The sequence below is a fragment of the Maricaulis sp. ABE4_448 genome (genome assembly GCF_056160825.1).
In genome coordinates this window covers 342,061-453,898 of the sequence record NZ_JBSWXX010000004.1, presented here as the reverse complement: position 1 = coordinate 453,898, position 111,838 = coordinate 342,061, and the positions used below count along the sequence as shown (strand labels likewise).

The 111,838-nt window shown below is 65.0% G+C and carries 106 protein-coding genes and 1 pseudogene (2 of these 107 running past the window's edge); 42 read left to right on the top strand and 65 right to left on the bottom strand.

Annotated elements, in window-relative coordinates; all coding sequences use genetic code 11:
* Positions 1–2,121, bottom strand: partial view of a TonB-dependent receptor gene (locus ACXAJV_RS13630; protein WP_475085973.1) — the 5' portion only. 96 nt of this gene lie to the left of the window's left edge; 2,121 of the gene's 2,217 nt are visible here — the first part of the coding sequence; it begins with the start codon at positions 2,119–2,121; its stop codon lies beyond the left edge, outside the window.
* 84 nt (positions 2,122–2,205) lie between these two features.
* Between ACXAJV_RS13630 and ACXAJV_RS13625 the strand changes: the two genes are divergently transcribed.
* The 5 genes from ACXAJV_RS13625 (at position 2,206) to ACXAJV_RS13605 (ending at position 7,483) form a co-directional block, all read left to right on the top strand.
* Entirely contained in the window at positions 2,206–2,664 is a 459-nt protein-coding gene (locus ACXAJV_RS13625) for a transcriptional repressor (protein WP_475085972.1), read from the top strand.
* A gap of 30 nt (positions 2,665–2,694) precedes the next feature.
* On the top strand, positions 2,695–3,618 hold the full coding sequence (locus ACXAJV_RS13620; RefSeq protein WP_475085971.1) for a thioesterase family protein: 924 nt from the start codon (positions 2,695–2,697) through the stop codon (positions 3,616–3,618).
* A gap of 312 nt (positions 3,619–3,930) precedes the next feature.
* Positions 3,931–5,715 carry an ABC transporter ATP-binding protein gene (locus ACXAJV_RS13615; protein WP_475085970.1) on the top strand — a complete coding sequence of 595 codons (1,785 nt, stop codon included), beginning with the start codon at positions 3,931–3,933 and terminating at the stop codon, positions 5,713–5,715.
* Between the two features lie 97 nt (positions 5,716–5,812).
* Positions 5,813–6,652 carry a thioredoxin family protein gene (locus ACXAJV_RS13610; protein WP_475085969.1) on the top strand — a complete coding sequence of 280 codons (840 nt, stop codon included), beginning with the start codon at positions 5,813–5,815 and terminating at the stop codon, positions 6,650–6,652.
* Positions 6,653–6,658: 6 nt separating this feature from the next.
* A complete protein-coding gene (locus tag ACXAJV_RS13605; protein WP_475085968.1) occupies positions 6,659–7,483 on the top strand; it encodes a PhzF family phenazine biosynthesis protein in 825 nt (274 codons plus the stop codon).
* On the opposite strand, the gene ACXAJV_RS13600 is transcribed toward ACXAJV_RS13605, so the two are convergent.
* Positions 7,480–7,911: a hypothetical protein gene (locus ACXAJV_RS13600; RefSeq protein WP_475085967.1), complete on the bottom strand. Its 432-nt coding sequence runs from the start codon at positions 7,909–7,911 to the stop codon at positions 7,480–7,482. The two genes, ACXAJV_RS13605 and ACXAJV_RS13600, sit on opposite strands and share 4 nt — an antisense overlap.
* Before the next feature lie 189 nt (positions 7,912–8,100).
* Here ACXAJV_RS13600 and ACXAJV_RS13595 point away from each other — a divergent pair, with 189 nt between their 5' ends.
* Positions 8,101–9,399 carry a trypsin-like serine peptidase gene (locus tag ACXAJV_RS13595; protein ID WP_475085966.1) on the top strand — a complete coding sequence of 433 codons (1,299 nt, stop codon included), beginning with the start codon at positions 8,101–8,103 and terminating at the stop codon, positions 9,397–9,399.
* 172 nt (positions 9,400–9,571) lie between these two features.
* Here the strand turns inward: ACXAJV_RS13595 and ACXAJV_RS13590 are convergent, their stop codons facing one another.
* The gene (locus ACXAJV_RS13590) at positions 9,572–10,819 is read right to left on the bottom strand and encodes an alpha/beta hydrolase-fold protein (RefSeq protein WP_475085965.1); all 1,248 of its coding nucleotides are present in this window, start codon (positions 10,817–10,819) and stop codon (positions 9,572–9,574) included.
* Positions 10,820–10,886: 67 nt separating this feature from the next.
* On the opposite strand from ACXAJV_RS13590, the gene ACXAJV_RS13585 reads away from it, so the two are divergent.
* Positions 10,887–11,573: a lysoplasmalogenase gene (locus ACXAJV_RS13585; protein WP_475085964.1), complete on the top strand. Its 687-nt coding sequence runs from the start codon at positions 10,887–10,889 to the stop codon at positions 11,571–11,573.
* Positions 11,574–11,596: 23 nt separating this feature from the next.
* Here the strand turns inward: ACXAJV_RS13585 and ACXAJV_RS13580 are convergent, their stop codons facing one another.
* The 4 genes from ACXAJV_RS13580 to ACXAJV_RS13565 form a co-directional block, all read right to left on the bottom strand.
* Positions 11,597–12,700, bottom strand: a complete 1,104-nt coding sequence (locus tag ACXAJV_RS13580) for a DUF481 domain-containing protein (protein WP_475085963.1) — start codon at positions 12,698–12,700, stop codon at positions 11,597–11,599.
* A gap of 132 nt (positions 12,701–12,832) precedes the next feature.
* Positions 12,833–13,720: an RNA polymerase sigma factor RpoH gene (rpoH, locus tag ACXAJV_RS13575; RefSeq protein ID WP_475085962.1), complete on the bottom strand. Its 888-nt coding sequence runs from the start codon at positions 13,718–13,720 to the stop codon at positions 12,833–12,835.
* Between the two features lie 161 nt (positions 13,721–13,881).
* Positions 13,882–14,271 carry a DUF6768 family protein gene (locus tag ACXAJV_RS13570; RefSeq protein ID WP_475085961.1) on the bottom strand — a complete coding sequence of 130 codons (390 nt, stop codon included), beginning with the start codon at positions 14,269–14,271 and terminating at the stop codon, positions 13,882–13,884.
* Positions 14,258–14,836: an RNA polymerase sigma factor gene (locus tag ACXAJV_RS13565; RefSeq protein ID WP_475085960.1), complete on the bottom strand. Its 579-nt coding sequence runs from the start codon at positions 14,834–14,836 to the stop codon at positions 14,258–14,260. Before ACXAJV_RS13565 ends, ACXAJV_RS13570 begins: the two co-directional genes overlap by 14 nt.
* A 125-nt stretch (positions 14,837–14,961) precedes the next feature.
* On the opposite strand from ACXAJV_RS13565, the gene ACXAJV_RS13560 reads away from it, so the two are divergent.
* Positions 14,962–15,390: a hypothetical protein gene (locus tag ACXAJV_RS13560; protein ID WP_475085959.1), complete on the top strand. Its 429-nt coding sequence runs from the start codon at positions 14,962–14,964 to the stop codon at positions 15,388–15,390.
* Positions 15,391–15,418: 28 nt separating this feature from the next.
* Here the strand turns inward: ACXAJV_RS13560 and ACXAJV_RS13555 are convergent, their stop codons facing one another.
* Positions 15,419–15,814 carry a hypothetical protein gene (locus ACXAJV_RS13555; protein WP_475085958.1) on the bottom strand — a complete coding sequence of 132 codons (396 nt, stop codon included), beginning with the start codon at positions 15,812–15,814 and terminating at the stop codon, positions 15,419–15,421.
* A 168-nt stretch (positions 15,815–15,982) separates the two neighbouring features.
* Here ACXAJV_RS13555 and ACXAJV_RS13550 point away from each other — a divergent pair, with 168 nt between their 5' ends.
* Entirely contained in the window at positions 15,983–16,813 is an 831-nt protein-coding gene (locus ACXAJV_RS13550) for a penicillin-binding transpeptidase domain-containing protein (protein WP_475085957.1), read from the top strand.
* A gap of 297 nt (positions 16,814–17,110) precedes the next feature.
* Here the strand turns inward: ACXAJV_RS13550 and ACXAJV_RS13545 are convergent, their stop codons facing one another.
* The 4 genes from ACXAJV_RS13545 to ACXAJV_RS13530 form a co-directional block, all read right to left on the bottom strand.
* On the bottom strand, positions 17,111–17,491 hold the full coding sequence (locus ACXAJV_RS13545; protein WP_475085956.1) for an RcnB family protein: 381 nt from the start codon (positions 17,489–17,491) through the stop codon (positions 17,111–17,113).
* Positions 17,492–17,578: 87 nt separating this feature from the next.
* A complete protein-coding gene (locus ACXAJV_RS13540) occupies positions 17,579–18,091 on the bottom strand; it encodes a DUF1697 domain-containing protein (protein ID WP_475085955.1) in 513 nt (170 codons plus the stop codon).
* A 22-nt stretch (positions 18,092–18,113) separates the two neighbouring features.
* Positions 18,114–18,680: an HNH endonuclease gene (locus ACXAJV_RS13535; RefSeq protein WP_475085954.1), complete on the bottom strand. Its 567-nt coding sequence runs from the start codon at positions 18,678–18,680 to the stop codon at positions 18,114–18,116.
* A gap of 218 nt (positions 18,681–18,898) precedes the next feature.
* Entirely contained in the window at positions 18,899–19,564 is a 666-nt protein-coding gene (locus tag ACXAJV_RS13530) for an alpha/beta hydrolase (protein WP_475085953.1), read from the bottom strand.
* Positions 19,565–19,812: 248 nt separating this feature from the next.
* Between ACXAJV_RS13530 and gluQRS the strand changes: the two genes are divergently transcribed.
* Positions 19,813–20,664, top strand: coding sequence for a tRNA glutamyl-Q(34) synthetase GluQRS (gluQRS, locus tag ACXAJV_RS13525; protein ID WP_475085952.1), 852 nt, complete (start codon positions 19,813–19,815; stop codon positions 20,662–20,664).
* Positions 20,665–20,763: 99 nt separating this feature from the next.
* Complete coding sequence (locus tag ACXAJV_RS13520; RefSeq protein WP_475085951.1) at positions 20,764–21,696, top strand: hypothetical protein; 933 nt, start codon at positions 20,764–20,766, stop codon at positions 21,694–21,696.
* Here the strand turns inward: ACXAJV_RS13520 and ACXAJV_RS13515 are convergent.
* Positions 21,693–22,247: a hypothetical protein gene (locus ACXAJV_RS13515; protein ID WP_475085950.1), complete on the bottom strand. Its 555-nt coding sequence runs from the start codon at positions 22,245–22,247 to the stop codon at positions 21,693–21,695. The two genes, ACXAJV_RS13520 and ACXAJV_RS13515, sit on opposite strands and share 4 nt — an antisense overlap.
* A gap of 137 nt (positions 22,248–22,384) precedes the next feature.
* Here ACXAJV_RS13515 and ACXAJV_RS13510 point away from each other — a divergent pair, with 137 nt between their 5' ends.
* The 6 genes from ACXAJV_RS13510 to ACXAJV_RS13485 all read left to right on the top strand — a co-directional run bounded on the left by ACXAJV_RS13510 (position 22,385) and on the right by ACXAJV_RS13485 (position 27,130).
* A complete protein-coding gene (locus ACXAJV_RS13510; RefSeq protein ID WP_475085949.1) occupies positions 22,385–23,434 on the top strand; it encodes a Rieske 2Fe-2S domain-containing protein in 1,050 nt (349 codons plus the stop codon).
* Positions 23,434–23,649 carry a twin transmembrane helix small protein gene (locus tag ACXAJV_RS13505; protein WP_475085948.1) on the top strand — a complete coding sequence of 72 codons (216 nt, stop codon included), beginning with the start codon at positions 23,434–23,436 and terminating at the stop codon, positions 23,647–23,649. The genes ACXAJV_RS13510 and ACXAJV_RS13505 overlap by 1 nt, the downstream gene beginning before the upstream one ends.
* 203 nt (positions 23,650–23,852) lie before the next feature.
* Positions 23,853–24,428 carry a cob(I)yrinic acid a,c-diamide adenosyltransferase gene (locus ACXAJV_RS13500; RefSeq protein ID WP_475085947.1) on the top strand — a complete coding sequence of 192 codons (576 nt, stop codon included), beginning with the start codon at positions 23,853–23,855 and terminating at the stop codon, positions 24,426–24,428.
* Positions 24,429–24,538: 110 nt separating this feature from the next.
* Positions 24,539–25,123, top strand: coding sequence for a YceI family protein (locus ACXAJV_RS13495; RefSeq protein ID WP_475085946.1), 585 nt, complete (start codon positions 24,539–24,541; stop codon positions 25,121–25,123).
* A gap of 328 nt (positions 25,124–25,451) precedes the next feature.
* Positions 25,452–26,201, top strand: a complete 750-nt coding sequence (locus tag ACXAJV_RS13490) for an electron transfer flavoprotein subunit beta/FixA family protein (protein WP_291889204.1) — start codon at positions 25,452–25,454, stop codon at positions 26,199–26,201.
* Between the two features lie 2 nt (positions 26,202–26,203).
* On the top strand, positions 26,204–27,130 hold the full coding sequence (locus tag ACXAJV_RS13485; RefSeq protein ID WP_475085945.1) for an electron transfer flavoprotein subunit alpha/FixB family protein: 927 nt from the start codon (positions 26,204–26,206) through the stop codon (positions 27,128–27,130).
* 79 nt (positions 27,131–27,209) lie between these two features.
* Here ACXAJV_RS13485 and ACXAJV_RS13480 read toward each other — a convergent pair whose 3' ends face one another.
* The 4 genes from ACXAJV_RS13480 to ACXAJV_RS13465 all read right to left on the bottom strand — a co-directional run bounded on the left by ACXAJV_RS13480 (position 27,210) and on the right by ACXAJV_RS13465 (position 31,230).
* Complete coding sequence (locus ACXAJV_RS13480) at positions 27,210–28,622, bottom strand: amidohydrolase family protein (protein WP_475085944.1); 1,413 nt, start codon at positions 28,620–28,622, stop codon at positions 27,210–27,212.
* Positions 28,623–28,710: 88 nt separating this feature from the next.
* Entirely contained in the window at positions 28,711–29,805 is a 1,095-nt protein-coding gene (locus tag ACXAJV_RS13475; RefSeq protein WP_475085943.1) for a helix-turn-helix domain-containing protein, read from the bottom strand.
* Between the two features lie 32 nt (positions 29,806–29,837).
* Positions 29,838–30,182, bottom strand: a complete 345-nt coding sequence (locus tag ACXAJV_RS13470; protein ID WP_475085942.1) for a hypothetical protein — start codon at positions 30,180–30,182, stop codon at positions 29,838–29,840.
* 10 nt (positions 30,183–30,192) lie between these two features.
* A complete protein-coding gene (locus ACXAJV_RS13465) occupies positions 30,193–31,230 on the bottom strand; it encodes a phytase (RefSeq protein WP_475085941.1) in 1,038 nt (345 codons plus the stop codon).
* Positions 31,231–31,473: 243 nt separating this feature from the next.
* Between ACXAJV_RS13465 and ACXAJV_RS13460 the strand changes: the two genes are divergently transcribed.
* Positions 31,474–34,284 (top strand): TonB-dependent receptor, encoded by a 2,811-nt coding sequence (locus tag ACXAJV_RS13460; RefSeq protein WP_475085940.1) that lies wholly within the window; start codon positions 31,474–31,476, stop codon positions 34,282–34,284.
* Positions 34,285–34,601: 317 nt separating this feature from the next.
* On the opposite strand, the gene ACXAJV_RS13455 is transcribed toward ACXAJV_RS13460, so the two are convergent.
* Complete coding sequence (locus ACXAJV_RS13455) at positions 34,602–35,183, bottom strand: TlpA family protein disulfide reductase (RefSeq protein ID WP_475085939.1); 582 nt, start codon at positions 35,181–35,183, stop codon at positions 34,602–34,604.
* A gap of 33 nt (positions 35,184–35,216) precedes the next feature.
* Between ACXAJV_RS13455 and argH the strand changes: the two genes are divergently transcribed.
* From argH to ACXAJV_RS13440, 3 genes are all read left to right on the top strand, one after another.
* The gene (argH, locus tag ACXAJV_RS13450) at positions 35,217–36,623 is read left to right on the top strand and encodes an argininosuccinate lyase (RefSeq protein ID WP_475085938.1); all 1,407 of its coding nucleotides are present in this window, start codon (positions 35,217–35,219) and stop codon (positions 36,621–36,623) included.
* A 35-nt stretch (positions 36,624–36,658) separates the two neighbouring features.
* Positions 36,659–36,811 carry an LPS translocon maturation chaperone LptM gene (lptM, locus tag ACXAJV_RS13445; protein WP_475085937.1) on the top strand — a complete coding sequence of 51 codons (153 nt, stop codon included), beginning with the start codon at positions 36,659–36,661 and terminating at the stop codon, positions 36,809–36,811.
* 68 nt (positions 36,812–36,879) lie between these two features.
* Positions 36,880–39,432 carry a DUF4175 domain-containing protein gene (locus ACXAJV_RS13440; RefSeq protein WP_475085936.1) on the top strand — a complete coding sequence of 851 codons (2,553 nt, stop codon included), beginning with the start codon at positions 36,880–36,882 and terminating at the stop codon, positions 39,430–39,432.
* A 180-nt stretch (positions 39,433–39,612) separates the two neighbouring features.
* Here the strand turns inward: ACXAJV_RS13440 and ACXAJV_RS13435 are convergent, their stop codons facing one another.
* Both ACXAJV_RS13435 and ACXAJV_RS13430 read right to left on the bottom strand, forming a co-directional pair.
* Complete coding sequence (locus tag ACXAJV_RS13435; RefSeq protein WP_475086007.1) at positions 39,613–40,332, bottom strand: DUF3426 domain-containing protein; 720 nt, start codon at positions 40,330–40,332, stop codon at positions 39,613–39,615.
* Between the two features lie 27 nt (positions 40,333–40,359).
* A pseudogene (locus ACXAJV_RS13430) lies at positions 40,360–40,464 on the bottom strand (MJ0042-type zinc finger domain-containing protein); the annotation flags it as partial.
* Between the two features lie 63 nt (positions 40,465–40,527).
* On the opposite strand from ACXAJV_RS13430, the gene ftsE reads away from it, so the two are divergent.
* The 5 genes from ftsE (at position 40,528) to ACXAJV_RS13405 (ending at position 44,663) form a co-directional block, all read left to right on the top strand.
* Positions 40,528–41,319, top strand: a complete 792-nt coding sequence (gene ftsE / locus ACXAJV_RS13425) for a cell division ATP-binding protein FtsE (protein WP_475085935.1) — start codon at positions 40,528–40,530, stop codon at positions 41,317–41,319.
* Positions 41,312–42,232, top strand: coding sequence for a cell division protein FtsX (locus tag ACXAJV_RS13420; RefSeq protein ID WP_475085934.1), 921 nt, complete (start codon positions 41,312–41,314; stop codon positions 42,230–42,232). The genes ftsE and ACXAJV_RS13420 overlap by 8 nt, the downstream gene beginning before the upstream one ends.
* Positions 42,233–42,325: 93 nt before the next feature.
* Positions 42,326–42,913, top strand: a complete 588-nt coding sequence (locus tag ACXAJV_RS13415; protein WP_475085933.1) for a YdcF family protein — start codon at positions 42,326–42,328, stop codon at positions 42,911–42,913.
* Entirely contained in the window at positions 42,913–43,656 is a 744-nt protein-coding gene (locus ACXAJV_RS13410; RefSeq protein ID WP_475085932.1) for a lysophospholipid acyltransferase family protein, read from the top strand. The genes ACXAJV_RS13415 and ACXAJV_RS13410 overlap by 1 nt, the downstream gene beginning before the upstream one ends.
* 2 nt (positions 43,657–43,658) lie before the next feature.
* Complete coding sequence (locus tag ACXAJV_RS13405; RefSeq protein ID WP_475085931.1) at positions 43,659–44,663, top strand: DUF2125 domain-containing protein; 1,005 nt, start codon at positions 43,659–43,661, stop codon at positions 44,661–44,663.
* Positions 44,664–44,681: 18 nt separating this feature from the next.
* Here the strand turns inward: ACXAJV_RS13405 and hisC are convergent, their stop codons facing one another.
* A complete protein-coding gene (hisC, locus tag ACXAJV_RS13400) occupies positions 44,682–45,770 on the bottom strand; it encodes a histidinol-phosphate transaminase (RefSeq protein WP_475085930.1) in 1,089 nt (362 codons plus the stop codon).
* Positions 45,771–45,780: 10 nt separating this feature from the next.
* Positions 45,781–46,554, bottom strand: coding sequence for a class I SAM-dependent methyltransferase (locus ACXAJV_RS13395; RefSeq protein WP_475085929.1), 774 nt, complete (start codon positions 46,552–46,554; stop codon positions 45,781–45,783).
* 73 nt (positions 46,555–46,627) lie between these two features.
* Between ACXAJV_RS13395 and gloB the strand changes: the two genes are divergently transcribed.
* From gloB to ACXAJV_RS13380, 3 genes are all read left to right on the top strand, one after another.
* Positions 46,628–47,398, top strand: a complete 771-nt coding sequence (gene gloB, locus ACXAJV_RS13390) for a hydroxyacylglutathione hydrolase (protein ID WP_475085928.1) — start codon at positions 46,628–46,630, stop codon at positions 47,396–47,398.
* 120 nt (positions 47,399–47,518) lie between these two features.
* Positions 47,519–49,255 (top strand): SulP family inorganic anion transporter, encoded by a 1,737-nt coding sequence (locus ACXAJV_RS13385; protein WP_475085927.1) that lies wholly within the window; start codon positions 47,519–47,521, stop codon positions 49,253–49,255.
* Positions 49,252–49,695 (top strand): cupin domain-containing protein, encoded by a 444-nt coding sequence (locus ACXAJV_RS13380; protein WP_475085926.1) that lies wholly within the window; start codon positions 49,252–49,254, stop codon positions 49,693–49,695. The genes ACXAJV_RS13385 and ACXAJV_RS13380 overlap by 4 nt, the downstream gene beginning before the upstream one ends.
* On the opposite strand, the gene ACXAJV_RS13375 is transcribed toward ACXAJV_RS13380, so the two are convergent.
* Together ACXAJV_RS13375 and phbB are read right to left on the bottom strand one after the other, a co-directional pair.
* On the bottom strand, positions 49,692–50,420 hold the full coding sequence (locus tag ACXAJV_RS13375) for a DUF4908 domain-containing protein (protein ID WP_475085925.1): 729 nt from the start codon (positions 50,418–50,420) through the stop codon (positions 49,692–49,694). The two genes, ACXAJV_RS13380 and ACXAJV_RS13375, sit on opposite strands and share 4 nt — an antisense overlap.
* A gap of 69 nt (positions 50,421–50,489) precedes the next feature.
* Positions 50,490–51,215 carry an acetoacetyl-CoA reductase gene (gene phbB, locus ACXAJV_RS13370; protein ID WP_475085924.1) on the bottom strand — a complete coding sequence of 242 codons (726 nt, stop codon included), beginning with the start codon at positions 51,213–51,215 and terminating at the stop codon, positions 50,490–50,492.
* Between the two features lie 161 nt (positions 51,216–51,376).
* On the opposite strand from phbB, the gene phaR reads away from it, so the two are divergent.
* Positions 51,377–51,970, top strand: coding sequence for a polyhydroxyalkanoate synthesis repressor PhaR (phaR, locus tag ACXAJV_RS13365; protein ID WP_475085923.1), 594 nt, complete (start codon positions 51,377–51,379; stop codon positions 51,968–51,970).
* Between the two features lie 160 nt (positions 51,971–52,130).
* Positions 52,131–52,463: a hypothetical protein gene (locus ACXAJV_RS13360; protein ID WP_348507594.1), complete on the top strand. Its 333-nt coding sequence runs from the start codon at positions 52,131–52,133 to the stop codon at positions 52,461–52,463.
* Between the two features lie 128 nt (positions 52,464–52,591).
* Here ACXAJV_RS13360 and ACXAJV_RS13355 read toward each other — a convergent pair whose 3' ends face one another.
* Positions 52,592–53,005 carry a hypothetical protein gene (locus ACXAJV_RS13355; RefSeq protein ID WP_475085922.1) on the bottom strand — a complete coding sequence of 138 codons (414 nt, stop codon included), beginning with the start codon at positions 53,003–53,005 and terminating at the stop codon, positions 52,592–52,594.
* 138 nt (positions 53,006–53,143) lie between these two features.
* A complete protein-coding gene (locus ACXAJV_RS13350; protein WP_475085921.1) occupies positions 53,144–53,890 on the bottom strand; it encodes a glycosyltransferase family 2 protein in 747 nt (248 codons plus the stop codon).
* 103 nt (positions 53,891–53,993) lie between these two features.
* On the opposite strand from ACXAJV_RS13350, the gene ACXAJV_RS13345 reads away from it, so the two are divergent.
* Both ACXAJV_RS13345 and ACXAJV_RS13340 read left to right on the top strand, forming a co-directional pair.
* Positions 53,994–55,811: an ArnT family glycosyltransferase gene (locus ACXAJV_RS13345; protein WP_475085920.1), complete on the top strand. Its 1,818-nt coding sequence runs from the start codon at positions 53,994–53,996 to the stop codon at positions 55,809–55,811.
* A complete protein-coding gene (locus tag ACXAJV_RS13340; protein ID WP_475085919.1) occupies positions 55,795–56,700 on the top strand; it encodes a hydroxymethylglutaryl-CoA lyase in 906 nt (301 codons plus the stop codon). The genes ACXAJV_RS13345 and ACXAJV_RS13340 overlap by 17 nt, the downstream gene beginning before the upstream one ends.
* Position 56,701: 1 nt before the next feature.
* Here ACXAJV_RS13340 and ACXAJV_RS13335 read toward each other — a convergent pair whose 3' ends face one another.
* From ACXAJV_RS13335 to ACXAJV_RS13305, 7 genes are all read right to left on the bottom strand, one after another.
* Positions 56,702–57,718: a glycosyltransferase family 2 protein gene (locus tag ACXAJV_RS13335; RefSeq protein WP_475085918.1), complete on the bottom strand. Its 1,017-nt coding sequence runs from the start codon at positions 57,716–57,718 to the stop codon at positions 56,702–56,704.
* Positions 57,631–58,854, bottom strand: a complete 1,224-nt coding sequence (locus ACXAJV_RS13330; protein ID WP_475085917.1) for an O-antigen ligase family protein — start codon at positions 58,852–58,854, stop codon at positions 57,631–57,633. Before ACXAJV_RS13330 ends, ACXAJV_RS13335 begins: the two co-directional genes overlap by 88 nt.
* Before the next feature lie 23 nt (positions 58,855–58,877).
* On the bottom strand, positions 58,878–60,812 hold the full coding sequence (gene thrS / locus ACXAJV_RS13325) for a threonine--tRNA ligase (RefSeq protein ID WP_475085916.1): 1,935 nt from the start codon (positions 60,810–60,812) through the stop codon (positions 58,878–58,880).
* A 3-nt stretch (positions 60,813–60,815) separates the two neighbouring features.
* Positions 60,816–61,133 carry a membrane protein insertion efficiency factor YidD gene (yidD, locus tag ACXAJV_RS13320; RefSeq protein ID WP_475085915.1) on the bottom strand — a complete coding sequence of 106 codons (318 nt, stop codon included), beginning with the start codon at positions 61,131–61,133 and terminating at the stop codon, positions 60,816–60,818.
* Positions 61,134–61,338: 205 nt separating this feature from the next.
* Positions 61,339–61,791 carry an iron-sulfur cluster assembly scaffold protein gene (locus ACXAJV_RS13315; RefSeq protein WP_475085914.1) on the bottom strand — a complete coding sequence of 151 codons (453 nt, stop codon included), beginning with the start codon at positions 61,789–61,791 and terminating at the stop codon, positions 61,339–61,341.
* Complete coding sequence (locus tag ACXAJV_RS13310; protein WP_475085913.1) at positions 61,784–62,215, bottom strand: hypothetical protein; 432 nt, start codon at positions 62,213–62,215, stop codon at positions 61,784–61,786. Before ACXAJV_RS13310 ends, ACXAJV_RS13315 begins: the two co-directional genes overlap by 8 nt.
* Positions 62,216–63,129: 914 nt before the next feature.
* The gene (locus ACXAJV_RS13305; RefSeq protein WP_475085912.1) at positions 63,130–63,747 is read right to left on the bottom strand and encodes a TetR/AcrR family transcriptional regulator; all 618 of its coding nucleotides are present in this window, start codon (positions 63,745–63,747) and stop codon (positions 63,130–63,132) included.
* Between the two features lie 98 nt (positions 63,748–63,845).
* Here ACXAJV_RS13305 and ACXAJV_RS13300 point away from each other — a divergent pair, with 98 nt between their 5' ends.
* A complete protein-coding gene (locus ACXAJV_RS13300) occupies positions 63,846–64,682 on the top strand; it encodes an NAD(P)H-binding protein (RefSeq protein ID WP_475085911.1) in 837 nt (278 codons plus the stop codon).
* 40 nt (positions 64,683–64,722) lie between these two features.
* Here the strand turns inward: ACXAJV_RS13300 and ACXAJV_RS13295 are convergent, their stop codons facing one another.
* On the bottom strand, positions 64,723–64,989 hold the full coding sequence (locus ACXAJV_RS13295; protein ID WP_475085910.1) for a hypothetical protein: 267 nt from the start codon (positions 64,987–64,989) through the stop codon (positions 64,723–64,725).
* 4 nt (positions 64,990–64,993) lie between these two features.
* On the bottom strand, positions 64,994–66,379 hold the full coding sequence (gene cysS, locus ACXAJV_RS13290) for a cysteine--tRNA ligase (protein ID WP_475085909.1): 1,386 nt from the start codon (positions 66,377–66,379) through the stop codon (positions 64,994–64,996).
* A gap of 236 nt (positions 66,380–66,615) precedes the next feature.
* Between cysS and folE the strand changes: the two genes are divergently transcribed.
* Positions 66,616–67,233, top strand: a complete 618-nt coding sequence (gene folE / locus ACXAJV_RS13285; protein ID WP_475085908.1) for a GTP cyclohydrolase I FolE — start codon at positions 66,616–66,618, stop codon at positions 67,231–67,233.
* Between the two features lie 72 nt (positions 67,234–67,305).
* On the opposite strand, the gene ACXAJV_RS13280 is transcribed toward folE, so the two are convergent.
* A complete protein-coding gene (locus ACXAJV_RS13280) occupies positions 67,306–68,364 on the bottom strand; it encodes an NAD(P)-dependent alcohol dehydrogenase (protein WP_475085907.1) in 1,059 nt (352 codons plus the stop codon).
* Between the two features lie 340 nt (positions 68,365–68,704).
* On the opposite strand from ACXAJV_RS13280, the gene ACXAJV_RS13275 reads away from it, so the two are divergent.
* Positions 68,705–69,097, top strand: a complete 393-nt coding sequence (locus ACXAJV_RS13275; RefSeq protein WP_475085906.1) for a DUF4168 domain-containing protein — start codon at positions 68,705–68,707, stop codon at positions 69,095–69,097.
* Between the two features lie 66 nt (positions 69,098–69,163).
* Here the strand turns inward: ACXAJV_RS13275 and gstA are convergent, their stop codons facing one another.
* A complete protein-coding gene (gstA, locus tag ACXAJV_RS13270) occupies positions 69,164–69,787 on the bottom strand; it encodes a glutathione transferase GstA (RefSeq protein ID WP_475085905.1) in 624 nt (207 codons plus the stop codon).
* Between the two features lie 44 nt (positions 69,788–69,831).
* On the bottom strand, positions 69,832–70,908 hold the full coding sequence (locus ACXAJV_RS13265; protein WP_475085904.1) for an NAD(P)H-dependent flavin oxidoreductase: 1,077 nt from the start codon (positions 70,906–70,908) through the stop codon (positions 69,832–69,834).
* 126 nt (positions 70,909–71,034) lie between these two features.
* Between ACXAJV_RS13265 and ACXAJV_RS13260 the strand changes: the two genes are divergently transcribed.
* Positions 71,035–71,400: a winged helix-turn-helix transcriptional regulator gene (locus ACXAJV_RS13260; RefSeq protein WP_475085903.1), complete on the top strand. Its 366-nt coding sequence runs from the start codon at positions 71,035–71,037 to the stop codon at positions 71,398–71,400.
* On the opposite strand, the gene ACXAJV_RS13255 is transcribed toward ACXAJV_RS13260, so the two are convergent.
* Positions 71,397–73,094, bottom strand: a complete 1,698-nt coding sequence (locus tag ACXAJV_RS13255) for an alkaline phosphatase D family protein (RefSeq protein ID WP_475085902.1) — start codon at positions 73,092–73,094, stop codon at positions 71,397–71,399. The genes ACXAJV_RS13260 and ACXAJV_RS13255 overlap by 4 nt on opposite strands.
* Before the next feature lie 145 nt (positions 73,095–73,239).
* Positions 73,240–75,591, bottom strand: a complete 2,352-nt coding sequence (locus ACXAJV_RS13250) for a TonB-dependent receptor (RefSeq protein WP_475085901.1) — start codon at positions 75,589–75,591, stop codon at positions 73,240–73,242.
* Between the two features lie 162 nt (positions 75,592–75,753).
* Here ACXAJV_RS13250 and ACXAJV_RS13245 point away from each other — a divergent pair, with 162 nt between their 5' ends.
* On the top strand, positions 75,754–76,761 hold the full coding sequence (locus tag ACXAJV_RS13245; RefSeq protein ID WP_475085900.1) for an RluA family pseudouridine synthase: 1,008 nt from the start codon (positions 75,754–75,756) through the stop codon (positions 76,759–76,761).
* A 40-nt stretch (positions 76,762–76,801) separates the two neighbouring features.
* Positions 76,802–77,995 carry a M24 family metallopeptidase gene (locus tag ACXAJV_RS13240; RefSeq protein WP_475086005.1) on the top strand — a complete coding sequence of 398 codons (1,194 nt, stop codon included), beginning with the start codon at positions 76,802–76,804 and terminating at the stop codon, positions 77,993–77,995.
* A 6-nt stretch (positions 77,996–78,001) separates the two neighbouring features.
* Here the strand turns inward: ACXAJV_RS13240 and ACXAJV_RS13235 are convergent, their stop codons facing one another.
* The 7 genes from ACXAJV_RS13235 to putA form a co-directional block, all read right to left on the bottom strand.
* On the bottom strand, positions 78,002–78,346 hold the full coding sequence (locus tag ACXAJV_RS13235) for a DMT family transporter (protein ID WP_475085899.1): 345 nt from the start codon (positions 78,344–78,346) through the stop codon (positions 78,002–78,004).
* Positions 78,346–79,176 (bottom strand): dihydropteroate synthase, encoded by an 831-nt coding sequence (gene folP / locus ACXAJV_RS13230; RefSeq protein ID WP_475085898.1) that lies wholly within the window; start codon positions 79,174–79,176, stop codon positions 78,346–78,348. The genes ACXAJV_RS13235 and folP overlap by 1 nt, the downstream gene beginning before the upstream one ends.
* A gap of 48 nt (positions 79,177–79,224) precedes the next feature.
* Positions 79,225–79,809 carry a hypothetical protein gene (locus ACXAJV_RS13225; RefSeq protein WP_475085897.1) on the bottom strand — a complete coding sequence of 195 codons (585 nt, stop codon included), beginning with the start codon at positions 79,807–79,809 and terminating at the stop codon, positions 79,225–79,227.
* 110 nt (positions 79,810–79,919) lie between these two features.
* The gene (locus tag ACXAJV_RS13220; RefSeq protein WP_475085896.1) at positions 79,920–80,954 is read right to left on the bottom strand and encodes a ribonucleotide-diphosphate reductase subunit beta; all 1,035 of its coding nucleotides are present in this window, start codon (positions 80,952–80,954) and stop codon (positions 79,920–79,922) included.
* Positions 80,955–81,139: 185 nt separating this feature from the next.
* On the bottom strand, positions 81,140–81,970 hold the full coding sequence (locus ACXAJV_RS13215) for a lipid A-modifier LpxR family protein (protein WP_475085895.1): 831 nt from the start codon (positions 81,968–81,970) through the stop codon (positions 81,140–81,142).
* A 276-nt stretch (positions 81,971–82,246) separates the two neighbouring features.
* Positions 82,247–84,142 carry a ribonucleoside-diphosphate reductase subunit alpha gene (locus tag ACXAJV_RS13210; RefSeq protein ID WP_475085894.1) on the bottom strand — a complete coding sequence of 632 codons (1,896 nt, stop codon included), beginning with the start codon at positions 84,140–84,142 and terminating at the stop codon, positions 82,247–82,249.
* Positions 84,143–84,427: 285 nt separating this feature from the next.
* A complete protein-coding gene (putA, locus tag ACXAJV_RS13205) occupies positions 84,428–87,553 on the bottom strand; it encodes a bifunctional proline dehydrogenase/L-glutamate gamma-semialdehyde dehydrogenase PutA (RefSeq protein ID WP_475085893.1) in 3,126 nt (1,041 codons plus the stop codon).
* A gap of 481 nt (positions 87,554–88,034) precedes the next feature.
* Here putA and ACXAJV_RS13200 point away from each other — a divergent pair, with 481 nt between their 5' ends.
* Positions 88,035–89,126, top strand: a complete 1,092-nt coding sequence (locus ACXAJV_RS13200) for a glycosyltransferase family 4 protein (RefSeq protein ID WP_475086004.1) — start codon at positions 88,035–88,037, stop codon at positions 89,124–89,126.
* A gap of 81 nt (positions 89,127–89,207) precedes the next feature.
* Here the strand turns inward: ACXAJV_RS13200 and ACXAJV_RS13195 are convergent, their stop codons facing one another.
* The 3 genes from ACXAJV_RS13195 to phnC all read right to left on the bottom strand — a co-directional run bounded on the left by ACXAJV_RS13195 (position 89,208) and on the right by phnC (position 93,166).
* Complete coding sequence (locus ACXAJV_RS13195; protein ID WP_475085892.1) at positions 89,208–90,269, bottom strand: substrate-binding domain-containing protein; 1,062 nt, start codon at positions 90,267–90,269, stop codon at positions 89,208–89,210.
* A 93-nt stretch (positions 90,270–90,362) separates the two neighbouring features.
* Positions 90,363–92,375, bottom strand: coding sequence for a phosphonate ABC transporter, permease protein PhnE (gene phnE / locus ACXAJV_RS13190; RefSeq protein ID WP_475085891.1), 2,013 nt, complete (start codon positions 92,373–92,375; stop codon positions 90,363–90,365).
* Positions 92,372–93,166 carry a phosphonate ABC transporter ATP-binding protein gene (phnC, locus tag ACXAJV_RS13185; protein WP_475085890.1) on the bottom strand — a complete coding sequence of 265 codons (795 nt, stop codon included), beginning with the start codon at positions 93,164–93,166 and terminating at the stop codon, positions 92,372–92,374. The genes phnE and phnC overlap by 4 nt, the downstream gene beginning before the upstream one ends.
* Before the next feature lie 69 nt (positions 93,167–93,235).
* Here phnC and ACXAJV_RS13180 point away from each other — a divergent pair, with 69 nt between their 5' ends.
* Positions 93,236–93,718: a prepilin peptidase gene (locus ACXAJV_RS13180; protein ID WP_475085889.1), complete on the top strand. Its 483-nt coding sequence runs from the start codon at positions 93,236–93,238 to the stop codon at positions 93,716–93,718.
* A 6-nt stretch (positions 93,719–93,724) separates the two neighbouring features.
* Here ACXAJV_RS13180 and ACXAJV_RS13175 read toward each other — a convergent pair whose 3' ends face one another.
* The 15 genes from ACXAJV_RS13175 to ACXAJV_RS13105 all read right to left on the bottom strand — a co-directional run bounded on the left by ACXAJV_RS13175 (position 93,725) and on the right by ACXAJV_RS13105 (position 110,981).
* Positions 93,725–94,255 (bottom strand): hypothetical protein, encoded by a 531-nt coding sequence (locus ACXAJV_RS13175; protein WP_475085888.1) that lies wholly within the window; start codon positions 94,253–94,255, stop codon positions 93,725–93,727.
* Positions 94,239–94,979: a type II secretion system protein N gene (locus tag ACXAJV_RS13170; protein ID WP_475085887.1), complete on the bottom strand. Its 741-nt coding sequence runs from the start codon at positions 94,977–94,979 to the stop codon at positions 94,239–94,241. Before ACXAJV_RS13170 ends, ACXAJV_RS13175 begins: the two co-directional genes overlap by 17 nt.
* Positions 94,976–95,479 (bottom strand): type II secretion system protein GspM, encoded by a 504-nt coding sequence (gspM, locus tag ACXAJV_RS13165; protein ID WP_475085886.1) that lies wholly within the window; start codon positions 95,477–95,479, stop codon positions 94,976–94,978. Before gspM ends, ACXAJV_RS13170 begins: the two co-directional genes overlap by 4 nt.
* Entirely contained in the window at positions 95,476–96,696 is a 1,221-nt protein-coding gene (gspL, locus tag ACXAJV_RS13160; protein WP_475085885.1) for a type II secretion system protein GspL, read from the bottom strand. Before gspL ends, gspM begins: the two co-directional genes overlap by 4 nt.
* Positions 96,693–97,679, bottom strand: a complete 987-nt coding sequence (gene gspK, locus ACXAJV_RS13155; RefSeq protein WP_475085884.1) for a type II secretion system minor pseudopilin GspK — start codon at positions 97,677–97,679, stop codon at positions 96,693–96,695. Before gspK ends, gspL begins: the two co-directional genes overlap by 4 nt.
* Entirely contained in the window at positions 97,676–98,326 is a 651-nt protein-coding gene (gene gspJ, locus ACXAJV_RS13150; RefSeq protein ID WP_475085883.1) for a type II secretion system minor pseudopilin GspJ, read from the bottom strand. Before gspJ ends, gspK begins: the two co-directional genes overlap by 4 nt.
* Positions 98,323–98,694, bottom strand: a complete 372-nt coding sequence (gene gspI / locus ACXAJV_RS13145) for a type II secretion system minor pseudopilin GspI (RefSeq protein WP_475085882.1) — start codon at positions 98,692–98,694, stop codon at positions 98,323–98,325. Before gspI ends, gspJ begins: the two co-directional genes overlap by 4 nt.
* Positions 98,695–98,697: 3 nt before the next feature.
* A complete protein-coding gene (locus ACXAJV_RS13140; protein WP_475085881.1) occupies positions 98,698–99,216 on the bottom strand; it encodes a GspH/FimT family pseudopilin in 519 nt (172 codons plus the stop codon).
* Positions 99,216–99,671 carry a type II secretion system major pseudopilin GspG gene (gene gspG, locus ACXAJV_RS13135; RefSeq protein ID WP_475085880.1) on the bottom strand — a complete coding sequence of 152 codons (456 nt, stop codon included), beginning with the start codon at positions 99,669–99,671 and terminating at the stop codon, positions 99,216–99,218. The genes ACXAJV_RS13140 and gspG overlap by 1 nt, the downstream gene beginning before the upstream one ends.
* Positions 99,672–99,681: 10 nt before the next feature.
* Positions 99,682–100,920 carry a type II secretion system inner membrane protein GspF gene (gspF, locus tag ACXAJV_RS13130; RefSeq protein WP_475085879.1) on the bottom strand — a complete coding sequence of 413 codons (1,239 nt, stop codon included), beginning with the start codon at positions 100,918–100,920 and terminating at the stop codon, positions 99,682–99,684.
* Positions 100,907–102,424 (bottom strand): type II secretion system ATPase GspE, encoded by a 1,518-nt coding sequence (gene gspE / locus ACXAJV_RS13125; protein ID WP_475085878.1) that lies wholly within the window; start codon positions 102,422–102,424, stop codon positions 100,907–100,909. Before gspE ends, gspF begins: the two co-directional genes overlap by 14 nt.
* Complete coding sequence (gspD, locus tag ACXAJV_RS13120) at positions 102,414–104,372, bottom strand: type II secretion system secretin GspD (RefSeq protein ID WP_475085877.1); 1,959 nt, start codon at positions 104,370–104,372, stop codon at positions 102,414–102,416. Before gspD ends, gspE begins: the two co-directional genes overlap by 11 nt.
* Complete coding sequence (locus ACXAJV_RS13115; protein ID WP_475085876.1) at positions 104,372–105,130, bottom strand: type II secretion system protein N; 759 nt, start codon at positions 105,128–105,130, stop codon at positions 104,372–104,374. Before ACXAJV_RS13115 ends, gspD begins: the two co-directional genes overlap by 1 nt.
* Before the next feature lie 265 nt (positions 105,131–105,395).
* A complete protein-coding gene (locus ACXAJV_RS13110) occupies positions 105,396–108,068 on the bottom strand; it encodes a TonB-dependent receptor domain-containing protein (RefSeq protein WP_475085875.1) in 2,673 nt (890 codons plus the stop codon).
* 78 nt (positions 108,069–108,146) lie between these two features.
* A complete protein-coding gene (locus ACXAJV_RS13105; RefSeq protein ID WP_475085874.1) occupies positions 108,147–110,981 on the bottom strand; it encodes a hypothetical protein in 2,835 nt (944 codons plus the stop codon).
* 569 nt (positions 110,982–111,550) lie between these two features.
* Here ACXAJV_RS13105 and ACXAJV_RS13100 point away from each other — a divergent pair.
* Positions 111,551–111,838, top strand: the 5' portion of a protein-coding gene (locus ACXAJV_RS13100) for a type III PLP-dependent enzyme (protein ID WP_475085873.1). 966 nt of this gene lie beyond the right edge of the window; the window shows 288 of its 1,254 coding nt (coding positions 1–288); the start codon lies at positions 111,551–111,553; the stop codon falls past the right edge of the window.

The window sequence follows — 111,838 nt, the reverse complement described above, 5'->3', positions numbered from 1 at the left end:
CAGATTCCGGCCTTCCAGCACGATGCGCATGCCGCGATCATCGAAAGGTTCCATCGTCCAGCGCGCATTCACCAGTACATAGCTCTGGGTCTTCAGCTCCTCGATGGCCGTCTCATCCTGCACATCGGCCCATTCGGCTTCCAGGTGCAGATTGTGACGGGCCGTGCTGGCCGTTACGCCCGCGGTGAAGGAGAGCGGCGGGATGCGCGGCAGGTTGCCACCATCGTCGAGCTCGCCGCGGACATATTCGCCGGTCAGCTCGCCGGACAGGTCGAACACGCCGACCGAGCCCAGCGGGCCTTCGATACGGCCTTCGAAACCGCTGAGCACGGCATCTTCCTGGCGGTATTCATAGACCGGGAAACCATCCTCTTCCTCACCCGTCGGGAAGGACGCGATGAAGCCGTCATAGTCGGCGCGGAAGATGGAGCCTTCCAGATCCCACTCACCGATCGAGGTGCGAGCGGTGATTTCCGCGGACAGTGCCCTTTCGACGTCCAGCGCCGCATTGCCGGTCTCGTAGGAGCGCGTTGCCACGTGCGGACCGTCGGCAAAAAGTTCGACATCGGTCGGCGCCCGTTCGCTGGACGACAGGGTCAGCGAAACGAAGGTATCGCGGACCGGACGGGCGAAGACGGAACCCGAGAAGCTTTGCGTATCGAAGTCGCGGCTTTGCGTCGGCGTGTCGAGTTCCCGGTTCTCCAGGCGCAGCCCGCCCTCAAGACCCCAGCTTTCCAGATCGAGGCGCTCGACGATGAACAGACCCCAGTCGGACGTCTCCGACGGCGGGACATAGGCTTCCTCGCCGGCGGCTTCGAAGTCGCGATTGAAAGCCTGCAGGCCGATCGCGCCTTCCCAATTGCCACCCCAGAGCTCTACAGGCGTGTGACGGGCCTCGATACGGCCTTCCCAGCCATCATTGGTGAAGCGGGTGCCGACTTCGTCGCCTTCCAGTTCGACATGCTCATAGCTGCCGATGCCGAAGGAGAAGCGGATGCGTTCGATATGGTCGCCCAGGTCGCGCCATTCGCCACGCAGATCATAACGGGTCTGTTCGAGGTCGATGCGGACGGTTTCTTCGCCGTGCTCGTGTTCGTCTTCATGCTCGTGGTCATGATCTTCGTCGTGATCATGATCCTCGTCATCATGGTCTTCATCGTCATGGTCCTCGTCCTCATGCTCCTCGTGGGCATGAGCGTGTCCCGGAACCCCATAACGTGCGTCGGTCTGCTTGATGGAAAAACCGAAAAAGCCATTGTCACCGACCCAGGAAATGCCAGCCGAGGCCGAAGAGAAGTCGAGGCGCGAATTCTCGACGGAGCCGTAGGGAGGCTCTTCTTCCTCGTGCTCGTGATCATGCTCCTCATCATGATCATCGTCATGATCTTCGTCTTCATGATCGTCGTGATCCTCGTCCTCATGCTCGTGCTCGGCTTCCTCGAACAGGCGGAACAGGTCGGACTCGGCATAGCCGGGAATGTCGTAATTGTCGGCGGTCCGCGTGAGCGCTTCGAGATTGATGACGAACTCGCCGGCGTTGAAGCGGACCCGGCCGGCGGCCGTCTCGCCTTCATCGACCGAAGTCATCGACGCGTAGAAGCGGCCATCCAGACCATCCTCGGCGCGCTCTTCGGGAATGCGGCCGTCGATCACGTTGACCACGCCGCCGATCGCGCCGCCGCCATAGGCGATGGCGGCCGGACCGCGCAGGATTTCGACGCTTTCCGCCTCAAGCGCTTCGGACGCCACAGCGTGGTCGGGGGAATTGGTGGAGGCATCGATCAGGCCAACGCCGTTAACCAGCACCCGCACACGGTCGGAACCGAGACCGCGGATCACCGGGCGGCTGGCCGCCGGACCGAAATAGGTCGTCGAGACACCCGGCTCGTGCGCGATCGTGTCGGCCAGCGAGCCGGACAGATTGTCTTCAAGATGGCGCCGGTCGACCACTTCCACAGCGCCGACAACTTCATCGGCCGTCACGCCGAGCGGCTGGGACGTCACGACGATGACATCGGCGTCCTCGCGATCGCCGTCAGAATGCGTCTGGGCCCATGCCGGCGCGCCGGTCACGAGGCCGAGCACAAGCAGCGAGCTGGTGGTGGCAAGAAGCTTACGCATGATATCCCCGCAATGTAATAACAACACAATTGCGGGCGGTGATATTATAACATCCTTTATGCGACAATCCCTCGGGGTGTGAAAATGGCCGGACTGCGATTAAATAACCGTCAGATGACTCGTGATTCTCTCTCCCGGGCCCTTGAAGCCGCTGAAACGCACTGCGTCGAGCGGGGCGAAAAACTCACGCCCGTGCGGCGCCGCGTGCTCGAACTGGTTCTGGAAGCCGACGCGCCGGTAAAGGCCTACGACCTGCTCGAAGCGCTCAAGCCAGGGCCGGGCGCCGCCAAGCCGCCCACGGTTTACCGTGCCCTTGATTTTCTGATGGCGGCCGGCCTCGTGCACAAGGTCGAGGCGCTGAATGCCTTTGTCGGTTGCTCGCATGCTCATGATGATGGCGGCGCCGAACTCTTCATCTGCTCCGATTGCGGAAATGTTGAAGAGCGGCATGGCGCGCCCGATCCGGTGAACATGCCCGCAGGCTTCGTGATCGAACGTTCTGTGGTCGAGCATTTCGGCCATTGCGGCAACTGCAAGCACTGACCCCTTTTATCCGGACCGGAAAATCCCGCGATGATCGAACTCTGGCGCGGCGCCGTGAATGCCTGGGAATGCGACGAGCTGGGGCACATGAATGTGCGCTTCTATCTCGCCAAGGCCGCCCAGGCTGTCGCCAATCTGGCCGAGGAGGCCGGGCTCAATCCCGTCCATCGTGCCGACGCGTCAGCCACGCTCATCGCCCGCGACATACATATCCGCTTCCTCGCCGAGGCCCATCCCGGCGCGCCGGTTTATATCGAGGGCGGCCTTATCGATCACACCGTGTCCGGTGCGACCGCGATTCTTGTGATGCGCCATTCCGGGTCAGGTGTTCCGGCCGCGAGTTTCCGGATCCTCCTGGGCCATGCCGCCCCGCAGGACGGGCATGACTTCGCCTGGCCACGCCGTTTCGCCAGCCGGGCCGACCGGCTCGCCGTCGATTGTCCGGATTTTGCGGCACCGCGCGGCATCAAGCTGGACACAAGCCCCGGCACCGAGGCCAGTCTCGCAAAGGCCGATGCGCTGGGTCTGCAACAGATCGGGCGTGGCCGCTTCGGCATTGAGGAAATGGATGCCTTCGGCCGCATGCGTCTGGAATTCCTGCTCGGCCGCATTTCCGACAGCGTGACCAATTTCGCGGCGGCACTCCCCGAAGAATACGCCATGCATGCAAGCGGCGGCGGCAATGTCGGCGGGGCCTTGCTGGAGTGCCGGATCCGGCCTTGGCGCTGGGCGCGGGCCGGCGACGGGTTTGTGGTGCGCTCGGGGCTCAAATCTGCCGGCCCCAAGGTCCGCAATCTCGTACACTGGGTGCTGGAAGCTGAGACCGGCCGTCCGTGGTGGACCATGGAAGGCGTCGCGGCCCCCATGGATCTTGATGCCCGCAAACTCCTGCCTGCTTCCCCGGAAATTTTGCAGGCACTCGAGGCTGCCTGCACCCATGGCCTGGAAGCCTGATCGCCCCCCTGTGCCCGGCAGGCCACACTCCTCCCTTCAAACGCGAAAAGCGCGCCGGCGAAACTTGCCCTTGCCGGCGCGAGCGGCTACGCAGCCCTCCCGGATCAATCGGCACAAGTGAGCAGATCCATGACACGATACATCTAGGAAAGCAGGTAGCCGGCGCGCTGCCTGGTCCCGTCGACAGCCCGACCCGCGCGATGCGGGAACGGTCCACGGGTTATCCATTGCGCCCGCCCTTCGCTTTTCCCGGATGATCAAGTTCATGAGGACGGATTGCCCCACCCTCCACAAAGGGGCTCCGACGCTGCCATGTCCGACTTTCTCGACGACGAAAATGAAATGCCGCGCACGCGCGCGCTGAAGAACACCCAGGTTCTGGCCTATCTCGGCCGCCAGTGGGCCCGCCGCCCATGGCTGCTGACCGGCATGATCAGCTTCATGACGCTGGCAACCATCACCGAGCTTATGATCCCGCTCGCCGCCGGCCGCCTGATCGACACGCTGGCCGCCGGGCCGGATGCCGGGACACCCTGGCCCGCCTTCGCGCTCTATCTGGGCGTAGCTGTGGTATTCTACGCCTTCCGCCAGCTGGCTTCGCGTTGTGAAGTTCCCTTCTCCTCGGCGAACATGGCCGACCTGACCTCGGAAGCCTTTTCCAAGGTGCAGCGCTTCTCGCTGGACTGGCACGCCAACACTTTCGCCGGCTCGGTCGTGCGCAAGGTGACGCGCGGCATGTGGGCCTATGACAATCTGACCATGAACATCATCTTCGGCGTCGCGCCGTCGGTGGCGGTCATGCTCGGCATCGCCGCCGTGATGGCTGCGCGCTGGCCGCTGGTCGGCCTCGTCGTGTTGTGCGTGATGGCCGCTTTCGTAGCGTCCACCCTGGTGCTGAGCCGCTATTATATCCGCCCGCAGAACATCCGCTCGAACGCGCTGGACAGCCAGATCGGCGGCGCGCTGGCGGATGCGGTCGGCGGGATTGCCACGGTGAAGGCTTTCGGCGCCGAGACCCGAGAGGACGCGCGCTTCCACGCACTTGCCTGGCGCTGGCGTGCCGAAGCGAAGAAGACCTGGCTGCGCTTCGTCAATTCCTGGCTGGTCAATATCGTCACCGACCTGTCCATGCAGGCGGCCCTCGTGGGCCTGCTGGTCTGGCAATGGTCGCGCGGTGCGGCGACGGCCGGCGATGTCACGGCAGCGCTGACCGCCTACATGATCGTGGCCGGCTATATGCGCCGCTTCGGCGAACAGGTGCAGCAGGTCCAGAAGAGCATGGACGAGATCCAGGACCTGGCGATTTTCGACCTGCAGGAGAGCGAGGTCGAGGACCGTGCCGAAGCGAAGGCCTTCCGCCCGTCCAGGGGCGCGATCCGCTTCGACCATGTCGACTTCACCTATACCGGTCAGGACCGCCCGCTCTACACCGACTTCTCCATCGCCATCCGGCCCGGGGAAAAGGTGGCACTGGTTGGCCCGACCGGGTCGGGCAAGTCGACCTTCGTCAAACTGGTCCAACGTCTCTACGACGTCGACGATGGCTGCGTGATCATCGACGGCCAGGATGTGCGCGATGTGCGCCAGGACAGCCTGCGCCGCCATATCGCCCTGGTGCCCCAGGACCCGGCGCTGTTCCACCGCTCGATCGCGGAGAACATCGCCTATGGCCGGCCGGACTGTTCCGTGGACGAGGTGGTGGAGGCAGCGAAAGCCGCCCATGCCGACGCCTTCATCCGGCGCCTGCCGCAAGGTTATGACACGCTGGTCGGCGAACGGGGTGTGAAGCTCTCGGGTGGCGAGCGCCAGCGTGTGGCGATTGCCCGGGCGATCCTGGCGGATGCGCCGATCCTCATTCTCGACGAGGCGACCTCCAGCCTCGACAACGAGACCGAGCGCGATGTGCAGGCAGCAATGGAAGCGGTGATGGCCGGCCGCACGACCATCCTCATCGCCCACCGCCTGTCGACCATCCGCGATGCCGACCGCATCCTGGTCTTCGATCGTGGCCGCGTGGTGGAACAGGGCACGCATGACGAGCTGGCCGCCAATGATGACGGCATCTATGCCCGTCTGGCGGCACTGGCTGCGGGTTAGCACCATCCTCCCCCGCAGCGGGGGAGGATGGTCACCGCGCTGGTCCCGGCCTTCGCCGCGTGCTTTTCTGGGCGCGCTCAGCAACAAGGTTCGATCCATGCGCATCACTGCCGCCGTGCTCGGCTTCCTGCTTTTCCTCATGCCCGCGGCCGCTGCGGCCGAGGACAACCATCCGCGGCCTTTCGACGGCAATTACGACGCCATGCCGGAGGTCGATGCCGCACTGGCGCAGGCGCGAAACGAGGATAAGCGCCTATTGCTGGTTCTCGGTGCGAACTGGTGCCATGACAGCCGAGGGCTGGCGCATCATTTCGAGGACCCCGAGCTCGCGGCCACGCTGGAACAGTCCTATGTGACCCGCTTCATCGATGTGGACTGGCGCAATGAAAACCAGGACGTGGCCGCCCGGTTCGGCATTGCCGCGCTCTATGCGACGCCGACCGTCCTGGTCGTCGATCCCGATGAGGAAATCCTGCTGAACCGCGAGGCCCGCAATGACTGGTCGAGCGCGGCCTCGACACCGGTCGAGGAGGCGCGTGCCTGGTTTGCCAAATGGGCGGATCAGGGCCCGGCCTCGGCTGGCCTGCTGGAAGGTTCGCTGACCTACCAGGCCATGCTGCTGGAGATCGAGGTCTTCGAGGACGAGGAGGCCGCGCGCCTCGCCGGAGCCTACCGCGATATCGCCGCCTGGCGTGCCCTCCCCGCCTCCGATCGGCCGGAGAATTTCGACGCGCTGGACGGCGAGGTGGAAGCCTGGCGGCGGGCGCTGCCGCGCCAAATCAGCCGGCTGCAGTCACGCGCCCGCAGCCTGGTCGCCGGAGCGCTGAGCGCGCGTGCCGGCGATGCCCCGGTGACCATCGAGACCGTGGCCGCGCTGGATGCTGACGAACCCGATCTCGCGCTCGATTTCGAGCCGCATGTCTCATCTGTCTGGTAACGCCCGATGACACGACTGCCCTATTACGAAATCCACGCCTTCGCCGATCCGGACGTCCCGTTCAGCGGCAATCCGGCCGGTGTCTGCGTGATGGGCGCCTTTCCTGACGACGCTGTCCTCGCCGGGATCGCCAATTCCAACAACCTGTCCGAAACGGCCTTCGTTGTCCCACGCGGCAAGGACCAGTGGGATCTGCGCTGGTTCACGCCGGCGGTCGAAGTCGATCTGTGCGGCCACGCCACATTCGCAGCCGGCGCGGTACTGCTGGAGACCGGTGCCGTGCGTGGCGACACGGCGCATTTCCAGACGCGCTCCGGCCCTTTGAGCGTCAGCCGCAGCACGGCCGGTTTCACGATGGATCTGCCGCAGGTCGGCTTTCAGCCCGGCAAGCCGGATACCGCGACACGCAACGCGCTTGGCCTGTCCGGCCACGAGCTGGACGCGGTGTTCGACATCGAGCGCATTCACGGTGCGCGCTATCAGATGTGGGTTCTGGCGGAGGAAGATACCGTGCGGGACGTCCGCCCCGATCTCGGACAGCTTCGCACCATCGGCAAGAATGTGATCATCACGGCGCCCGGCGACGCGGTCGACTTCGTCTCGCGCTTCTTTGCGCCGGCTTCAGGCGTTGACGAAGATCCGGTCACCGGTTCCGCCCACTGCTCTCTCGCACCCTACTGGGCGGATCGCCTGGGCGAGGCCCGTCTGACGGCCCGCCAGATCGGCCCCCGCCCAGGCCGGCTCGAAGTGGAACCGGCCGCAGGGCGCGTCACCTTCCACGGCCACGCGCCCCGCTATCTGGACGGTGCAATCATTCTGCCGGACACCTAGTAACCTCGGTACGGGCGGCCATGCGGGCGGTCATAGTGGCGACCGCGCGGATATTCGATCCGCACATCGATCCACTGGCGGCGGCCGTGCCGGTCGGCGACGTAGAAACCGCCATCGCGCGAACGGTAGACCAGGCCCGGCGAGGCGTAACGGCTGCGCTCATAGCGCGGGTGGCCATAGTGGCGGTCCCGGCGGCCGGCTTCATAGCGCCAGGCGCGCGGCGGACAGTCGATCACCCGGCTGTCCCTGAAGTCTTCGCGCCGGTCACCCCGGCCCGAATTGTGGCGGCGGTCGCGGCGGTCTTCGCGCAAATCAGGGCACGCGGACGCGTTGAGCACCCAGGTATCCGCCTGGGCCGCGCCGGCGACGGAAATGCTGCCGACGGTCGAAAGTGCCAGGGCAGCGGCTATGGTCTTGATACCGATCATGATCTCAGTCCTTTCCAGTCAGGTCGGTGCCCTCCTCGTCCGCCATACAGCCACAGCCGATCCGAACCTGGCTTGAATGCCCTGTTCAGGGGACGGTCATCTTTGTGGCGCTCTGATAATCAGGGTGACACTTGGTTTTACCGCTGAACTGGCGGATAAGCGCCTGAGCATTTGGGGGACAGGAAAGTCATGAAACGTCGCGTCTGGATTGCTGCTGCCTTGTTGTTTGCCGTCTCGCCACTGGCCACTGCCCAGGATGTGCGGGACGAGCCGGCCCTGGCCGGAGCGCCGTCGCCAGACGCCGGACGCCTGTCCAGCCGCGACCTGTCCCGCTGGCTCCAGGGCAAGCCGCCCAAGCCCGGCGCGACGCCCGCGGCGAGCGGCTATACCGGCGATGACACCTGCCAGTGGGCCAATGATGGCGAGTGCGACGATCCCGGCATCGGCACCGGCGCCTGTGAACGCGGCACGGACTATTCCGACTGCTGGCGCATCGTGGAGGGGGTCGAGGACAATTCCTGCCGCTGGGCCGATGATGGCGAGTGCGACGAGCCGGGCTTCGGCACCGGCGCCTGCACCCAGGCAACGGACCTGAATGATTGCGGCGAGATCATCCATCTGCGCTTCCGCAATGACAGCTGCGAGACCGCCTTCGACGGAGTGTGCAACGAGCCCGGCGTCGGTGACGGCACCTGCGCCGAACGCACCGACCGGGCCGACTGCGTCGGCCGCGACCGCCCGATGGGGATCAATGACCACTATTTCGGCCATGACGACCGGGTCTTCATGGACACCTCCGTCTTCCCCTGGACCGTGATCGGCCAGGTCGATTTCGACGCCGGGGGCGCCTGCACGGCGACGCTGATCGCCGACACGGTGCTGATCACCGCCTCGCATTGCATCAGCGAGGAGGGCCGGCTGGATGCGCGCGGCGTCTTCCGCACGGCCTATGCCCGCGAGGGCGGTCCGCTGGAAGCGCGGGTGATCGACTATTTCAATTCGCCCGACTGGGATGAGGAGCGCTTTTCCTCGACCGATGATCTGGACGGAACCGACTGGGCGTTGCTGCGCATCGACCGTCCGCTCGGTGCCGAGCTGGGTCATGTCGGAGCCCGCGGTCTGATCGACACGCTCGGGTCCCGTCGGGCACTGTCGGCCGACCTCTTCCAGGCTGGCTATAGCTGGGACACCGGCACCCACCTGTCAGGCAATCTGGGCTGTCACATGGTCGAGGTCTTCAACGACAACACCATGGCCCACAATTGCGACACCACCCGCGGCGACTCGGGCTCGCCCTTCATGGTGCGCGAAGGGGATGAGTATTTCATCGTCGCGACCGACTCGAATTTCCGGTCCAACCCCGGCGGCCCGATGATCTATATCGCCACGCGCTCGGAAGGCTGGCTGCCCTATCTGGACGATTTCATCGCCGGACGGATCGGCAATGAGAGCCCGCGCCCGCGCGGCCCCGGCAAACCGCCGAAATAACAACAGGGCTTCTCCTGCGTGAGCGGGGGAAGTGGCCGAACCCCGCCAAGAGCCGGGTGAGGTCGAAGGGGGTGAGGGAATGCGCGCTGACGCGCTCTGCAGTGCTCTGCTCCGCCCCCTCAGTCCGCTGACGCGGGCGGCTTCCCCGCAAGCGGGGCGAGCCCTGTGCTCCTCACTCTTCCCCCAGAAGCACGACCAGGCCGTCTGCCAGCGCATGGCGCCAGCCGGCAATGTCGTGTCCGCCGGGAAATATCTCCAGCCGGACTTCATAGCCGGCGGCCGCCAGGGCGTCGCCGAAACGGCGGTTGGCGTCCAGCATGACATGGCCGCCATTGGTGCTGGTCTCGACATATTCCAGCTGTCCGGCGGCCAGGTAGAAACGCGGGGCTCCGGATCCGGCCGGCGGCAGGTCGCGGCCCAGCCATTCCGCCGCCTCCCCCTCCGGTGCCCAGTAGAACGAGCCCGACAGCGAGATCACCCCGCCAAACACCTCCGGCCGCTGCAGGGCGGCGCGGGCGGCAGCGAGGCCGCGGCGTGAGGCACCGGCCAGGATGACATGATCCGGCGACGGTTCGAGCCCCTGATGCGCCAGTGCAGGCAGGAGTTCGTCGGCGAGGAAGCGGACCTGGTCGTCATAGCGCCGGGTCTCGCTGACCGGGTCCAGCTGGTCGATCAGGACGAGGTTGACCGGCGGGATATCACCTGCTGCCGCAAGGTTGGCGGCGATCTCCCAGGCGGGCGCACGCACACCCCACAGAAAGGCATCATAGACCACCAATAAGGGTGACATAGCGGTCGCATCAGGGCTGCGGTAGAGCTGCACGGTGACCCGTCTGTCCAGGGCGCCACTCTCCAGATCGAGATATTCCGGCTCGCGCTGGTGGCGCGACGGCCAGGGCCGCTGCGGCGCCGGATCGGGGGCCTGGTCGAGACGCAGGACCGCCTCGGCTCCGGATCCGCGCAGATGCCGCGGATTGTGCGGATCGGACCGGCGCTGCCAGCGCTCGCCATCGAAAACGAGGAAGGAGTAGACCGCCTCGATCTCGCGCGGCACGTCGAGCGTGATCCACCAGATGCCGGTTTCGCCGATGCTGCGGAGCGGCAGGGTGAAGTCCTCGATATAATCGGTGACCGGCTGGCGGGCGTGCGGGGCGGCGATGACACTGTCGAGCCGGACGCCGCTGACCGAAGGTGCCGTCTTGAAAACGAAGGTGACGCGGGCAAGCGCGTCGTTGCCGGGGTGGCGCTCGATGAGGGGCAGGCTGTGAGCCGACAGACCGCGCCAGACCTCCTCCCCGGCATGGGGGCGTTCGTCCAGCATCGCGATTGCAGAAGCGACAGCCTGCGGCGGCTGCGCGCTCAGGGGCGCCGTGCACAACAGGACGAGCGCGACCAGACCCCATCCCCATCTTGCCCACATGCCAAACAGACCTTTTGCCGCCGCGCCGGCCAGTCTAGCCTGTTGCAGCCTAGAGGGGAGACAGGCAATGACATCCACGCTTCGCACGCTGGCCGGCGACCGCCTGTCGCAGATCATCCTGGCCCTGTCGTCCGTGTTTGCCCTGGCCTACCTGTTTGACGATTTTGGCCTTTCCGCCCCCTACCCGGCCGATGTGGCGATCAAGGCCGCCGGCATCGTACTGCTGGCCGTGTTCGCCTTTATCCACGGACATCGCATCCTCGCACTGGGTCTCTTCCTGGGATCGCTGGGCGATACCTTCCTGGCGCTGGAACCGGCGCAGCTGCCGCTCGGCATTGCCGCCTTCGGCCTCGGCCATCTGGTTTATATCTTCCTGTTCGCCCGCATCCGGCTGGAAGATGGCGGCCGCAGCGGCTGGTCGCGGATCGCGGCGCTCGCCCTGGCGGCCTATGGCGTGGTGATGCTGGGCTGGCTGCAGCCCTATTTCGGCGATCTCCAGCTGCCGGCCTCGATCTATAACGGCATCATCCTGGTGATGACCGTGCTTGCCGTGATCGGCCGCGTGCCGGCGCTGGCCACAGCCGGCGCCCTCCTCTTCCTCGTCTCCGACAGCGTGCTCGCCGTGCGCCTGTTCACCGGCTATCTGGAATGGGCCGGCCCGGTGGTGTGGGTAACATACTATCTCGGCCAGGCCGGCATCGCGCTGGGACTTGTACTGGAGAACGGACGGCCCGCCCGGCAGACGCCGGTATAGCCGCACGGCACGCTCGTGAACGCCTAGAATTCGTGCACGATCGAGAAGTCCAGCCGGCTGTCGGTCTCCTCGCGGCCGGGCTGGGCGTCGAATTCGTGCTTGACGCGATAGCCCAGTTCCAGGCCCCAGTCCTCGCTGATCGCGGTGGTCAGCTTGAAGCGCTGTTCGGCGCGTGAGGCCGGCCCGGCCAGAAGCGTGGTCTCCGAGGAGAATTGCGCGGTTTCCGTGACCGCAAAATCATAGACAGAGCCCAGTTCGAGCACCCATTGCGTCACCCCGCCCTCATCGGTGGGCACACGGTGGCGGGCGCCGGGACCGGCGCGCAGGACCCAGCTAGAACGGTTGTCATCGAGCGCGTGCAGCGTCGCACCAGCCGACAGGACAGCGGTGTAGTCGAAGCCGGACATGCGGTCCTGCTCATAACTGGAACCGAGATAGAAGCTCCAGGCATCGACCGTCGGGCGTTCGCCACGGGCCTCGACCAGCCAGCGGTCGCGCGTCACCTCGCCGTCGTTCTCGGTGTAGAAATATTCCGTCTTGCCATCAAAGCCCCAGCCGCCATTGAGCGGCCGGCTGAACTCCAGCGCCATCGAGTAATTGGTCTGATCGGTATTTCCGCTATCGACGGCAAGGCCCGCCTTGGCGCGGCCATCCCAGTGATGAGGATGGAACCAGTCCAGGCGGCCGGGCCAGCGCCGGACTACTTCCGGTGCGGCCTCGGCCGCGCCGGTGTCGCTTCCGGCGCTGTCAGCCCCCGCACCCGATGCAGGCGCCGCGCGCTCATCATCCGTTTCCGGAGCATCGACGATGGAAACTTGCGGTGTGCCGCGGCGGGCGGCCTGGACGATTTCCGGCTCCAGAGCGACCGTGTCGCGGGCGGTCTGGTCCCAGGCGCGCAACACATCGAGACGGCGTGGCAGCAGTTCGGCGACGGCCGCGCGCACATCGGCACGGCCACCCGGCGTGACCGTCGCGATCAGATCGGCCGTGGCGAGGAATTCCGCGTCGTCCTGGCGCACATCGGCCGCAGCCAGCAGGGCCCGGTATTCGCGGGACAGTTCGGCATGAGCCACCGGCGGACAAAGCAATACCGCCGCCCCAACAAGCGGAATCAAGCGAACGCGCATACGCAAACCTTTCGTGTGCATGCAGACCTAACGGCCAGTGGCTATCAGGTCCAGACATGCACAGCGAAAAAGGATGCTCAATCAGCGCATCTTCAAAGCGCAGATACCGTGTCCGCTTTCGCGCAAAACGCTCTAGTTGAGAAGACCCTGTTCAGACGCCATGGACTTCATGGCCTTCTGCAGCTTTTCAAAGGCGCGGACCTCGATCTGGCGAATACGCTCGCGCGACACGCCATACTGGTCGGCCAGTTCTTCCAGCGTCTTGGGTTCTTCGGTCAGGCGGCGTTCCTGAAGAATGTGCTGTTCACGTTCATTGAGCTCGCCCATGGCCGATTGCAGCAGCGTCATGCGGGTGTCGAACTCGTCGGACTGAACCAGCTCGTCTTCCTGGCTTTCCGCACCATCATCGGCCAGCCAGTCCTGCCACTGTCCCTCACCCTCGGTGCCGCGCAGCGGCGCATTGAGAGAGGCATCCGGACCGGACAGACGGCCATTCATCGACACGACATCCTCGGTGGTCACGCCCAGCTTGGTGGCGATCGCCTCGACCTGTTCCGGTTTGAGGTCACCCTCTTCCAGGGCCTGCATCTGGCTCTTCATGCGGCGCAGGTTGAAGAACAGCTTCTTCTGGGCGGCGGTCGTGCCCATCTTCACCAGCGACCAGGACCGCAGGATGTATTCCTGGATCGAGGCGCGGATCCACCACATGGCGTAGGTCGCCAGGCGGAAACCCTTTTCCGGATCGAATTTCTTGACCGCCTGCATCAGGCCGACATTGCCTTCCGAGATCACCTCGGCGACCGGCAGGCCATAGCCGCGATAGCCCATGGCGATCTTGGCGACGAGACGCAGGTGGGAGGTCACCAGCTTCTCGGCGGCCTGGGAATCCTCGTGCTCGCGCCAGCGCTTGCCCAGCATGAATTCCTCATCCTTGGACAGCATGGGGAAACGGCGGATCTCCGCCAGATAGCTTGAAAGCCCCTGTTCGGGCGAGAGCGCGACTGAAACTGCATTGGCCATGATGACATCCTATCCCTTCGGCAGCCTGCGGGCATGCGTCATTTTCACGCCCCCCGGATGCCGCGTCCGGACCCTATGTAGGAACGGAGTACGCCGAATGTTAGCCCCTCACAGTGCTGTGATGTGCATGACTGTCATTCGTGAATGACCGAGCCGGGCACTCAGGCTTTCCCCATCGAACGTCCGCGGGCGATCTGGAGTTCCAGACGCTTGATCTCGCGCAGGGTGCGATTGGTCATCATCTGGTTGCCCAGGCCGGACTTCATGAACAGGCCGATATTGAGCGATACGAGGACCAGCAAGGCCCAGCGGATCGTCATAACGACATCTTCGGTCTGAAACATTTTCCAGGCCGCCCAGACGGCGACCGCCGCGCCGATGATGTTGACGATATAGGCGACCCACATGACCCAGGCGAGACGCCCCTGGAACAGGCCCAGCGCCTGACTGAAATAGCCAGGTTCACGGCCGAATTCCTCGTGCAATGCACGGTCGTCCGCATCAAGCGCCTCAGCGATGAGTGCGTCGAGTTCACTGTCATTTCGTGTCATCACTGTCTCCTTCTCTGTCAGGTTCAAGTGCCGCGCGGACCTTTCGTCGCGCATGCATGAGGCGTGTCTTCACGGTACCGGCGGGAACACCGAGCGCGACGGCAATTTCCGAGATCGTCAGCCCGTCCTGGTGGTGCATCGCCAGGGCGATGCGCTGGGCCTCGGGCAAACGGGCCATGGCGGTACGGACGGTCGCCAGATCGGTCGCCACTTCGGCAACAGCTTCTCCGTCAACGCGATTGCCGGCCCATTCGCCTTCCAGCTGCTGTGCCAGATGGCGCTCTCCCTGCCGGGTACGGACCCGCGCGGCCGCCTTGCGAGACACGATGCGCCACGCCCAGGCCGGAAAGGCGCCGGGCGCCCGCAAGCGCTTGAGTCCACGACAAATGTCCAGCCAGGCGTCCTGCATCACATCTTCGGCGTCGGACCGCGTGTCCGTGAGGCGGCCGGCATGACGCATCAAACCCGCCTGCCAAAGCCGGGCAAGACGGCTGAACGCCGCCCGGTCTCCGCCTTGGGCGCAGATCACGAGATACTCGCTGAGAATGCGTTTGCGGTCGCGCATGCTGACGGGTGGTGTCCTCTCCGGTTCCGGACAAGGGTGCGCCCGGGCGAGGATCCGGTTCAATACGTCGGACTCGCGGTTGCAGCCCACCTCGTCTAGGCTGCTCTTGAAGGGGAGAGTCTATCATGATCATGCGAACCGTACTGGTATCCCTGCTCGCGGCGGGTTGGGGCGTTTCTGCCGAAGCACAAACCCGGCAGCCCCCTGCCGGCCCCCAGCCCGCGCAGACCCCCGACCGCACGGCCGGAAGGCCGGTCACGGCACCGGAGCCCAATCAGCTGGGCGGCGGCGATCCGGGTTGGGAAGTCCGGCAGCGCGGCGACCTCACCGAAGACAGCAATAATCTGGGCGGTGGAGACCCGGGTTGGGAAGTCCAGCCGGGCAATGGCGCCGGTGTGGACACCCAGAATCTGGGCGGCGGCGATCCGGGTTGGGAAGTCCGGAACGATCCGGCACAGAACGGGCAGCAGAGCAGCGCAGCTCCGGCGCGTCAGACCCGGCCGCAGCCGGAACCGGCAAACCGGCGCCCGCGGACGCGACAGCCCGACCAGTGAGCGGTAGCCTTGCCCGGCCCGCCCGGACCTATTTCGGTACCGGCGGTTTGAACTGGAGATAGCCGCGCTCGACCATGCGCCGCATGGCCTCATAGGCTTCGGACAATTCGTCATAGGCCGCGCGCAGCATGGAGAGGCGTTTCACCTCTTCCTCAGTGAGGGGCGAACGCGAGCGGGCAGCAGCCATGGCGGCATCGACCCAGGCGCTGCGTGCCTTGGAGGCCGACAGGGCGAGGTTCTGAAAATCCTCGATCCCGATCGAGTGGATCGTCTTGTTCATCACGGCCTGATTGGCGGCAAAGACCGTATAGTCGATCTGTTCGAGATGGCCGCGGCGCTTGCGCTGCTCGGCGGGATCTTCGACCAGATCCGGCTCGAAATGGTCCGAGATCCGGCGATAGCTCGATGTCATCGTCTTGGCCATGGCGACACCTCCTTATGGGCATCCATGGCCGACGCTAGCACAGGATGCATTAACGCCCGGTGTAAACCGGCCGCCCTGACAAAACCCTGACAAGGCCGCGCCCGCGCCGCAAATTTGCCTGCCCACGACAGCACAAGGCCATCGCCAATCAAGCAGGGGATACTTCACATGCGCACACCCGTTATCGCCATCGCCGCCGCGCTGGCGCTGTTTCACGCCGCACCGGCCGCCGCCCAGCCGGCCTCGCCGGATCTCGACGCCGCCCTCGCCAGCGCCGGGGTCGATGCACAAACCGCGACCTTCATCGCCCGCCGCCTCGAGGACGGTGCGGAATGGGTGGTGAATGCGGACCGCAGCGCGATCCGTTTCCCGCCGGCCTCGACCTCGAAAATCCCGCACACGCTGATCGCGCTGGAAACCGGCTTCGCCGGCCCGGACACGCCTTTCGAATGGGATGGCCGGATGCGTGAATTCGATGTCTGGAACCAGGATCACACGATGACCAGCGCTTTCCGTGTCTCGGCAGTGTGGGTCTATCAGCGCATGACCGCCACGCTGGGCGGCGAGGTCATGGCGGCCTGGCTGGACCGGTTCGACTATGGCAATGAAACGATCGGCGGCGAGGCCGACCTGACGCAATACTGGCTGGACGGACCGCTGGAGATCTCCGCCCGCGAACAGGTGGATTTTCTGGAACGCCTGGCGCTGGACCGGCTGCCGGTGTCTGCGGACACCATGGCGCAGGCCCGCACCATGATGCAGGCCGCCACGGGCGAGGATCATCGCGGCCCCTGGACGCTCTACACCAAGACAGGCTGGCGTTTCCGCGAGGCGGCGGTGGATACGGGCTGGTATGTCGGCTGGGTGGAACGCCCCGGCGAAACCTGGGCCTTTGCACTGAACATGGACATGCCGGAACGCGCCGATGTCGCCCGGCGCCGGCCGGCCGCTCACGCGGCGCTGGCAGCTCTGGGGGCTCTGCCCGCGAGGACGGAATAACGGGCTGAACAGGGTATCGGGAAGCGGAAACACCGAGTGGCGTTTGGGACGTAGGGGGCACCGGGCCTTCCCGCTTCCCGATCTGTGTTACGGCGTGGCTGGGCCGCCGCCGAAGATCAGAACGAGCGAGCCGCTGACGAAGGCAATGGCGTAGAAATACAGCCGGATTTTCTGCCTCATGGCGGCGCTCTCGTATTTGTTCCTTTGTTACCGGTGAAACGGCCGCTTGCCGCTTTGGTTCCCGGGGCGCTGAAGAATTTTCGCACCCCGGGAAAACACCTTGGAAACCGGGCCGGGTCAGTCGATCAGTTCGGCGACAATCCGGGTCGCCGCATCGATCAGAAGCACCTCGCCATCGACCTGCACATAATAGTGGCCGTGCGGCGGGGGCGAGAGCTGGTAGCGGCCGTATTCGCGCACCACAACATACTCTTCGCGCTCGAACCGGTCGCCGACATGCCAGGCATCGCGCTGGCCGTCGCGATAGCCCTGTTCATAGGCGCGAGCTTCGTCACGGCGATCATGGTTGCCACCGCAGCGGTCCTGGCGTTCAAGGCCGGGCGGGCAGTGCGGCGGGTCGGCCTGTACGGGTGCGCCGGCGAGCAGGGCCAGGCCGGCAGCCGCCACTGTGCCGCGCAGAATATTCCTGCAAGTCGCGGACGGATGGAAATGTGTCATGTCCAACCTCCTTCACTGGGGACAGGAGGAGAAACGGCCGGACACGCGCCGGGTTCCCCGGCTGCCCCCTGCGCCGGAGCGGTCGGATCAGGTGCGGGCGGCGAGCGCGATCAGTTTCGCAACCGTGTTGAGATTGCGTCCGGTGCCGGTTTTCGTTGCCGGGACAACGAGTTTCGACTGCGCCATGCCCGCGCCGTAATGGATATAGATTTCCCGCTCACCGGCGGCGATCTCCTCATCGGCCCGGTGACGCAGTGTCGCTTCCAGATCGGCCGGCGGGGCCGCATCGAGGAAGTGGACAATGCAGCGGTTTCCCGCCGCTTGGGGAAACGGATTGGCGTCGAGCACGGCCTGCATCGCGTCGGGCGAACGCATCACAACGCCCACCGGCTTGCCGGCATAGGCCTCCAGCGCGGCTTCCAGTGTCTCGCGCGCTTCGTCCGCCGTCACCGCGCTTTCGAAGACAAGATTGCCGCTGGCGATGTAGGTGCGCGGATTGTCGAAGCCGATGTTTTCGGCCATCGCGCGCAGCTCGGCCATGGGCAGCTTGCCGGTCCCGCCGACATTGACGGCGCGCAGAAGGGCGATGTGTGTGGGCATGGCGTCGTCCGGAAACCGCGGTTCAGCGTTCCAGTTCGATATCCCAGTAGAGATAGTCGAGCCAGCTTTCGTGCAGGAATTTCGGCGGGAATTTCCGGCCCTGCGACTGCAGCTCGTGCATGCTGGGACGCTGCGGCGGGCGGCGCAGCGGCATGCCGGCCTCCCGTGGCGTGCGGCCGCCCTTTTTCAGATTGCAGGGACCACAGGCCGCGACGATGTTTTCCCAGCTGGTCTTGCCGCCCTGGCGGCGCGGGATGACATGATCGAAGGTCAGCTGCTCGACGCCGCTGGCACCGCAATAGACACACTGGAAGCCGTCGCGCAGCCACACATTATAGCGCGTGAAGGCGGGCGAACGGTCCTGGGCGATATAGTCGCGCAGCGCCACGACCGAGGGCACATGCATCTCGAAGGAGGGCGAGTGCACGACCTCGTCATAATGGGAGACGACGGCAACGCGTTCGAGGAAGACATTCTTGATGGCTTCCTGCCAGGGCCAGGTCGACAGGGGCCAGTAGCTCAGAGGCTGATAGTCCGCATTCAGGACCAGACAGGGCCATCCCTGCGGCGCCCGATCAAGCACCTGCATGGCGACCTCCCTCGACAACGCCGCCGGAGCGGCCGCTGAGGGGGTGTGTCTTTTGGACAAGCGTCCTGAAAGCTCACCTCCCGTCGCGCTCAAGATGCGGATTCGTTTCAACGAATCATCTCGCACCCCGGGCTAGGAAGAAATGTTACAGCCATTCGCGTGACACGCCTATGACGGTCTTGAGAATCTTGCATGTCGGGCCGGCCGGACCCGCCTGGCTAGAGGTAGCGGCCCGACAGGGCACGGCCCAGGAAATGGGCGCCCAGTTCCAGACCGTCCTGGCCGATCGAGTGCGGAATACCCTGCGAGATATGCCATTGCGCCCCGTGTCCGGCGGCGGCGATGTGTTCCAGCGCGTCGAACATGAAGCCCAGCGGCAGCACCTGGTCCTGATCGCCATGGATCAGCATGAGGGGCGGCTTCGAGGCCATCTCCTCCTTCAACCGCGCGCCGCCCGGCAGGGCACCGGAAAAGCCCAGTATCCCCGCCAGCGGCCGCTTGCGCCGCAGGCCGGCATGCAGCGACAGCATCGTGCCCTGGGAGAAGCCGCACAGGACGAGATCCTGCTCGCTCAGCCGGTAGCGGTGCAATTCCTGGTCGATGAAGGCATCGACGACCGGCCAGGCCGCACTGGCGCCGGCTTCGATGCGCTGCGGGTCGAGATTGGAGATCGGAAACCACTGATACCCGTCCGGCGCACCCGGCACCGGGTCCGGCGCATTCGGCGACACCCATTGCACATGCGGCAGATCCTTCGCCCAGTGCTGGGCCAGCCCGATCAGGTCCTGCCCGTTCGACCCGTATCCATGCAGGAAGATCACAAGTTTCTTCGGCGCCTGTCCGTCGCGCGGGGCCAGGCGGGGTCCGTCGATGGGTCGTGACATTAAAGGCTCCGGTATGGTCTGCGTCTCCCGAAATAGCGGGATGCGGGCACCGGGGGCAAGGGGGAGACACAAGGCTTCCCCTGCAAAGCGGGGGAAGTGGCCGATCCCGGCCAAGGGCCGGGTGAGGTCGAAGGGGGGGGTGAGTCTGCGCGCTGGCACGCTCCGCGCCGCTTGCGCGGCGCCCCCTCAGTCGGCTACGCCGACAGCTCCCCCGCAAGCGGGGCGAGCCCTAGTTCAGAACCCGGCCCATGACCTTCACCACACGTTTCGCCCCCTCGCCAACCGGTTATCTCCATCTCGGCCATGCTTTTTCGGCCTGGACGGCGTTTTCGGCGGCACGCGAGGCCGGCGGGCGGTTTATTCTGCGGATGGAGGATATCGACACGGTGCGCTGCAAGCCGGAATTCGATGCGGCCATCCTGGAGGATCTGGCCTGGCTAGGGCTGGAGTGGGAGGAGCCGGTGCGGCGGCAGTCGGCGCATTTCGGCGATTTCAACGGTGTGCTGCAACGGCTGCAGGAACAGGGCGTTGTCTATCGTTGCTTCAAGACGCGGCGGGAAATCCTGGAGGATATCGCCCGCGCGCCACATGGCGTCGGCGATGTCTATCGCGGACCGGCCGAACCGATGAGCGCGGATGAGGAAGCGGCGCGTGTCGAAGCCGGCGAGGCCTATGCCTGGCGGCTGTCGCTGGCGCGCTGCCGCGACGTGCTGGGCGAGCGTTTTGCGGCCATGCGCTTTGTCGAGGAGGGGCATTTTCTCGAGGATGACCGGGGCGAGATCGCTGCCGATCCCGATCCGCTGGGCGATGTCGTGCTGGCGCGCAAGGATGTCGGCACGAGCTATCACATCGCCGTCGTGCACGATGATGCCCTGCAGGGCATCACCCATGTGATCCGCGGGGTCGACCTTTATGATCTCACCCCGCTGCACGTGCTGCTGCAGACGCTGCTGGACCTGCCCGTCCCGGTCTATCGCCATCACCGGCTTCTGACCGATGCGCAGGGCGAACGCTTCGCCAAGCGCAACAAGGCCGCCACCCTGCGCGCCATGCGGGCGGCCGGCGAGACACCGGCGGATATCCGGGCGCGCTTCGCCTGAGCGCTCACATGAGCAGGATTTAATCCGCCGCCGCGCATCCGGACGGCGGCTGCCACGCATCACCCTCACAGGACGCACGCAATCCGGAAGGGGGACATCATGCCACTGCTTTCACTCTCGCTCGCCGCGGCCCTGGCCGCCACGACGCAAACCGGTCCGGCGCCGTCGCAGGCTTTCGACGAAACGCTGCTACTCGGGGCCGATCGGGTGAGCGTCGAACAGGCGCTCGGACCGCGCTGCGACAGCCTGCAAGCCGTCTCCCCGCCAACCGCCGGCTTCCCGCTGGCGCGCGAGGAAGAAACCCATCTCGTCTGCACCGGCTTCACCTTCGACAGCGGCGCGCGGCTGGACGCGGCGGTCTTCACCCTCGCCGATGGCGCCTTGGTCCAGATCGAGGCCCGCGGCGACACGGCGCCGCTGACCGCACACGCCGGCGACAGCGTCACCTTCCAGGACTGGACAGCCTATCCGGCGGCCGGGCTGATGCTCGACGATGCCGCAGGCACTGCGCACATCCTCTCGGCCGACGGGCTGCACACCAATCTGTTTGCCTGGCACAACCCCTTGCTGGACGGCGAGCCGCTGGACTACCCGCCTATCGATGTGTCCATACCGCCGGAAGTGCGTCCGGGCGCCAGCCTCGAGACCCTGATGTCGGAGATCGAGGCGACCTGCCCCGTCGTCCAGGTGCGCGAGATCGACCCGCCCAGCTTGCCGACCGAGCCGGCGACCCAGACCCAGATCAATTGTTTCGGCTATCCCGTCGCCGGTTTCGAACGCAAGATCGAGTTCGTGTTCGGCGATGACCAGCTTGTGCTGGCCTGGATACTGACCGGCCGCGGCGAATCCGATCGCCTGCAGGCGGCGATGGATGCGGCCTATGGCATGCCGGTCTATACCGGCGACACGTTCCGCTTCTACGAAGAGGGCCGGATCGCGCTGCGTTTTGACAAGCCGGAAATCCTGGTCGTCGAACAGTCGTTGGGCGCGGGCTATATCGACCAGCTCAACGGGGCGGAGACGGCCAACTAATCGGTCAGGCGCCGCGCCTCGACGCTTTCAATCCACTCGCCAGTGCGCACCAGCCGGCCCTCGCGCCAGGCATATTCGCGCACGGTGATGCCGCCGCCCGGCACACCGCGCGCATTCTCCCGGATCTCGACCCGGGTCTCCTGATAATGCTGCACGATGCGCGCCTGATTGCCGGACATCAGGGCGATGGTCTGCCAGGTCTCGCCCTGCGACACGATCAGCGGGAAGGCGCAACTGCCCGTGCCGCAGAAATAGGCCACGGCCGGCCCGTCGCGGCGGGCCTGGCAGTTGAGGCGGCTTGTATCGACGACAAAATCGGGCCGGCGATCGGAATTGATGTCGCCGGACACCGTCGCAGCGGCCGCGATATCGCCGTCACGGCAGACAAGCGCGCCGCTGCTGATCCGGTCGAGATGGTCGTGAAAGGCCGTAAGCACACCGGCGGGCAGCGCACTTGCCGGTGTGCCGGCCGCGTCCTGCTGCGAGCAGGCCATGACGGTCAGGGCAGCTGTTCCGGCCAGGCCGAAACGCCGCAAAGCGCGTGTCCACATCGCCGCACCCCGTTAGCGCGCCCCAGCGCAGACATCAGACTAGGGCCCGCAGGCGGCGCCCAGCAAGCGCATATGCCGCAGGTTTAATGCGGTCTCCATGCTAGGCAGGCGGCACCGGACACGCTATCAGGCGATCCATGTTCGTGCGTGATCTCTGGTATTTCGGCTGCCTGTCGAGCGAGCTCAAACCGGGCCAGCACCTCCATCGCGAGTTGCTGGGACAGCCCATCCTGTTTGGCCGCGACCATAATGGCAAAGCCTATGCGCTGAAGGATATCTGTCCGCACCGGGGCATCCTTCTGTCTGGCGGCGAAGCCCAGCAGCATGATGGCGAGACCCATGTGGAATGCCCCTATCATGGCTGGCGTTTCCGCACGGACGGGTCCTGCGCCGCCATCCCCTCGCTGACCGCCGATCAGGCCAGGGCGATGGACCTCACCAAGATCCGCACCCGCGCCTTTCCCGTGCATGAAGACCAGGGCCTGATCTGGATCTATTACGCCCGCGAGGAAGATGCGGACAAGCCGCCCGCGGTCGAGCCACCGAAGCTGGATATTCCCGAGGGCGAAAAGCCGCGCCTCATCGTGCGCGACGTGTTCAACTGCCATGTCGACCACGCCGTGATCGGCCTGATGGACCCGGCCCACATTCCCTATATCCACCGGCAATGGTGGTGGCGCTCGGCCAAGTCCGTTCACGAGAAGGAAAAGAAGTTCGGCCCGGTCGAGCGCGGTTTCACCATGCTGCCGCACACCCCGTCGAAGAATTCCTATCTCTACCGCCTTCTGGGCGAGCCGCAGACCGAGATCCGCTTCCAGCTGCCGGGCCTGCGCACTGAATACGTCCAGGCCGGCGGCAAGCATTTCACCGGTTTCACGGCTGTCACGCCGACCAATGAAAATTCCACGGCCATCACCATCGTGGTCTACTGGAACCACCCGCTGATCCACGCCATCCCGAACTTCCTGCTGAAGACGGGCATCTCAATCTTTGTCGGGCAGGACCGCGATGCGGTGAATGCCCAGCAGGTGGGTTTGGCCTATGATCCCAAGCTGATGCTGATCCACGATGCCGACGTGCAGGCGAAATGGTATTTCGCCCTCAAGCGGGCCTGGGACAAGCACCGCGATACGGGCGAGGATTTCAGGAATCCCGTCAAGCCCGCCACCCTGCGCTGGAGAAGCTGATGCCGCCGATCGACGATATTCTCACCGGACTGCTCTACCTCGCCATGATCGCCGTCGTAGCCGTGCTGGCCTTCGGCATCATCAATCTCTATCGCGGTGACGAGGAGGCGCGCTCGCGCTCGAACAAGCTGATGCGCCTGCGCATCGTGCTGCAATTCTCCGCCATCCTGATCATCATCGCGATCTTCCTCGTCCGGCAGAATTTCGGGGGTTAGGTTTCCTCCCCAGCCTGCTGGGGAGGGGGACCGCGAAGCGGTGGAGGGGCTGCCGCGCCAGCGGCGGTCAGGTCGCGCCCGCCCTCCTCCGCCTTCGGCTCCGGAGCCCCTTCGACCCAATGCTCCGCATTGGCCCATTTCCCACTCGCGTGGGGAAGAACAACGCCTTTGCTCGCCGCCTTCCGAAACGCTACACACCTCCCATGGTCCGACTGACGAGAATCTACACCCGCACCGGCGATGCCGGCTCCACCCGGCTGGGCGACATGTCCGAGACGGTGAAGCATGACCCGCGGGTCGATGCCTATGGCGATATCGACGAAACCAATTCCTCTCTCGGCCTCGCCCGCGCGGCGCTGGGCCCAGGCCATGAGCTGGATGAGGATCTGGCGCGTGTCCAGAACGACCTGTTCGATCTGGGCGCCGATCTGTGCGTGCCCGAGAGCGACACGCCGCCGGATTTCGAACCCCTGCGGATGACGGCCGCTCAGGTGGAACGTCTCGAGGCGGCGATCGACCGGCTGAATGCGCGCCTGGAGCCGCTGAACTCCTTCATCCTGCCGGCCGGCAGCGAAGCCGCCGCGCGCCTGCATTTTTCCCGCACGGTGTGCCGCCGGGCGGAACGCAGGATCTCCGCCCTGATCGCATCGGGCGCCCGGATCAATCCGCAAGCCCTGAAATACGCCAACCGCCTGTCCGACCTCCTGTTCGTAATGGCGCGGATCGCCAATCTGGAGACCGGCGGCGATGTGCTTTGGGTGCCAGGAAAAGACCGCTAGCCGCGCGATTGTTTCCGCGCAGGAAACACGAAAGTGATATCTGCCCGGTCGACATGAGCCGCAGATCGCCTATCTCCGGGTGCGACAATTCAGCTCATACGGAGACCCGCATGACCCGCTTTCTGACTGCCACTGCCGCTATTGCCCTGATCGGCGCCGCCGCCCAGGCCGAACCGGTTTCTTTCGAGTTCGACAAATCCCACACGATCATCCAGGCGTCCTGGGAGCACCAGGGCTATTCGACGATGTCGCTCCAGTTCACCGATTATGACGGCACGCTGGACCTCGACCTGGAAAACCCGTCCGCCTCGACGGTCGACATCACCTTCAACCTGGTCGACGGCATCTGGGCCGGCGCCAACCAGGACCGTTTCATCGGCCACCTGAATTCGGACGATTTCTTTGAAACCGAAGCCAATCCGACCGCCCGCTTCGCTGCGACCTCTTTCGAGACCGAGGACGGCGAGACCGGCACGATGACCGGTGATCTCACCATGAACGGTCATACTCATCCGGTCACGCTCTCCGTCACCCTGAACAAGGTCGGTGAGACCCAGGACGGCAGCACCAAGGCCGGCTTCACCGCCACCGGCAGCCTTATGCGTTCGGAGTGGGATATGGGCTTTGCCGTGCCCTACGTCTCCGACGAGATCGAACTCTTCATCTCCACCGAACTGGTCGCCGCGGCGGAATAACCGCATCGCAGCGACACTGGACGATCGAGGGCGCTTCCGGCCGGAAGCGCCCTCTTTTTATGCTCTGCGCGCTGAGCGCAAAACGTACCTGAAATTCGAATCCCCCACCCAGACCACGCCGCACCGCAGCATTTCAGCGCTGACGCGACGTTCAAAATGCAGCCCTGCCCAGCCCTACCGGCATACCCGAATCCACATGCCCGGTGCGAATTGACGCGCGCGTAAGCCAGCGGGCTGCATTGACTTACCGCACGCGCGAAGGCAGTTTCGCCGCCTGTTCTTTGTAGGTGCGCAGAATATACCGCGCGCGGCCAACCGGAGCCCCAGCATGAAGATTCTCGTCCCCGTCAAACGGGTCGTCGATTACAACGTGAAGGTCCGCGTGAAGCCCGATCAAACGGGCGTCGACCTCGCGAATGTGAAGATGTCCATGAACCCCTTCTGCGAGATCGCCGTCGAGGAAGCGATCCGTCTGAAGGAAAAGGGCGTCGCTGAAGAAATCGTCGTCGTGTCCATCGGACCGGCGCAGGCCCAGGAAACCCTGCGGACCGCCCTCGCCATGGGCGCCGACCGCGGCATCCTGATCCAGACCGACGAGACCGTCGAACCGCTCGCCGTCGCCAAGCTGCTGAAGGCCGTGACCGACGAAGAGAAGCCGGAAGTCGTGCTGCTGGGCAAGCAGGCGATCGACGACGACGCCAACCAGACCGGCCAGATGCTGGCCGCGCTGCTGGACTGGCCGCAGGGCACGTTCGCCTCTAAGGTCGAGATCGCCGACGGCAAGGCCACCGTGACCCGCGAGGTCGATGGCGGCCTGCAGACGATCGCGCTGGAACTGCCGGCCGTGATCACCACCGATCTGCGCCTGAACGAGCCGCGCTACGCTTCGCTGCCGAACATCATGAAGGCCAAGCGCAAGCCGATCGACACCAAGGCTCCGGACGATTTCGGCGTCGATATCGCCAAGCGTCTGGACGTGGTGAAGGTCTCAGAACCGCCGAAGCGCGAAGCCGGCATCAAGGTGGAGAGCGTCGCCGAGCTGGTCGACAAGCTGAAGAATGAAGCGGGAGTGATCTGATCATGACGGTTCTCGTTATTGCCGAGCACGACAACAGCGCGCTCAACGACGCCACCCGCGCCGTGATCACCGCCGCCAAGAAGATCGGCGGCGATATCCACGTCCTCGTGGCCGGCAAGGATGCCGGCGCCGTGGCCGAAGCTGCGTCCAAGCTGGACGGTGTCGCCAAGGTGCTGCACGCCGAAGCCGACGTCTTCGCCACGCCGACGGCGGAAGCCATGGACGCGCTCGTCACCCCGCTGATGGACGATTATGACGCCGTGCTGTCGGCTGCGACCACGATGGGCAAGAACTTCATGCCCCGCGTTGCCGCCCGCCTGGACGTGATGCAGATCTCCGACATCACCGCGGTGGAAAGCGCCGACACCTTCGTGCGCCCGGTCTATGCCGGCAACGCGATGATGACGGTGAAGTCCAAGGACGCGAAGAAGGTCATCACGGTCCGCCCGACCACGTTCGAGAAAGCCGGTGACGGCGGCTCGGCCCCGGTTGAGGATCTCGGTGCCTCCTCCGGCCCGTTCAAGTCGGAATTCGTCTCCGAAGAGCTGTCGGAATCGGATCGTCCGGAACTGACCCAGGCCAAGATCGTCATCTCCGGCGGCCGCGGCATGCAGTCCGGCGATAATTTCCACCTGCTGGACAAGATCGCCGACAAGCTGGGCGCCGCCGTCGGTGCCTCGCGCGCCGCGGTCGATGCCGGCTTCGTGCCGAATGATTACCAGGTCGGCCAGACCGGCAAGGTCGTCGCGCCGGAACTCTACATCGCGGTCGGCATTTCCGGTGCCATCCAGCACCTGGCCGGGATGAAGGACTCCAAAGTCATCGTCGCGATCAACAAGGACGAGGAAGCGCCGATCTTCCAGGTCGCCGATTACGGCCTCGTCGCAGACCTGTTCCAGGCTCTGCCGGAACTGGACGAAGCGCTCTAGGCGCACGGTCAGCCGCGAAACAGGAAACGCCCGGCCATCCAGCCGGGCGTTTTCTTTTGGTGCTCTCGTCAAAGCAAGATTAGCGGATCGCCAGCAGATGCCGGCCCAGCCGCCACCAGGTGCGAAGCTCCGAAGGGCGCCGCCCCGCCTCTTCCAGCGCATCGAGCGCGTCCCGGTCGAGCCAGCGGCCGTCGCGCATCACGCCGCGCGGTGCGTAGAGGATGGACGGGCTGGTCAGCGGATCACCGTCGATGAGCACCAGATCGGCAAAGCAGCCCACAGCCACACAGCCGATCTTGCCCTCCAGTCCCAGCACTTCGGCCGGGTTCACCGTCGCCGACCGGATCGCCTCGAGCGGCGTCAGTCCGGCGCGGACCAGAAGCTCGATCTCGCGCACCGTCGACACGCCATGCGGCGAGGCCATGATGCCGGAGTCCGAGCCAACCGTCAGGCGCACACCGGCCTCGTGCATCATGCCGGTGAAGGCCTCATAGAAGGCCTGCATCTGCGTGCGGTCTTCATGGACATAGCGCGACCAGAAATCGAACGTGTCCCGCTCGAAACCGGCGACCACCGGGTTATAGCCTTCCATCTCCGGACGCAGCACATGCCCGCCACGCGTCTCGACGATCCGCGCCAGGTTCTCGTGCACGACAAGCGTCGGATCGACCGTGGCACCGGCCGCGGCGACCGCCTGTGCCAGGGCCTGCGCGCCCTCGGGATCGGTATCGTCGGACAGGCCATGCCAGACAATCGACTCGCTGTGCTCGATCGTGGCGAAATCCGCCGGAAGCGTATCGGTGAAGGGCAGCGGGTCGTCTTCGGTACCCTCGACCGGGTGACCGCTTATCGTCATCCCCAGCGCTGCCGCCTCTTCGCGGATCGCGGCAAAACTCTCGCGCGACAGGTTGGAATAGAGTTTGAGGTGACGGAAACCGGCTGCGTATTGGCGCCGGACGGCCGCGCGCGCCTCGTCGCCGCCGCTCACCACCTCGTGCAGCAGGTTGGCATTGCGGCCGCCGCGCTCATTGATGATTGCCCCCGTCGTGATGAGGCGCGGGCCATAGAGACGGCCCGCATCGATGCGAGCCGCCAGGGAGAGATGGAAAGGCATGCCGCCCATATTCCGAACGGTCGTGACGCCGTGCGCCAGCCCGGCCGCCAGGTCCACCTCGTCGAAGACATGGACATGCACATCGATCAGTCCGGGCATCAGCGTGCGCCCCCGGGCATCGATACGCGGCATATCCGGATCGATGCCGGACATGCCATCCGGTCCGATGCGGGCGATCCGCCCGTCCTGCACCAGGACCGACTGGCCGGCCTGCCGCGTGCCGGTTTCAGGGTCAAACAATGTGGCGTGCTCGATCAGCCAGGTCCGCGAAGCGTTGTGTTCCGGCACCATGGCACCGGGGAGCCGGGCGATGATGACAGCCGAAACGGCGATCGTGGCGAGGATGGCGGCAAGGCCGCCGGCGAGGATGCGAAGCATGGATGTCTCCCGTCTGGATTTCGGGAGAGATCAGCATGTCCGCAGACCGGCATCGTCCGGAATCCGGATTCCGGACGTGCGGAATTCGTCAGGCGCTGCGAATGCCGGAAACCGGTCCGCCCTCACCCTCGCGCAGGCGCGCCGCATAGGCCGAAGGCGTCTCGCCGGTCTCGCGCTTGAAAACGGCGTTGAACACGGATTTCGAGGAAAAGCCGACGGTGAAGGCCAGGTCGATCACGCGCTGGGCCTCACCGGCGCGGGCGTCCGCCTGCATCATCGCGCAGACATCCTCGATCCGCAGGCTGTTGATGTAGTCGTTGAAATTGCGCCCCGTCGCCGTCTTGATTGCGCGGGACACGGCGCGCTCGCCCAGCCCTGCAGCCACCGCGACTTCCGGCCGGGTGAGACGCGGTTCGGAATAGAGCGCCTCGCCGCGCACAACCACATCGATGCGCCGGAAGTCCTCGGCCTCGGCTGCCACGTCGGCGGGTGCGGGTGTGGCCGGCTCATTCCGGGCGTCCAGCGCACCGGGCTCGAGCCCCTCGAACAGCCGGCTGTGGCGGACCGCGATCAGGATCAGCACCACCACGAAGGCCAGCGAGACACTGATCTGGAAGAGATAGGCGGCCTGGGTCTCCAGCCAGGGCCAGTAGGGATGGACCCAGTGCGCATCCATCCGCAGCACATCAAAGACGCCATCGACGACATAGAAGCCGATCAGGGCATAAAGCCCGTTGAGCTGGATCGCCTGCGCGTCGGACCGGGTCTCGCGGGTCGCGCGGCGGAAACGGTGAATGAGCCAGATCGCGGCGGCGGAGTAGACAATCAGGCTGATACGGGCGGCATGCTCGACCCAGGCGATCTGCGTCGTCAGCGCCAGCGCGATGAGGAAGGGCACGGCATGCGGCCAGTCGCGCCAGGTCAGCGCCGGGCCGGCGATCATGATACCGCGGACAGCGAGATAGACGAGCGGCGGATAGGCCAGGCGGAAGGCCGGTGTGACCAGCCAGACCTCGCGGAAGCCGGCCGTCTCCTCCAGCACGTTGAAGATCATCCAGGTGCAGGACATCGCCATCAGTGCCGAGACTGCCCGCAGGCGCGGCTGCGAGACGGTCAGCAGCACACCCAGACCGGCAATGGCGATCAGGGCGATGTGGACGAGATTGACCGGCTGGAGCGTCATGACAGGCAGATTAAGGACTGGGAACGGCCTGCCTAGCCCTTCCAGCCGCGAAAGTCGCGGTATTCGGCTAGGGCGGACACGGCGCGGCGCAGCTGTTGCGGCGCATCGGCGGCCTCGCGCTCGCAGGCATCATAGGCGGCATGCACGCTGTCGAAGATGTGCTGGGGTGCCTTGGTCAGCGCATCGCCGGCCTCACCCGCATCGATACCAAGCCCGCCGGCGACCGGCTTCTCGCCGCGTTCCAGCAGGACCAGGCGGGCGGCGAGATCCCGTTCGATCACGCCGAGCTGCTGCGCCAGTCCCCGGTCCCGGCTGCGGTGCAGCCAGACCAGGGCAATAATGGCGACAAGAAGAATGAGCGGAAGAAGCAGAGCCATGCGGCCCGGACTACTCCGCCGCGCTCCCGCCTTCCAGCACAACAGTCAGCGAGCGCAGATCGACGAATTTGAAGTTCTGGCCGCCGGTCTCGTTCTCATCGTCCTGGACGACGAAGATCCCGCCGGGGAAAGTCTCGCCCAGATTGGCGGTCGAGATGTCCAGACCGTCCGTATGGGTCACCCCGTCGACAGCGCCATCGACAATCCGGAAGCGCGTGACGAAGTCGTGTGTTTCCAGGTCATAGGCCACATAGGCATTGTCGCTCTGGGAGGAGACGACCAGCCAGCCGCCGGTCTCGCCGCGCGGCAGGAGAGCGGCACCCTCGGCATCGGCGCTGAGCTGCTGGCCGTCTACGGCCGCGATCTGCACCGGTTCGGCCGGATCGGTAGGCTCGGCCCCCATCATCCAGACGCCGGCATTCTCTTCGTTCATGTAGACCGTGCCGGTGCGCTCGTCCGCGACACAGCCTTCGGCAATCGTGCCCAGCGTGACGCGGCGGACTTCCTCGGCGGTGACGCTCTCGCCATTCCAGCCCACGCGGACCTGCACGAAAGTGCCCGGATCCTTGTCGGAGACGAAGGCATAAAGCTCGCCATCCTGGCGGCTGCGGTAGAAGCAGAAACCGTAGGGCTCGACGATATTGTCCAGCGGCACGGCGCCGGCATAGCTCACATCGCGCGTGTCCGGATCGATGAAGAAGAAGGCGATGCCGATGTTGGAACGGTCGGACGCACCGGCGATGTCGACGATACGGTCGCCAAGCGCGAAATCGTAGCGGACATCGACATTGTTGAGACGGCCTTCGGGCAGGTAGGCATGTTCGGCGCCGGTCAGGGTGTAGACGTAGACGCCATTATCCTTGTCGGTCCCGAAGATCAGGCTGTCAGCGGGCGTGTCCGAGACCCATACGGCCGGATCGTCGGCCGCATCGCCCGTGCCGGCGACGCTCGCCGTTTCCAGCACGGCCTCGATCTCGACAGCCGGCAATCCGCCGCCACAGCCGCCCAGTACCATCGAGAATGCCGCAAGGCCGAGAATCCGCTTCATGACTGTCCCTCCAGAAGTCCGGTCCGCTGCGCCATAGCACGGGTCCGGCCGGAATGGCACGCGGCCAATCGTGACACTTCCTTGACGGGGTGATGCAATTTCGCACCGTCACAAAACTTCAATCCAAACGACACGGAAGTGCAGCCTTGGCGTCATCAGCCTGTCGCCGCTTTTCCCCCAATAAGGCGCCGAAATCGGACTGCCAGGCCCGACTCGCCAGTCATTTCCTTGAAGGGGGACATCATGACCAGGACATTCGCCATGCTCGGCACCGCCTCGGTGCTGGCACTTGCTGCAGCGACCGCCGCCCAGGCCGGTACCATTGCCGGCCGCGTGATGGACGGTTCCCAGACCGTGGGTCTGGAAGGCGCCACCATCCGCATCGTTGAAACCGGCCAGACCGTTGCCGCCGGTTCGGACGGTGCATTCCGCATCGTCGGCCTCGCGGCCGGCACCTACACGCTGCGCATCAGCTATGTGGGCGCCGAGCCGGCCGAGACCTCGGTCACGCTCGCCAGCGTCACCGACACGGCGACCCCGGTCATCACGATCGGCGAAGACGTCGATTATGTCGACAACATCCTGGTGGTCGGCCAGCGCGGCGCGCTCAACTCCGCCCTGTCGCGCCAGCGCGCCAATGACGGCAATATCGTTGTCCTCTCCGCCGACGCGATCGGCCAGTTCCCGGACGAGAACGTCGCCGAAGCCGCCCGCCGCGCCGTCGGCGTGAACGTGCTGAACGACCAGGGCGAAGGCCGTTTCGTCTCGATCCGCGGCCTGGATCCGAACCTGGTCTCCACCTCGATCAATGGCGTGCGCCTGACCTCGCCGGAAGCCGAAGACCGCCAGATCGGCCTCGACGTGATCGACGCCGACGTGCTCTCCAGCGTCGTGATCAACAAGTCCCTGACGCCGGACATGGACGGCGACAGTGTCGGCGGCAATGTCGAGATCGAAACCACTTCGGGTCTCGATGTCGATCATCTCTATATCCGCGGCCGTGTGGCCTCGCTCTACTCCGATATCGAACAGGATTTCGGCTGGCGCGGCTCGGTGAACTTCGCCAACAACTTCCTCGACGGACGTCTCGGCGTGGCCGGTTCGCTGTCGCACCAGGAACGCGTCTTCGGCTCGGAGAGCTATGAGGTCGACGGCGGCTGGGAAACGGACGAAAGCGTGCCTTTCCCGAACGAAGTCGAGATGCGCAACTACCAGATCACGCGCGAACGCACGACGGCAGCCCTGAACTTCGACTATCGCTGGTCGAACGAGCTGAGCTTCTACCTGCGCAACACCTGGTCCGATTTCTCCGATGCGGAGCACCGCAACCGCGTCGAGGTGAAGCTGGAAGACGCCGAGTATAATGACGCGGCCTCGTCCGGCGATCTGGCGGCTTTCGTGGCCGAAGAGATGGAAATCGACCGTGACATCAAGGACCGTCTGGAATCCCAGATGATCTTCGCCACCGATTTCGGCGGCGAATGGCTGCGCGGCAATACGACGGTCGACTGGTCGCTCTCCTACGTGCATTCCGAAGAGGAAGAGCCGAACCGTCTGGACACGGATTTCTCCTACGAATTCGAGGATGACGAGGTCTTCGGCGTCAACGTCTCCAACCCGCTCATGCCGCAACTGGTGTATGGCGGCGGCCAGACGACCGACACGGTCTTCGATCCCTCGATCTACGGGAATGAGGGCTTCGAGGTCACCAACGGCCTGTCCCAGGACCGCGAATACGCCGCCGCCCTGAACATCCGCCACGACTTCAACTATGCCGGCATGGCCACCTACATCCAGTACGGGGTGCGGGCCCGCCTGCGCGACAAGAAGTATGTGCTGGATTTCGACGTCTATGAGAGCGACGACAATCTGACGCTCGACCAGGTCGTGCGCTCGGTCGACTACTCGCAGGACCGCCTCGGCCCGGTGCCGGATCCGGTCGCGGTGCGTGACTATTTCAACGCCAATTTCGGCGGCCTGGAACTGGACCCGATCGCCAGCGACATCGACAGCTATGGCGCGACCTACGGTGTCGAGGAAGACATCATGGCCGCCTATGTGATGGGCTCCATCGAGAACGGCCCGCTGAGCGTGGTCGGCGGCTTCCGCATCGAGCAGACCGACGTGTCGGCCTATGGCTATGAAGCTTTCCTCGCCGAGGAAGACGCCACCGTCGGCGGTGTAACCCTGGACGAAGACACGGTGATCATCACGCCGCAATACGTCTCGGACGACTATACCGACGTGCTGCCCTCCATCCTCGCCCGCTATGAAGTGGCCGAGAACTGGATTGCGCGCGCCTCCTACTATGCCTCGATCCAGCGCCCGAACCCGGGCCAGTTCGCGCCGCGTCTCCTGGTCGAACAGAATGACGACGACGAGATCGAGGGCGAAGTCGGCAATCCGGACCTGCAGCGCCTGGAAGCCGACAATTTCGAGGTCTCCCTGGAATGGTATCCGAACAACGACTCCGTCGTTTACCTCGGCTACTTCTACAAGGATCTGGAAAACGTCATCGGCCCGATCCAGTACGAGAACGAGCTGATCAATGGCCGCCTGTTCGACGAAGCCGACAGCTATATCAACCTGCCGGAAGCGGAAGTGTCGGGCTGGGAGTTCAACTACCAGCAAGCGCTCGACTTCCTGCCGGTCGAAGGCTTCATCGCCGGCTTCAACGCCACCCTCGCCGACAGTGAGGCAACCCTGCCGGACGGCCGCGTCGTGCCGCTGCCGCGCCAGTCGGACGAAGTCTGGAACGCCGTGCTCGGCTACGACCGGGGCCCCTGGGACCTGCGCGCCGTCGTCTCGCACCGCTCCGAATTCCTCGACGAGATCCGCGGCGATGCCGACGAGGACCGGATCGTGCTGGACCATACCCAGCTCGACCTGTCGGCGAAGTTCCGCTTCAACGACCATCTCCAGATCTTCGGCGATCTGAAGAATGTCACCGACGAGCCCTTCCGCGCCGTGACCCGTCCGGACGGTGTCAGCCGGGTGGAACAGTTCGAGGAATATGGCTGGTCGGCCGTCTTCGGCGTGCGCTTCACCTACTAGCGAAAACGGGCACCGGTTTTGCGGTTCGCAAATGCGATCGCTCACAAGCCGGAGCGCCCTATCACAGACAGGAAGCCCCGGGCCTTTGGCCCGGGGTTTTTCTTTTTATTTCTTATAGTTAATTCTTGGCACAGCCGACGCGAAACTGTCTTCCAGGCGTCACCGTTCCGTCGCGTTATCGGCGTAGACAGGCGCCGACCCGCTCCTCCCCGACCGGGTGACCTTCCCGCTTATCCCTCCGGGCAAGGTTTCAAACTTACAGGGCCGTCCGCGTTGTGGACGGCCCTTTTTTCTTGTCTGAATGCCGGTCGCCGCCGTCAGGCGCGATTGATCGCGGCGCGGATCAGGGCCTTGGCGTCCTCGCTGTCCCATTCGGCCGGGGCGGTGACGCGGCCCAGCTCGCGGCCCTGGCGGTCATAGAGGACCGAGGTCGGCAGGCCCGGCGTGCGGATCTGGGAGAAGCTGGCCAGATTGCTGTCATGGATGATCGGCAGGTTTTCCAGCTCGATACGCTCGAAGAAGGCGAGCACATCATCCATCGAACGGTCGAGGCTGACGGTAACGACCTGGAAATCCTCGCCGCCAAGATCGGCCTGCAGCCGGTCCAGCGCCGGCATCTCCTCCACGCAGGGTCCGCACCAGGTGGCCCAGAAATTCACCAGGATCACCTGGCCGCGATAATCCGACAGGCGGACCTCATCGCCGTTTTCGTCGACATAGACGGCATCCGGCTGGGGCGGCGCGTCATCGATCTGGGTGAAACGGCGCATCTCGCCACGGGCATAGCCTTCCAGCCCGCCCGCATCGCTCTGGTCCATCGCGCTGAACACCACGACAAGGAATCCCACCACGAGGATTGCGGCCATGCCAAAAATGGCTATTCCAAGTGGGGTCTTCATATCGCTTCGCTCCCAAATCCGCAGGAATCCCCGATGGCCGAGAAATCCCCGCAATCTTCCCAGTCCAGCGCCATGTGGGGCGGACGTTTCGAGGCCGGGCCGTCAGCGGTGATGGAAGCCATCAATGCCTCCGTCGATGTCGACCGGCGCATGGCCGAGCAGGATATCGACGGATCCCTCGCCCATGCCCAGATGTTGAGCGAAACCGGTGTGATTTCAAGCGAGGATGCTGCGGCAATCCGCCAGGGCCTGGAACAAATCCGTGAAGAGATCCGCGCCGGGGACTTTACCTGGTCGGCCGCGCTGGAAGATGTGCACATGAATGTCGAGGCGCGGCTGAAGGCGATTATCGGCGAACCGGCCGGCCGCCTGCACACCGCCCGCTCGCGCAATGACCAGGTCGCCACCGACTTCCGTCTCTGGCTGCGCGATGCCTGCGACCGGATCGATGCACAACTCGCCGAATACCAGAAGGCGCTGGTTGCCCAGGCCGAAAAGCATGTCGACCAGGTGATGCCCGGCTTCACCCATCTGCAGACCGCCCAGCCGGTCTCGCTGGCGCACCACCTCCTGTCCTATGTCGAGGTGGCCCAGCGCGATCGCGGCCGTTTTGCCGATGCCCGCAAACGCCTCAATGAAAGCCCGCTGGGCTGTGCAGCGCTGGCCGGCACGGCCTTTCCGATCGACCGTGAGATGACGGCGAAAGCGCTCGGCTTCGACCGGCCGATGGCCAACTCGCTCGATGGTGTCGCCGCCCGCGATTTTGCGCTGGAAGTGCTCTCGGCCGCGGCGATCTGTGCGGTGAACCTGTCGCGCTTTGCCGAGGAGATCGTGCTGTGGTGCACGCGCCGTTTCGGCTTTGCCTCGCTGTCGGATGCCTGGTCGACCGGATCCTCGATCATGCCGCAAAAGCGCAATCCCGACGCTGCCGAACTGGTGCGCGCCAAGCCGGGCCGGATCATCGGTTCGCTGACCGGCCTGCTGACCGTGGTGAAGGGCCTGCCGCTGGCCTATTCCAAAGACCTGCAGGAGGACAAGGCGCCGGTCTTCCAGGCGATTGACGATCTGGAACTGGCCCTGCTCTCCATGGCCGGCATGGCCGCCGACCTCACCTTCCATGGTGCCGCGATGGAAGCCGCTGCCGGCGAAGCCTATTCCGACGCCACGGATCTCGCCGACTGGGTCGTGCGCGAGCTGGGCAAGCCCTTCCGCGACGCCCACCACATCTCCGGCTCGATCGTGAAGATGGCCGAGAAGCGCGACATCCCGCTGGCACAGCTGTCCCTGGAAGAGATGCAGAGCGTCGAACCGGGTATCGACGAACGGGTATTTTCCGTGTTGAGTGCCCGGGCATCGATGGAAAGCCGCACCAGTTTCGGCGGAACCTCGCCGGTGCGTGTGCGCGAACAGGTCGCCGCGTGGAAAGCCCGGCTGGGCTAGCCGTGCAACGCCGGTCCTGAGTTGAGGGAATGGACATGAAACGACGCCTTGCCGCCCTGGTCCTTGTGACCCTGAGCGCCCTGACCGTCGCCGCCTGCGGCCTGCGCGGCGAACTGGAACGCCCGCCACCCCTGTGGGGCGATCCGCCGCCGCAGGACGAAAACACCGGCAGCGACAGCGAAAACTAGCGCCTGGCTCTCCAAATCGTAATGCATGCGGCTCTCGTCTATCGCGTTGGCCATGATAGGGTTTGTGGATGCGTCGCCGCTCGCTCATAGCTGCCGGGTGCGCCCTTGTGTGGGAAGCCTCGGTTCCGGTGCTCTGGCCTGTTCTGGCCTGGGCTTCCGCCTTTGCGATTCTGGCTCTTCTGGACCTGTGGGACCGGATCGGCGATCCGTGGCGCGCAATCTATGCCATCGCCACCTTGCTGCCTGCGGCCTGGCTGACCTGGCGTGGCGTCCGGGCCTTCCGCTGGCCCGATGCCGACGCGCTGGCCCGCCGTGTCGAGGAAGACAGCGGCATCGAAGCGCGTCCGCACGAAGCGCTCGCCGATCAACCGTCCGGCAGCGATCCGGTCGCCCTGCGTGTCTGGCAGGAACACCAGGCGCGCATGCGCCGCCGCCTGGCGTCGGCCCATGCCCGCCGCCCGAAGGCCGCCTGGGCGCGCACCGACCGCTGGGCCCTGCGCGGTGCGCTGGGCCTGCTGCTCGTTGTGTCCTGGCTGGTCGCCGGACCGGCGGCCCGCGACCGCCTCGGCGAGGCGTTCGGGCTGACCCCCATTCTCGCGGGCGGCGAAACCCTGAGCATCGACGCCTGGATCGACCCGCCGGCCTATACCGGACGCGCGCCGGTCTTCCTGGCGGAAACCGAACGCAGCGCGGAAGTGCCGGAAGGCTCGACCTTCATGACCCGCGTGGCCGGCAGCCGGCGCGAACCGCGTCTCACCCTGCGCAGCGACGCGGGGACCGAGCGCGGCGAAGTCCGCGAAATCGGCGATGGCGTCTGGGAGATCCGCGCGCCGGTCACCGGCGATGCCACCGTCCGCTTGGCAGCACCCGGCACACGCGAAACCTGGACGCTCGACGCCATTCCGGACACGGCGCCGCGCGTGCGCCTGCTCGCCGTCCCCGACGCGACATCCGCCGGCGAACTCGATCTGCGCTTTTCCGTGCAGGACGATTACGGCCCCACCGGCTACGCCCTCGACATCCGCCCGGAAGAGGATGAGAGCGCGGACTGGGAACGCCTGCCGATCGACGCCGTGTCCGTTACGCCACTGAGCGAGGGCGAGGGGCTGGGCACGCTGCTGGAAACCGCACGCCATCCACTGGCCGGTTCGCGCGTGACGATCCGCCTCGCCGTTACCGATGCCGCCGGCAATGAGGGCCTGTCGCTGCCCCTGGGCGTGACCCTGCCGGAGCGGGTCTTCCTGGATGCGCTGGCCCGCGCCGTCGCCGAGCAGCGCCGCGGCGTGATGGCGGCCGACGCGGCCTATGCCCCCCTGCCCGAACGCCCGGTGATGTATGCCGAGGATATCCCGCCGGGCCCCGCCTATCTGGCCGAAGAACCCGAGCGCCGCATCGAACGTGCGCCGGAAGGCCTGCAATATGCCGCCCGCGCGCTGGACGCGATTTCCGACGCGCCGATCTATTTCTTCGACGATCCGATCGTCTATCTGGGCATTCGCGAGACCGTGCACCGTCTGCGCCGGGCCCGGGATCAGGTCGACCTGACGGGGCTGGACGACGATCTGTGGGATATCGCCCTGCGCGCCGAGCTGGGCTCACTGGCCGATGCGGAAGCCGCACTGCGCGCCGCCGAGCGCGCGCTGATGGAAGCCATGGCGCGCGGTGCCGACGAAACCGAGCTGGCCGCCCTGTTCGAAGCCTATGAAGAGGCGATGGACAATTACATGGCCGCGCTCGCCCGCGAGGCCGCCGAAGAGGGTAATTTTGCCGAGGGCGGCGGGGGCTCTCAGCTTGACCAGCAGATGCTGCAGGACATGCTCGACGCCCTGCGCGAGGCCGCCGAGCTGGGCGATACGGCCGAGGCACGCCAGGCGCTGGCCGCGCTCAGCGAGCTTCTGCGCAACATGCAGATGCAGATGGGCCAGGGCACGGGCGGCGACGGCGAGAGCGACGCCACCTCGGAAGCCATGCGCGAGGCGCTGGAGGAACTCGGCGAAATGATCGGCGAGCAGCGCGACCTGCAGGACCAGACCTTCGGCCTCAACCAGCAGCAACAGCAGGGCGGCGGCGCCCCGCAAAGCGGCGAGCAGTCGGGCCAGCCTTCAGGCCAGGGCTCGCAATCGCTGGCCGAGAACCAGAGCGGCGGTGCGTCAAGCACGCAGCAGCTGGCGGACGCCCAGGGTCAGCTGGCCCAGCGCTTCGGCGAATCGGCCGAGGCCGTGCCCGGTGAAGGCGAGAGCGGCGAGACCCTCGGCCAGGCCGGCCAGGCCATGCGCGAGGCCGAGGAGGCCTTGCGTCAGGGCAGCACCGAAGACGCGCTCGCCGCCCAGGAACAGGCCCTCGCCCAATTGCGCGAAGGCGCCGAGGAGCTCGCCCGCGAACTCATGGAGCGTATGGAGGAGGGCCGCGGCCAGGCCATGGGCGAAGGCGAGGACAATCGCGACCCGCTGGGCCGGCCGTCCGAGGGCGCCTTTGCCGATGGATCCGGTGTTGAAGTCCCCGAAGAGATGAGCCGGGCCCGGGCCCGCGCCATCCTGGAAGAACTGCGCCGGCGGGCTGCTGAAAGCGGCCTGACCCAGGAAGAGCTGGACTATATCGAACGCCTGCTCGACCGGTTCTGAGCAACGGGCCGTTGCCCGCATCAACGCGGACGGCGCGCCAGAATCCTGTCAGACGGCACTGTGCCGGACCGGCTATTCCCTTGTCAGCGCGCGAGTTGTGATCCTTGCAACTTCGTATGCTGTTTCCGAATTTGTCTGGATAAACGATCCCAGCATCATCGCCGGACACGGCCGGTGAAATCAGTGATGACCGCCATCGGCGGGTTCGTGATGCTCGGCGACGACCGGCTCGTGCGCGGCAGCCGGAGCCGCGGCGTGACCGGGAGCCTCGTGCGACGGCTCCGGGTGAGACAGAGCGGCGTGCGCATCGTCTGCCTCGCCAGCATCCTCATGCGCCGCATTGCCGGTCGCCGCATGGGCCATCAGCATCACTTCGACTTCGACGGCAGAAGGCGGCGGGTCAGACACGACCGTGCGGAATTCCTGGCGCTTGCCGGCGCGGATCTGCGCGGCAGGGACAGACACCGTCCATTCCAGAACCGATTCGCCATGCGCATCGCGCAGTACCGCCCGCAGGCCCGGCATGGCACGAGAGCGGCGGTCAAAATTGCGCACATCACCCTCGATTACCAGGAGCGGCACGCCGTGATTGACCTCGCGCTGGATATCGAGCTCTCCGACCGAGAAACCGTACGGGTTCACCTCGGCCCCCACTGCGGCGTAGGCCGAGGAGGCGCGCGGCCAGAGCGTGACGACATCGACCCGGAATATCCAGGCGGTCGTCAGCACGACAGCGCAGGCAATCGCCAGTGCCCCCCAGGCCCCGCCTGCGGCAGCGACCGAAAGGGTGTGACGTTTCTTTTCCTGGCGTTCGCGGAAAGCCTTGTGCGGCTGCTTCTCGACGACCGGTTCGGCCGGGGATTCCGGTGAGACCGTGTCTTGCCCCGCGGCCGCTTCCATTGGAATCTGGGCGTCGGCGGTCCATACATGTCCGCAGGATGCACAGCGCACACGGCGGCCGGCACTGCCGATTGCATCGGCATTCGCGCGATACCGCGTAGAACAGGACGGACAGCTCAGTACAATGCTCATCGTGCGTCGTTTTCGTCCAACCAGGTTCACCCGCGTCAGTGGAGGCACTCCATCAACCCGAGTATGACTGCTTCCCCGCACAGCGATCCTGAACCGGTTGTCCGCTTCGACAATGTCGGCATGCGGTACGGGCGCGGCCCCGAGATTCTGCGCGATTTGTCGTTTGATTTACCACGGGGTTCTTTCCAATTTCTCACCGGACCGTCCGGTGCGGGCAAGACGTCGCTGTTGAAGCTCATCTATCTGGCCGCCAAACCCTCGCGCGGGCTGGTCTCCTTCTTCGGCCGCGACGCCGCGACACTGCCGCGCCGGGACCTGCCGGACCTGCGCCGCCGGATCGGTGTCGTCTTCCAGGAATTCCGTCTTCTCAATCACTTGAGCGTGTTCGACAATGTCGCCCTGCCGCTGCGTGTCGCCGGAAAGAAACGTTCCGAATACGCCGAGGACGTCGCCGAACTCCTCGCTTGGGTGGGTCTCGGCGATCGCATGTCAGCCCTGCCTCCAACCCTGTCCGGCGGTGAACAGCAGCGCGTTGCGATCGCCCGTGCCGTGGTCGGACAGCCGGAAATCCTGATCGCCGACGAACCGACCGGCAATGTCGATCCGGAAATGGGCATGCGCCTGCTGCGCCTTTTCGCCGAGCTGAACAAGCTGGGCACGACGATCATCATCGCCACGCACGACCTGCAGCTGGTGCGTATGGTGGACGCGCCTGTAATGACACTGTCGAACGGTCATCTGCATATCCGGCCTTCACGCGGCCAGCGCCAGCGCAACGCCGATCAGCGTGAAGCCGAAGGCCGCGAGGCGCTGGACGCGATGTCGTCTTCCGATCCGGAGGCCCGCGATGAGTGAGCCCGCCGTTCCCAAACCGCCCGCCGGCGGCAATGGCCGGCTATTGCCGCCCGATGCCGGCCGCGACCGTCCGCTGTTCCTCGTCGCCGCCATTCTGGTTTTCCTGGCCTGTATTGCGGCCCTCGGCGCGCGCGGCGCCTGGCTGCAGGCCCAGACCTGGACCAGCGATCTGGAGTCCAGCCTGACCGTCCAGATCCGCCCCGCCGACGGGCGCGACACCATGGCCGATGCCGAATTGGCTGCGGAGATTGCCCGCGCCATGGACGGCGTCCGCGACGCGACCGCCCGCACACGCGAACACGCACTGGCCCTGCTCCGCCCCTGGCTGGGCGAAGGCAATCTGCCGGACGATCTGCCGCTACCGCTGATGGTCGAGGTCGAACTGGAGAGCGAGACTGTCCGCGCCGCCAGTTTCCAGCCCGAGGCCCTGCAAGCCCGGCTGGACGAGGCCGGGCTGGCTGCGACTGTCGACGATCATTCGCGCTGGGCCGCCGCCGTGCGCCGCGCCGCCACGACAGCACAGACACTGGGTCTCGCTCTTCTGGCGCTGGTTGCCGGTGCCGCTGCCGCCGTTGTCGCCTTCGCCGCGCGGGCCAGTCTCGCCGCCCGCGTCGACGTGATCGACGCGCTGCATCTGTGCGGCGCCGAGGACCGTTTCATCGCCGGCCTGTTCCAGCGGCGATTCTTCATGCTCGGTTTGAAATCCGGTGCGGCCGGCGCGATCTTCGCCGGCCTGGTCTCCATTCTGGTCAGCATCGGCGGTTCGCCGGCCGATATGGCTTTCTTCCTGCCGCAATGGGCGGCCGACCCGTTCGAGCTGGTCCTGCTGGCCCTGGCTCCCTTGCTGGCCGGCCTGACCGCCGCGGTTTCGGCGCGACTTGCTGTCGCGTCGGACTTGCGGGGACGCTGGTAGCACGCCACAAAACGGCCGGGTTCGCGAGGACATGCTGATGCAGGTTTCACGGGCGGCACACGCCGCACAGCAATACGGGAGCGGACAGACGCCATGAGCCGGGGCTGGATGGCATTGCGCACACTCGCCTTCCTGCTGGTGGCCGGACTGGCCATCGGCTTTCTTGTGTTCGCCGGCCGGATCGCCACCTACGCCACCCCCGATACCGGCCGCCAGGCCGATGCCATCGTCGTGCTGACCGGCGATGTGGGCCGCACCACGGCCGGCATCGATCTCCTGCGTGAAGGCCGTGCGCCCCGGCTGCTGATTTCCGGTGTCGATGCCTCAGCCACGCCGGCCGATATCCAGCGCCATTCCGGCCTGTCCGACGACGAGCTGGATTGCTGCGTCATTCTCGGCCGCGATGCCACGGACACGATCGGCAATGCCCGCGAGGCCGGCGCGCTGGTGCGCGAAAACGGTTATCGGAGCTTGATCATCGTCACGTCTGACTATCATCTGCCGCGCAGCCTCCTGGAGATGCGCGCCCTGATGCCCGGTGTCGAACTGATCGCCTATCCCGTCCGCACGACGCCGCCCTGGCAGGATTTCGGGGCATCGCGCCTGTGGCTGCAGGAATATGCCAAATTCACCGCCGTGTGGCTGCGCCAGACCGTTACACCGCGTCCCGAAAGCGTCTGATGACCCTGATCCGCTCGCTCGTCTTCTACATCTACATGTACACGCTCATGGTCGTCATGGGACTGGTCGGATTGCCCTTGCTGCTGGGGCCACGCACCTGGTCGCGCGGCTGGCTGCGGGTCTATCTCAAACTGCTCTGGTTCGGCCTGCGCTGGATCTACGGCGTCACCTTCGAGGTGCGCGGCCGCGAACACCTGCCCGCCGGCGGCGCGCTGGTTGCCTCCAAGCATATGAGCATGTGGGAGACGCTGGCTTTCTGGGAAATCCTGCCCGATCCGGCGATCATCCTGAAACACACCCTCACCTACATGCCCTTCTTCGGCTGGTTTGCCGTGAAGCTGGGCAATATCTCGGTAAACCGGAAGAAGGGCGCCAGCGCGTTGAAGGGCATGATGCGCGATGCCGCCCGCCGGGCCGGCGAGGACCGCCAGATCCTGATCTTCCCGGAGGGCACCCGCGTGGAACCGGGCGAGCATCCCGACTTCAAGCCGGGAGCCGCCGGCCTCTATCTGAACATGGGCGTGCCCTGCGTGCCGGTGGCGCTGAATTCCGGCGTCTTCCTGAAATCCTATTGCGGCCTGAAACGGCCGGGGCGGATCGTGGTCGAGTTTCTCGAACCGATCCCGCCGGGGCTGGGCAAGCCCGAATTCCTGCGCGAGCTTCACACGCGCATCAACACCGCATCGGACGCCCTGCAGGCAGTCGATGACGCCGGAATGCCGTTGGGGAGGACAGGCCGGTGACCATGAAAACCAAGCTACTCTGGCCGGTCGCGGCCATTATCGGCCTGTTCGTGCTGTATTCGGTCTACTGGATCGTCGCCAGCGGACAGATCCGCAAGGGCGTCGATGAGTGGATCGCCGACAAGGAACGCGCCGGCTACACAATCGAGCATGCCGGCCTGCATGTCGGCGGCTATCCTTATCGTTTCCAGATCCGGCTCGTGGAACCGCATTTCCGCGCACCGCAGAGCGATGGGGGCTGGGATGCCCGGCTGCAGGAACTCAGCGCGAACGCCATGCCGCACGACCTGTCCCACTGGATCGTCGCTTTCGGCGGCCCGCTGCTGCTGGAAGACTATGCCAGCGAAGACAGCCTGATCGAGGTGGCCGGGTCGGACGCCCGGATCAGCCTGGTCTACAGCGTGACCGGCGAGACCGAACGTGTCGGGGCGGAGTTCCGCGATCTGGTCTTGACCACACGTGCCGGCACACCGCCGGATATCCGCTCCATCGACGAGCTCCTGATGTCCGGCGTCGTGGACGAGGAAGATGGCTTGCGCATGCGCCTTGCCATCTCCGGTGTACGGGCCGCGCCTGGCGTGCTCGAGCCGGATGTCGAGCGCGCCTTCGGTGACACAGCGCGCACGGCCCGGGTCGATCTCGAAGTCACGCACTGGTCGGCCCTGGCCGACGGCGCCAACGCCATCGCCTGGCGCGATGCGGGCGGCGCGCTGCAGATCGCCGATGCCGAGCTGGAATGGGGCCCGGCGCATATCACCGGCAATGGTGACTTCACCATCGACAGCCTGGCGCGTCCGGACGGCCGCCTGTCCCTGCGCATCACGGACCCGGAAACACTGGCTGACGCCCTGATCGAGGCGGGTGTCGTCCCGCGCGAAAACGAGCAGGCTCTGCGCCTCGCTGCCATGATGGCCCCGCGCAGCGCCGAAGGGGTTGCCCTGCCCTTCCGCATCCATGACGGCGGCATCTATCTGGGTCCGGTGCGCCTCGGCGCGATTGACGGCTGATCGCCCGACAGCCGGTGGCTAGCCGCCCATGAATTCGGCGAGACCGTCCACCAGGCGGCGGTTTTCCTCGGCCTTGCCGACCGTGGCACGCAGCGCATTGGGCAAGCCATAAGGCTCGACCGGGCGGATGATCAGGCCTTTCGACGTCAGGAAGGCGTCGGCGTCCTTCGCCGTGCGGCCCGGCGTCTGCGGGAAGTGGATCAGCACGAAGTTGCACACGCTCGGCGTCACTTCCAGGCCCAGACCGCCGATCTGCTGACGCAGCCAGGCGACCCATTCCTCATTGTGGTCGGCCGAGCGCTTCATGAAGTCGCGATCGGCGATCGCCGCCGTGCCGGCTTCGATGGCCGGCAGGTTGACGTTGAACGGACCGCGCACCCGGTGCAGCACGTCGATGATGGACGTGTTGCCATAGGCCCAGCCCAGCCGCGCACCGGCCAGGCCGTGGATCTTGGAGAAGGTGCGGGTGACGACGACATCGTCGCGCTCGCGCGCCAGTTCCAGACCGGCGGAATAATCGGCATTGCGCACGAACTCGGCATAGGCCGCATCGACCACCAACAGTGTCGAGGCCGGCAGCGCATCGCGCAGGCGGCGCACTTCGGCGTCGGAGATATAGGTACCGGTCGGATTGTTCGGATTGGCCAGGAAGACGATTTTCGCGTCATCGCCCGCCGCCTCGACCAGCGCATCGACATCGGTTGTATAATTGCGCTCGGGTGCAGAAACGAGCTCGGCAGCGGACTGCATCGCTACCAGGCGATAGACCAGGAAGCCGTATTGCGACTGCACCACCTTGTCGCCCGGATTGAGATAGGCCCGGCCCAGCAGCTGCAGCAGTTCGTCGGAACCGCAGCCGCAGACGATGTTCTCCGCTTCCAGCCCTTCTTCACGCGCGATCGCTTCGCGCAGCTTCGTGGCTCCGCCGTCGGGATAGAGATGCAGGCGCTTGGCCGAGGCCTCGAACGCGGCCGCGGCCTTGGGCGAACAGCCCAGCGCGTTCTCGTTCGAGGACAGCTTCACCGGATCGGCGATGCCCGGCGCTTCCGCGGCACCCGGCTTATAGGGACGAATGTCGAGAATGCCCGCGCGCGGCTCAATACCCATGAAGCGACCTCTAGTCCTGAAGCGTCCGGTCAGCCCCTTGCCGTCCGGACAGGTGACGGGGAGATAGCGCGGGCTGCGCCTGCCCTTCAAGTGCGCGTTTGCGAACGGGCGCAGTGCGGCGCTGCGGCCTCACTGCGCCGGTATGCTTCACGGCCTCTGCCAGAATGACCCCGCCCAGCCCCGGCCAGGCATATTCCCCGACCTCTTCCCAGACCGACGCGATACGCCGGTGGGTCGCCCAGCCCCAGGGCGGCGCATAGAGCGCCCGCGACCAGGCGGTCGCTTCCAACAGGGAATCCTCGAGCAGGCCGGACAGCTGGCCACGCGTGAAGGGCCGGCCATGACCGAAGGGGGTCTTGTCGGACAGCGCCCACATGCCGCTGCGCGAGGCGGTCACCAGCATCAGCCGCCCTTCCGGCGCCATCACCCGCCAGATTTCTCGCAGCAGGACGGGCAGGCTGTCGGCTTCTTCCAGCGCATGGACCAGCAGGACCCGGTCGAACAAGGCTTCGGGGAAAGGCAGGTGGACCTCGTCGCCCAACGCCGTCGGCGTGCCTTCACGGGCCGGCACAATGACGCCCTGACCGGCGGGCATGAAGGAGATGCAGCGCCGCGACTGGCGGCGATAGGGATCCAGATAGGGATTGGAAAACCCCAGGCCCAGCACGTCGAGATCGCGCGTCTCGGGCCACAGCGCCCGGATCCGGCGGCCGATCATGCGGCGGGCGGTCAGACCCTGGCGGGTCTTGTAGAAGCGATCGAGTTCCGTGGCATCGCGGCGCACTGGCCAGACTCCCCGTTCATGTCCTACACAGTCGGCATTCAAGGTCACACTAACCCAAGCCGCGGCAACGACAATGAGCGACCTCCTTATCCGGCAATTCCCCTGCCTATCGGACAATTACGGCTTTCTCGTGCACGATCCGGAAAGCGGCGAGACCGCCACGATCGACACGCCGGACGCCGACCGCATCCTGGCCGAGGCCGACGCGGCGGGCTGGCGCATTACCCAGATCTGGAACACGCACCACCATCCCGATCATGCCGGCGGCAATACCTCTGTGCGCGCCGCCACCGGTGCCCGCATCATCGCGCCCAGCTATGACGCCCACCGCATCCCGGACATCGACGTGCCGGTCAGCGATGGCGACACCGTCGCGCTGGGCCGGCACGAGGCCCGCGTGCTGTTCACGCCGGGCCATACGCTGGGCCATGTCTGCTATCATTTCGCCGGCGACCGCATCGCCTTTGTCGGCGACACGCTGTTCGCGCTGGGCTGCGGCCGCCTGTTCGAAGGCTCGCCGGAGCAGATGTGGACGAGTCTGAGCCGGCTGGCGGCCTGGCCCGAGGAAACCCGCATCTACTGTGCGCACGAATACACCCAGACCAATGCCGCCTTCGCGCTCTCGGTCGATCCGGACAATCGCGACCTGCAGGCCTATGCGGCCGCTGTCGAGGCCGAACGCGCCCGCGGCGAAGCGACTGTGCCGACCACGATCGGCGCCGAGCTGGCCGCCAATCCCTTCCTGCGTCCTGCCGATCCCGCCATCCGCAAACGCCTTGGCCTGGAAGCCGCAGACGATACCGCCGTCTTTGCGGAAATCCGCCGGCGTAAGGACAATTTCTGAGCCATCCGGCACAGTCGTCAGTTTGCCGCGTTGACACACCCCGCCCCGGGGGTGACAAAACCTGTCCGACAGTCGGCCTGCGTAATCGGCACGCCGCCGGTCAATGCGGGATGTGCTGCCATGGATCCATCATCGAGCGACCGCCGGTCCGGTCATCCGCCGGCACCGGGCTTTGCGGCCCTGTTCACACCCAAGATCGTCACCGTGCTGCGCGAAGGTTACGGGCTGGCGCACCTGCGCGCCGATATGGTCGCGGGGCTGACGGTCGCCATCGTCGCCCTGCCGCTGTCCATGGCAATCGCCATCGCGTCGGGCGTCTCCCCGGCGCAGGGCCTCTATGCCGCGATCATCGGCGGCTTTCTGGTTTCACTGCTGGGTGGCAGCCGCTTCCAGATCGGCGGGCCTGCGGGCGCCTTCATCGTGCTGGTCGCCGCAACCCTGGAACAGCACGGGCCGGACGGGCTGATTCTTGCCACGCTGATGTCCGGCGTAATCCTGATCGCGACCGGCTATATGCGGCTGGGCACCTATATCAAATTCATCCCCTACCCGGTGACGATCGGCTTCACGGCGGGCATTGCCGTCATCATCTTCGCCAGCCAGCTGCGGCCGATCCTGGGCCTTGAACTGAACGGGCCGGAACCCAGCGCCTTTGCGCCGAAGCTGGAAGCCCTCGCCGCCGCCCTGCCGACGCTGAACCTGCAGGCCGCCGGCCTCGCCGTTGCGACCATTGCGATCATCGCCGGACTGAAGGCCTGGCGGCCCGGCTGGCCGGGCATGCTGGTCGCCATCGTCGCAGCCTCCACCGCCGCTGCGCTGCTGGACCTGCCCGTGGAAACCATCGGCAGCGCCTTCGACGGCATCCCGCACGGCCTGCCGGCACCCGCCCTGCCCGCCTTCTCGCCGGACAAGGCGATCGCCGTTCTGCCCAGCGCCTTTGCCTTTGCCCTGCTCGGTTCGATCGAATCGCTGCTCTCCGCCGTCGTCGCGGACGGCATGACCGGCCGGCGCCACCGCTCCAATTGCGAACTCGTCGCCCAGGGCATCGCGAATATCGGGTCCGGCCTGTTCGGCGGGCTGTGCGTGACCGGCGCCATTGCGCGGACGGCGACGAACATCCGTGCCGGGGCCCGCAGCCCGGTGGCCGGCATGCTGCACGCCGCCTTCCTGCTCGCCTTCATGCTGATCGCGGCACCGCTCGCCCGCTACATCCCGCTCTCCGCCCTCGGCGGCATCCTGGCCGTGGTGGCCTGGAACATGGCCGAACGGCACCAGTTCTTCGGCCTGCTGCGCGCTTCCAGGGGCGATGCGCTGGTGCTTCTGTCGACCTTTCTGCTTACCGTCTTCTACGATCTGACCGCCGGTATCGTGGTCGGCTTCTCGCTGGGTGCGATCCTGTTCATCAACCGCATGTCGGCACTGGCCGGCATCGACCGTCAGGGCGGCCTGGTCCAGCGCGACGTCGCTGACAGTGTCGAGCGCGAGGACTACGACGCCAGTCTCGCGAGCGATCCGGATATCGTCATCTACCGCATCCGAGGCGTGTTCTTCTTCGGAGCGGCATCGACGGTCGACAGCGTGCTGGGATCCATCGCCGACCGGCACCGCGCCTTCATTCTGGACTTCACGGACGTTCCCGCAATCGACTCGACCGCGGCTCACACCATTGCGGCCTTCGCCCGCAAGGCAGCAGACCGTCACGCCATCCACATCTGTCTTACCGGCACGAATGCGGCTGTTCGGCAGGCGCTGGAACGCCAGGGTGTCACGCCACCCCTTGCCGCCTATGCCGCATCAATCGAGGATGCCGTCTCGACCGTTCGCCAGAGCAACGCCGCCACCGGGACACCGTCATGACCCTCACACCGGAAATCCGCACCCTGATCGACACGCTGGGCATGCAGCCGCACCCCGAGGGTGGCTGGTTTGTCGAGACCTTCCGGGATGCCGACGGACCAGACGGCCGGTCGCGCTCGACCGCGATTTATTTCCTGCTGACCGCGGGCCCCGGCTCGCACTGGCACCGGGTCGATGCGGTGGAGACCTGGCACTGGTATGCCGGCGCACCGCTTGTGCTGTCTATCAGCGAAGATGCGCGGGCCACCCGCGCGATCGAACTCGGCCCCGATGTCGCCGCGGGCCAGCGCCCTCAGGGCGTCGTGCCGGAGGGCGCCTGGCAGGCCGCGCGCACAACGGGCGCCTGGACCCTGGTCGGCTGCACGGTGGCACCGGGTTTCGAGTTTTCGGGATTTGAACTGGCGCCCGAGGGCTGGGCGCCGGGGCAGGATTTGCTCTAGCTCGACATCCGCGCCAGGACCTGGGCGATCATCGCCGAGGACGGCCGTCCTGCATGGCCGGCATCCGGCGCAATTACGATCACCAAGCGGCTCGCGTCGACAAAGGCCGCCGGCCGGTCGCCCAGCACCAGGCTGATCTCCGTCAGATCGCGCAGCCGACGGCGATCCCCGGGCACCTGCCCGACGGCGCGATCGACAAGATCAAGCGTGTCGAACTGGATGCCCAGGCCGGCCCGCGGGGCCGGGGCGTACTGCACCGAGATATTGCGGTCGAGCTGGCGGGCCAGATCGCTGGCCAGACGTTCGGCACGGCTGCGGACTTCACCCGGGGATCGCGGGATCGGCGACAGGCCGGCTGCCGGACTGGCGAACTCGACGATGACGCCGTCTGGCGCGTCGGCGGGGAAGTAGGTCGCACCGCCCAGTGCATTGAGCCGCATCAGCTCGCGTCCGGTGTCGGTGATATAGGCCGTCCCGCCGCCCGGCGCACGGTCGGGATAGAGCACGAACACCTCGCTGTCGGGGGCATCGCGTTCGCGCAGCAGGGCGGCCTCGCCGGACCGGTCGAACAGGAAGAAGGCGCCGGTATCGGCCCGCTGGTACCAGCCGGTGGTCTCCTGCGCCCGCTCATTGCGCAACAGGCGGTCGCGCAACGGGTTCTGCATTCCCGAAGCAGCGCCGGCAGCGAGGGCGGCGATCAGTATGGCGGTTATCCAGCGTATCATCCCGGTCAGCATCATCAGTGGCAAGACGGCAAATTTGCGGCAGGCACTGCATCCCGCCGCAAAACCGCATCAGGCCATGTACTGACCGCCATTGATGGTGAGGGTCGCGCCGGTCATGAAACCCGCCTCCTCGCTGCACAGATAAACGACGAGCGCACCGATCTCTCCGGCCTCGCCCAGCCGCCCGGCCGGGATGCCGGCGACAATGCTCTCAAGCACTTTTTCCGGCACGGCCGCGACCATATCGGTGTTGATATAGCCCGGCGCAACGCAGTTTACCGTGATCCCCTTGCGAGCGGTTTCCTGGGCCAGCGCCTTGGTGAATCCGACCACGCCCGCCTTGGCGGCGGAATAATTCACCTGGCCCATCTGGCCCTTCTGGCCATTGATCGAGGAGATGTTGACGATCCGGCCCCAGCCGCGTTCGCGCATGCCGTCGACGACCGGGCGCGTGACGTTGAACATCGAGTCGAGATTGACCCGCATCACCTCGCGCCACTGTTCCGCATTCATCTTGTGGAACATAGTGTCGCGCGTGATACCCGCATTGTTGATCACGATATCGAACGGTGCGCCGGCTGCCTGTTCGGCTTCTGCCAGTCCTGCAGCGCAGGCATCGGCATCGCCGACATCGAACTTCACCACCTTGATACCGGTTTCCTCGGCAAACGCCCGGGCGGCGACCTCGTTGCCGGCATAGTTGGCAACCACCGAATGGCCGGCGGATTTGAGCGCGAGACTGATGGCGGCGCCGATGCCCCGAGTACCACCGGTCACGATTGCGGTGCGTGTCATTCCATCCCCCGAAATTCGACATGGCTCATCGGCCATTTGCGTTCGCGCTTGCAGCAGGCCACATTAAGCGCGTACACCCTTAGATGAAATAGCGACGCGCTCGTGTCGAGCGAATTGCGGCTCGACCGATAAAAAAAGGGCGCACCACAGGGGAGTAAGCGGTGACCAAATCGAATGGAAAGTCGCCCGAGATTATCATCAAGAAGTATGCGAACCGGCGCCTCTACGACACCTCGACCAGCCAGTACGTCACACTCGATTATCTGCGCGACCTGGTGAAGAAGGGGACGGAATTCCAGGTGGTCGATGCCAAGAGCGGCGACGACCTGACGCGCGGCGTACTGGCCCAGATCATTTTCGAGGAGGAGTCGCGCGGCGCCAACCTGCTGCCGGTCGACTTCCTGCGCCAGCTGATCGGCTTTTATGGCGACAGCCTGCAGAGCGTCGTGCCCGGCTATCTGCAGATGTCGATGAATTCCTTCGCCCAGCAGCAGGAGGAATTCCGCGAGCGCATGACCGAGGCGATGACCTCGCCACAGGCCTCCATGGCCATGCTCGAGGAGCAGACCCGCCGCAACATGGAGATGTTCGGCCAGGCCATGCGCATGTTCTCACCCTTCAACCAGCCGGGCGAACCCCCGGAGGAAGCCGGCAAGGCCACGCCGGAGAAGGAGAGCGAGGATCTTTCCGCCATGCGCGAGGAACTCGACGCGATGCGTGCCAAGCTCGATCAGATCCTCGACAAGAAGACATAGAGCGGCCCCGCGCCGTTAGGATTTTCGTATCGATTTGACGCACCCGGCAGTCCCGCGACTGCCGGGTGTATTCATTTACAACCTCTAAACCCTGTTTTCGCACCCGGATCGTGGTTAACCTCTCGTTAAGAGTTGGCATCGGCCTTGCGAAGCAGAGGGCATGACCACGATCCGCAGTGCATATTCTGTCCCGACCCCGACCCGCCGGCGCGTAGAGCCGGCCGGTCGTGCACGCGGTTCCAGCGACCATCCGCCCCGGCAGGACCGTGCCCTTGTCACCGTCCCGACCCGGCAGAAGACTGACGGCGATGCCGAACGGTCCTTTGTCCGCGCGCGTCCTGCCACGGCGGAGGTCATGGTCCAGATCATCGGTGGCGATATCCCGCGCCGGGGTATCAAGGCCGACCCCAGCGAGGTCGAGCGTTTCCGCCGCACCTACGCCCAGGCCGCACAGCCAAGCGCGCCGGCCCCGAAATGGGAGCGGCGCGCATGAGCCTGCCTCTGGGGACCGCCCGGCGTGTCGGTTTCTGGCTGGATGTCAGCCTGGGCGCCGGACTGGTGTTTTTTCTGGTCTAGACGAAAATCTCCCGCCCCGCTTGCGCGGGGCGAGAGGTTTTGTACCTATTCCCCGCCGACCGCGAGGTCGCGGCGGGCGGCGACGATCGTCACCACGAAACCGGCCACCGTATCCATCAGCGCCATCATGGTGATGAGGAAGAAGACCGAGGTGCCGAAACGGCCGACCAGCAGGAAAAGCGCCATGGCGATCACGAAGACAGCCATGGACAGGCCGTGATTGATGATCGTCGCGGTCCCCGTACCGGCCGACTTCACCAGCTCGATGAACATCATGATCAGCGCGAAGATGATCAGCAGGTCGCCGACCTTCATGCCCCAGGGGCCTGAAACCAGCGGCACCTGGAAGACCGTGTTGTCCATCAGCGCTGCGGCCGCAGCCGGTTCACCACCGGTGAATATCACCAGCACCGAATACACGATCACCGGGATGATCAGCAGTGGAATGACATTGAACATAGAACTTCCCCCCTTGGATCCGCCGGCGCGCCGAGCCTGGTTGGCCGCCGTCATACCTAACAAAACGCCGTTATCCCCGCCTCCGGCCATGTCGCATCCTTTCGTCCCCTGACCGGCGGCCGCGGGCGGGCGCCGGTATCAATACTCGTCGGTTCCGCGCGGGCTGCGCGCCCGCGAATTTAACCACATCATGCCAAGGATGTCTGTCAAAGAGGCGAAAAGACGGCCGAAATTCGTATATTTTGACGAACCGATCATGCGGTGGCGGTGCGAAACCGGGCGGAATTCGCACAGATAACCCTCACGATTCATCAGTGCCGGGATGAAACGGTGCTGGTGATCGAAGAAGGGCAATTCCAGATAGGCCTGGCGCCGGAAGGCCTTCAGCCCGCATCCGGTATCGTTGCAGTCATCGTTCAACAGCCCCTTGCGGATGCCATTGCCGACGCGCGAGGCGAATTTCTTCCAGGCACTGTCCTGGCGGTTCGCCGTTCGGTCGCCACCGACAAGGGCAAGCCCGTCCGGCGCATCGGGCCGCGTCAGGGCGTCGATCACCGTAGGCAGATCCTGCGGCGGGTTCTGACCGTCCCCGTCCAGCGTTGCGACGACCGCTCCGCGCGCATGCATCACGCCTGTCCGGATCGAGCGCGACTGACCGGCATTGCGGCGGTGCGACACCACCCGCAACATGGGCAGCTCGGCCTTTGCAGCGACGAGCTCCTCACGGGTCGTATCGGAGGAGTGGTCGTCGACGAAGATGATCTCGAAATTCCGGCCCTCGAGCGCCTCAACGATCTCGCGGGCGAGCGGCACGACATTGCCGGCCTCGTTATAGGCTGGAACGACGACGGAGATTTCCGGCGGGGTGGAGGAGGTCTGGCTCATGGGATGTCGGCTTGAGCTTGCGAAACAGGGTCTGCCCGTTACATACCGGGTTTGGTTCGCGACGCGAGGGTTTTCTCATGTCCGGCGTGAACCGGAGAGGTGGATGACCGAGCTTTCCCGGGGCCTTCGCGCCTGTTTCATCATTGCTGCGATTGCGGCCGCAGCGGCTCTGGCCGGGATATTCACCCTGCCGCCGCTCGACCGCGACGAGAGCCGCTTTGCCCAGGCGACCGCCCAGATGCTGGAAAGCGGCGATTTCGTCGAGATCAATTTCCAGGACGAGGAACGCAACAAGAAGCCCGTCGGCATCCACTGGCTGCAGGCCGCCAGCGTCGCCGCCCTGTCGAGTGCCGAGGCGCGCGAAATATGGGCCTATCGCATCCCGTCCATGCTCGGTGCCATCCTGGCGGCCCTCGCCTGTTTTTGGGGTGGACAGCGCCTGGTCGGCCGCGAAGCGGCCTTTGCCGGCGCGGCGCTTTTTGCAGCGACCGTGATGCTGGGAATCGAGGGCGGTATCGCCAAGACCGACGCCATGCTGGCCGGCGCCACAACGCTCGCCCTGGCCGCCCTGGCCAATCTGCGCGCCGCAGGGGGCCCCAAGACCGCCCTCCTCTTCTGGCTCGCGCTTGGCCTGGGCGTGCTGATCAAGGGGCCGGTGACACCGATGGTGGCCGGCCTGACGATCGTGGCGCTGGTGATCTGGGAGCGGGAGTGGCGCTGGCTGAAACCGCTGCTCTTCTGGGCCGGGCCGATGCTGGCGATCGTGATGGTCCTGCCCTGGATCGTCTCCATCCAGATCGCCACCGAAGGCAATTTCCTGCGCGAGGCACTGGGCGGCGATATGGGCCCCAAAATCATCTCGGCCCAGGAACGCCATGGCGGCTGGCCGGGCTATTATCTCCTGCTGCTGCCGCTGACCTTCTTCCCGGCCATCCTTTTCTTCGTGCCGGGCCTGACACGCCTTATTCCGGCCGTGCGCGGCCGGATCGACGAGGACGCAGCCCGCACCGCCCGCTTCCTCATCGCCTGGGCCCTGCCGACCTGGATCGTCTTCGAACTCATGCCGACCAAACTGCCCCACTATGTGCTGCCAACCTATCCGGCGCTGGCGCTGATCGCAGGCTGGGGGTTTGTGGAGCTGGCAAAGACAGCGAGCTGGGCGCGCTGGACCGGCTGGGCGCTGTTCGGACTGGCGGGGCTGGCCTTTGCCATCTTCGTTCCGGCGATTTTCATGGTGTATGGCGACAAAACGGGTCTCGACCTCGTCCGATTGGTCGTGGCGGGCTTCAATGAGAGCGACTTCGAACCCGGACTCGATCCGGCTGCAATCGCGACAGTCGGCATTGCAAGCGCACTGTTTGCCGGCCTTGCCGGGGCGGCGCTGGTTGCTGACAGGTTCCGGCCGGGAATGCTCGCACTCTGCCTTGCCGTGCTGGCCGGACTGGGCTGGCATGTCATGACCCGAAGTGCCGCCCTCCCGAACGCCGAGGCCGTGCGCCTGGCCGATCGCGTGCGGGCTGTGAGGGCGATGGCCCCCGAAGTGGCAGGTGTTCCTGCGGACTCCATCGTGACTGCTTCATCCTACACCGAACCCAGTCTCGTCTTCTCGCTGGGCACGGATACATTCCTCGGATCAGCGGAGGATGTGCTGGCCTTTGCAGAAGCGCGCGCCGAGCCCACATTGGTTGTACTGGACTTGTCGCGGGATGATGGCCTGCGCGAAGCCATGACCGGAACCGGAACAGGCGATGGCCACGGCGGAGCGTCAAGCTGGTGGGCTGCAGAACACTCGGGATTGCCCTGCCTGCACGCCCGCTCCGGGATCGCCGGGACCAATTACTCGCGAGGCCGTGATACCGTCCTCGCCGTCTTTTTTACGCATTGCTCCGATATGGACACCCCCAATGACCCGCAAGATTGAAATCGTTGAAGTCGGCTCGCGTGACGGGCTGCAGAACGACCCGGCGATGATGTCGACGGACACCAAGGTCGAATTCGTCGAACGCCTGATCGCGGCGGGCGTCAAGCGCATGGAAGCCGCCAGCTTTGTCCATCCCAAACTCGTGCCGGCCATGGCCGACAGCGACGAGGTAATGCAGCGTGTGCCGCGCCAGGACGGGGTGAAATATATCGGCCTTGCCCTCAATGAGCGCGGCATGCGGCGGGCGCTGGAGGCGGGCTGCGACGAGGTGAACTACGTTATGGTCGCCTCGCCGGGCTTCGGCCTGAAGAACCAGAACGCCACGCCGGATGAGACGGCCGACCTGTTCGACCGCATTGCCATTCTCGCCCATGACGAGGGCGTACCCGTTTCAGTGACCGTGTCCGTGGCCTTCGGCGACCCGTTTGATGGCGAGGTCGATCCCGCGGTCGTCGCACAACTGGCCGGCCGGGCCCGCGCCGCCGGCGCGGTCGAGTTCGCCATGGGCGACACGATCGGCGTGGCCGACCCGTGGAAAGTCCGCAGGACGCTGGATCTGGTGCGCGCCGAGAGCGGTGACATGCGCCTGCGCATGCATTTCCACAACACGCGCAACACGGCGATGGCCAATATCTACGCCGCTGTCGAGGCCGGTGTTGACGTGATCGACGCCTCGGTCGGCGGGATTGGCGGCTGCCCCTTCGCCCCCGCGGCCACCGGCAATGTGGCGACCGAGGATGTGGTCTACATGCTCGAACGCGGTGGTTTCGACACCGGCCTCGATCTCGGAAAACTCATCGAAACGGCAAAATGGCTGGAGACGGACGGGCTGAAACACCCGGTGGATTCAGCGCTGTCACGGGCCGGCGGATTTCCTGAAGCGCTATAGGTTAGCGGTCCGCACCGCCGCTCGCGCGCCGGATACGGCGCAGCCGCCGCGCGGCCCGCCGGCGAGCCATCAGATTTCGCACCTGAGCTCTCAAACGCAGCAGCGTGACACGGCCCCAGATCGCCGCAAAGATCGGCCCGATCATCGCCATCGTGGCCAGCCGCTGCAGCGGTCCGGGATAGTGCTTCCAGAAATACTTGATGAAACCCAGTGCCTTGTGGGTCTCCACGAAGAAAGGCGAGGTGCGGCTGGTGCCACCATAGTGCAGGATTTCTGCGCGCGGTTCGAAATACACCCGGCCGCCCATGGCGCGCACCTGGCGGCAAAGGTCGATATCCTCGACATGCAGGAAATAGCGTTCGTCGAACCCGCCACGATCAAGGAAGGCCTGGCAAGGCACCATCATGGCAGCCCCCGAGACGACCGGAACGTCCATCAGCCCGTTGGCCAGCGGCTGGTTCTCGAAATGCAGATTGCGGGCCCCCGGAATAAATCGATCCAGCCCCAGAAAGCTGACCATCGCCGAGACCGGTGTCAGTTCGCCCCGCCGGCCGCCGCGCTGCTCGGTGCCGTTCTCGTTGGTGATGCGGGCGCCGAGCACCCACATGCCGGATCCCAGCTCTGCTGCAGAGGCCTTGAGCCGGCGCATGGACCCGGGACGCAGCACCGCGTCGGGGTTGAGAAACACCACCCACTCGCCGGACGCGCGCTGAGCGCCGATATTGCAGCCCTTGGCAAAGCCGAGATTGGCACCGGTTTCAACCAGAACAAGCTTGTCGCTTCCCGCCGCCATTTCGCGCAGCCGGCGGATCAGATTCGGCGGATTGCCGTGATTGACGAGCACAAACTCGTCGACACCGGGCGCGGCAAGGATTGCAGCAACAGCCTCGAGCAGGCGCGGTCCGGTCTGCCATGAGACCGTGACGACGCTCAGACGCGCGGCACCCGCCCCCGGGGCTGCTTGGCTCCGAGAAAGAGGACCGACGTCGCCGCCAACGCTACTGTCCCTTGGTGCCATTCCTGCCAGACCCCGTAGGAGAACACGATGAGGGATACATAAACCACAAGTATCCAGACCACTCCAACGGCCTGGAGCCGTGAAAGTTGCCGGGCACCTGCAATTCTTCCCCCCATGGCAACCAGACAGGACGCCAGGAGCACAGCTCCGACAGCGCCTGTTTCAAGCCAGATGTGCAAAGTCGCATTGTGCGGGTGCAACGGCAAGCGTTCGATTGTGTAGCCGGCCAGTTCCATCTCGGCATTGAGTGGCCGCGACGCATCCAGCCCGTAGCCCGTCCAGGGCTTTTCCCGGATCAGTTCGCCGGCATAGGACCAGATCTCCAGACGCCAGACCCAGGACAGCGGCATTGCGTCACGCAGGCTCTGCGGCATGTGGGCGATGACATCGGGCAGGGCCAACGGCATGACAATCAGCATGCCCGCCACCGTCCCGAACACGATGGCCAGCAATGTGCGCGGCCAGAATACGGTCAGAACGGCCGCGATCCCGGCCAGCATGAAGGCAACGGTATTGACCTCGGTATCGAAGGCAAAGGCCGCAACAGCGGCGAGGCAGACGAACACCGCCCCGATGAGTGGCCCGCCTTCGCGCCATGCGATCAACGCCGCGGGCACCGACAAGAGGAGCAGAGGCACGGCCGCATGCCCCAGATTGCGATTTACATGGATCATCTGGTCGCGCTCAGGCAGGCTGCCCATGCCCTCCACGGCGATCTTGAAGCCGCGGGTTGCGCTGCCGTCCAGCATGGCTTCGGCAAAGAGGTAGAGGCCCAGCCCGGCGACAAGGAACATGATCGCCGCTTCGACACGCCGCTGCCAGGCGCCGCCCAGCTTGCCGATGCGCACGACAAAAAGCGCATAAAGGGGAATACCCAGACAGGTTCGCCAGATCTGGCCGGGGTCGTCATGCGGCGACCACAGGAAGCTCAGCGCGACCCAGACCAGGAAGAGGCCGCCGGCGATCAGCGAAATCGGCACCCGGCCGGGCCGCCAGAAGGACGGCTCGACCGGAAAGGCCACGAGCGCCATGATCGCCACGGCCGGCGCGATCATCAGCGATCCGGCAACGCCGAAAAGGAAGGAGAGTGCGAACGCGGCGATGCCGGCTATGCCTGCCCTGGTGTCATCGCGCACGTCCGCGTCCCTCCCGTACGCCGCTAGTTTCGCCTGAGATCCGGCGGCAGCGCCTCCGCGGACAGGCGCGCGATGGCCTCGTCGAGCGGCAGGATTTCCTGCTTCTTGCCGTCCTCGCCCAGGAAGCGCAGCGCCAGCGTGCCCTCCTCGGCTTCCTTGCGGCCGACCACGGCGATCACCGGAACCTTGCCGACCGAATGTTCGCGGACCTTGTAGTTGATCTTCTCATTGCGCAGATCGGTCTCGGCGTGCAGCCCGGCCTTGGTCATCGCGGCCTTCACCTCTTCGGCATAGCCATCAGCGTCGGACGTGATCGTGGCAATCACCACCTGGCGCGGCGCCAGCCAGAAGGGCAGCTTGCCGGCATAGTTCTCGATCAGCACGCCCAGGAAGCGCTCCAGCGAGCCCAGAATGGCCCGGTGCAGCATCACCGGCCGGTGTTTCTCGCTGTCATCGCCGACAAAGCTGGCATCAAGGCGCTCCGGCAGGTTGAAGTCGCACTGGATCGTCCCCGTCTGCCATTCCCGGCCGATCGCGTCCTTCACGACAAAGTCCAGCTTGGGTCCGTAAAAGGCGCCGTCGCCAGGATTGTGCTCATAGTCCAGACCGGAGGCCTCGGCGGCTTCCCGGAGCGCGGCCTCGGACTTGTCCCAGACCTCGTCGGAGCCGACGCGGGTATCCGGCCGGTCTGAGAATTTGATCCGCGGCTCCTCGAAACCGAAATCCTCATAGACGGATTTCAGAAGTTCGCAGAAGGCCTTCACCTCGTCGGTGATCTGGTCGACCGTGCAGAAAATGTGCGCATCGTCCTGCACGAAACCGCGCACCCGCATCAGCCCGTGCAGCGAGCCGGACGGTTCATAGCGGTGGCAGGAGCCGAACTCGGCCATGCGCAGCGGCAAATCGCGATAGGATTTCTGGCCCTGGTTGAAGACCTGGACGTGGCACGGGCAATTCATTGGCTTGACCGCCAGGACCTTCTCTTCCTGGTCGATGGAGGAGATGAACATGTTTTCGCGGTACTTGTCCCAGTGGCCCGAGGCTTCCCAGAACTTCCGGTCCATCAGCTGCGGCGTCTTGATCTCGACATAGCCCGCCTCCTCCAGACGCCGGCGCATATAGTCCTGCACCGCGCGATAAAGCCGCCAGCCATTGGGATGCCAGAACACCTGGCCCTGGGCTTCTTCCTGGAAGTGGAAGAGCTCCATCTGCTTGCCGAGACGGCGGTGGTCGCGCTTTTCGGCTTCTTCCAGGCGATGCAGGTGGGCCTTGAGCTGCTTCTCGTCGGCCCAGGCCGTGCCGTAGATCCGCTGCAGCATGGCGTTGCGGTGATCGCCGCGCCAATAGGCGCCGGCCACCTTCATCAGCTTGAACGCCTTGCCGACCTTGCCCGTCGAGGGCAGGTGCGGACCGCGGCACAGGTCGAACCAGTCGCCCTGGCGGTACAGGGTGATCGTCTCGTCCTCGGGCAGGTCGCGGATCAGCTCGGCCTTGTAGGCCTCGCCCATTTTCTCGAATTCGGCGATGGCCTCATTGCGGTCCCAGACCTCGCGCACGAAAGGCAGATCCGCATCGACGATCTCGCCCATGCGTTTCTCGATCGCCTCGAAATCCTCCGGCGTGAAGGGCTCCTCGCGGGCGAAATCGTAATAGAAGCCGTCCTCGATGGCCGGGCCGATCGTCACCTGCGTGCCGGGGAAAAGGTCCTGCACCGCCTGGGCCAGCACGTGCGCGGCGTCATGGCGGATTACTTCGAGCGCCTTGTCATCCTTGCGCGTGACAATGGCGACCTGGGCGTCGCCGTCGAGCGGCCGGGTCAGGTCCCATTCCTGGCCGTCGACCTCGGCGATAATGGCGGCCTTGGCCAGGGATTTGGAAATGCCCTCAGCCAGGTCGAGGGGCGTGGCGCCGTCGGGAAGCTCGCGTTTCGATCCGTCGGGAAGCGTCACATTGATCATCGGTCACATGTCCTTGTTGTCGGCGCGGCCCGCCGGCGAAAGCTCGTCCTGCGTCTGTCCCGATGGGCGGGCACGGAAAGCCCAGACCCGCCACCAGGGAACATGCGTACGCGCCTCCGGAACCGGGTCGAAACCGAACGTGCCACCCGGGCGGCATCGTCCCAGCCGCCCCAGCGTCAGCCAGAAACCGCGCCAGGGGCCCTGCGCCGTCACCGATCCGATCGCATAGTGCGAGCAGCTCGGCTCGTGGCGGCAGCGCACGCCCAGCGCATAGAAGACCGGCGACAGGGTCCACTGATAGACGCGCAAGGCGCCGATCATCACGGCCCCGACGAGCGGTCGGTCTGGCGTTTCTTTCCGTTCCGTCGAACGCATATGGATTCAAGCCTTTTAACGCCGCGACGCGCGCTGTCCACCATGGACATCAAGCGCGCACCGCGGGCCGCAGTAAAGCCTGTGGGTGAAGTGTGGAAGCCTTTTCGGACTGCCCGGGCTCGTCCCGCCGGCAAAGCGGGGCCGGACAGCCCTATCCAGTGAGCGAGGTCGGAGTCTGCGCAGTCGCCGCCTGGCGGGCCGCCTCAGTCACGGCCTCGAAGGCCAGCATCACCGACTGGTGACGGGCGGGATAGGCGCGCGCCCCTTCCAGAACAGCCAGTTCGCCGAAGCGTCCGCGCGGCGCCGGCTTGCCCTGCTTCAGCATGGCCAGCAGGCTATCTCGGGCGATTTCCAGCTCTTTCAGCGAAGCACCGGCAACCTGACGCGCCAGCACCGAGGCTGAAGCCTGGCCCAGCGCGCAGGCTTTCACCCGCAGAGCAAGGTCAGCAACGCGCTCGCCACGCATGACGATATCGATCTCGACTTCCGAACCGCACAGGCGCGAAACCTTGCGCACCGACGCCTGCGGGCGTTCAAGACGCCCGATGCGCGGAATGTCCGCCGCCAGCCGGAGGACGGCATTGGAGTAGAGTTCGTCAGCCATTGCGTTTTCTATTTAGGGCTTTTCCGCCGGATTTTCCATGTCCGTCTTCGCCGGCCGCCGGCGAACGCCATCGGTCGGACAGAGCAAGGGCAAAGACGGTGAACTCCAGAATAATGGCGTAGTGCCCGAAGCGGCCGTCATAGATCGGATTGAGCGTCAGCTGTGTCCACAATGCCAGGTGCATGAATATGCCGATCAGCACCAGCCAGATACCGGCACGCCAGCGCCGCCAGATGGCCAGACAGGCGAGCAGCTTGCTGGCTGTCGAGGAGAACTGCAGGACGACCAGGAAAATCGGCGCGGTCCGCGCCAGATCGTGCATCGGAATACCCAGGACCACGTCCAGCTGCCCGAGCCATGCAAGCACCAGCACCACCGCCCAGGACAGGTAGTAAGCTGCATCCAGGCTGACCAGGATGAGCAACCAGAAGCGGACGGTCTTGGCCAGGGTGCCCTCCCATGTCTGGCGCCACAGTCACAGCAAGCTAGCGCATTCTTGCCGCGCTACCACTCTTTGATGGCCCCGCGCCGGTGCTTTTCCGGGCAAGGGCGCACGCATTTTTGGCCGTTTCAGCGGCCGCCCCTCATCCTGTTTGTCCTGGCCGGGGGCAGCGGGATCTGCGGGAAGCTCATCGCTTGAAGTGATCTTCGGCCGGTCCCGGATCTGCAGCCGGCCTGCGTAGGCTGAGGCCTGCGCCCGCGAAAGCGGGTGGCCGGGAGAAATGGTGAGCTGAAGCCGCGATAGACACCGTCACCCTGACACCCGCTTTCGCGGGCTCAGGCTTCAGTCAGGGCCCAGTTCGTAGGGTGCGGTGGTTGCGAACGCGCACTTATCCCGCACATCGCCGACATTCGGTATGAGCCCACTTAGCCAAAATTCCGCTTTACGATCTGGATCCTGACCTTCGTCAGGATGACGGTGCGTGGGGCCGGGCCGCAAACTTATCCCCGCCCTCTCAACTGCGCGTATGCTCGTCAGCGGTTTCCGGGATGGGAGGCATGAGCTCAGTCCCTTGTGCCCGGGAGCGTGCGGAGCTCGTCCGCGCCTGGTGGGTGACAGCATCAGGCTCCGGCGTGGCCATCTGCGGGGACACCGGCAAAAAGCTCGACCGGCCCGTGCCTGCAGGTTTCGAGACGGTCCCGCAAGGGACCGGGTAAATCTCCGCGTGCGGGATGCCTCGGGCATCACCACCAAACCTTCAAATGCGGACACGATGTCCGCTGTGCATCCCGCACCCCTCTCATCGCTCCAGGGCGCAAGCCCGTGGAGGGTTTCGTGCTGACAGGCCTTTCCTCCCCATTCCATGGGGAGGTGGAGGGAGGGTGGATAACGTGTGGTCAGGCGCCCGTCAGTTCGCGAAGGGCCATGCGCTTGTAGGTATCGACCATGATACGGCCCTCATCCGCTGGCACGGCAATGGCGAGGCGCATCGTAGCATCGCCCAGCGACATCACCAGGAAGGCCCGCGGCAGGATTTCATCCCGGGACAAGCCTGGCTGAACGCGCAAGAGCGCATCGGTCACGATAGCCGCATTCTCGCGGTTGTTGCGGATGTCGATGTCGATCAGGGACTTGTCCGCCTGTGTGCCCGACCAGACATCACGCATCACCGGCTCGGCGAGGAAGAGCGCATAATATTCATCGATCAGCGCATCGAAGGCCGCACGGAACACCTCCATACCGGTCACGCCGGCGAGCGCTTCCGCGATGCAGTGGCTCCCCTCCGCATGACATTTCTCGGCCAGCGCCGCGATGATGGAACGCTTGTCCGGGAAGTACTGGTAGAGCGAGCCGATCGAGATCCCGCTTCGCTTTGCCAGTTCGCTCATCTTCATCGCATCGCTGCCGGCCTCGCCGATCAGCTCGGTCGCCGCCAGCAGGATTTTCTCCATTCGGTCGCGGCTGCGCTGTTGAGTCGGCACGATCCGCGCGGTCGTTGCAGGCCCGGATGACATTGTGAGCACTCCTCATATTTTTGTTGACTCACACAATATGAGACTTTATCAGGTTTCACAACGTGAGCGTCACTCATGTTTTGAAAAAGGAAACCGACATGACCTCCCCCTCTGCTCCCATTCTCGTTATCGGCGGCACCGGCAAGACCGGGCGCCGCGTTGCAAACCGCCTGGCTGAGAAAGGCCTGCCCGTGCGCATCGGCTCGCGCTCAGCGAGCCCTGCCTTCGACTGGCAGCGCCCGGAAAGCTGGGATGCCAGTCTCGACGGCGTCCGCGCGGCCTACATCACCTATTATCCGGACATCGCTCTGCCGGGCGCCGTGCAACAGATCGACGCCTTCGTCACCAAGGCACTTGCCCACGGGGTCAAGCGCCTCGTCCTGCTCACCGGGCGTGGCGAACCGGAAGCCCAGCGCGCCGAACAGGTTCTGGCGCAATCCGGCGCAGACTGGACCGTGGTCCGCGCCTCCTGGTTCGCTCAGAACTTCTCGGAGAATTTTTTCGTCGAAGGCCTGCAAGCCGGCGAGGTCGTATTTCCCCGCGGCGACGTTCCCGAGCCCTTCATCGATGTCGATGACATTGCCGATGTCGTCACTGCAGCACTGACCGAAGACGGCCACATCGGCGAGATTTACGAGGTGACCGGGCCGCGCCTGCTGACCTTCAGGGACGCCATTTCGGAAATCGCCGCGGCGAGCGGACGCAATATCCGCTATGTCTCGCCGCCGGTGGAAGCCTTCATGGAGGAAATGGCCCGGCACGACATGCCGGCCGACATCATCGAATTGCTCGGCCTGCTCACGCGTGAGGTCCTGGACGGGCGGAATGCGCATCTGGCCGATGGCGTCCAGCGCGCGCTGGGCCGCGCACCGCGTGATTTCTCCGACTACGCCCGGGCAACGGCCGCGACCGGTGTCTGGAAAGCCGCGGCCTAATCGCACAGCCGGAAACAGGGTTGCGAAACAAGCTGAAACTCTAGTCCCAGCCTTCCTCGTCCTCGTCGAGATAGGTGGGATCATTGCGGCCGAGGACTTCGGGGATGTCCCCGAAGTCCTCATCGCCATCCGGTTCCGGCTGCCAGACCTCGTCGGTCTCGACCGCCCAGAAGCCTTCGGCTTGGGCCGCACCCTCGGCGAGGCGAGCCGCCTGTTCCTCGGTTTCCGCGACCACACCATAGGCCACGAAACAGGCGCCGACGGCATCCTCGGCCTGGAGCATCACGTTGAAGCCCTTGAGGGCCATGGCCCTACTCCACCTTCCGCCAGGTCGAACCTTCCGGACCGTCATCGACCTGAATCTTGCGCGCATTGAGTTCGTCGCGTGCCGCATCGGCCGCCGCCCAGTCCTTGGCCTCGCGGGCCTCCTGGCGCTTGACGATCAGGGCGTCGATCTCGGCACGTTCCTCCGGATCCATGTCGGCAACGCCGAACCAGGCATCCGGATCGCCCTGACCCAGCCCCATCAGGGCGCCGGCCGCCAGCAGACGGCCCTTCGCTTCGGCCTTCTCCTGAGGGGTGTCCGCCTTGTTCGCCTCGCCGGCCAGCTGGAACAGCTCGGCCATCGCCTTGGGCGTGTTCAGATCGTCCAGCAGCGCATCGAAGAAGGCTTCGGGCACCTCGGCAGGCACGGCTTCCAGATGGCCGAGCCGCCGCAACACGCCATAGATGCGGTCGAGCGAGCGGCGGGTCTTGGCCAAGAGATCCGAATTCCAGGTCAACGGGGCGCGATAATGCGCGGTCAGCAGCGCACAGCGCAGCACTTCGCCGGGCCAGGATTTAAGAAGGTCGTGGATCAGCGCGACATTGCCCAGCGACTTGGACATCTTGTCCGAGCCCATGTTGAGAAAGCCGTTGTGCAGCCAGTAATTGGCCATCGCCTTGCCGCCATGGGCGCAGGTCGACTGCGCGATCTCGTTCTCATGGTGGGGGAAGACCAGGTCGATCCCGCCGCCGTGAATATCGATCGTCTCGCCCAGATGCGTCTCGCACATGGCCGAGCATTCCAGGTGCCAGCCCGGACGGCCGCGGCCCCAGGGACCGTCCCAGCCCGGCTCGTCATCGGCAGACGGCTTCCACAGCACGAAATCGCAGGGATCCTTCTTGTAGGGCGCAACTTCCACCCGGGCTCCGGCGATCATGTCGTCCAGCGAGCGTTTCGACAGCGCGCCATAGGCCTCGTAGGACTTCACCGAGAACAGGACATGCCCCTCGGCCGCATAGGCGTGGCCCTCATCGACCAGGCGCTGCATCATGGCGATCATCTCGCCGATATGGTCGGTCGCCTTCGGCTCCAGCGTCGGCGGAACGATGCCCAGCGCGTCGAGATCCTGGCGATAGATACGGGCGAATTTCGTCGCCACCGCCTCGATCCCCTCACCGCTCTCGCGGGCGGCAGCCATGATCTTGTCGTCAATATCGGTGATGTTGGCGGCCAGCACGACGCTCTCGGCACCGTAGAGATGTCCGAGCACCCGGCGCAGCACATCGAACACGACCGGCGGGCGCGCATTGCCGATATGGGCGTAGCTATAGACCGTCGGACCACAGACATACATCGTCACCCGGTCCTGATCGATCGGTTCGAATGCGCGCTTTCGCCGCGCCATCGTATCGTAAAGGGTGAGCGATTTCATGATTTTGTCGGGTCCATTTGTGTCAAGAGAGTGAAAAATTCACGTTCCGCCTGCGGTCATATCATTGGAAATGATGCAGGGAAGCCCTAAATACGGGCAAGCGCTGATGCGCGAAAACAGAGGATTCCAGTCTCCGGCTGCAAAAACTCCGGCCCTGCATCCTCGATCCGGAAACCGGCACTACGGCCCTGTCGTATACGCGCAGGACCGACCCGACAACGAAAGGATCCATGGGGATGGACGCCGTGACACCAGAATCCATGCGCCTTGCCGGCGCTGACAAGACTCAACCGACCCGCGAAGAGGCCGAAGCGGCCGTACGCACACTGATCGCCTGGGCCGGTGACGATCCGACCCGCGAGGGTCTGATCGACACGCCCAAGCGCGTGGTGAAAGCCTATGAGGAGTGGTTCTCCGGCTATCAGGCAGACCCGCTCAAGGCGCTCGGCAAGACCTTCGAGGACGTGCAGGGCTATGACGACATGGTCATGCTGACCAATATCGATGTCGAGAGCCATTGCGAACACCATATCGCGCCGATCATCGGCGTGGCGCACGTCGCCTATCTGCCGCAAAGCGCCGTCGTCGGCATTTCCAAGATCGCCCGCGTCGTCGAGATTTTCTCCAAGCGCCTGCAGACGCAGGAGACGATGACGGCACAGATCGCCGACGCGCTGACCGAGGCCATGCAGCCGCGCGGCGTCGCGGTCTATGTCGATGCCAAGCACCAGTGCATGACCACGCGCGGCGTGCACCACCCGAATGTGTCGACGATCACCACCACCTTCACCGGCGAGTTCAAGACGGACCCGGCCCTGAAGGACCGTTTCCTGCGGATGATCGAACGCGCCTGACGCAAACACGCATTTCGCAAGAAAGCCCCGTCCGGCCGGACGGGGCTTTTTTTTTCGGACGGGCCGGAGCGCCTAGGCCGCGTCAGGCATTTCGAGCGACGACATGTCGACTACGAAGCGATAGCGCACATCGGCGTTCTCCATGCGTTCGAAAGCCGTGTTGATCTCGTCCATCCGGATCATCTCGCATTCCGGCAGGATGTTCATCCGGCCACAGAAGTCGAGCACCTCCTGGGTCTCGGCGATACCCCCGATAAGTGAACCCGCGACACGGCGGCGGCCCATGATCAGCGGCACGGACACCAGTTCCTCCAGCGGGCCGACCTGCCCGACCAGGCACAGCGTACCATCGACGTCGAGCAGCGGCATGTAGGGGTTGAGGTCGTGCTTGACCGGCACGGTGTCGACGATCAGGTCGAAACTGTTGCGCGCCGCCTTCATTGCCGCCCTGTCCGACGAGATCAGGAAGGCATCGGCACCGAGTTCGCGCGCATCGGCCTCCTTGGACGGGCTGCGGCTGATCACCGTGACATGGGCGCCGAGGCCGGCAGCCAGCTTGATCGCCATATGCCCCAGACCGCCCATGCCGACCACGCCGACCCGGCTACCCTCGCCGACATTCCAGGTGCGCAGCGGTGAATAAGTGGTAATGCCGGCACACAAGAGCGGCGCCACCCGTGACACGTCGAGCGTCTCCGGCACACGCAGGACAAAGGCCTCACGCACGATGACATGTTTGGAATAGCCGCCCAGCGTGTTGTCGCCGGTGATCCGGTCCGGGCTGTTATAGGTCGCGGTGAAACCGTTGCGGCAGTATTGCTCTTCATCGTCGTGGCAGCGATCGCAATCCTGGCAGCTGTCGACCATGCAGCCCACGGCGACGGTATCGCCGACGGCAAACTGGCTGACATCCGGACCGACCGCCGTCACACGGCCGACAATCTCGTGACCGGGGATATTGGGGTAGACCGTACCGGACCAGTCCCCGCGGGCGGTGTGCAGGTCTGAATGGCAGACACCGCAATAGAGAATATCGATCGCCACATCATCGGCACGCAGGCCGCGGCGCTCGAATGTGTACGGCACCAGGGGTGTGTCAGCGCTGTGGGCGGCATAGCCAATCGTTTTCATGTCAGCTCTCTCGAATGGGTTGGCGTCGGGATCGGCAGGGCCCGCTTCTCGCGCCCCCCAAGGACTCTCGGTAATATAGGAGAGAAGCCCGGCAGGTCTAACCCGCACGCCCATCGACAGTCCGGCGTCATGCTGCGGGATCCGCGTCAGACATCCCGTTCCGCTGACACCCACCAGAATACAACCACAGTATTTGCCTCGCTCGCGTCAGATATTCCATCGAAATCACGCGCTGTATACATGTGGTGAAATTGTAATGGAACATTGTTAGACCGGTTTCGTTCCCACGCTATTGGGCCCTTGAACCCAGATATTGTTCAGCAACCGGGAAGATACTCTCATGATGCACAAGATTTTCACCGCCGCCCTGTCCGCAACCGCGCTGGCGGGCGCTGCCACCGCTCCCGTATTCGCCCAGGACCCGGCCCAGGCCGGCGCCGAGGCCGGTGCGGCCGAGACCTTCACCCTCACCGATGCGCAGGTCACCGCTTTCGTGGAGGCCGCCAACGGCATCAATGCCCTTGTTCAGGACGTCCAGCCGCGCATGCAGGCCGCAGAAGACCAGGAAGCTCAGGCGCAGATCCAGCAGGAAGCGCAGGCCGAGATGGAAACCATTGTCCAGGACGCCGGCCTGACCGTCGTCGAATACAACTCCATCGCCAATGCCGCCCGCACCGACCAGAGCGTTGCGGCCCGCATCCAGGCCGAAGCCCAGGCGCAGGCCGGTAACTAAACGGCAGACACGCCTGACAGCGGGAATGAACGGGCGGCTCTCGGGCCGCCCGTTTTCGTATCCGGATCAGGCCGCCGGCTGCAAAAGACCTTCCGCCTCCAGTGCCGCCAGAACGGCCGGGCGCTGGCGCACGCGATCCATATAGGCAGTCAACCTCGTCCGCCCGCCCAAGCCGACACCCGTGGGGCCGGTCCAGTTCGTCAGGGTGAAGAGATAGGCGTCGGCGATGGTGAATTGATCGCCGGTCAGATAGCTGCGCCCATCCGCCAGCACACTTTCGATATGGTCAAGACGATTGGTAACACGCTCGATCGCAGCGGACTTCACATCCTCACTACTATCGGGACGGAACAGGGGCGAGAAGGCCTTGTGCAGTTCGGAGGAAAGGAAGGTGAGCCACTCGTTCACACGGGCCCGTTCCAGCGTGCCGGCGGCCGGCGCCAGTCCGGCCTGGGGATTGGAGTCGGCGATATGCTGCACGATCGCAGCGCCTTCGGTGACAATGTCGCCAGGTGCCACTTCCAGCGCCGGAACATAGCCCTTCGGATTGACCGAACGGAAGGCTTCGCCGGTCGAGACGACCCGGCCTTCGGCCAGGTCGACACGTTCCAGCTCGACCGGCAGGCCGGCTTCGCGCAGCACGATATGAGGTGAGAGCGAACAGGCGCCCGGAGCAAAATAGAGTTTCATGGATTGGTCTCCTTTCAGGGGTGGGGAAGATGTTGGTGGCGTGATCAGGCCACGGTCCGGGCCTCGGCCGGCCCGGTCAGGTCTGCCATCAGCTCGACCGCCTTGCGGTGGCGTAGAAGGGGCGCGCCCTGCCCGGCATAGAGCGAGGCGAAATCTTCGTCGCCGGCGGCAATCGCCGCGCGCTTGAGGTGACCCAGGAACCAGGCCTGCACCGGGAAGGGCGGCAGGCGGTCAGCGCGTGCTTCCATTTCGGCGATGACGCGATTGGGAATGCCGCGGGCCAGACGGCCGGTATAGGCGCGGGTCAGCACCGTGTGCCGGGCCCGGGGCGAGAAGAGCACATCGCGGTGGGCGCCATTGGTGCCGGACTCGGTACAGGCCAGGAAGGCCGTGCCCAGTTGCGCTGCACCGGCCCCCAGAGTGAGGGCGGCGTCGATGCCGGCCCGGTCGGCAATCCCGCCCGCCGCAATCACCGGCATACGAAGATGCGCTGCGATCTGGCGGGTCAACGGCAAAGTGCCAATCAAATTGGCTTCGGGCGGCTCAAGAAAAGCCGGCCGGTGGCCGCCGGCCTCGAAGCCTGTCGCGAGTACGATGTCGACACCGGCATCCGCAAGCGCCTCGGCCTCGGCCAGCGTCGTCGCGGCGCCCAGCGTCAGGATGTCCCGGCTCCGGCAGGCCTCCAGGATGGCCCGCTCGGGAATGCCGAAGACAAAGGAGAAGACTTTCGGCTTAACGGCCAGGATGGCCTCGACCTGGTCTTCGAAGCGGGGATGGTAGCGCGCCGGCGGCTCGGGCCGGTCAAGCCCGTATTCGCGGAAATAGGGTTCAAAGACCGGCCAGACAGCGTCGAACGCTGCCTGTGGAAACGGATCCCCGCCCGGATCGTGATCGCTGACCCAAAGATTGAGCGCGAAGGGCGCGTCTGTTGCGGCCCGCAGATCACGCGCCAGGGTCTCGATCCCGTCCGGCTCGAGAATATGGGCACCGAACGAGCCGAGCCCGCCGGCATTCGACACACTTGCCGTCAGCGCGACGGTCGACAGTCCGCCGCCAAACGGTCCCTGCACAACCGGATGCTCGATCCCGATCCGTGACTGAACCTCGCTTCGCTCCGCCATCGCTTGCCTCCTGTCCGCTGCGGTCGGGAGACAGATGGGAGCGCGATTACAGAATGTAACCTTGTGAGTAGGCGTAAGCGGTGTTTTGTACTATCCCGGCGGTAAGCAGGTTTCCGGAGCCCCAGCATGCTGAAACGCCGCCGCAACACATCCCGGCCGCTCGATGACGGCACCCACTGCCCCGTGAACGAGTGCATGCAGCTGCTCGGCGGGGCCTGGACACCCTATGTGATCTGGCATCTCGCCGGCGGCCCGCGCCGCTTCTCCGAACTGGAAGCCGACATCCCGCCGATCTCGGCCAAAGTTCTGTCAGCGCGCCTGAAAGAACTCGGCAAGAAGGGCGTCATTGAGCGCACAGTGCAGCCGACCTCACCGCCCAGTGTGGAGTACGCTCTGACCGAGCTTGGCCGCGAACTCCTGCCCGTGATCGAGGCCATCGTCGATGTGGGCACCCGGCTCAAACAGTCCGCCAATGCCTGCTCTGCGAATTAGCCAAGCCGCTCGACGCGCGGAACACGGCCATTGGCCGTGCGGCCGATACGCCACTGGCTGTCCAGTCCGGCCCGGTAGTCGCGCTGCAATATGGTCGACACGGTGACATAGTCGGCCTGTGCCTCACCGGGCGTCAGGGTCAGGCGGATATAGCCATGATCGACCATGTTGCAGTGGGCGACATCGGGATTGGCGTCACGCATCATTTCGCCATAGTCGACACCGGGTGCCGCAAACCCGGAGAAGGGCGCCGGCGAGGTCACTGACGAGCCGACAAACTCCGTCCCGATCCGGTTGCCCTGGGCATCGGTCAGCTCGTTGGCCCAGAAAGAGTGCACATCGCCGGTCAGCGTGATCACGTCAGCATCAACCTCGCGAAGGGCTGCAAACAGACGCTCGCGCTCGGCCGGGTAGCCATCCCACATGTCCAGATTGAAGGGGACTTCAAACCGGGTGCGCATGATGAAATTGCGGGCAAACTCGCTGTCGCGCGTCGCCCACCAGCGCAACCAGCCGGGCATTTCCTCAGCGAAATTGGGGAAGTTCACCCGGCTCATGATCACCTGGTTGGCCAGGATACGCCACGGCTTGCCGGCGGCAACAGAGGCCGCGCAGGCCGCGCGGATGCCGGCAATCTGCGCCGTGCCGATCAGCTCGCGATCCTCGGCGCCGACAACATCGCGCTTCCACGCATCGACCGCGGCGATCACTTCGGGATCCTCGATATCGGCATCCGAGGCGACCGGGAAAGTGTCGCTCAGGACCTCCTGGTCGCGCGCCGACAGACGGCTCTCGATCAGGCACAACGTTGCCAGATTGCCGATTTCGTAGACGCCATAGCGATTGCGCAGATCTTCCGGCTCGCGCGACGGCGTCCAGTCATACCAGGCCCGCAGCGCGGCATCGCGCCGGTCTTGCCAGCGCCCTTCTCCGTCATTGTGGTTCTGAGCGCCATCGGTCCACGAATTATTCGCCGTCTCGTGATCGTCCCAGCTCATGATCCAGGGCGCCGCGGCATGCAGCGCCTGCAGGTCCGGATCGGACTTGTACTGGGCGTGCCGCGCGACATAGTCGGCGTGCGACACGATCTCGTGCACCGGATCGGGCACGCGATTCAGCGCCTCGGCATCGCCGGTCGCATATTCGCCCATCGCGTATTCATAGATGTAGTCGCCGAGATGCAGGACGAGATCCAGCTCGCCATTCTCCGCGGCCTCGCGATAGACGTTGAAATGCCCGGCCGGAAAGTTTGAGCAGGAAAAGACACCGATCCGGAACTGCTCGACCGCGCCTTCGGGCAGGGTCCGGGTGAGACCGACCGGAGAATAGGTCTCGTTGAGGCGGAAACGGTAGAAATACCGTTCACCCGGCTCCAGCCCGGTTGCGAGCACTTTCAGCGTGCCCAGTGCCTGCGGCTGGATATAGGTAATCTCTTCACCCTGCTGGAACACCACATCTTCGAAGGCCTCGTCGCGCGCAACCTCGACACCGCGCCAGCCGCCGGCATCATCGCTCAATGCGGTCCACAACATGATGCTGTTCGTATCGGGATCTCCCGAAGCCACACCGTGCCGGAAATGTCCCTCGGCACGCGGCGCGAACCGTTCCGGCCCGCTCGAGCAGGCGCTTATGGCCAGGCCCGCACCGGCGGCACCGATCAGCGCAGTACGACGTGTCAGCTTCATCTTGCTCATGGGGCTCCCCGGACTTCCGCGCGCACACCGGCGGTTAACACCGATCACTAGCGCAATTTCGCGACGGGTTCACTACGCTCATAAACGAAGACGGCGCGCCGGGTCCCCCAACCCGGCGCGCCGCCCACCCCAGCCCCCTGGGGAACTAGAACTCGACGCCGCCGCGGATGCCGTAGAGCAGCGGCGAGCCGGCGATGAAGGTCGGCATGCCGAAGCTGCCGCCGGTATTGCCGGCATCGATCAGGTATTCCTCGTCGGTCAGGTTGGTGCCGTAGAGCTCGACGTGGAAACGTTCGTCGGCATTCTCATAGCGCAGGCGCGCATTGAGCAGGCCGTAAGCGTCCTGATGCAGGATGCCGCCGAACCGGTCATTATTGTTGTCGAAGTAGATTTTCGACTGCCAGCTATAGGTCGGCAGGAAGCGCAGCGCGCCCCAATCACCAGCCGCCACTTCCCAGTTCAGACCCAGCGCGAGCGTGTGCTCCGGGGCATAGCGGAACGTGTTGCCTGCCAGCTCCAGCGCATTGCCGCTCGAGTCGGTGTCGTCGAAAGTCGCCGAATTATAGGCGTAGCTGGCGAACAGCTCGGCGCGGTCTGTGATGTCGAACTGGCCCTGAAGCTCAGCGCCATACTGGGTGGCATTGCCGGCATTGTCGGTGACAAAGCTGACCGTGCCCGGGTCGAAACGGGTGGTCTGGAAGTTTTCATACTCCGAATAGAAGACGGAGCCGGACAGCGTGCCGCGCGCGAAGGTCCAGAAAGCGCCAGCCTCGACCGAGTCGACAATTTCCGCCGGGGCTTCGGAGAAGTAAGTCGGGCTGTCGGTGTCGACCGAGATCACGTCCGGACGGCGGCCGCGGGCATAGCTGATCCAGGTGTTCAGCATGTCGGTGACGGCATAGGACGCCGCGAAGCGCCAGGTAAAGTCGTCGAACTCGCCGGACTGGCTAACCGTTTCGCCATTCGGCGTGTAGGGCGACACCAGCGTGTTGGCGAAGGTCACGAAGTTGGGGCCGTTGATATTGCGGCCATAGCCCGACGAGGTCTTGTCCTCATAGGTCCAGCGCAGACCAGCGGTGAGGGTCAGACGGTCGGTAACGGCGTAGGAGGTATCGGCGAAGATGTCGAAAGAGGTCGTCTCGCCGGAATTGGAGCCTTCTTCCAGGTAGAAGTCGCGCAGCGGCACCAGCTGTTGCTGTTGCAGCAGGGCGGCCACCGAATAAGGGAAGGGGTTGAGCGGGTTGTCCAGATCAACACCCGGGAAGCCGTTGAGCGCCAGAAGGCCCTCGAGCTGGGCGACACTGGCGCCGAAACCGGCAGCCAGCGTCGGTGCAAGGATCGCCTGGGCAACGGCCTCATTCACACCGATCGGAATGCGCTGCTCGCCTTCCTCGTGGAAGTAGAGCGCGCCGAGCGACCCCGTCCAGGCGCCGCCGGCGTCATAGGACAGGCGGAACTCCTGACTGAACTGCTCGCCGGTTGCGTCTTCGGCGATCACCAGGAAGGGCAGCGCCATGCCGTCCGGATCGAAGATCTCGACCGAGTCGAAGTCACGCCAGCCGGTGATCGCATTCAGCGTCCAGGCGTCGGACAGCTGGACGTCGGCGAGGAAGGTCAGCTCGCGCACTTCACGGTCGAGGCCGAGCTCGGCACCGCCCTCGAAACCGCCGAACGTGTTCAGCGAGGCCGCGGTGAACGGATCGGTATCACCCCCCACGGCCGGCAGCGTGCCGGACTTGAACGAGGTGCCCGGAGGGGTGTCCTGCTGATAGTTGGCGATCAGGTCGAAGGAGAAGACATCGTTGGGCGTACCCGACAGCACAACGCGCACAGCTTGGGAGTCGCGGCCCTGCAGATCGCCGCCTTCGGTGTTCTCGATATAGCCATCGCGTTCACGCGACACGCCGGAGATGCGCAGGCCATAGCCGTCGGCGAGACGGAAATTATAATGGCCGCGCGCCTCGACCTGGCCCTCATTGCCAAAGCCCATTTCGAAGGCGCCAGAGTTTTCGTCCTCGGCCTTGTTCTGGATGATGTTGATACCACCGATCAGTGCGCCGCGCCCGAACAGTGTCGGCTGCGGGCCCTTGGCCACCTCGATGCGCTCGATGTCGAACAGCTCGATGTAGGAGCCGCGCGAACGCGTGATCGAGACACCATCGCGGAACACGGCGACACGGGTTTCCGACGTGGCTTCACCGCTATCGGTGGTGATGCCGCGGATCGAGTAGCCGGTATTGTTCGGCGACTGTTCCTGTACGATCAGGCCCGGCGTGAAGGCGGCCAGGTCCTCGAAATCGGCAATGGCGAGATCCTCGAGCAGGGCCTCGTCGAAGGCGCTGACATTGATCGGCACGTCGGCGACAGACTGTTCGCGGAACTGGGTGGTGACCGTGATCACATCCACCGTGTTGTCGTCCTGGGCAATCGCTGCAGGTGCGAAAAACAGGGGCGCAGCAATCGCCGCAGCCGCCATCAGGCGCGCTTTCAACATCATGGCTAAGTCCTTGCAGTTACGCGACCCCCTCGGCCGCGATCCGATGCGCCTGTCTATGAAGTGGCCGTGACGCTTTGCCGACGAAGCCGTGACAGGTAGATGACGCACTGCAGCATTCAGCGGCGCGTTGCATTCCTGCATCGCCTGGAGGACCATCCGCCCATGACCGGAACTGACCAGCTCACCGAACTCACCGCCGAAGCCGATGCCGCTGGCGAACGCCTGGACCGCTGGCTGGCCGGCCAGATCGAGGCCCTGTCGCGCTCACGCCTGAAGGCGCTGATCGAGCAGGGCCAGCTTCGGGTCGACGGTAAGGTTCTCAGCGACCCGTCCGCCAAGATCGCCGCCGGCTCGGTCTATGCCTTGGAAATCCCCGCACCGCGTGCGGCCGACCCTGTGCCTGAGAAGATGGATCTCGACGTGTTGCACGAGGATGACGATCTGGTCGTCCTGCTCAAGCCCGCCGGGCTGGCCGTTCATCCCGCTGCCGGCAACTGGACCGGCACGCTGGTTCACGGCCTTCTCCATCACTGCGCTGGTTCGCTGTCCGGTATTGGCGGGGTTGAACGCCCCGGCATTGTGCACCGTCTGGACAAGGATACGTCCGGCGTGATGGTCGTCGCCAAGTCCGACGCCGCCCATCAGGGCCTCGCCGCCCAGTTCGCCGCCCACACGGTGGAGCGCGCCTATATCGCCTTCACACGCAACGCCCCCTCGCCAAAGGCCGGCCGGATCGAGACCCGCATCGCGCGCGCACCTCAGGACCGCAAGAAATTCGTCGTGCCCCGGGACCCGCACAGCGAAGCCGGCAAGCACGCGATCACCAATTACACCACCCTCACCCGGTATGGGCAGGCGCCTGGCGCCGCGATCGGCACCGGGCTGGCTGCCAAGGTGGAGTGCCGCCTGGAAACCGGCCGCACGCACCAGATCCGCGTCCATATGGGCCATATCGGCTGTCCTTTGCTGGGCGACCCGGTCTATGGCAACAAGCGCGGCAATATCCTGGCGATCTCGGACAATGGCCGCGAGCTAAAGGAATTCCGCCGCCAGGCCCTGCACGCCGCGATCCTGGGCTTTGAACACCCGGTGACCGGCGAAGACATGCGGTTTGAAAGTGAGCTGCCGAAAGACATGGAACGGCTGGAGAGGTTTCTCGAGCGGCTCTGACCCCAGCCCGGTTCAGGAGGAAATGATGGCCGAAACGCTGATGACGCGCGGAGTGGGCGGATCCGACGCCAAGACCGAACTCTCGCGCCTGAGCGACATGCTGGGGCATTGCAAGCCGATCCCCGAAGCGACATTCCGCCACCGGCTGGACGGGCTGCGCGATCGGATGCGCGATGCCGGGATCGGTGCGATCTGGCTCAATGCCGGTTCCAATCTCACCTACTACACCGGCCTGCGCTGGCCGGCGACCGAGCGTCTTGTCGGCGCCCTCGTCGGCGCGGACGGCGGCCTTACCTATGCCGGACCGGCTTTCGAAACCGGCACGCTGGAAAGCTATCTGCGCCTCGACGCGCCGCTGGCCGTCTGGGAAGAACATGAAGACCCCTACGCCCTCGTCGCCTCGCTCGGCCGGTCGAACACAACACTCGCCCTGTCACCCGACACACCGCTGATCACCGCCAACGCCCTCAACAACGCCTGGAATGGCCCGGCGGCGGATGCGGCCGGGGTCGTCCTGGGTGCCCGTGCGCGCAAGGATGACGACGAGCTGGCACTGATGCAGGCGACGAAGACGGCGACGATCGAGGTTCACAAGGCCGCCGCCCGTATCCTGCGCCCCGGCATTTCTACCGGCGAGGTGACCGAGTTCATTCATGCCGCCCACAAGAAGGTCGGCGCCCCCGGCGGCTCGACCTTCTGCATTGTGCTGTTCGGACCTGACACCGCCTTCCCGCACGGGGTGGCGCGACCGAAAGCGCTGGATGAGGGCGACATGGTGCTGATCGATACCGGCTGTGCCATGCATGGCTACCAGTCCGACATCACCCGCTCTTATGTCTTCGGCACGCCGACAGACCGGCAGCGTGAAATCTGGGACGCCGAGAAAGCCTGCCAGCTCGCGGCTTTCGAGGCGGCGCGGATCGGCACGCCCTGCGCCGCGGTCGATGCGGCCGCCCGCGCCGAGGCCGAGCGCCGCGGCCTGGGGCCGGACTATCAACTGCCGGGTATTCCGCACCGCACCGGCCACGGGATCGGGCTGGATATCCATGAGGCGCCCTATCTGGTCGGCGGCGACCAGACGCCGCTGGCGGGCGGCATGTGTTTTTCCAACGAGCCAATGATCGTGGTACCGGGCGAGTTCGGCATCCGGCTGGAAGACCATTTCTACATGACAGAAGACGGACCGCGCTGGTTCACCGAGCCGTCGAAGTCGATCGACGATCCCTTCGGTTGAGACCGGTCAGCCGGCGCCGGAACCGCTGGTCGCCTTCAGCCCGATAATGCCGATCAGGATCAGCGCCAGGAAAACGATCCGCGCCAGCGTCGCCGGTTCCTTGAAGACCAGGATGCCCACCGTCGCGACGCCCAAGGCGCCGATGCCCGTCCACACGGCATAGGCCGTGCCGGCCGGCAATTGCTTCATCGCCAGGAAGAGCAGCGTCATCGATCCGATCAGCGCCAGCACGACGCCGCCCTGCTGCCACCAGGGCGCGTCGCGGCCGACATATTTGAAGCCCAGCGCCCAGACCATTTCCAGAATGCCGCCGAGCACGAGCAGGGTCCAGGGACCAAAGAATGTCATCATCACGAACGTCCCTTGCGGATGGCGGCCTGAACCTTGAGTGCCTGTACCGTCATGCGCACATCGTGCACGCGCACCATCGCCGCACCGTCCTGCGCCGCGCGTAGCGCCGCCGCCAGAGAACCGCCCAGCCGTTCCATCTCGTCGGCCCCTTCGTCAATCGCCGCGATGAAGCGTTTGCGAGAAGCGCCGAACAGCACCGGATAACCCAGCCCGATCACCTCATCGAGATCGTGCATGAGCGCCAGATTGTGATCCAGCGACTTGCCGAAGCCGATGCCCGGGTCGAGCCAGATACTGTCGGCCGTCACGCCGGCCGCCATGGCAATATCAGCGCGCTCGGTCAGGAAGTCGCAGACCTCGGAGACGACATCGTCGTATTGCGGATTTTTCTGCATTTCCTGCGGCGTGCCGGACATGTGCATCAGGATCACCGGCACACCCAGTTCGGCCGCCGTTTCCACCGCGCCCTCATGGCGCAGCGCCATGACATCGTTCCAGATGTCTGCACCAGCTTCGATCGCGGCACGCGCGACGGCCGGCTTGCACGTATCGATGGAGATCCGCGCCGCGGTCTCGTCGCGCAGTGCCTTGATGACAGGAATAACGCGCCTCAGCTCCTCGGCCTCGGGCACCGGATCAGCGCCCGGCCGGGTCGACTCGCCACCGATATCGATCACATCGGCGCCGCTCTTCAGCATATCCAGAGCGCGGTGCACCGCGGCATCCTGGTCGACCCACTGCCCGCCATCGGAAAAACTGTCGGGCGTGACATTGAGCACGCCCATGACAAAGGGGATGTCAGAATTTCGACGGGTGCGGAACTTCGGCATGTCCGCTAGCTAGTCCCCGCCGAGAGGCTTGGCAAGCAGACTGATTGGTCAGCTATTCATTTCCGGACAGGCAGCGCCCCCGGCATTGGCGGTGGAGCTATGCCCGACCTCGCCGTGCCCAAGCCAGCGCTGCCAGAAGGGCCGCCGGTCCAGCCTGACATCGAACTGCCAGTAGTTTTCAGGGTTCAGCACCAGATCATCCGCTGTACCGGCAGTGGAGAGGCTCCATTTTTCTTCAGACGCCCCCAGCTGTGCCGATATTTCGCCATGCCAGTCGCCGCCCTCATCGGGAACAAGACTGAGCATGGCAGGCGCGGCGGGAACTTCGCCACTTACGATGGTGACGAAGTCAGCCAGGATCGGGATCCTGAGCTCATCGAGTAGCGGATTGAGCATTTCCCCGCCGGCCGGCACGTTGAAACCTTCCGGCACGAGGCCGGCGTCCAGAATGAGCGGCCCGGATGCCGGAAGCTCGACGAGCCGCTCGATACTTAGCCCAACGGCGTTATGAGTCTCGCAGTCTGCGGCGCTCATGTCGATCTTGATCAGCGCATGACCGGGCTCGGCACCGGGCGCGCGCAGACTTGCACCCACCAGGAGCGAGACCACGACCACGGCCGCAACACTCGCCAACGCCTGTCTCCGAGCCCCCATGAATTCCTCCGCAGAAAGCGCAACATATGCGCAACCATACGTCGAAACTCAGGACCATGCAAGATGTGGCGGCAAACAGCCCGCGCGTCCTACTCCGCCGGGACACCGCCTTCCTTCTTCTTCATCTTGTCGAACATCTCCCACACGCCGCTATCGCCGTGCCAAGCGCCCTTGGTGGCACCCTTGGAGTATTCGGTGGCGCGAGCCTCGAAGAAGTTGGCGTGTTCGACGCCGTTGAGGATTTCCGTCAGCCACGGGATCGGGTGTTCCTTGACCCCATAGATGGTCGGCAGTTTCAGCTGCTTCATGCGCCAGTCGGCGATGTAGCGGATGTACTGCTTGATGTCCTCCGGCGTCATGCCTTCGACCTCGCCGGCCTCGAAGGCGAGTTCGATGAACTTGTCTTCCAGCTTCACCACCGTCTTGCAGCAATCGGCAATGTCATCCTTCACGCCCTGGGTCAGGGCGCCGGTCTCGGCCGCGAACGTATGGAACAGGCGCATCATGCCTTCGCAGTGCAGCGATTCATCGCGCACCGACCAGGAGACGATCTGCCCCATGCCCTTCATCTTGTTGAAGCGCGGGAAATTCATCAGCATGGCGAAAGATGCGAACAGCTGCAGCCCCTCGGTGAAACCGCCGAACACGGCCATCGAGGTCAGGATGTCCTTCTCGGTGTCGCAGCCGAACTGGCCGAGATAGTCATGCTTCGCCGCCATCTCCTGGTATTCCATGAAGGCGGAGAATTCGCTGTCCGGCATGCCGATGGTTTCCAGCAACAGCGCATAGGCCGCGATGTGGATCGTCTCCATGTTTGAGAAGGCGGCCAGCATCATGCGCACTTCAACCGGCTTGAAGAGCGGCATGTAGTTTTCCATGTAGTTGGCGCCGACCTCGACGTCCGACTGGGTGAAGAAGCGGAAGATCTGCGTGAGCAGATTGCGTTCCTTGTCCGTCAGCTTGGTCGCCCAGTCCTTGCAGTCCTCGCCGAGCGGAACTTCTTCCGGCATCCAGTGAACCTGCTGCTGACGCTGCCAGAAATCATAGGCCCACGGATAGCGGAACGGCTTGTAGGTCAGGCTCGGGCTCAGAAGAGTCGGCGCTTTCTCGGCAGACAGGGTCATGGTCGCAGCTCCCACGGGGCGGAACGGAATCGGATCGAACACAAGATATTGTGCCCATCCTTTCCAAAACGTCTACAGATTGATGCGGTCTGGACGGCAGGCGGCTGTGGAGAGTGCGCGATTCGCCTGTAATTCGCCATGCCTGGCTTAACCGGGTGCGGCGCTGTGTCCGGGCCCGAAACGCCTTACCAGGTCCAGTTCACCGTGACAGCGCCGAATTCCTCGGTCTCGTCGAAACTGGTGACACCGGCGACGTGCTTGTACTCGCGGCGCACGTAAGCCAGCGACAGATCCACTTCACCGAAACGCACCGCGACACCGGCCTGGGCATCGCCCACAACCTGCCGCTGGGCCAGCTGCATCGCGTTGGAGAAATCGACCCCCTTTGACGGGTCGTACATCAGCGCGCGCCGGTCAGCACCCGCGAAGACATACCAGCGCGACCGCTCGCTCTCGGCGCCACGCAGATACTGGCCGACCCGCACTTCCGCACCGGCCCCGGCCGCCGACCCTTCCGGACCGACACTCAGGCCAGCACGCGGCGTGAAGGAGACATCGAGCTCCTCACCATTGCCGGCCGTCTCGAAGCGTCGCTCGTAATTGACCGCCACCGTCGCTTCGCGCTCACCGCGGTCGATCACGACCGGCGAATACCCGTCTCCGCGCGGCGAGAAGAGACGCTGCGCCCGGTCGCTGCCGGCCGGGTCGACAATTGCAACCTCCAGGGTGCCCGCCTCCCCCAGATCGACCCGGGCCCCCTGTTGCGATGTCAGCGAGGCTAGCGGCGCTCCACCGAAGGGGTCGTCATTCATGGAGAGCGCCGACAGGGCAACACGGGCAGCCGCTGGCGATAGCGGCCGGACCTCGCCCTCGGCGCGGAACTGATCCTGGATCATGCGGGACGACGACGCCCATTCGCTGGCTGCATCGCCCGGCTCAATGAACACATAAGCAACACCGCCCAGCGCAATCGCACCGGCTGTCATAAGCTCGGCTGTCCGCCCCAGTCTCATCATTCATCCCCTCTGCGCCCAGACTAGCAATCGGCGCGCGAAGCGCATGCTGATTCACTCCAGACGCGAGGAAAGGTTAACCCGCGCGCGTCTCAGGGTCCATCACTAGACCATGACACAGCGCAATATCGCAGGCGCGGCAATTGGCAGAACCAATAATGCTCGGGCACGGACAGGGTTAAAATGCGGACAAAATGAGAAAGGGGACAGCGAAACGCCATCCCCTTTCCGGGGGCCGGTCTCTCCCCCTCGAAGGACCGGCCGGTATCTGGCGTTCGCCTACTGGCAGGCGAGGCACTCTTCGTAATCCGTCGGCGCGGCGGCTTCCATCGACTTTTCGGTTTCCGACTTTTTCTCGGAACCGGCATAGGCCGCCCGCTGCACCGATTTGGAGCGGCAATAATAGAGCGACTTCACGCCCTTCTCCCAGGCCGACCAATGCAGCATGTGCAGGTCCCACTTATCGATATCGCCCGGCAGGAAGATGTTGAGCGACTGCGACTGGCACACGAAGGGCGTGCGGTCGGCGGCATGCTCGATCACCCAGCGCTGGTCGATCTCGAATGCTGTGCGGAACAGCGCCTTCTCGTGCTCGTCCAGCCCGTCGAGATGCTGGACCGAGCCTTCGTGCTCGAGAATTGAGGCCCAAACGGCCGGCGTGTTGAGCCCTTTGGCCTCCAGCGCTTCTTCCAGCTTCGGATTCTTCACCGTGGTCGAACCCGACAGGGTCTTGTGGGTGTAGACATTGGCCGGGATCGGCTCGATGCCGGCAGAGACGCCACCGCAGATGATCGAGATCGACGCCGTCGGCGCAATCGCGAGCTTGTGCGAGAAGCGCGCCTTCACACCGGACGCCTCGGCATCCGGACAGGCACCGCGCTCTTCGGCCAGCTTCACCGACGCGGCGTCGGCCGCGGTGCGGATATGCTTGAAGAGCTTCATGTTCCACGACTTGGCCATGGCGCTTTCAAACGGCGCATTCATCTGCTGCAGGAAGGTGTGGAAGCCCATCAGGCCCAGACCGACCGAACGCTCCTGGATTGCGGAATAGACAGCGCGGTCCATCTCGGCCGGCGCACGGTCGATAAAGTCCTGCAGGACATTGTCGAGGAAGCGGTAGATGTCCTCGATGAAATCCGGCTCGTCCTTCCACTCCAGGTATTTCGCCGCATTGAGCGAGGAGAGGCAGCACACCGCCGTGCGCTCCTGGCCCTTGTGGTCGAAACCGGTGGGCAGCATGATTTCGGCGCACAGGTTCGACTGGCGCACTTTCAGGCCCAGCTTGCGCTGGTGGGCGGGCAGCGCATTGTTCACCGTATCGGAGAAGATGATGTAGGGCTCACCGGTCTGCAGGCGCAGCTCGATGATCTTCTGCCACAGCTTGCGGGCATTGACCGTCTTCACCACCTCGCCCGACTTCGGCGACTTCAGCTCGAACCCCTCGTCATTAGCGACAGCATTCATGAAGGCGTCGGAAATGTTGAGACCGTGGTGCAGGTTCAGGGACTTGCGGTTGAAGTCGCCCGATGGCTTGCGGATCTCGAGGAATTCCTCGATTTCCGGATGGTGGACGTCGAGATAGACGGCCGCCGAACCGCGGCGCAGCGAGCCTTGGGAAATCGCCAGGGTCAGGCTGTCCATCACGCGGATGAAGGGAATGATGCCCGACGTCTGGCCGACCTCGCCGATCTTCTCGCCGATCGAACGGACATCGCCCCAATAGGTGCCGATACCGCCGCCATTGGAGGCAAGCCAGACATTCTCGGTCCAGGTGCCGACAATGTCGTCCAGGCTGTCGCCCACCGAGTTCAGGAAGCAGGAGATCGGCAGGCCGCGATCGGCACCGCCATTGGACAGGACGGGCGTCGCCGGCATGAACCACAGGCGCGAGATATAGTCGTAAAGACGCTGGGCGTGCCTGCCATCATCGGCATAGGCCGTCGCGACGCGCGCAAACATGTCCTGATAGGACTCGCCCGGCAGCAGGTAGCGGTCTTCCAGAGTCTTCTTGCCGAACTCGGTCAGCAGCGCATCGCGCGACCGGTCGACCTTGACGCTTTCCACCAGGCGCAGGTGCGTGCTGGCCGAGGATTTGGGCTTGCCGCGGCGAGCCGGACGCGTCTTGGCAACGTCGGTTTCCATCTGGCGATTTGTGGCCGAATCCAGTGGCGACATGATGGCATTACTCCCCAAGCCCGAGGCAAAAAATACTGTCGCGCGGTAGACAGCGCCGCGCAGCGAACGAACCCGAAAGGTCGAAAGAAACTCTGTATAGTGTGTCGCTGTCACCAGCCGACCCAACATATAGTGGATCAACGCGAAGGGCCGGTCAACGCCCAGAATGGTCCGCGGGCGGATTTTTTAGTTAACAAATCCTGAATGCGCAGCGGGGCCCGTCACCCCCGATTAAACCGGATGAGAGGGCCCCGCAACAGGGTTAAATCCCGTTAATACAGGCGATCAGGACAGGTTCAGAAGTTCGGGGTCGCCACCCTGGGCGGCGATGTTGATCGTGACCGTCCGCTCGCCGGCAAACCGGTGCAGATAGTGCGGGCCGCCGGCCTTGGGACCCGTGCCTGACAGGCCTTCCCCGCCGAAGGGCTGTACGCCCACAACGGCGCCGACCATGTTCCGGTTCACATAGACATTGCCCGCCGGAACGATGGACTGAATTTGCCTGTGGAAAGATGCCAGACGCGAATGGATGCCCAGGGTGAGCCCGTACCCCTTCGCCGCCAACTCGCGCGCAATGGCCGCGACATCGCGGCGCTTGAAGCGCACGACGTGCAGAATCGGGCCGAACACTTCGCGATCAAGCATGTCGAGTGAAGGCAGTTCCACCAGGGCGGGCCCGAAGAAGAAGCCGCGCTCGGAAAGCTCTACATCGTCGATCTTCTTGATCACCTTCGCGGCCGCTTCCATGCGCTCCATGTGGCGCAACAGGATTTCACGCTGCTCATTGTCGATCACCGGGCCGACATCGGTCGCGGGATCCATGGGGTCTCCAAGCTGCAGCTCGTCCATCGCACCGGACAGCGACTCGATCAGCTCGTCCGCCGTATCCTCCGGCACGAAGATGACGCGCAGCGCCGAACAGCGCTGACCGGCCGACCCGAAGGCCGACATGATCGCGTCGTCGACGACCTGTTCGCGCAGTGCGGTGGTATCAACGAACATGCCGTTGAGGCCGCCGGTCTCCGCGATCAGCGGTGCGATTGCGGTCTCCCGCGCGGCCAGTGACCGGTTGATCGCGCGGGCGACTTCCGTCGAGCCCGTGAAGGCCACGCCCTGGGTGCGCGGATCATTGGTCAGCGCCGCACCGATGATCTCGCCCGTGCCCGGCAGGAAATGCAGCACGCTGGCCGGCAAACCAGCCTTCTGGAACATGCGGACCGCCTCGAACGCCACCAGCGGGGTCTGTTCGGCTGGCTTGGCAATAACGGCATTGCCCGCCGCCAGCGCCGCGGCGATCTGGCCGGTGAAGATCGCCAGCGGGAAGTTCCACGGGCTGATGCAGACAAAGACGCCTCGCCCCTTCAGGCCCAGATGGTTCGTCTCGCCGGCCGGCCCGGGCAGGCGGACATCCGAATCGAACTCGCGCTCGGCCTGGGCCGCGTAGTAGCGGCAGAAATCGACCGCCTCACGGACTTCGGCAATACCGTCATTGAGCGTCTTGCCCGCCTCGCGTGCCATCAGCACGATCAGGCGTTCCATATCCGCTTCCATCGCATCGCCCATGGCCCGCAGGATCGCGCCGCGCGCCTTGCCGCCGCGCGCATCCCAGGCCGGCTGGGCGGCGATGGCGATTTCAAAGGCGGCATTCACATCGTCGACCGACGCATCGACCGCCGTACCCACATACTCGCCGGAATCCACCGGTGACATGATATGGTGAGCGGCGCCGTCCAGCAGCTTGCCATTGACCAATGGCGCGGCCGTGATCGGTTCCGCCGTCTCGAAATCGCGGAAGGCTTTTGCCAGGCTGGCACGCACGCGCGCCTGGGCCAGGTCGAGCCCCTTCGAATTCGCACGCTCCTCGCCGTAGAGATCGACAGGCAGCGGGATGCGGGCATGACGGTCGATCATCTCCGCATCACGGAACGGGCCGCGCGCCACGTCTTCGACCGGCACTTCCGGATCGAGAAAGGAATGCACAAAGGACGTGTTCGCCCCGTTCTCCAGCAGGCGGCGCACGAGATAGGGCAGCAGGTCTTCATGGCTGCCGACCGGCGCATAGATGCGCACCGGACGCGCCTCGTGAAGCTTGGCAGCAGCGGCATAGAGCGCATCGCCCATGCCGTGCAGGCGCTGGAACTCGTAATGCTCCACACCAGCCTGCTGCGCCATTTCACGCACCGCGCACAGCGAGTGGGCATTGTGGGTCGCGAACTGGGAGTAGATCTGGTCCGGCGCGGTCAGCATGACCCGCGCGCAGGCGAGATAGTTCAGATCGGTCGCCGGCTTGGTGGTCCACACCGGGAAGTCCGGCCAGCCCATTTGGTGGGAAAACTTGATCTCGGTATCCCAGTAGGCGCCCTTCACCAGGCGCACCAGGAAGCGGCGCTCGGTTTCGCGACCCAGATCGATCAGGCGCTCAACAACGAAGCGCGCGCGCTTCTGATAGGCCTGCACGGCCAGCCCCAGCCCCTGCCAGCCGGCAAGGTCCGGCTCAAGCGCCAGCCGCTCGAGCAGTTTCAGCGAGACGACCAGACGATCCGCTTCCTCGGCGTCGAGGCAGAAGCCGATATCATAGGACTTGGCCAGCTTGGCCTGTTCGAGCAGTTTCGGATAGAGCTCGGCCATGACCCGCTCTTCCTTCACCGCCAGGTATTTCGGGTGCAGCGCCGAGAGCTTCACGGAGACACCGTGTTCCAGCTCGACCGGCTTGTCGCCACGCACCTTGCCGACCGCATCGATCGCATCGATATAGCGCTTGTGGTAGCGCTCGGCATCGGCCGCGGTGCGGGCGCCCTCACCCAGCATGTCGAAGGAGCACAGCGCACCCTCACCCTTCTTCGCCCGCTTGATGCCTTCGGCGATGCTGCGGCCCAGAACAAATTGCTCGCCCATAATCCCCATGGCGCGGAACACCGCCGCCCGGATAACCGGCTCGCCCAGGCGCGCCGTCATCTTGCGCCAGTAGTCGCCAGGGTTCTGGCGCGCATCCGGATCAACGTCGATGATCGAACCGGTCAGCATCAGGCCCAGCGTGGACGCATTGACCAGCCAGTTCTCGGACCGGCCCATGTGCTCGGCCCAGGCACCACCGGAAATCTTTTCCGCGATCAGCCGGTCGGCAGTCGGCGCATCCGGGACACGCAGCAGCGCCTCGGCCAGGCACATCAGCGCCAGGCCTTCCTTGTTGGACAGGCCGAATTCCTGCAGGAAACTGTCCATCAGGCCGCGCGAACGCGTGGTCGCACGCGCCGTTTTCACCAGCTCGATGGCATCGTCATGAACACGCTTGCGAGCGTCTGCATCCAGACCCGTTTCGTCCGCGAGACGCTTCACGGCAGCGCTCTCATCGGCGAACTTCACCGAATCCAAATCATCCCAGCGCAGGGCTTCACGGGTCTGGACATTCATAACTGAAACTCCCACTCCAGCAAGTGAACGGCCCGGACAATGGTCCGGTCTTTTCGTCGGGGCAAGACAAGTGTGCGGGTCATTTATGTTCACATGCGGCTAATTTATAACCGCGAAACACCGGAGAGCCGGTAACTTCGCCCAAACATTGCGTGATCTTGGTTCGCGACCCGCCAACGGACAATTTCCTGTCCGCATTTCCACCGGTAGCGGCAGGGTATTTTGCGCAGCAAAGCGTCCACCGGACGCGGTCCGCGCGGCGGATAACCGCTTTCTTTCCTTCAAGCCAGCGCTTTCGCCAGTATGCTAATGGCTGACATGCCGGACCGGTTCCGCTAAACGCGGCGGGCCCCCGGTTGAACCGGCCACACTATCGGCCCGAAAGCGGCCCGGAAAACGGATCGAGATGACCGACAACACCCATCCCCTCGAAGACGAAACCACCCAGACCGGCACGCAGCTGCAGACCACGGCGGACGATATGGAAGAACGTCCCCAGCGGATCATGCTGGTGACCGATGCCTGGGAACCGCAGATGAATGGCGTTGTGCGCACGCTCTCGCGCACCGTCGCGGAATGCCGCGAGATGGGACACCAGATCGAGGTGATCCATCCGGGCCTCGGCTACAAGACCTTCCCGCTGCCCACCTATCCGGAGATCCAGCTCGCCATCAATGCGCGCGGCGACATCGCACGGCGCTTCAAGGAGTTCGAGCCGGAAGCGATCCATATCGCGACCGAAGGCCCGCTGGGTCAGGCGGCACGCGGGATCTGCAAGAAGTGGGGCCTGCCCTTCACGACGAGCTACCACACGAAATTCCCGGAATACGTCAACGCCCGCTTCCCCTTCATCCCGCTCTCGGCGGGTTATGCCTTCATGCGCTGGTTCCACAACGCTTCGGGCCGCATCATGGTGACGACGCCCTCCATGCGCGACGACCTCGCCGCACGCGGCTTCAAGAATCTCACCGCCTGGGCACGCGGCGTCGACATCGAACTGTTCAACCCGGACAAGCGCCGCATGAATGGCGAAGATGTCTATGAAGGCCTTGAGCGCCCGATCTGGGTGAATGTCGGCCGGATCGCGGTTGAGAAGAATATCGAGACTTTCCTCAAGCTCGACCTGCCCGGCACCAAGGTTGTGGTCGGCGACGGCCCGCAGCGCGAGGAGCTGAAGCAGAAATTCCCCGGCGCGGTCTTCCCGGGCTCGAAATTCGGTGACGAGCTGGCGCGCTATTTCGCCGATGCCGACGTCTTCGTCTTCCCGTCCTGGACCGACACGTTCGGCCTGGTAAATCTGGAGGCGATGGCCTGCGGCACACCGGTTGCAGCCTTCCCCGCCCACGGCCCCAAGGACATCATCCCCGGCTCCGGTGGCGGCTTCATCAATGACGATCTGCGCCAGGCCTGCCTGGACTGTCTGGAAATCGACCGCGCGGCGCCACGGGCCCACGCCGAAAAGCACTCCTGGAAGCAGTGCGCCATCGACTTCGTCGAGAACCTCACGCCGCACCCCAAACCGGAACGCCGCCGCTTCTGGCGCCGCCTGCGCCGTCAGAAGTCGCTGTACTGAGGCAGTACGCGCGATCCGAGAACGAAAAAAGCGCCGGTGAAGACCGGCGCTTTTTAGTCTCTTGGCCGATGTAGCGGCCGGTCAGTCCGGCGCCTGCGTCATCGCCTCCAGCGACTGCGCCTGGTGGGCGATTGCGTCACGCGCGCCATCCGCGAGCGGGATCAAGCCGCGATCGGTCAGATAGCCGAACTCGCCCCAGGCCGCGTCCGAGGTGAACTCGGCGACATAGTCGGCCAGACCCGGTACGATCGCCGCGTGCTGGTTCTTCACATAGAAGAAGAGCGAACGGGAGACTGGATAGCTGCCGTCGGATATCGCGTCGAACTCCGGCGCCACGCCGTCGATCGTCACGCCGTAGAGACGGTCGTAGTTCTGGTCGAGGAAGGAATAGCCGAACACGCCGAAGGCGTCGGGCGTGTTAACCAGCGTCTGGACAATGGCGTTGTCATTCTCGCCCGCATCGATCCAGCGGCCATCTTCGCGGATCCGGCCGGCAATGCTTTCGAACCGGTCATGATCGGCGCCGGCGAGGTCCGACATGCAGTCGATGCCTTCGGCACCGGCCTGCATGGCCAGTTCGACGAATGCGTCGCGCGTGCCCGAGGTCGGCGGCGGACCGAACACCTCGATCCGCTGACGCGGCAGGGACGGATCGATGTCCGACCAGCGCTGGTTCGGATTGGCGACAAAGGACGAGCATGTATCGTCCGCGGGCACTTCCGAGGCCAGAGCCAGCCAGAGCTGGGTCAGCGTCAGGTCCAGCTCTTCAGTCGTGTCGCTGGCCGACCCCATGACGATGCCGTCATAGCCGATCCGCACCTCTGTGATCTCGCGCACACCATTATTCTGGCAGCGCTCGAACTCGGACGCGTGCATGCGGCGCGAGGAATTCACGATGTCCGGGTGCTCGGCACCGACACCGGCGCAGAACAGGCGAAAACCACCGCCCGAGCCCGTCGATTCGACCACCGGTGTGGAGAACTGGGTCTTCGCACCAAAGCTTTCGGCAACCGCCGTGGAGAACGGAAAGACCGTCGAGGAACCGACGATGCGGATCTGCTCTCGCTGCTGGAGTGCATAGGCGCCGGCCGTACCGACAACGGTTGCCAGGAGCACCGCGGTGAGTTTTTTGAACGCTGACATCGGTGGGTTCCCTCGTAATTGCCTTTTCGCGGTTTCGCCTAGCGCCGAATTGAGACGAAACCAAGTCCTATCCGATGAGCGGATACCGTTCGGCTAGACCAGGCGCTTGCGCAGCAACTGCGACAAGAGGTCGATGGCGCTGACAGCGATAACGATGACAATGACGATGGCGGCAGTGCGCTGATAGTCGAAGGCTCGAACGGCTTCGAACAGGATCTGGCCGATACCGCCTGCACCGATAAGGCCCAGCACGGTCGCCGAGCGCGCATTGGACTCGAACCGGTAGAGGCCGAACGAGGTCCACAGCGGCGCGACCTGGGGAATGACCGCCCAGATCACTTCGTGCAGCGGCACCGCACCGGTAGCGCGGACGCCCTCTACAGGCCCGTCATCGACCGCCTCGACGGCCTCCGAGAACAGTTTGGCCAGCACACCGGTGGTGTGCACCGCAAGCGCCATCACCCCGGCCAGCGGTCCCAGGCCAACGGCGGCGATGAAGACCAGCGCGATGATCAGCTCGTTGATCGATCGGAACACGTCCATCAGCCGGCGCACAGGCTGGACGATCCAGGCCGGCGCCACATTGCGGGCCGACAGCAAGCCGAACGGAATGGCCGCGAGAACCGCAATGAATGTGCCCCAGATCGCGATCTGCACGGTGATGATCATCTGCGGCACGGCTTCGCTGAAACCGTGGGTGAGATTTTGCCAGTAGCTGGCGCGCGAGGCCGGTGAAAGGTCTTCCGGGAAGAAGCCCGCGATGAACTCGCCCATATCGCCGGCATTCTCGACCAGCAAGTAGGACCGGTCCATATCGGCGCTGTCGAAGCTCCAGACGAGGATGATCACCACGCCCGCCGCGATCACGGCATTCGCGAGCCGCTCGGTCAGCGGCACACGAGGGCCGGGCCCGCGCGGGGCGGAGGCCCACAGAAGGAGTGTCAACAGCACCAGGACGAGCGCCAGTATCACGCCGGAGGCCAGCCAGTTGATCTGCGAGCTGGCAGCCGCTTCCGCCGGGCCGGCCGCCGCCAGGCCCTCAACGGCACTGGCCTGGCTGATCAGTCCGGTATTGCCGGCCTCGACTTCGGCCAGGCGCTGTTCCAGCTCGGCCACCCGCGCTTCGCGCTCTGCCTCGGTCAGATCGGGATCGTTCCGGGCTTCCGTCAGGTCACGCACGATCTCCAGCTGCACAATGGGATCGAGGTGCGCGTTCGAGGACGGCAGGAAGAGACCGAAATACAGCGGCTCCAGCACGTCACGCGCCGCCGCGATCTCTTCCGGCGTGCCCATGCGGCCGTAATTCATGAAGAAGTATTGCAGGCGCTGCCTGGCTTCCTCGTCCAGATCCGCACGCCAGATTATCGGATCGGTCTGGATGGCCGGCGAGGTCCACACGACGCGGATACGGCTGGCGATATCCGGACGGGTCCGCGCCAGCAGCGTCATATTGGTCGTGTTGTTGGTCGCCACATCCACCAAACCGTTTGCCACGGCGAGCGCATTGGCTTCGTGATTGGCGTTGCGCACCGAGTTGAAGCACTCGCCCGGATCGATACCGCGCGGCGCGAAGATAAAGGCTGAGGGCACGAGATATCCCGAGGTGGAGTTCGGGTCGCCCATGCCGAAATCGATCGACCCGTCACAGGACAGAACGTCCTCGACGGACTGGATCGGACTGTCGACCGGCACGATAAGCACCGAGTTATAGCCCTCAGATCCGTCCGGATAGGTCGCCTTTGCGAAGACCTGGCCGCCGCCCAGGCGCACAGCCTGCAGGCCGGAGAAGTTGGAGAACCACGCCACCTGGATCGAGCCATAGCGCATGGCCTGGATCATCCCGGCATAGTCGGACGCGTAGAAGGGCTCGACATCATAACCGGTCCACTCCTCCATCGCGGCGATGAAGGGGCGCCAGTTGGATTCCAGGTTGGACGAGCTTTCCGTAGCAATGATGCCAAAATTCAGCGTGCGGCGCTCGCCGCTTTCCGGGGCCGCACCGGACGCTGCATCCGGCCCGGTCTGCGGTGCGGAGCAGGCCGACAGGCCCAGAACGAGGCTGACAAGCATGATCCGGACGAGGATCTGGCAGAGCGCGCGGATCATTCCTCGCCTCCATAGAAGGCGGTTTCAAATTCGGGGCCGTAGATCTCGATCAGCTTGGCGCGGTCGAGACCATTGGACGGGCCGTCATAGACGATCCGGCCCTTGTTGAGCGCGACCGTGCGGTCGCAATAACGCTGGGCGTAGTCGACCTGGTGTAGCGTCACGACGACGGTCAGGCCGTCGCTCTGGTTCAGCTCGCGCAGCAATTCCATCACCTTGCGCGCAGAGACCGGGTCGAGCGAGGCAATCGGCTCGTCGGCAAACAGGACCTCGGCGCCCTGCACCAGCGCGCGGGCAATCGCGCCACGCTGCTGCTGGCCGCCGGACAGGTTGGACGCGCGCCGGGCTGCAAATTCTTCCATGCCCACGCGTTCCAGCGCGTCCATGGCGGCCTGCTTCACCGAATTGGGGAACATCCCCAGCGCACCGCGCCAGAGCGGCAGGCGCCCCAGAGCTCCCAGCATGACATTGCCGAACAGCGACAAACGCCCGACCAGATTGAACTGCTGGAAGATGAAGCCCAGCCGCGCGCGGTTCTTGCGAACGCGCGAGGCGATCTTGCCGCGCGACTGCATCGTCTGGCCCAGCACGGCGACCGGCCCGGACGTGCTGTCCGCCGGCTGCAGCGCGGCAGCCACACGCAGGAGGGTGGACTTTCCTGATCCGGACGGCCCGATCAGGGCCACCATTTCACCTGGTTCAACCGCAAGGCTGACATCGTCGAGCGCTCGGGTCTCGCCGAATGTCATACGGACATTTTCGGCTTTGAGCGCCGGCACGGCGTCTGTCATCTTGAAAACACCCCTTGTACGCCCTGCCCTTGTGGCGCAGTCGCATGACACTTTTGTGACAGGAGCAACATGTTTCTCACCCACGCCGCAACCCTGATTCTCATCATCGCGCTTAGCGCCCTGTTCTGGATCGACTTTCGAACATACCGCCTGCCCGACGCAATCACCTTGCCGCTGATCGCAACCGGCCTGGCACTCAACACATTCGTGTTCTCGACGCCATGGGCGTCACTGATCGGCGCCGCGACCGGCTATCTGGCCTTCGTCGGGGTCGAGATTCTCTTCCGTTGGGTCACAGGCCGTAACGGTTTGGGACGCGGAGACGCCAAGCTGATCGCGGCCGGCGGGGCATGGTGCGGTGGCTGGCTGCTGCCGGCCATGGTGCTCGTGGGCACGGGCAGCGCGCTCCTGTTCGTACTTGGCAAAGCCGTCGTGCAGCGCCGCCTGCCGCGACGCGACGAGGCCTTTGCCTTCGGCCCCTGGCTGGCTGTCGGGATTGCCGCAGGCTGGATCTACCGCGCCTACGGGCCCGGCCTCTATCCGGTGCTCTAGGCGATACTAGCGGTCTGCCGCCGTCCGGCAGGCATAATGCCCGATCAGCGGCACGACGCGGGTCTGGCCGTTCGGCTGCAGCACCCGCATCACCACACGCTCGATACGCTGGCCGGTCGGCAAGGGCTCGCCGACCCGGCCGGTGAGGCGGATATCGAGCGCGCGAGCCGGATCGACATAATCGCGGCGATAGCTCTCACCCGCGACATAGGGTGCCTCGCGCGACGGCGTATAGAAGCCGTGCTCGGCGCCATTGGCGTAGACGCGGGCAAAGCCCTCGGTCTCGTTCTCGAAGGCAACAAAGCGATGCGCCGGATCAGCAGTCCAGAAAAAGGTGGCACAGGCACCGGCTTCCAGCGTTTGCGGTGGCAGCGCGCCGGCCGTTTCAACGGCCGCCGCCGGAGCCGGGTCGGGCCGCGCCTGGCTCAGCGCTGGCGGCCGCGGCAGCTGCGTGGAGGCGCTACCGGCCGTCGCCGTACAGGCGGACAGGACCAGCCCGGCCGCAAGAAGAAGCAGTCCGTCAGCGGTTCGCACCATAAACTCCCTGTCCCTGCGCCTGCCAGCCCTCGCCCTCGGCCTCGGCCTCGAAACCGCCCAGCGCCAGGACTTCGGTCAGTCCCGGACGTACCGTATCGACCGAGACCTGCCAGTCATAGCCCTCGACGCGAAGCCGGGCGCTGCCCTCAACCGTCATGTCGGCACTTTCGCCGGAAAAGACGAGTTCCAGGTCGTCACCATTGCAGGCCAGCATGCCATCCAGCGCCGGCGCGTCGATATTGTAGGGCGCGGCCAGGGCCGCCAGCGCATCCGACCGCGCCGAACCGGTGGCGCTTCCGCAGCGCCCCTCCGCCAGGTCGAGCTGTGCGATGCGCACAAAGACCGGCGCACGCGGGTCCAGCCCGGTACTGCCAGTCTCAGTCAGACGGCCCAACGGCATGGTGAGCGACACGTTTTCCAACTGCACCCGGCCTGGCGCGATAATCGCGTGGCCATCGCCGGACAGACCACTGTCCGTCACGCGCCAGTCCACCGCCACATGTCCGGTCAGAAGTGCCAAAGGTGACACGGACACGGCCGTTTCGCGAATGCGCTCACCGCCGATGCGCAGTCCATAGACGCGGCCGTTCCAGACCGTGCCGAACACATCGTCATAACCCAGCTGCCCGGCGCCACCGGTGGCAATCGCCACGGCCTTCAGCGGCATGAGTACAATCAGCCAGACCGCCAGCATGGCCAGTACGAGAAGAATGCGCCCGATCATCGGCCGCCTCCCTGACGGCGCAGCACAAAGGACGCCTCGACAATGCCTTCGCCCGCCCGGTCCATGGTGGAGGATGCCACCTGGATACCGAAACCGGTCTCCAGCTCGACCAGCCAGGCCATCACGGCGCGGCTGTCGGCGCGATCGATATTCACGGTCAGCGAACCGTCGTCCGCCGGGACCATGCGCGCCAGCGCAATCTCGTGGCGAAGCGCGGTCGCGCCCGCCACCGATCGCAGCGAGCGGCTGGTATCGGCCTCTTCACGCGTTTCCGCTGCGAGCTGGCGATAGCTACGGGCATCGTCCTGGATCGAACGGTATAGCCGCATCGCCGCGGCATAGTCGTCGCGGGCGCGATCGTTGAAGCCGACCAGCGGCTGAACGACCAGCACACTGACCGCCAGCGCCAGCACCAAGCCGCCGGCGACGCCGAGCAGGATCTGCTCGCGAAGGCTTCGGCCGCCCCAGACCTGTTCGAACATGCCGGTCACAGTATTCATCGCAGCCTCACCGTAAACTCGCCCTGGATGGCCTGTCCGCTCTCTCGCGCGCCGCCATCCTCCAGCGCAATACCCAGCGTGCCGGCCCGCGTATTGAGCGCATCGAAGTCCGCAAAATCTGTATAGATCGCCGAGACAGACAGTTCGGAGCGGGCCTGGTCGAACCGCACATGATCGATCCGCACCCGCTCATTGCCCGACGTCAGCTCGCCCAGCGCCGCCATCAGCTGCAGGTAGGACGACGCCTCCCCGCCACCGAGACCGGACAGGCGCGCGGCGAGCAAGCGTTCGGCTTCAGCCGGAATGACCTGCCGGGTAACGTCCGGCACTGCCGCGCGGAACTCGGCGATACTCGCGGCGTCGAAACGCTCGGCCTGCAGGCGGTAATAGACACCCTCGCCCGCCATCAGCGCACAAAAAGCCACCAGCAGACCCGCCGCCAACGCCACCGGTCTGCGGATCGGCCCCAGCAGGCCGCGCCAGTCGACCGTCGTCTTCAGCCGGTCGCCCAGCAGCGGCGGCAGCGCCGCAACGAATTCGGCCGGCAGGGCGCTGGCCTTGAGATCAAGATCGCCGCGCGGCATCTGGCGAAAATTCTCGCCCGCCAGGCCGAGGGATGCCGAGACAGCGACCGTGCCGCCGCCCGCGCCCTCGACCAGCGGACCGATCACCGGATCAAAGAGTCTGTGATCCATGGCGCCGCCCACCGCGTCGCCCGGTTTGCGAATATCTGCGCCATACAGCCAGAGAATACTGTCGCCCCGGTCGAACAGGGTCAGCGCCACATCGCGCTCGGCAGCAGCGATACAGTCGGGAATCACCCAGGCCGGGCGCACGACCGCCTCGCCGATCCGTGTCGCCCACTGCGCGACGCGCTGGCGGTCTGCCGCCATCACCCAGCGGCGGCCATCCTCGGCGCGGGCACCGGGCACGATCTCGGTCGAGGCGAGCGAAGAGGCCAGCGCCTCCTCGATCATGTAGGGCGCCGCCTGCCAAGCGTCGCGTTCACCGCGTGCGGGCAGGTCGATCAGGCCGAGAAAAACATCTTCCGACGGCAACAGGACCAGGGTCCGGCTGACGCCTTGTGTGTCCGGCAGGTCCAGCGGCTCGCCGGGTTCGGCGGCACCGGACGCGCGGCGCACCTGGCCGGCACGGTCGATGATGGACCAGTGCAGCCTGTCCTGCTCGTCCAGCCTGAGGATCAGGTCCTGGCTCATGAAACGCTTCCGTAATTCTGCGAGAGACGGCGCACCTGCCCGCCTCCCAGGCTCTGCACCAGCCCGTTCAGCGCAAACCGCTGGCCGGCATGGGCGACATGGATCTCGATCTCGAAATAGCGGGTCTCGATGCCGACGCGTTCGCGCACCGAGGCGTCCGGATCGAGCTCGCGCACAACGTCGAGCGCCCAGAACGCCTCTTCAGTATCGAATCCCGAGGCCGGCCGGTTCAAAAGCAGGCCTTCGATCGCCGAACGCGACAGCCCGCCGTTAAAGGCCACCGCAAGCAGCGGCCACTGCGCGGCGGTCAGCGTGTTGATATTCAGCGCCAGCGCCTCGCCGGTCGGGCGCACGCAGACCAGCGGCCGCAGGCGCTCATAGATGTCCGGCGTCATGGCTTCCAGCGCCAGCAGTTCGGCCCGTTCGGCCATCGGCGCATTGGCCGTACGATAGCCCGGATACAGCTCGTCCTCACCGCCGGAAGCGACCGGCCGTACATCGCTGTCGATCCAGTCGGCGGCCTGCGCAGCAATCCGCACGGCGCGGGCGGCCGGAATCTCGACGGCGCGCATCAGCTGCTCGAAACGCTCTATCTGGGCGGGATCGGCCTGCCGGTCGCCCGACGCACCGGCCGGAGCCAGGCTGTTCAGGTTGAAACAGTTGTTTCCGTCGCGCACCCGGCCGGTCAGGGCGCCCTGCTCGATCGGGAAAGTGCGCGGTCCGTTGAGCCAGTCGGCATCCGGCCGCAGGGCCCGGCGGGGATCGTCCATCGACCGGGCGATCAGGCCTTCGGTAAACTCGCGCGCGCCGATCGCATACCAGTAGGCCTGGTCGCGCACATCCATATTGGCAGAGCGCCGCATGGCAAAACGCAGATCCCCCGCCAGAGCCATGGCGAGGCTCGCCATCACCGCCACCAGCAGCAAGGCCGAAACCAGCGAGGCGCCGCGCTCGCGATGGTTCTCGAGGACCGGCCGGCTCATGGCTGCGCCTCCGGGGTCAAAAGCACATGCTCCATCGCCCCCAGCGGCGGCAGGTCGTAGCGCAAGCGCACCGCCGACGGCATCGCGCCCTGGCCGGTGTGCGACAGGAAGACCCGGTTTTGCCAGGCAGCGCCAACCAGGAACTCGACGGAGAAATCCTCGCCGCCCGCGATCAGCCGCTGGTCGGTGATCTGCGTCATCTCGCCGGGGTCGGGGTAATCACGCACCCGGCGGACGAGGTCGCCGCCGCGAACCAGATAGGTGACATGGACCAGCGAGCTGCGCGGCCGGATCAGACCCGGATTGGCACGCCCATGCCGCGTGAAAACCATCAGCACCCGCTCGTCCGCATCGGCCTCGTAATCGGCCAGCCCTGTTGCCGCGCCGGCCAGGATCCAGGGATCGCGATAACCGGCTTCGCCGCGCACCGCGCGCCGGGCGATCTGGCCCAGATCCTCGCGCAGGAGGGTGCGGGCACGGTCAATCATCGCAGTGCGGTCGAGCACGTCGGAATTGACCTCCCGAGCGCCCACACTCGACGCCATGAGGGCGACTGAAATCGCGCCGATCACAGCAAAGACGAAGACAGAGACGAGGATCTCGACGAGGGAGAAGCCGGCCTCGCGCGCCGGTGCGGCCACACTCATTGCGCCCTCCGGAACGTGTCGAGTTCAGCGCCAAGACGACCGCTCTCCGCATCGCGCACGTCCAGGTGCAGACGGACGAGACCGGCATCGTCGGTCGGGCTGACGACCAGCGACCAATCGTAATCCACTCCGGCAATCGCATAATCGCCCGAAGCAGACTGCGGCGCGCCGGGCTGCAGGATCTGGCTGTTGAGGATGTTCTCGGCCGCCACCATTGCCAGCGCCCGCTCCTGCACGGCGGCAGTATTACGCGTCGTCGCCTGGGTCATGTTCATCAGGGCAAGCCCCGCCATCGAGAGAACGGCGAGTGCCATCATCATCTCGATCAGCGTGAAACCGCTTTCAGGACTGGAGACCGGCGCGCGCATGGATCAGCCCCGTGCCGTGCGTTCGATGCGGCCGGCAGCCTGCCAGTCCAGTTCGATCTCGGCACCGTCATCGGCCGACAGGCGCAGGCGGAAAGGTTCGGTCATCCCGGCCGGATCGAACCAGATCGCCGGATAGAGCGCGGCACGAGCTGCGGCTTCTGGCGCGACCGGCCGCGTCTCCTCCACCCGCAGGCGCAGCGCGCCGTCAAAGCGGTATTCTGTCAGTGTGGGGTGGTCGCGCACCGGCCACCAGCGCCCGTCGACCAGGCGATAGAAGGCATAGCCCTCGCCCGCGTCCTCGACCGCCAACCCCACCGGCGCGCCGGATGCAATCGCCTCGGCCTCGGCCTGGTTGAGCCGTGCGGCGAGACGGTCGGCCTCGCGCTCGATCACCGGCCCGCCCGGCGTGATCGACAACGTCACGGCAAAGGCGACAATCGCCAGGATCGAGATCCCCACGAGGATCTCGATCAGCGATACGCCGGCTTCGTGGCTGGACGGATGGGCGGGCACAGCGATCATCAGCCCTGCCAGTTACCGATATCGGCGTCGAGCTCTTCACCGCCCTCGCGGCCATCCCGGCCGAGCGACCAGATGTCCAGCATGCCGTGCTCGCCCGGATAGGCGTACTGGTAGGGATTGCCCCAGGGATCGTCCGGCAGACGGCGCACATAGCCGCCTTCGCGATAATTCTCCGCCCCGCGCGGCGCCTCGACCAGCGCCTGCAGCCCGTCCTCGGTTGTCGGGTATTCGCGCATGTCGAGCCGATAGGCATCCAGCGCCTGTTCCAGCGTGGCGATATCGGTGCGCGCCTTCTGCACCATCGCCTGGTCCTGCGCAGGCAGGACATTGATCACCACGATCGTGGCCAAAAGGCCCAGAATGGTGATCGAGATCATGATCTCCAGCAGGGAGAAACCGGCCTCGCGGTCTTCCTGCGTGATGTTTGTCGTCTGAGGGGCGGAACGGGTCTGCATCGACGTCTCCCTAGCCAAGTGCCAAAGTGTTGAGTTGCAGGATGGGCAGCAGGATCGACAGAACGATCAGCACCACCACCACACCCAGGACGAGAATGATGCCGGGTTCCAGAAGGTTGAGCCCGACGGTGATGGCGCCGTCGATCTCCTGGTCCATCTGGTCCGCGGAACGGCGGAACATTTCTCCCAGAGCGCCGGAGCGCTCCCCGGCCGCAACCATGAACAGCATCAGGGCGGGGAAGCGGCCGCGCGTGGAAAGCGCATCCGAAAGACCGCGGCCGCTTTCTACATCGGTGACAACCTGGCTGATCCGCTTGCGGATGGCACGATTGCCGCTGGCGCGTGCCGCAGCGCGCAGGGCGTCCGGCAGCACCGCACCGCCTTCGATCAGGATGCCCATCGTGCGGGCGAACCGCGCCGCCTCGGCCTTGCGCAGAAAGCCGCCCAGCAGGGGCAACCGCACCATGAGCCCGTCGAACGCAGTGCGCACCGGCGCCTGGCGCAGCGCCAGCGCCCCGCCCGCGATCAGCAGGACGAGCCCGGCGAGAATGAATGGCCAGCCGGCTTGCAACGCGCCCGACAGGCCGATCATGACCCGGGTCAGGAGAGGCAGCGCCATCCCCATGCCGGTGAATTGTTCGGCAATGCGCGGCACGACGAAGGTCATCAGCATTGTCACCACGCCCATCGCGACCACGGTGAGTACCGCCGGGTAGACCAGCGCGCCGGTGATCCGGTTGCGCACGGCCTGTTCCTTTTCCAGATAATCGGCCAGCCGTTCGAGCACATGGCCCAGACCGCCCGCCCCCTCGCCCGCCGCGATCATGGCGCGGTAGACGGCCGGGAAGGATTTGGGGAAACCGTCCATCGCAACCGACAGGCGGTCGCCTTCGGAGACGCGCGCGCGCACCGCCATCAGCACCCGCTGCATGTTGTGGCGGCCGCCCTGGCGGGCCAGCAGGCCCAGCGATTCGGCGATCGGCATGCCGGCGCCGATCAGACTGGCCAGCTGGCGTGTGACCAGCATGAGTTCACGGCTGGAGATGTCCTGACGGCGCAGCTGGTCCGTCAATGACGTCTGGTCGCCTGCCGCCGCAGCCGCACGCCGGCCATCGGCCGAACGCACGGAGAGCGGCGCCATCGAGCGGCCGCGCAGTTCTCGACGGGCTGCCAGCTCGCTGTCCGCGGTAATCAGGCCTTTCGACTTCTTCCCGCGGGCATCCAGCGCTTCATACTCAAACGCCGGCATTGCGCTCCCCTTCCTCGCGGCTGACGCGCAGGACTTCGGACAGGCTGGTCGTGCCGGCCAGAACCAGGTCGACCCCGTTCTGGAATAGCGTCTGGCGGCGGGCGAAGGCATGGGCCGCCATCTCGCTTTCGCGCGCATCGTCATGGATCTGCTTGCGCAGCGTGTCGTCGATCACGACGATCTCGTAGACACCCGTGCGGCCCTCATAACCGGTCTGCTTGCAGTGCGAACAGCCTGCCGGACGGTACAGCGTCACATCGCTACGGCCTGATAGCCCCAGCAGTTCCAGCTCGCCTGCATCCGGCGTGTAGGCCTCGCGGCAATGCGGGCAGAGCCGGCGCACCAGACGCTGGGCGATAATCGCCGACAGGGTGGAAGCCAGAAGATAGCTTTCCACGCCCATATCGCGCAGGCGGGGAATGGCAGCGATGGCGGAATTCGTGTGCACGGTGGACAGGACGAGGTGACCGGTCAGGCTGGCCTGGACTGCGATCTGCGCTGTCTCGACATCGCGTATCTCGCCGACCATGACGATGTCCGGGTCCTGGCGCAGGATGGCGCGCAGACCGGCGGCAAAGGTCATGCCGACCTTGGCGTTGACCTGGGTCTGCCCGATCCCGTCGATGGCGTATTCCACCGGATCCTCGACGGTGAGGATATTGCGGGTTTCCTCGTTCAAGAGGTTGAGCCCCGCATAGAGCGTGGTGGTCTTGCCCGCGCCCGTGGGGCCGGTGACCAGGATGATGCCATTGGGCTGGGCCAGCGCCTTCTTCATGTCGGCCAGCATGGTCTGGGGCATGCCCAGATCGTCCAGGCGGAAACGGGCCTGGGAATTGTCCAGCAGACGCAGCACGACGCGCTCACCATGACGCGACGGCAGGGTGGAGACACGCACATCGATCGACTTGCCGCCCAGGGCAATCGTCAGACGGCCATCCTGCGGCACGCGTTTTTCCGCGATATCCAGCCGCGCCATCACCTTGATCCGGCTGACCAGCGGCGGCGCCAGGCGCGGTGAGACCGAGACCGTCTCGTGCAGCACACCATCGACGCGATAGCGGATGGAGACCCGGTCCTCGAAGGGTTCGACGTGGATGTCCGACGCGGCCGTGCGCACGGCCTCGGCGATCATGCCATTGATCAGGCGGATGATCGGCGCGTCGGACGCGCTGTCCAGCAGGTCCTCGGTCTTGGGGATCTCGTCGATCAGCTGGGACAGGCTCTCGCCATCTGCCGCATCGGCATCCGCACTGTCGGCGCCCAGGCCGGCATAGGCATAGATATCCGACAGAGCCTGGTCGAACCGGCCGGCATCGCACTCGACGACCGGATGCGTGGCGCCGACCACGCGCCGCACTTCCAGCAAGGCCCGGCGGTCACCGCCCTGGCGCAAAAGGAAGGCCGGCTCGGCACCGGGCCGGTAGGCGACGCCCTTCTGGCGGGCGAAGGCATAGGTGACCGGGCTGGCCTCGCGGGCCGGGCTGGTATCCGTCTCACTCGCCATCGTCGGCGCGGCCCCGCGGCATGTCGACCATCATCATCTCGACGATGGATTCCAGCGAACTCGCACCCTGCGGATCGCTGGCGATCTGCTGGCTGCGGATATAGCCGTAGCGATTATCGGTCACCGCACGCATGTCGGCCTCGTCGCGGATAATAGTCGGGCGGATGAAGATCATGAGATTGGTACGGCGGCGCTCGGTGCCCTCGGACCGGAAGAGACGGCCGACACCCGGCACGCGGGACAGGCCCGGCACGCCGCTCACCGAATCCTCGTCTTCCTGTTGGATCAGGCCGCCCAGCACGATGATCTCGCCATTGTCGGCCAGCACCGTCGTCTGGATCTCACGCTTGTTGGTGATCAGGTCGGTCGTGTCGTCGCTCACCGTGCCGGCAACCGAGGAGACTTCCTGCTCGATCAGGAGGCGGATCGTATTGCCCTCTGTGATCTGCGGACGCACATGCAGGCGCACACCGACTTCCTGGCGCTGCACTGTGCGGAAAGGATTGGAATTGTCATCACCGAGCACTTCGCCGGTCGTCACCGGAATCTCCTGACCGGACAAGAAGGACGCTTCCTCATTGTCCATGGCCAGAATGGAGGGTGTGGCCAACACGTTGGAATTGATGTCGCTCTCCACCGCGTTCAGCACCAGTCCGAACAGTGTACCATCGCCATTCTGTCCGCCAAAACCGATCGTGCCACCGGTAGCGCCCAGCAGGGAGTTCAACGCAGCCTGGCGCAGGCCGTCGTTGAGGTCGCTGTCGTCGGCGCCCGGCGAGGCGATGGCGCCGGTCAGCGCCAGAAGGTCCGGTGTGTTCGAACCGAAGCGGGTCATCGCCAGGGGCGCGTCACCCTCACCGCCGGCCAGCAGCATCTGAACGCCCAGCTCGTCGGCGACCGTGTCGGACATCTCCACCACGATACCCTCGACCAGCACTTGCGGACGGCGGATATCGAGCTGGCGGATCACCAGCTCCAGCTCGCGCTGGATGTCCGGATCGGCATTGACGACCACGGCATTGGTCGGTGCGTGATAGGAAACAGACGGGCGCCGGCCCATGGTCTCGTCATCGGCCATGGTTTCCACCACCTGCTGCAGGATGGGCAGCAGGTTCTCGCCATCGGCATGGCTGAGATAGATCACACGGAAACCCTGGTTGGAGCGGCTGACGCCATCGACCCGCCGGATCAGCGACATCATCTCGGCCACCGCCTCGCGATTGCCACGCAGCACGACCGTATTCGAGGCCGGGATCGGCGCCACGGTGACGCCGAACGCCATATCTTCCTCGCCTGAGGTGTTACGGGTACGGATGGTCTCGATGATGCGCGACATCTCGCCAGCGGACACATTGGACAGTTCGACCATCTCGACCACCGAGGTATCGCGATCCAGATCGCGCAGGACCTGGCGGATACGCGACACGTTTTCCGCATAGTCGACGATGACCAGCGCATTGCCGCCCTCGGCCGCGTTGACGAAACCGTTCGGGCTCACCATCGGCCGCACCACGGTCAGCGCATCCCGCGTGCCCGCATGGGTCAGGCGCACCACGGCGGTGACATACTGGTCGCCGCGCAGGTTGGCATTGACCGGGCTTGACGTGCGCGCACCGGCCTGTTCGGGAATGATCTGGTAGGCACCCGACGCGGTCGGCACGACGGCAAAGCCGTGCACCCGCATGGTCGACAGGAAGACCTGGAAATACTGGTCCGGCGTCAAAGGCGCCTGCGAGGTGATGGTCACCCGGCCGCGCACATTGGGATCGACGATGAAGGTATGGCCTGTCACCGACGACACATCGTCGATCACGGCCTGGATCTCGGCCTGGTTGAAATTGACGACGCTGCCCTGGCCACCGGACTGGGCAGAAACAGCAGCCGGCGCCATTGCAGACAGGGCGAGCGCCAAGAGGCCCGCAATCAGTCGGTTCACGAAATCGGTCATCACGGCAGGTCCACTTGAAGGGTCAGGGGCAGGCCGCCCCGATTGATCGACAGGGTGAAACCGTCCTCTTCGCGCAGGCGGCGGAAGAGAGCGGGAAGATCGGAAATATCGGCGGCGGGACGGCTATCGACGGCCGTGATCACATCGCCATTGCGCAGGCCAGTCGCCGACAGGAGTGCCGGACTGGCCTCGCTGACGCGATAACCGGTCAGACGATTGCCCTCACGCACCGGCTCGGCGCGAAACAGGCCCGCGACAGACTGGCCGCCAGCGGCGGAGGACGCCGCGGCCCCGCGCGGCGTGTCCTCGTCGCGCAGGAAGAGCGATTCGGCGATGCCGCGGCGGCGGATCAGCACATGGTCGACATGCACCTCCTCCAGCGTCACGCCATCAAGAATTTCGGTGCCGACGGCAAAGAAGCTCTGGCGCCCGCCGGGGATCTGGATGATGGCGCCGCCACTGTCCGGCGTCGCACCGCGACGGATGCCCCGCAGGGTGAGATCGAGACTGGTTTCCTGGATGGCTGCCGCAACGGGCGCCGCATCGACAGGTACAGCCCGCCGGTCGGCGAACAGGTCGGTTTCAGCCAGCTGGGTGAGGTCGGCCTGGTAGGTAGGCGCGCCGCCGAAGCGCGGGCCGGCGTCGGCCGGCTCCTGCTGGAAATCGGTTGCGCTGGCACCGAAGGCGATGAGCCAGATCAGGCGCGCAGCGATATAGGTCAGGCCGGCGAGCAGGAGGAGTTCGGCCAGAGCGAGCATGCTCGCGAGACTGCGCGGAAGGCGCGCTCGCCCTCCCCGTCCGGCCGGCAGTGATTGCGACTGATGCGTCACGATGATCGCCTGTCCCTTCGGTCGCCATCCGCTTCGAACCGGCGTTCGGCGCCCGTCCCGGGGGCGCCGTATCGAAGCTTCGGATATCCGCTCCCCGATACACGCGGCGTACGTCAGTTTTACGACGTTTCGGGATTAATCGTCGAATGAATGCAGACGGGCGGACCCGAAGGCCCGCCCGTCCGAATGCGTATTACCAGCTACGGCTGACCGAGAAGGAGAACTCCGTCCCGATGTCGTACGAGTCGACGATCACGTCGACACCGCCACCCGACTGGTTGGCTTCATAGTTGTCGCCCAGGATGTTCCGGATCGAGAAACCGAAGTCCCAGTCGGCGTTCGCCACTTCAACCGTACGGCTGTAGACGAGGTCGAGCGAGCTCGGCACTTCTTCCATGATTTCCGGGCTGGCCGTGTTCAGGTTGGCCACGGCACGGGAACGTTCGCCGGTGTAGTTGTACAGCAGCGCACCGCGGGCCCGGCCGTCAAAGGTCTCGAAGCCGACCTGGACGTTGAACAGGTGTTCAGACTGACCCTGCAGGGCCCGGCCGTCTTCGATGAAGCCGGCAGCATCCAGAACGTTGGCACGCGGCTGGCCAAAGGCACCCTGTGCGATCGTCACCGTACCGTCAGCCGACACTTCCGACTGGATGTAGGTGTAGTTCGTCTTGATGAACCATTCGCGGTCATTGAAGAACGGACGATCCCAACGGTCCGACAGATCGAAGACCTTCTCGAACTCCAGCTCGGCACCGGTCAGCGTGGCTTCCGGAGCGTTGATGAAGGACGTGCCCAGCGTGTCACCCGTCGGGAGGATGAATTCCTCGATCGGGTTTTCCAGGATCTTGTGGAAGGCGCCCACGGTCACGAACTGATCACGACCGAAATAGTATTCCAGGCGCGCATCGTAGGACTCGATCTCGGTATTCACGAGATACGGGTTACCCTGGAAACGCTGGTCGGTGTCGGTGTTGAAGAACTCGGCGAAGGCCAGCTCGCGGAATTGCGGGCGGGCGATCGACTGAGAGTAACCGGTCCGCAGCTGCAGATTGTCGGCAAAGGTCCACGTCAGGGTCACCGCCGGGAGGATGTAGTCCTCCTCGATGCGGGTCTCCAGCAGACCGCTGTCGAGCGTATTTGCCGGGAACGGGAAGGTGTCGACCTTCTGGACGCCGTCTTCGAAACGGGCACCCACGGCGGCACGAACGAAGTCGTTCAGGGCCACATCGGCACCGGCGTAGTAGGCGCGGACATTCATCCGGCCCTCATAGGCCTCCGGGAAGGACAGACCGCCGGTCTCAACGAGGCGAAGACGCTCGTCGACGATATTCTGCTGCGACAGGATGTAGTCGATCCGGCTGTAGCGCAGATCCTGCGGCAGGCCGACACCGCCCTGTTCGAAGGAGAACGTCCGGGTGTAGGCTTCACGCTCGCGGCTGGTGAGCGACATGCCGCCCTTCAGCTCGATGTCGAAATCGCCGATCGTGACAGGCAGGGCGAGGTCGAAACCGGCGTCCTGCGTATTGTCCTCGATTTCCGAGAAGGTGGTGCGGTTGTCGGAGACGTTGCCGCCATACTGCAGACCCAACGGTGTGTACTCATACCGGTAGGAGCGCTGGTAAGGCGCATTCCGCGTCGCGGTGGCGTCGGACAGGCGCCAGTCCAGGGCGAGATCACCCAGGAAAGAGAAGACATGCTCACCAGACAGCTGGTTGAACAGGACTTCGCGTTCGAACCATTCCGTGCTGTCAGTACGGAACACGCCGGAGCTGCCCGCGCTGAACTCGGAAATGGTCCGCGCCTCTTTCGAGGTCGAACGCAGGGCCATCGTCAGGAAGTTGATCTCGTGATCATTGTACCAGTCGATGCCGACCGACAGCATGCCGGACACATCGATGATGTTTTCCGTGCCCATATAGTTGTTGCTGGCATCGGCCGGATCGGCGACCACATCGGTGAAGTCTTCATTGGGCGGGCCGTTGATGTAACGGGCCGAGTCACCGTCAACACCCGCGTAACCGCGGATACCTTCCCGCGTCACCCACTCATTCGAGTAGGAACCCGCAGCGGTGACGCCGAGCGAGAAACCGTCAAAGTCGAAACGCTCACCGGCGCTGATGTCGATGGAGCCATTGGCGTCCGTGTCGACCGTCTGCAGCACCCAGAGTTCCGAATTGACCAGCGCGCGGCCGATGGCCTGCTGCTGCGCGGCCGGCAGGTTGTTGCCGACGCGGGTGGTATTGAAGATCTCTGCCAGTTCGGCCGGAAGATCGCGCATGCCGTCGTCATAACCCAGCCAGTCCGTATCGGAACCGTCATAGGTCAGGCCGTTATTGCCCGTCGTCACCGTGTCGATGCTACCGCCCACACCGATGGTGAGGAAGCGGTCGTCCGGCAGGTTTGCCGTTTCGACACCGATCACGCCGCCGCCGAACTCGCCCGGGAATTCCGGGGAGAAGGTCTTCTGGACCAGAACGTTCGAGAGAACATTGGTCGGGAAGATGTCGAGCGGCGCCGCACGACGGAAGGGCTCCGGAGACGGCATCGGAGAGCCGTTCAGGAGCGTGTTGGAGTAGCGTTCGTTGAGGCCGCGGACGACGACAAACTTGCCGCCCGTGGTCGACAGGCCGGTGACGCGTACCAAGGCCGCAGCCAGGTCGCTATCGCCGGTGGTTTCAAGGTCGTCGATCGACAGGGCCGCTGACACTTCCGAGGTGACGCGGCGGTCATCCGGAATGTACTGGTAGCGGACCGTGATGACATCTTCGGCTTCGGAGGACGGAGCGTCCTGCGCAAAAGCGGCGACCGGAACCAGCGTGGTTGACGCCAGCAACGCAGCCGAGAGCGCATATCGTGTAGTTTGCATCTTCATCACCATGAGACTGCGATTAAACGATGCTGCAGGTCCCGGGTGCTCTCACACCCGGGACCTGCCGCGTCTGCGTTACTGCTGCGCCGGAACGAAGGTCCAGCCCTGGTACCAGGTGTCGCCAGCGTTCTCGACGGCACCGACATAGCCGGCCGGCTCGAACCAAGCGTCGAGGGCGTTGACGTCGGTCGAGGTCAGGCCCGTCTCGGCCGAACCCGGAACCACGCCCGTACCACCGCTGAAGAAGGCAAAGCCGGTCAGCGAGTTGGTGTATTCGGCGTTGTTCGGCTGCGCGAGGAACCAGTCCGACAGGTCGAGCGGGTCGCCCGAGCTCTCATCGAAATTGTTCACGCAGTCCAGCGCGACCGACTGGATTTCCAGCGAGTCAGTGGCGGCACCGATGCGGGCAAAGGTGGCGTCCTGGTCGACGTCGATGCAGTCATCACCGAAGTTCACGACGAGACCGTTGTAGAGCTGGCCGGCTGTACCTTCACGGATCAGCATGCCCTGGTCACTGTCGTTGGAACCGGAACCGTTGCGGTTACCGATCAGGGTGAAGTTCGCAATCATCGGGTTGGAACGCGGCGTCAGATTGTTCGCCGTGTCGTTGCCGCCGCGGTTGTCGAACTCGAAGCCCTGGTCGCCCGAGGCACCCTGGACGACGATGACGTACTGGGCGCGGCCGCGCCAGCCATCGGTGTAGTCCATGGAGTCGTCGTCATTGCCGGTCAGCACGAGGTGACGCAGGTCAACCGCACCGCCGAACATTTCCACGCCATCGTCCGAGTTGTTGTGGACCTGGACGTAGTCGACGAAGGTGCCGGAACCGACGCCCTGGAAGGCGATGCCGTTCAGCTCGTCCTCATTGTTCACCTTGAAGCCGGCGAAGCGGACTTGCGTGTAGGTGATGGAACCGGAGTTGTCGTCGGCCGTGGCGCCGCCGAACAGGCCCGAAGAGCCTTCGCCGGACTTTTCACAGTCGACCGTGCCGCCGGTGGCGGTGGCATCCGTACAGGCGTTGATCGGCGCGCGGCCATTGATGACCAGACCGCCCCACTGACCCTTGGTGTTCACACCGGCCGTACCGTCGATGTCGGTGCGGGCCGTGAAGATCACCGGAGCCGTGCGGGTACCGTTCGAGCGCAGCTCGGAACCGCGGGCCACGACGATGTAGTCGGAGCCGGCCGAACCGAAGACCGTGACGCCCGGATCGACCGTCAGCGTGGCTTCGATGCCGGACGGCAGCGGGCTGGCCGGATCGGGGCCGCGGTCGACGCCGACGAAGACCGGACCGATCAGCTCGTACATGTTGCCGCGCGTCAGGCGCAGGTCGGAGGTGATGTTGCCGGTGATCTGGCAGACGCGGGCACCGTCGATGGTCTCGGCGGATTCCGTCGTACCCGTCGGGCAGCCGGCATCTTCGAACAGGTTGTAGGTCCAGCCCGAGGCCCAGTTAGAAGCGGCGATCTCGTCATCGGCGAAGGCACCGATGTAGTCGACGTCTTCAAACCAGCTGTCGGCACCGTTCACGTCGAACGCCGTCACGGCCTGCTCGGCCGGGCCGGAGAACACGCCGTTCAGGGTGTTGGAGATCACGGCATTGTTCGGACGGGACAGGAACCAATCCGACAGGTCCACCGGATCGCCGGTGCTCTCGTCGAAATTGTTCACGCAGTCCAGCGCGACCGACTGGATGTCCAGCGGATCGGTCGCCGCACCGATGCGGGCGAAGGTGGCGTCCTGGTCGACGTCGATACAGTCGTCGCCGAAGTCGGCCACGATGCCGTTATAGAGACGGCCGGCCGTACCTTCACGGATCAGCATGCCCTGGTCACTGTCGTTCGAGCCAGTACCGTTGCGGTTACCGATCAGGGTGAAGTTCGAGATCATCGGGTTGGAACGCGGCTCGAGATTGTTCGCCGTGTCGTTGCCGCCGCGGTTGTCGAACTCGAAGCCCTGGTCACCGGACGGACCCTGGCGGACCAGCACGAACTGGGCGCGGCCGCGCCAGCCATCGGTATAGTCCATGGAGTCGTCGTCATTGCCGGTCAGCACCAGGTGACGCAGATCGACCGCACCGCCGAACATCTCGACACCGTCGTCCGAGTTGTTGTGGACCTGGACGTAGTCGACCTGGGTGCCGGAACCAACGCCCTGGAAGGCGATACCGTTCAGCTCGTCCTCATTGTTCACCTTGAAGCCGGCGAAGCGGACCTGGACGAAGTTCAGGATACCGGAGTCGTCGGCTGCATCGGCGCCGCCGAACAGGCCCGAAGAACCTTCGCCGGACTTTTCGCAATCGGCAGAACCGCCGACCGCCGTGGCGTCGGTACAGGCATTGATCGGTGCGCGGCCATTGATGACCAGGCCACCCCACAGGCCCTTGTCGTTCTCGCCGACCGAACCTTCAACGTCCTGACGCGAGGTGAAGATGATCGGGGAGTCCTGCGTGCCCTGTGCTTCGATGCGCGAGCCGCGAGCCACCACGATGTAATCGGAACCGGCCGCGCCGAACAGCGTGGCACCAGCACCGATGGACAGGGTGGCGCGAGCGCCGCCGCCGCCGGTGGCGCCGTCATCGGTACCCACAAAGGTCGGGCCCGTGATGATCACGCCGGCATTCGGGGCAATCGTCGTGTTGGACGTGATGTTGCCGGTGATTTCACAGGCATTGATGGTGACATCACCATTGGTGACGGAGGTTTCGCGGATCGAACCCGTACCGCAACCACCGGCCGGGATCAGATCGATCGTCTGACCGGCGGGCGGCGGGGTGCCGCCACCACCGCCCGGAGGCGTGCCCGGGTCTTCAGCACCCGGAGAGGAGATGGATGTATCCGCGCACGCTGCAAAGAACGCGCAGGACGTGGTCACAAGCAGGAGCTTGCGGAAATTGTGCTTCACCGACATGGAAGACCCCCAAGAGGAATGAATCTCGACCACGGTGGCGCCGGCGCATTCCGGCCCAGCCGCTTGGGCCGGGGATAAACATCAGCTTTGTAACGACTGAATGACAAAGAACGGGCTGACAGTCAGTGGATCGGGGAGGCCACGTCACCAAGGATGGGGATTCATCACACGGAGGACCACTAGATCCTGTCCATGCAGGGAGTTTCGCGCCCGTGGCAATTCGGCAACAACGGAAGAACCCGAAATTGAAATTTTTGCGACAATCCGCAACATGACACTTGTTTGACGGAACTCACGTCTTCGAAGGCCGGAATCAGACAAGCTGACTGTCGGCATTTATTGATTTCTATACGGATTGATTACCGGGGCGGTTGCACTTCCAGCGCCAAACCGCAACACTAAAGTCTCGTTCAGCAACCGAAGGGGCCCCGAAATGACCCCCGACATGACAAAGTGCGTCCGAGCGAAAATTCGTGCTTTACACAGCCCGTGTTTGACTTTATCCGCGCTTCTCCCGGCGGAGGCGACGATGCCGGATTGGGTTAACTGCCAACAGGGGGTCACGTGAATTGCACACGTACCATACTCCCCTGGACCTGGTCCGTTCACGGCACGTAGAAAGCCCGGTCGTCTGCGCACGTCCGGATCGCGTTGCACAAGCGAGCCACTGGTTCCAGGAAAACTTTCCGGGCGAAGTCCTCTACGCGGTGAAGGCGAATCCCAGCCCGTGGATTCTCGACGTGCTGTATGCCAACGGCACGCGCTTCTTCGACGTCGCTTCGATTCCGGAGATCCAGCTCGTCCGCGAACGGTGCCCCGAGGCCCGCATGGCCTTCCTGCACCCGGTGAAAAGCCGC

Excerpts from the sequence above, each read along its gene's own strand:
- ACXAJV_RS13460 (WP_475085940.1), top strand. The coding sequence starts at position 31,474 with ATGACCAGGACATTCGCCATGCTCGGCACCGCCTCGGTGCTGGCACTT.
- ACXAJV_RS13245 (WP_475085900.1), top strand. The coding sequence starts at position 75,754 with ATGACCGGAACTGACCAGCTCACCGAACTCACCGCCGAAGCCGATGCC.
- folP (WP_475085898.1), bottom strand. The coding sequence starts at position 79,176 with ATGCCGAAGTTCCGCACCCGTCGAAATTCTGACATCCCCTTTGTCATG.
- gluQRS (WP_475085952.1), top strand. The coding sequence starts at position 19,813 with ATGACCTTCACCACACGTTTCGCCCCCTCGCCAACCGGTTATCTCCAT.
- ACXAJV_RS13440 (WP_475085936.1), top strand. The coding sequence starts at position 36,880 with ATGCGTCGCCGCTCGCTCATAGCTGCCGGGTGCGCCCTTGTGTGGGAA.
- ACXAJV_RS13295 (WP_475085910.1), bottom strand. The coding sequence starts at position 64,989 with ATGGCCCTCAAGGGCTTCAACGTGATGCTCCAGGCCGAGGATGCCGTC.
- gspD (WP_475085877.1), bottom strand. The coding sequence starts at position 104,372 with ATGACCGATTTCGTGAACCGACTGATTGCGGGCCTCTTGGCGCTCGCC.
- folE (WP_475085908.1), top strand. The coding sequence starts at position 66,616 with ATGGACGCCGTGACACCAGAATCCATGCGCCTTGCCGGCGCTGACAAG.
- ACXAJV_RS13265 (WP_475085904.1), bottom strand. The coding sequence starts at position 70,908 with ATGGCGGAGCGAAGCGAGGTTCAGTCACGGATCGGGATCGAGCATCCG.
- ACXAJV_RS13170 (WP_475085887.1), bottom strand. The coding sequence starts at position 94,979 with ATGATCGGGCGCATTCTTCTCGTACTGGCCATGCTGGCGGTCTGGCTG.
- ACXAJV_RS13405 (WP_475085931.1), top strand. The coding sequence starts at position 43,659 with ATGAAAACCAAGCTACTCTGGCCGGTCGCGGCCATTATCGGCCTGTTC.
- ACXAJV_RS13315 (WP_475085914.1), bottom strand. The coding sequence starts at position 61,791 with ATGGCTGACGAACTCTACTCCAATGCCGTCCTCCGGCTGGCGGCGGAC.
- ACXAJV_RS13255 (WP_475085902.1), bottom strand. The coding sequence starts at position 73,094 with ATGAGCAAGATGAAGCTGACACGTCGTACTGCGCTGATCGGTGCCGCC.
- ACXAJV_RS13340 (WP_475085919.1), top strand. The coding sequence starts at position 55,795 with ATGACCCGCAAGATTGAAATCGTTGAAGTCGGCTCGCGTGACGGGCTG.
- ACXAJV_RS13240 (WP_475086005.1), top strand. The coding sequence starts at position 76,802 with ATGACGCGCGGAGTGGGCGGATCCGACGCCAAGACCGAACTCTCGCGC.
- ACXAJV_RS13475 (WP_475085943.1), bottom strand. The coding sequence starts at position 29,805 with ATGACGCTCCAGCCGGTCAATCTCGTCCACATCGCCCTGATCGCCATT.
- gspF (WP_475085879.1), bottom strand. The coding sequence starts at position 100,920 with ATGCCGGCGTTTGAGTATGAAGCGCTGGATGCCCGCGGGAAGAAGTCG.
- ACXAJV_RS13335 (WP_475085918.1), bottom strand. The coding sequence starts at position 57,718 with ATGGCACCAAGGGACAGTAGCGTTGGCGGCGACGTCGGTCCTCTTTCT.
- ACXAJV_RS13280 (WP_475085907.1), bottom strand. The coding sequence starts at position 68,364 with ATGAAAACGATTGGCTATGCCGCCCACAGCGCTGACACACCCCTGGTG.
- ACXAJV_RS13235 (WP_475085899.1), bottom strand. The coding sequence starts at position 78,346 with ATGATGACATTCTTTGGTCCCTGGACCCTGCTCGTGCTCGGCGGCATT.
- ACXAJV_RS13570 (WP_475085961.1), bottom strand. The coding sequence starts at position 14,271 with ATGACACGAAATGACAGTGAACTCGACGCACTCATCGCTGAGGCGCTT.
- ACXAJV_RS13275 (WP_475085906.1), top strand. The coding sequence starts at position 68,705 with ATGATGCACAAGATTTTCACCGCCGCCCTGTCCGCAACCGCGCTGGCG.
- ACXAJV_RS13455 (WP_475085939.1), bottom strand. The coding sequence starts at position 35,183 with ATGAAGACCCCACTTGGAATAGCCATTTTTGGCATGGCCGCAATCCTC.
- ACXAJV_RS13385 (WP_475085927.1), top strand. The coding sequence starts at position 47,519 with ATGGATCCATCATCGAGCGACCGCCGGTCCGGTCATCCGCCGGCACCG.
- yidD (WP_475085915.1), bottom strand. The coding sequence starts at position 61,133 with ATGATCGGCGCCTTGCGCGTCTATCAGTGGACCCTGTCGCCGGTCTTC.
- ACXAJV_RS13300 (WP_475085911.1), top strand. The coding sequence starts at position 63,846 with ATGACCTCCCCCTCTGCTCCCATTCTCGTTATCGGCGGCACCGGCAAG.
- lptM (WP_475085937.1), top strand. The coding sequence starts at position 36,659 with ATGAAACGACGCCTTGCCGCCCTGGTCCTTGTGACCCTGAGCGCCCTG.
- ACXAJV_RS13520 (WP_475085951.1), top strand. The coding sequence starts at position 20,764 with ATGCCACTGCTTTCACTCTCGCTCGCCGCGGCCCTGGCCGCCACGACG.
- ACXAJV_RS13355 (WP_475085922.1), bottom strand. The coding sequence starts at position 53,005 with ATGTTCAATGTCATTCCACTGCTGATCATCCCGGTGATCGTGTATTCG.
- ACXAJV_RS13560 (WP_475085959.1), top strand. The coding sequence starts at position 14,962 with ATGATCATGCGAACCGTACTGGTATCCCTGCTCGCGGCGGGTTGGGGC.
- ACXAJV_RS13420 (WP_475085934.1), top strand. The coding sequence starts at position 41,312 with ATGAGTGAGCCCGCCGTTCCCAAACCGCCCGCCGGCGGCAATGGCCGG.
- ACXAJV_RS13360 (WP_348507594.1), top strand. The coding sequence starts at position 52,131 with ATGACCACGATCCGCAGTGCATATTCTGTCCCGACCCCGACCCGCCGG.
- ACXAJV_RS13470 (WP_475085942.1), bottom strand. The coding sequence starts at position 30,182 with ATGGCTCTGCTTCTTCCGCTCATTCTTCTTGTCGCCATTATTGCCCTG.
- ACXAJV_RS13260 (WP_475085903.1), top strand. The coding sequence starts at position 71,035 with ATGCTGAAACGCCGCCGCAACACATCCCGGCCGCTCGATGACGGCACC.
- ACXAJV_RS13380 (WP_475085926.1), top strand. The coding sequence starts at position 49,252 with ATGACCCTCACACCGGAAATCCGCACCCTGATCGACACGCTGGGCATG.
- ACXAJV_RS13510 (WP_475085949.1), top strand. The coding sequence starts at position 22,385 with ATGTTCGTGCGTGATCTCTGGTATTTCGGCTGCCTGTCGAGCGAGCTC.
- ACXAJV_RS13555 (WP_475085958.1), bottom strand. The coding sequence starts at position 15,814 with ATGGCCAAGACGATGACATCGAGCTATCGCCGGATCTCGGACCATTTC.
- phbB (WP_475085924.1), bottom strand. The coding sequence starts at position 51,215 with ATGACACGCACCGCAATCGTGACCGGTGGTACTCGGGGCATCGGCGCC.
- hisC (WP_475085930.1), bottom strand. The coding sequence starts at position 45,770 with ATGGGTATTGAGCCGCGCGCGGGCATTCTCGACATTCGTCCCTATAAG.
- phnE (WP_475085891.1), bottom strand. The coding sequence starts at position 92,375 with ATGATCCGCGCGCTCTGCCAGATCCTCGTCCGGATCATGCTTGTCAGC.
- gstA (WP_475085905.1), bottom strand. The coding sequence starts at position 69,787 with ATGAAACTCTATTTTGCTCCGGGCGCCTGTTCGCTCTCACCTCATATC.
- ACXAJV_RS13105 (WP_475085874.1), bottom strand. The coding sequence starts at position 110,981 with ATGTCGGTGAAGCACAATTTCCGCAAGCTCCTGCTTGTGACCACGTCC.
- ACXAJV_RS13625 (WP_475085972.1), top strand. The coding sequence starts at position 2,206 with ATGGCCGGACTGCGATTAAATAACCGTCAGATGACTCGTGATTCTCTC.
- ACXAJV_RS13505 (WP_475085948.1), top strand. The coding sequence starts at position 23,434 with ATGCCGCCGATCGACGATATTCTCACCGGACTGCTCTACCTCGCCATG.
- ACXAJV_RS13210 (WP_475085894.1), bottom strand. The coding sequence starts at position 84,142 with ATGTCGCCACTGGATTCGGCCACAAATCGCCAGATGGAAACCGACGTT.
- cysS (WP_475085909.1), bottom strand. The coding sequence starts at position 66,379 with ATGAAATCGCTCACCCTTTACGATACGATGGCGCGGCGAAAGCGCGCA.
- argH (WP_475085938.1), top strand. The coding sequence starts at position 35,217 with ATGGCCGAGAAATCCCCGCAATCTTCCCAGTCCAGCGCCATGTGGGGC.
- ACXAJV_RS13220 (WP_475085896.1), bottom strand. The coding sequence starts at position 80,954 with ATGACCCTGTCTGCCGAGAAAGCGCCGACTCTTCTGAGCCCGAGCCTG.
- gspM (WP_475085886.1), bottom strand. The coding sequence starts at position 95,479 with ATGAATACTGTGACCGGCATGTTCGAACAGGTCTGGGGCGGCCGAAGC.
- ACXAJV_RS13375 (WP_475085925.1), bottom strand. The coding sequence starts at position 50,420 with ATGATACGCTGGATAACCGCCATACTGATCGCCGCCCTCGCTGCCGGC.
- ACXAJV_RS13250 (WP_475085901.1), bottom strand. The coding sequence starts at position 75,591 with ATGATGTTGAAAGCGCGCCTGATGGCGGCTGCGGCGATTGCTGCGCCC.
- ACXAJV_RS13585 (WP_475085964.1), top strand. The coding sequence starts at position 10,887 with ATGACATCCACGCTTCGCACGCTGGCCGGCGACCGCCTGTCGCAGATC.
- ftsE (WP_475085935.1), top strand. The coding sequence starts at position 40,528 with ATGACTGCTTCCCCGCACAGCGATCCTGAACCGGTTGTCCGCTTCGAC.
- ACXAJV_RS13490 (WP_291889204.1), top strand. The coding sequence starts at position 25,452 with ATGAAGATTCTCGTCCCCGTCAAACGGGTCGTCGATTACAACGTGAAG.
- ACXAJV_RS13415 (WP_475085933.1), top strand. The coding sequence starts at position 42,326 with ATGAGCCGGGGCTGGATGGCATTGCGCACACTCGCCTTCCTGCTGGTG.
- ACXAJV_RS13305 (WP_475085912.1), bottom strand. The coding sequence starts at position 63,747 with ATGTCATCCGGGCCTGCAACGACCGCGCGGATCGTGCCGACTCAACAG.
- ACXAJV_RS13615 (WP_475085970.1), top strand. The coding sequence starts at position 3,931 with ATGTCCGACTTTCTCGACGACGAAAATGAAATGCCGCGCACGCGCGCG.
- ACXAJV_RS13610 (WP_475085969.1), top strand. The coding sequence starts at position 5,813 with ATGCGCATCACTGCCGCCGTGCTCGGCTTCCTGCTTTTCCTCATGCCC.
- ACXAJV_RS13180 (WP_475085889.1), top strand. The coding sequence starts at position 93,236 with ATGTTTCTCACCCACGCCGCAACCCTGATTCTCATCATCGCGCTTAGC.
- ACXAJV_RS13465 (WP_475085941.1), bottom strand. The coding sequence starts at position 31,230 with ATGAAGCGGATTCTCGGCCTTGCGGCATTCTCGATGGTACTGGGCGGC.
- ACXAJV_RS13410 (WP_475085932.1), top strand. The coding sequence starts at position 42,913 with ATGACCCTGATCCGCTCGCTCGTCTTCTACATCTACATGTACACGCTC.
- ACXAJV_RS13550 (WP_475085957.1), top strand. The coding sequence starts at position 15,983 with ATGCGCACACCCGTTATCGCCATCGCCGCCGCGCTGGCGCTGTTTCAC.
- ACXAJV_RS13345 (WP_475085920.1), top strand. The coding sequence starts at position 53,994 with ATGACCGAGCTTTCCCGGGGCCTTCGCGCCTGTTTCATCATTGCTGCG.
- ACXAJV_RS13580 (WP_475085963.1), bottom strand. The coding sequence starts at position 12,700 with ATGCGCGTTCGCTTGATTCCGCTTGTTGGGGCGGCGGTATTGCTTTGT.
- gspG (WP_475085880.1), bottom strand. The coding sequence starts at position 99,671 with ATGCAGACCCGTTCCGCCCCTCAGACGACAAACATCACGCAGGAAGAC.
- ACXAJV_RS13595 (WP_475085966.1), top strand. The coding sequence starts at position 8,101 with ATGAAACGTCGCGTCTGGATTGCTGCTGCCTTGTTGTTTGCCGTCTCG.
- rpoH (WP_475085962.1), bottom strand. The coding sequence starts at position 13,720 with ATGGCCAATGCAGTTTCAGTCGCGCTCTCGCCCGAACAGGGGCTTTCA.
- ACXAJV_RS13110 (WP_475085875.1), bottom strand. The coding sequence starts at position 108,068 with ATGCAAACTACACGATATGCGCTCTCGGCTGCGTTGCTGGCGTCAACC.
- putA (WP_475085893.1), bottom strand. The coding sequence starts at position 87,553 with ATGAATGTCCAGACCCGTGAAGCCCTGCGCTGGGATGATTTGGATTCG.
- thrS (WP_475085916.1), bottom strand. The coding sequence starts at position 60,812 with ATGATCAATGTGACGCTTCCCGACGGATCGAAACGCGAGCTTCCCGAC.
- ACXAJV_RS13200 (WP_475086004.1), top strand. The coding sequence starts at position 88,035 with ATGGAAGAACGTCCCCAGCGGATCATGCTGGTGACCGATGCCTGGGAA.
- ACXAJV_RS13545 (WP_475085956.1), bottom strand. The coding sequence starts at position 17,491 with ATGACACATTTCCATCCGTCCGCGACTTGCAGGAATATTCTGCGCGGC.
- ACXAJV_RS13500 (WP_475085947.1), top strand. The coding sequence starts at position 23,853 with ATGGTCCGACTGACGAGAATCTACACCCGCACCGGCGATGCCGGCTCC.
- ACXAJV_RS13480 (WP_475085944.1), bottom strand. The coding sequence starts at position 28,622 with ATGCTTCGCATCCTCGCCGGCGGCCTTGCCGCCATCCTCGCCACGATC.
- ACXAJV_RS13605 (WP_475085968.1), top strand. The coding sequence starts at position 6,659 with ATGACACGACTGCCCTATTACGAAATCCACGCCTTCGCCGATCCGGAC.
- ACXAJV_RS13590 (WP_475085965.1), bottom strand. The coding sequence starts at position 10,819 with ATGTGGGCAAGATGGGGATGGGGTCTGGTCGCGCTCGTCCTGTTGTGC.
- phnC (WP_475085890.1), bottom strand. The coding sequence starts at position 93,166 with ATGACAGACGCCGTGCCGGCGCTCAAAGCCGAAAATGTCCGTATGACA.
- ACXAJV_RS13215 (WP_475085895.1), bottom strand. The coding sequence starts at position 81,970 with ATGATGAGACTGGGGCGGACAGCCGAGCTTATGACAGCCGGTGCGATT.
- gspL (WP_475085885.1), bottom strand. The coding sequence starts at position 96,696 with ATGAGCCAGGACCTGATCCTCAGGCTGGACGAGCAGGACAGGCTGCAC.
- gspK (WP_475085884.1), bottom strand. The coding sequence starts at position 97,679 with ATGAGCCGGCCGGTCCTCGAGAACCATCGCGAGCGCGGCGCCTCGCTG.
- ACXAJV_RS13435 (WP_475086007.1), bottom strand. The coding sequence starts at position 40,332 with ATGGAAGCGGCCGCGGGGCAAGACACGGTCTCACCGGAATCCCCGGCC.
- ACXAJV_RS13530 (WP_475085953.1), bottom strand. The coding sequence starts at position 19,564 with ATGTCACGACCCATCGACGGACCCCGCCTGGCCCCGCGCGACGGACAG.
- ACXAJV_RS13195 (WP_475085892.1), bottom strand. The coding sequence starts at position 90,269 with ATGTCAGCGTTCAAAAAACTCACCGCGGTGCTCCTGGCAACCGTTGTC.
- ACXAJV_RS13175 (WP_475085888.1), bottom strand. The coding sequence starts at position 94,255 with ATGGTGCGAACCGCTGACGGACTGCTTCTTCTTGCGGCCGGGCTGGTC.
- ACXAJV_RS13565 (WP_475085960.1), bottom strand. The coding sequence starts at position 14,836 with ATGCGCGACCGCAAACGCATTCTCAGCGAGTATCTCGTGATCTGCGCC.
- ACXAJV_RS13535 (WP_475085954.1), bottom strand. The coding sequence starts at position 18,680 with ATGCAGGTGCTTGATCGGGCGCCGCAGGGATGGCCCTGTCTGGTCCTG.
- gspI (WP_475085882.1), bottom strand. The coding sequence starts at position 98,694 with ATGCGCGCGCCGGTCTCCAGTCCTGAAAGCGGTTTCACGCTGATCGAG.
- ACXAJV_RS13600 (WP_475085967.1), bottom strand. The coding sequence starts at position 7,911 with ATGATCGGTATCAAGACCATAGCCGCTGCCCTGGCACTTTCGACCGTC.
- ACXAJV_RS13140 (WP_475085881.1), bottom strand. The coding sequence starts at position 99,216 with ATGATCGCTGTGCCCGCCCATCCGTCCAGCCACGAAGCCGGCGTATCG.
- ACXAJV_RS13485 (WP_475085945.1), top strand. The coding sequence starts at position 26,204 with ATGACGGTTCTCGTTATTGCCGAGCACGACAACAGCGCGCTCAACGAC.
- ACXAJV_RS13620 (WP_475085971.1), top strand. The coding sequence starts at position 2,695 with ATGATCGAACTCTGGCGCGGCGCCGTGAATGCCTGGGAATGCGACGAG.
- ACXAJV_RS13350 (WP_475085921.1), bottom strand. The coding sequence starts at position 53,890 with ATGAGCCAGACCTCCTCCACCCCGCCGGAAATCTCCGTCGTCGTTCCA.
- gloB (WP_475085928.1), top strand. The coding sequence starts at position 46,628 with ATGAGCGACCTCCTTATCCGGCAATTCCCCTGCCTATCGGACAATTAC.
- gspJ (WP_475085883.1), bottom strand. The coding sequence starts at position 98,326 with ATGAGTGTGGCCGCACCGGCGCGCGAGGCCGGCTTCTCCCTCGTCGAG.
- gspE (WP_475085878.1), bottom strand. The coding sequence starts at position 102,424 with ATGGCGAGTGAGACGGATACCAGCCCGGCCCGCGAGGCCAGCCCGGTC.
- ACXAJV_RS13540 (WP_475085955.1), bottom strand. The coding sequence starts at position 18,091 with ATGCCCACACACATCGCCCTTCTGCGCGCCGTCAATGTCGGCGGGACC.
- ACXAJV_RS13495 (WP_475085946.1), top strand. The coding sequence starts at position 24,539 with ATGACCCGCTTTCTGACTGCCACTGCCGCTATTGCCCTGATCGGCGCC.
- ACXAJV_RS13115 (WP_475085876.1), bottom strand. The coding sequence starts at position 105,130 with ATGCTCGCTCTGGCCGAACTCCTCCTGCTCGCCGGCCTGACCTATATC.
- ACXAJV_RS13515 (WP_475085950.1), bottom strand. The coding sequence starts at position 22,247 with ATGTGGACACGCGCTTTGCGGCGTTTCGGCCTGGCCGGAACAGCTGCC.